Annotated in this window: 108 protein-coding genes, 3 tRNA genes, 1 other RNA gene and 1 pseudogene (1 of these 113 only partly in view); 60 read left to right on the forward strand and 53 right to left on the reverse strand. The window is 60.7% G+C overall.

Translation table 11 applies throughout. From position 1 onward, the window contains the following. Window positions 1-38 precede the first annotated feature (38 nt). The 10 genes from AC1Q5O_RS14170 to AC1Q5O_RS14215 all read right to left on the reverse strand — a co-directional run bounded on the left by AC1Q5O_RS14170 (window position 39) and on the right by AC1Q5O_RS14215 (window position 7,428). Window positions 39-422: a hypothetical protein gene (locus tag AC1Q5O_RS14170; protein WP_403180534.1), complete on the reverse strand. Its 384-nt coding sequence runs from the start codon at window positions 420-422 to the stop codon at window positions 39-41. Window positions 423-507: 85 nt separating this feature from the next. Continuing rightward, the gene (locus tag AC1Q5O_RS14175; RefSeq protein ID WP_463013578.1) at window positions 508-1,809 is read right to left on the reverse strand and encodes a CynX/NimT family MFS transporter; all 1,302 of its coding nucleotides are present in this window, start codon (window positions 1,807-1,809) and stop codon (window positions 508-510) included. Beyond that, on the reverse strand, window positions 1,806-2,483 hold the full coding sequence (locus AC1Q5O_RS14180) for a FadR/GntR family transcriptional regulator (RefSeq protein ID WP_492563745.1): 678 nt from the start codon (window positions 2,481-2,483) through the stop codon (window positions 1,806-1,808). The genes AC1Q5O_RS14175 and AC1Q5O_RS14180 overlap by 4 nt, the downstream gene beginning before the upstream one ends. Window positions 2,484-2,585: 102 nt before the next feature. Then, complete coding sequence (locus AC1Q5O_RS14185; protein ID WP_492563747.1) at window positions 2,586-2,915, reverse strand: hypothetical protein; 330 nt, start codon at window positions 2,913-2,915, stop codon at window positions 2,586-2,588. Between the two features lie 30 nt (window positions 2,916-2,945). Then, on the reverse strand, window positions 2,946-4,094 hold the full coding sequence (locus AC1Q5O_RS14190; RefSeq protein ID WP_492563749.1) for a DUF1501 domain-containing protein: 1,149 nt from the start codon (window positions 4,092-4,094) through the stop codon (window positions 2,946-2,948). A 2-nt stretch (window positions 4,095-4,096) separates the two neighbouring features. Continuing rightward, window positions 4,097-5,488, reverse strand: a complete 1,392-nt coding sequence (locus AC1Q5O_RS14195; RefSeq protein WP_492563750.1) for a DUF1800 domain-containing protein — start codon at window positions 5,486-5,488, stop codon at window positions 4,097-4,099. 75 nt (window positions 5,489-5,563) lie between these two features. Beyond that, window positions 5,564-6,034, reverse strand: a complete 471-nt coding sequence (locus tag AC1Q5O_RS14200) for a periplasmic heavy metal sensor (protein WP_492563751.1) — start codon at window positions 6,032-6,034, stop codon at window positions 5,564-5,566. Beyond that, on the reverse strand, window positions 6,035-6,445 hold the full coding sequence (locus tag AC1Q5O_RS14205) for a hypothetical protein (RefSeq protein WP_492563752.1): 411 nt from the start codon (window positions 6,443-6,445) through the stop codon (window positions 6,035-6,037). After that, window positions 6,442-7,002 carry an RNA polymerase sigma factor gene (locus tag AC1Q5O_RS14210; protein ID WP_492563754.1) on the reverse strand — a complete coding sequence of 187 codons (561 nt, stop codon included), beginning with the start codon at window positions 7,000-7,002 and terminating at the stop codon, window positions 6,442-6,444. The genes AC1Q5O_RS14205 and AC1Q5O_RS14210 overlap by 4 nt, the downstream gene beginning before the upstream one ends. Before the next feature lie 18 nt (window positions 7,003-7,020). Further along, on the reverse strand, window positions 7,021-7,428 hold the full coding sequence (locus AC1Q5O_RS14215; RefSeq protein WP_492563755.1) for an EF-hand domain-containing protein: 408 nt from the start codon (window positions 7,426-7,428) through the stop codon (window positions 7,021-7,023). 395 nt (window positions 7,429-7,823) lie between these two features. Here AC1Q5O_RS14215 and AC1Q5O_RS14220 point away from each other — a divergent pair, with 395 nt between their 5' ends. From AC1Q5O_RS14220 to phoB, 6 genes are all read left to right on the forward strand, one after another. Then, on the forward strand, window positions 7,824-8,870 hold the full coding sequence (locus tag AC1Q5O_RS14220; RefSeq protein ID WP_492563756.1) for a substrate-binding domain-containing protein: 1,047 nt from the start codon (window positions 7,824-7,826) through the stop codon (window positions 8,868-8,870). An 89-nt stretch (window positions 8,871-8,959) separates the two neighbouring features. Next, on the forward strand, window positions 8,960-10,426 hold the full coding sequence (gene pstC / locus AC1Q5O_RS14225; protein WP_223613680.1) for a phosphate ABC transporter permease subunit PstC: 1,467 nt from the start codon (window positions 8,960-8,962) through the stop codon (window positions 10,424-10,426). Continuing rightward, complete coding sequence (gene pstA / locus AC1Q5O_RS14230; protein WP_223613679.1) at window positions 10,423-11,742, forward strand: phosphate ABC transporter permease PstA; 1,320 nt, start codon at window positions 10,423-10,425, stop codon at window positions 11,740-11,742. Before pstC ends, pstA begins: the two co-directional genes overlap by 4 nt. 66 nt (window positions 11,743-11,808) lie before the next feature. Continuing rightward, complete coding sequence (gene pstB, locus AC1Q5O_RS14235) at window positions 11,809-12,582, forward strand: phosphate ABC transporter ATP-binding protein PstB (RefSeq protein ID WP_223614121.1); 774 nt, start codon at window positions 11,809-11,811, stop codon at window positions 12,580-12,582. Window positions 12,583-12,605: 23 nt separating this feature from the next. Beyond that, a complete protein-coding gene (gene phoU, locus AC1Q5O_RS14240; protein ID WP_105734424.1) occupies window positions 12,606-13,331 on the forward strand; it encodes a phosphate signaling complex protein PhoU in 726 nt (241 codons plus the stop codon). 14 nt (window positions 13,332-13,345) lie between these two features. Continuing rightward, window positions 13,346-14,032 (forward strand): phosphate regulon transcriptional regulator PhoB, encoded by a 687-nt coding sequence (phoB, locus tag AC1Q5O_RS14245; RefSeq protein ID WP_162700294.1) that lies wholly within the window; start codon window positions 13,346-13,348, stop codon window positions 14,030-14,032. On the opposite strand, the gene AC1Q5O_RS14250 is transcribed toward phoB, so the two are convergent. Together AC1Q5O_RS14250 and AC1Q5O_RS14255 are read right to left on the reverse strand one after the other, a co-directional pair. Further along, entirely contained in the window at window positions 14,033-15,223 is a 1,191-nt protein-coding gene (locus tag AC1Q5O_RS14250) for a vWA domain-containing protein (RefSeq protein ID WP_492563758.1), read from the reverse strand. It abuts the gene before it with no gap. A 69-nt stretch (window positions 15,224-15,292) separates the two neighbouring features. After that, complete coding sequence (locus AC1Q5O_RS14255; protein ID WP_426136401.1) at window positions 15,293-16,132, reverse strand: AAA family ATPase; 840 nt, start codon at window positions 16,130-16,132, stop codon at window positions 15,293-15,295. A gap of 548 nt (window positions 16,133-16,680) precedes the next feature. On the opposite strand from AC1Q5O_RS14255, the gene ssrS reads away from it, so the two are divergent. From ssrS to AC1Q5O_RS14280, 5 genes are all read left to right on the forward strand, one after another. Further along, window positions 16,681-16,837, forward strand: a non-coding RNA gene (gene ssrS / locus AC1Q5O_RS14260) — 6S RNA. Window positions 16,838-16,864: 27 nt separating this feature from the next. Beyond that, entirely contained in the window at window positions 16,865-17,479 is a 615-nt protein-coding gene (locus AC1Q5O_RS14265) for a 5-formyltetrahydrofolate cyclo-ligase (RefSeq protein ID WP_346305060.1), read from the forward strand. A gap of 60 nt (window positions 17,480-17,539) precedes the next feature. Beyond that, window positions 17,540-18,364 (forward strand): TIGR00282 family metallophosphoesterase, encoded by an 825-nt coding sequence (locus AC1Q5O_RS14270; RefSeq protein WP_223613676.1) that lies wholly within the window; start codon window positions 17,540-17,542, stop codon window positions 18,362-18,364. 66 nt (window positions 18,365-18,430) lie between these two features. After that, the gene (locus AC1Q5O_RS14275) at window positions 18,431-19,012 is read left to right on the forward strand and encodes a biotin transporter BioY (protein ID WP_288194853.1); all 582 of its coding nucleotides are present in this window, start codon (window positions 18,431-18,433) and stop codon (window positions 19,010-19,012) included. Window positions 19,013-19,309: 297 nt separating this feature from the next. After that, entirely contained in the window at window positions 19,310-20,059 is a 750-nt protein-coding gene (locus AC1Q5O_RS14280) for a YebC/PmpR family DNA-binding transcriptional regulator (RefSeq protein WP_223613674.1), read from the forward strand. 89 nt (window positions 20,060-20,148) lie between these two features. Here the strand turns inward: AC1Q5O_RS14280 and AC1Q5O_RS14285 are convergent, their stop codons facing one another. Next, a complete protein-coding gene (locus tag AC1Q5O_RS14285) occupies window positions 20,149-20,619 on the reverse strand; it encodes a GNAT family N-acetyltransferase (protein WP_463013587.1) in 471 nt (156 codons plus the stop codon). A gap of 104 nt (window positions 20,620-20,723) precedes the next feature. Between AC1Q5O_RS14285 and AC1Q5O_RS14290 the strand changes: the two genes are divergently transcribed. Then, window positions 20,724-21,461, forward strand: a complete 738-nt coding sequence (locus AC1Q5O_RS14290; protein ID WP_492563762.1) for a class I SAM-dependent methyltransferase — start codon at window positions 20,724-20,726, stop codon at window positions 21,459-21,461. A gap of 65 nt (window positions 21,462-21,526) precedes the next feature. Here the strand turns inward: AC1Q5O_RS14290 and rpmE are convergent, their stop codons facing one another. Further along, window positions 21,527-21,748: a 50S ribosomal protein L31 gene (gene rpmE / locus AC1Q5O_RS14295; protein WP_130271002.1), complete on the reverse strand. Its 222-nt coding sequence runs from the start codon at window positions 21,746-21,748 to the stop codon at window positions 21,527-21,529. 206 nt (window positions 21,749-21,954) lie between these two features. Here rpmE and AC1Q5O_RS14300 point away from each other — a divergent pair, with 206 nt between their 5' ends. Next, the gene (locus tag AC1Q5O_RS14300) at window positions 21,955-23,760 is read left to right on the forward strand and encodes an ABC transporter transmembrane domain-containing protein (RefSeq protein ID WP_492563765.1); all 1,806 of its coding nucleotides are present in this window, start codon (window positions 21,955-21,957) and stop codon (window positions 23,758-23,760) included. Window positions 23,761-23,763: 3 nt separating this feature from the next. Here AC1Q5O_RS14300 and AC1Q5O_RS14305 read toward each other — a convergent pair whose 3' ends face one another. Next, complete coding sequence (locus AC1Q5O_RS14305) at window positions 23,764-25,416, reverse strand: FAD-binding dehydrogenase (RefSeq protein ID WP_492563954.1); 1,653 nt, start codon at window positions 25,414-25,416, stop codon at window positions 23,764-23,766. Window positions 25,417-25,684: 268 nt separating this feature from the next. Between AC1Q5O_RS14305 and AC1Q5O_RS14310 the strand changes: the two genes are divergently transcribed. Beyond that, complete coding sequence (locus AC1Q5O_RS14310) at window positions 25,685-26,035, forward strand: DUF1304 domain-containing protein (RefSeq protein WP_346305052.1); 351 nt, start codon at window positions 25,685-25,687, stop codon at window positions 26,033-26,035. Here AC1Q5O_RS14310 and AC1Q5O_RS14315 read toward each other — a convergent pair. The 7 genes from AC1Q5O_RS14315 to AC1Q5O_RS14345 form a co-directional block, all read right to left on the reverse strand. After that, on the reverse strand, window positions 26,032-27,063 hold the full coding sequence (locus AC1Q5O_RS14315; protein ID WP_464661592.1) for a peptidoglycan -binding protein: 1,032 nt from the start codon (window positions 27,061-27,063) through the stop codon (window positions 26,032-26,034). The genes AC1Q5O_RS14310 and AC1Q5O_RS14315 overlap by 4 nt on opposite strands. Window positions 27,064-27,065: 2 nt before the next feature. Further along, complete coding sequence (locus AC1Q5O_RS14320; protein WP_346305051.1) at window positions 27,066-28,088, reverse strand: MotA/TolQ/ExbB proton channel family protein; 1,023 nt, start codon at window positions 28,086-28,088, stop codon at window positions 27,066-27,068. A 151-nt stretch (window positions 28,089-28,239) separates the two neighbouring features. Next, window positions 28,240-29,031, reverse strand: a complete 792-nt coding sequence (locus AC1Q5O_RS14325) for an inositol monophosphatase family protein (RefSeq protein ID WP_223613665.1) — start codon at window positions 29,029-29,031, stop codon at window positions 28,240-28,242. 69 nt (window positions 29,032-29,100) lie between these two features. Beyond that, the gene (gene efp / locus AC1Q5O_RS14330; protein WP_223613664.1) at window positions 29,101-29,664 is read right to left on the reverse strand and encodes an elongation factor P; all 564 of its coding nucleotides are present in this window, start codon (window positions 29,662-29,664) and stop codon (window positions 29,101-29,103) included. A gap of 149 nt (window positions 29,665-29,813) precedes the next feature. Beyond that, window positions 29,814-30,977: a M20 aminoacylase family protein gene (locus tag AC1Q5O_RS14335; RefSeq protein WP_492563768.1), complete on the reverse strand. Its 1,164-nt coding sequence runs from the start codon at window positions 30,975-30,977 to the stop codon at window positions 29,814-29,816. A gap of 50 nt (window positions 30,978-31,027) precedes the next feature. Continuing rightward, window positions 31,028-32,026, reverse strand: coding sequence for a tetratricopeptide repeat protein (locus AC1Q5O_RS14340; protein ID WP_472462545.1), 999 nt, complete (start codon window positions 32,024-32,026; stop codon window positions 31,028-31,030). Between the two features lie 82 nt (window positions 32,027-32,108). Next, window positions 32,109-32,765, reverse strand: coding sequence for a thiamine phosphate synthase (locus tag AC1Q5O_RS14345; protein ID WP_223613661.1), 657 nt, complete (start codon window positions 32,763-32,765; stop codon window positions 32,109-32,111). Window positions 32,766-33,001: 236 nt separating this feature from the next. On the opposite strand from AC1Q5O_RS14345, the gene AC1Q5O_RS14350 reads away from it, so the two are divergent. From AC1Q5O_RS14350 to AC1Q5O_RS14450, 21 genes are all read left to right on the forward strand, one after another. Then, entirely contained in the window at window positions 33,002-33,769 is a 768-nt protein-coding gene (locus tag AC1Q5O_RS14350) for a sulfite exporter TauE/SafE family protein (RefSeq protein WP_223613660.1), read from the forward strand. 140 nt (window positions 33,770-33,909) lie between these two features. Next, window positions 33,910-35,133: an OpgC family protein gene (locus AC1Q5O_RS14355; RefSeq protein ID WP_492563770.1), complete on the forward strand. Its 1,224-nt coding sequence runs from the start codon at window positions 33,910-33,912 to the stop codon at window positions 35,131-35,133. 99 nt (window positions 35,134-35,232) lie between these two features. Continuing rightward, on the forward strand, window positions 35,233-36,879 hold the full coding sequence (locus AC1Q5O_RS14360) for an acyl-CoA synthetase (protein ID WP_492563772.1): 1,647 nt from the start codon (window positions 35,233-35,235) through the stop codon (window positions 36,877-36,879). A 359-nt stretch (window positions 36,880-37,238) separates the two neighbouring features. Further along, window positions 37,239-37,769, forward strand: a complete 531-nt coding sequence (gene rcdA / locus AC1Q5O_RS14365; RefSeq protein WP_426136507.1) for a protease adaptor protein RcdA — start codon at window positions 37,239-37,241, stop codon at window positions 37,767-37,769. Window positions 37,770-37,864: 95 nt separating this feature from the next. Then, complete coding sequence (gene ruvC / locus AC1Q5O_RS14370; protein ID WP_105734445.1) at window positions 37,865-38,392, forward strand: crossover junction endodeoxyribonuclease RuvC; 528 nt, start codon at window positions 37,865-37,867, stop codon at window positions 38,390-38,392. After that, a complete protein-coding gene (gene ruvA, locus AC1Q5O_RS14375; RefSeq protein ID WP_223613656.1) occupies window positions 38,389-39,006 on the forward strand; it encodes a Holliday junction branch migration protein RuvA in 618 nt (205 codons plus the stop codon). The genes ruvC and ruvA overlap by 4 nt, the downstream gene beginning before the upstream one ends. A 40-nt stretch (window positions 39,007-39,046) precedes the next feature. After that, complete coding sequence (ruvB, locus tag AC1Q5O_RS14380; protein WP_223613655.1) at window positions 39,047-40,087, forward strand: Holliday junction branch migration DNA helicase RuvB; 1,041 nt, start codon at window positions 39,047-39,049, stop codon at window positions 40,085-40,087. 85 nt (window positions 40,088-40,172) lie between these two features. Beyond that, window positions 40,173-40,640, forward strand: coding sequence for a tol-pal system-associated acyl-CoA thioesterase (ybgC, locus tag AC1Q5O_RS14385; protein ID WP_223613654.1), 468 nt, complete (start codon window positions 40,173-40,175; stop codon window positions 40,638-40,640). Window positions 40,641-40,994: 354 nt separating this feature from the next. Then, on the forward strand, window positions 40,995-41,705 hold the full coding sequence (tolQ, locus tag AC1Q5O_RS14390) for a protein TolQ (protein ID WP_105734448.1): 711 nt from the start codon (window positions 40,995-40,997) through the stop codon (window positions 41,703-41,705). A 33-nt stretch (window positions 41,706-41,738) separates the two neighbouring features. Beyond that, complete coding sequence (gene tolR / locus AC1Q5O_RS14395; protein WP_105734449.1) at window positions 41,739-42,185, forward strand: protein TolR; 447 nt, start codon at window positions 41,739-41,741, stop codon at window positions 42,183-42,185. A gap of 6 nt (window positions 42,186-42,191) precedes the next feature. Further along, the gene (locus tag AC1Q5O_RS14400) at window positions 42,192-43,295 is read left to right on the forward strand and encodes a cell envelope integrity TolA family protein (protein ID WP_223613653.1); all 1,104 of its coding nucleotides are present in this window, start codon (window positions 42,192-42,194) and stop codon (window positions 43,293-43,295) included. 29 nt (window positions 43,296-43,324) lie between these two features. Continuing rightward, entirely contained in the window at window positions 43,325-44,641 is a 1,317-nt protein-coding gene (gene tolB / locus AC1Q5O_RS14405; RefSeq protein WP_223613652.1) for a Tol-Pal system beta propeller repeat protein TolB, read from the forward strand. A 233-nt stretch (window positions 44,642-44,874) separates the two neighbouring features. Beyond that, complete coding sequence (gene pal / locus AC1Q5O_RS14410; protein ID WP_223613651.1) at window positions 44,875-45,378, forward strand: peptidoglycan-associated lipoprotein Pal; 504 nt, start codon at window positions 44,875-44,877, stop codon at window positions 45,376-45,378. A gap of 164 nt (window positions 45,379-45,542) precedes the next feature. Continuing rightward, window positions 45,543-46,541, forward strand: coding sequence for a tol-pal system protein YbgF (gene ybgF / locus AC1Q5O_RS14415; RefSeq protein ID WP_492563777.1), 999 nt, complete (start codon window positions 45,543-45,545; stop codon window positions 46,539-46,541). Further along, window positions 46,522-47,895: a tRNA lysidine(34) synthetase TilS gene (tilS, locus tag AC1Q5O_RS14420; protein WP_492563779.1), complete on the forward strand. Its 1,374-nt coding sequence runs from the start codon at window positions 46,522-46,524 to the stop codon at window positions 47,893-47,895. Before ybgF ends, tilS begins: the two co-directional genes overlap by 20 nt. A 96-nt stretch (window positions 47,896-47,991) precedes the next feature. After that, complete coding sequence (gene ftsH, locus AC1Q5O_RS14425) at window positions 47,992-49,926, forward strand: ATP-dependent zinc metalloprotease FtsH (protein WP_346307147.1); 1,935 nt, start codon at window positions 47,992-47,994, stop codon at window positions 49,924-49,926. A gap of 211 nt (window positions 49,927-50,137) precedes the next feature. Next, complete coding sequence (glmM, locus tag AC1Q5O_RS14430; protein WP_403180631.1) at window positions 50,138-51,490, forward strand: phosphoglucosamine mutase; 1,353 nt, start codon at window positions 50,138-50,140, stop codon at window positions 51,488-51,490. 203 nt (window positions 51,491-51,693) lie between these two features. Then, on the forward strand, window positions 51,694-52,467 hold the full coding sequence (locus tag AC1Q5O_RS14435; RefSeq protein ID WP_464661583.1) for an outer membrane protein: 774 nt from the start codon (window positions 51,694-51,696) through the stop codon (window positions 52,465-52,467). A gap of 196 nt (window positions 52,468-52,663) precedes the next feature. Further along, complete coding sequence (locus AC1Q5O_RS14440; RefSeq protein WP_492563784.1) at window positions 52,664-53,839, forward strand: phosphoserine transaminase; 1,176 nt, start codon at window positions 52,664-52,666, stop codon at window positions 53,837-53,839. A 76-nt stretch (window positions 53,840-53,915) separates the two neighbouring features. Beyond that, a complete protein-coding gene (gene serA, locus AC1Q5O_RS14445; protein WP_464661581.1) occupies window positions 53,916-55,511 on the forward strand; it encodes a phosphoglycerate dehydrogenase in 1,596 nt (531 codons plus the stop codon). 15 nt (window positions 55,512-55,526) lie between these two features. Next, on the forward strand, window positions 55,527-56,045 hold the full coding sequence (locus AC1Q5O_RS14450; protein WP_492563786.1) for a GNAT family N-acetyltransferase: 519 nt from the start codon (window positions 55,527-55,529) through the stop codon (window positions 56,043-56,045). On the opposite strand, the gene AC1Q5O_RS14455 is transcribed toward AC1Q5O_RS14450, so the two are convergent. Beyond that, entirely contained in the window at window positions 56,046-56,939 is an 894-nt protein-coding gene (locus AC1Q5O_RS14455) for a DMT family transporter (protein WP_492563788.1), read from the reverse strand. 189 nt (window positions 56,940-57,128) lie between these two features. On the opposite strand from AC1Q5O_RS14455, the gene AC1Q5O_RS14460 reads away from it, so the two are divergent. Then, window positions 57,129-58,421, forward strand: coding sequence for an adenylosuccinate synthase (locus tag AC1Q5O_RS14460; RefSeq protein ID WP_223613641.1), 1,293 nt, complete (start codon window positions 57,129-57,131; stop codon window positions 58,419-58,421). Window positions 58,422-58,475: 54 nt separating this feature from the next. Then, complete coding sequence (locus AC1Q5O_RS14465) at window positions 58,476-60,158, forward strand: hypothetical protein (RefSeq protein ID WP_492563791.1); 1,683 nt, start codon at window positions 58,476-58,478, stop codon at window positions 60,156-60,158. A gap of 56 nt (window positions 60,159-60,214) precedes the next feature. Here AC1Q5O_RS14465 and AC1Q5O_RS14470 read toward each other — a convergent pair whose 3' ends face one another. Further along, window positions 60,215-60,709, reverse strand: coding sequence for a GNAT family N-acetyltransferase (locus AC1Q5O_RS14470; protein WP_492563792.1), 495 nt, complete (start codon window positions 60,707-60,709; stop codon window positions 60,215-60,217). Between the two features lie 101 nt (window positions 60,710-60,810). On the opposite strand from AC1Q5O_RS14470, the gene AC1Q5O_RS14475 reads away from it, so the two are divergent. Continuing rightward, window positions 60,811-61,200 carry a VOC family protein gene (locus AC1Q5O_RS14475; RefSeq protein ID WP_492563793.1) on the forward strand — a complete coding sequence of 130 codons (390 nt, stop codon included), beginning with the start codon at window positions 60,811-60,813 and terminating at the stop codon, window positions 61,198-61,200. 76 nt (window positions 61,201-61,276) lie between these two features. Here the strand turns inward: AC1Q5O_RS14475 and rpoH are convergent, their stop codons facing one another. Further along, on the reverse strand, window positions 61,277-62,188 hold the full coding sequence (gene rpoH / locus AC1Q5O_RS14480) for an RNA polymerase sigma factor RpoH (protein ID WP_223613638.1): 912 nt from the start codon (window positions 62,186-62,188) through the stop codon (window positions 61,277-61,279). Window positions 62,189-62,445: 257 nt separating this feature from the next. Then, window positions 62,446-63,504, reverse strand: coding sequence for an RluA family pseudouridine synthase (locus AC1Q5O_RS14485; protein WP_492563795.1), 1,059 nt, complete (start codon window positions 63,502-63,504; stop codon window positions 62,446-62,448). Between the two features lie 2 nt (window positions 63,505-63,506). Here AC1Q5O_RS14485 and AC1Q5O_RS14490 point away from each other — a divergent pair, with 2 nt between their 5' ends. After that, window positions 63,507-63,908, forward strand: a complete 402-nt coding sequence (locus tag AC1Q5O_RS14490; protein WP_319025543.1) for a fimbrial protein — start codon at window positions 63,507-63,509, stop codon at window positions 63,906-63,908. Between the two features lie 87 nt (window positions 63,909-63,995). Beyond that, window positions 63,996-64,070 (forward strand) — tRNA-Glu (locus AC1Q5O_RS14495). A 56-nt stretch (window positions 64,071-64,126) separates the two neighbouring features. Here the strand turns inward: AC1Q5O_RS14495 and AC1Q5O_RS14500 are convergent. Then, window positions 64,127-65,314, reverse strand: a complete 1,188-nt coding sequence (locus AC1Q5O_RS14500) for an alpha-hydroxy acid oxidase (RefSeq protein WP_472462352.1) — start codon at window positions 65,312-65,314, stop codon at window positions 64,127-64,129. 202 nt (window positions 65,315-65,516) lie between these two features. Here AC1Q5O_RS14500 and AC1Q5O_RS14505 point away from each other — a divergent pair, with 202 nt between their 5' ends. After that, window positions 65,517-66,443: a 2-hydroxyacid dehydrogenase gene (locus AC1Q5O_RS14505; RefSeq protein ID WP_223613635.1), complete on the forward strand. Its 927-nt coding sequence runs from the start codon at window positions 65,517-65,519 to the stop codon at window positions 66,441-66,443. Here AC1Q5O_RS14505 and purU read toward each other — a convergent pair. The 5 genes from purU to cobG all read right to left on the reverse strand — a co-directional run bounded on the left by purU (window position 66,440) and on the right by cobG (window position 71,916). Continuing rightward, window positions 66,440-67,294 carry a formyltetrahydrofolate deformylase gene (gene purU / locus AC1Q5O_RS14510; RefSeq protein ID WP_464661574.1) on the reverse strand — a complete coding sequence of 285 codons (855 nt, stop codon included), beginning with the start codon at window positions 67,292-67,294 and terminating at the stop codon, window positions 66,440-66,442. The two genes, AC1Q5O_RS14505 and purU, sit on opposite strands and share 4 nt — an antisense overlap. Window positions 67,295-67,444: 150 nt before the next feature. After that, window positions 67,445-69,142, reverse strand: a complete 1,698-nt coding sequence (gene cobJ / locus AC1Q5O_RS14515) for a precorrin-3B C(17)-methyltransferase (RefSeq protein WP_492563797.1) — start codon at window positions 69,140-69,142, stop codon at window positions 67,445-67,447. Then, window positions 69,139-69,879 carry a precorrin-2 C(20)-methyltransferase gene (locus AC1Q5O_RS14520; protein WP_492563798.1) on the reverse strand — a complete coding sequence of 247 codons (741 nt, stop codon included), beginning with the start codon at window positions 69,877-69,879 and terminating at the stop codon, window positions 69,139-69,141. The genes cobJ and AC1Q5O_RS14520 overlap by 4 nt, the downstream gene beginning before the upstream one ends. Beyond that, window positions 69,879-70,505, reverse strand: coding sequence for a precorrin-8X methylmutase (locus tag AC1Q5O_RS14525; protein WP_472462354.1), 627 nt, complete (start codon window positions 70,503-70,505; stop codon window positions 69,879-69,881). Before AC1Q5O_RS14525 ends, AC1Q5O_RS14520 begins: the two co-directional genes overlap by 1 nt. Continuing rightward, on the reverse strand, window positions 70,498-71,916 hold the full coding sequence (gene cobG / locus AC1Q5O_RS14530; RefSeq protein ID WP_492563799.1) for a precorrin-3B synthase: 1,419 nt from the start codon (window positions 71,914-71,916) through the stop codon (window positions 70,498-70,500). Before cobG ends, AC1Q5O_RS14525 begins: the two co-directional genes overlap by 8 nt. Before the next feature lie 138 nt (window positions 71,917-72,054). Here cobG and cbiE point away from each other — a divergent pair, with 138 nt between their 5' ends. Both cbiE and AC1Q5O_RS14540 read left to right on the forward strand, forming a co-directional pair. Then, the gene (gene cbiE, locus AC1Q5O_RS14535) at window positions 72,055-73,272 is read left to right on the forward strand and encodes a precorrin-6y C5,15-methyltransferase (decarboxylating) subunit CbiE (RefSeq protein WP_492563800.1); all 1,218 of its coding nucleotides are present in this window, start codon (window positions 72,055-72,057) and stop codon (window positions 73,270-73,272) included. 180 nt (window positions 73,273-73,452) lie between these two features. Then, a complete protein-coding gene (locus AC1Q5O_RS14540) occupies window positions 73,453-74,502 on the forward strand; it encodes a DUF475 domain-containing protein (RefSeq protein ID WP_492563802.1) in 1,050 nt (349 codons plus the stop codon). Between the two features lie 69 nt (window positions 74,503-74,571). Here AC1Q5O_RS14540 and AC1Q5O_RS14545 read toward each other — a convergent pair whose 3' ends face one another. The 3 genes from AC1Q5O_RS14545 to AC1Q5O_RS14555 form a co-directional block, all read right to left on the reverse strand. Then, entirely contained in the window at window positions 74,572-75,048 is a 477-nt protein-coding gene (locus tag AC1Q5O_RS14545; protein WP_492563804.1) for an SRPBCC family protein, read from the reverse strand. A 92-nt stretch (window positions 75,049-75,140) separates the two neighbouring features. Further along, entirely contained in the window at window positions 75,141-76,382 is a 1,242-nt protein-coding gene (locus AC1Q5O_RS14550) for an RNA polymerase sigma factor (RefSeq protein WP_472462358.1), read from the reverse strand. Continuing rightward, window positions 76,379-76,753 carry a YciI family protein gene (locus AC1Q5O_RS14555; RefSeq protein WP_223613625.1) on the reverse strand — a complete coding sequence of 125 codons (375 nt, stop codon included), beginning with the start codon at window positions 76,751-76,753 and terminating at the stop codon, window positions 76,379-76,381. Before AC1Q5O_RS14555 ends, AC1Q5O_RS14550 begins: the two co-directional genes overlap by 4 nt. Window positions 76,754-76,962: 209 nt before the next feature. On the opposite strand from AC1Q5O_RS14555, the gene AC1Q5O_RS14560 reads away from it, so the two are divergent. Next, window positions 76,963-77,847 carry a methyltransferase domain-containing protein gene (locus tag AC1Q5O_RS14560; protein WP_492563807.1) on the forward strand — a complete coding sequence of 295 codons (885 nt, stop codon included), beginning with the start codon at window positions 76,963-76,965 and terminating at the stop codon, window positions 77,845-77,847. A 24-nt stretch (window positions 77,848-77,871) separates the two neighbouring features. On the opposite strand, the gene AC1Q5O_RS14565 is transcribed toward AC1Q5O_RS14560, so the two are convergent. Beyond that, window positions 77,872-79,068: an FAD-dependent oxidoreductase gene (locus AC1Q5O_RS14565; protein ID WP_492563809.1), complete on the reverse strand. Its 1,197-nt coding sequence runs from the start codon at window positions 79,066-79,068 to the stop codon at window positions 77,872-77,874. 140 nt (window positions 79,069-79,208) lie between these two features. On the opposite strand from AC1Q5O_RS14565, the gene AC1Q5O_RS14570 reads away from it, so the two are divergent. The 3 genes from AC1Q5O_RS14570 to AC1Q5O_RS14580 all read left to right on the forward strand — a co-directional run bounded on the left by AC1Q5O_RS14570 (window position 79,209) and on the right by AC1Q5O_RS14580 (window position 83,629). Further along, entirely contained in the window at window positions 79,209-80,339 is a 1,131-nt protein-coding gene (locus AC1Q5O_RS14570; protein ID WP_472462361.1) for a GNAT family N-acetyltransferase, read from the forward strand. 86 nt (window positions 80,340-80,425) lie between these two features. Beyond that, complete coding sequence (locus AC1Q5O_RS14575; RefSeq protein ID WP_492563810.1) at window positions 80,426-81,424, forward strand: glycosyltransferase family 2 protein; 999 nt, start codon at window positions 80,426-80,428, stop codon at window positions 81,422-81,424. Between the two features lie 33 nt (window positions 81,425-81,457). Next, entirely contained in the window at window positions 81,458-83,629 is a 2,172-nt protein-coding gene (locus tag AC1Q5O_RS14580) for a glycoside hydrolase (RefSeq protein WP_492563812.1), read from the forward strand. A 2-nt stretch (window positions 83,630-83,631) separates the two neighbouring features. Here AC1Q5O_RS14580 and AC1Q5O_RS14585 read toward each other — a convergent pair whose 3' ends face one another. Together AC1Q5O_RS14585 and AC1Q5O_RS14590 are read right to left on the reverse strand one after the other, a co-directional pair. Then, window positions 83,632-84,705 (reverse strand): GNAT family N-acetyltransferase, encoded by a 1,074-nt coding sequence (locus AC1Q5O_RS14585; protein WP_492563813.1) that lies wholly within the window; start codon window positions 84,703-84,705, stop codon window positions 83,632-83,634. A 140-nt stretch (window positions 84,706-84,845) separates the two neighbouring features. Beyond that, window positions 84,846-86,153: a lipopolysaccharide biosynthesis protein gene (locus AC1Q5O_RS14590; RefSeq protein ID WP_492563814.1), complete on the reverse strand. Its 1,308-nt coding sequence runs from the start codon at window positions 86,151-86,153 to the stop codon at window positions 84,846-84,848. A gap of 158 nt (window positions 86,154-86,311) precedes the next feature. Between AC1Q5O_RS14590 and AC1Q5O_RS14595 the strand changes: the two genes are divergently transcribed. From AC1Q5O_RS14595 to AC1Q5O_RS14620, 6 genes are all read left to right on the forward strand, one after another. Further along, entirely contained in the window at window positions 86,312-87,790 is a 1,479-nt protein-coding gene (locus tag AC1Q5O_RS14595) for a GumC family protein (protein WP_492563816.1), read from the forward strand. 17 nt (window positions 87,791-87,807) lie between these two features. Then, the gene (locus AC1Q5O_RS14600) at window positions 87,808-89,136 is read left to right on the forward strand and encodes an O-antigen ligase family protein (protein ID WP_492563818.1); all 1,329 of its coding nucleotides are present in this window, start codon (window positions 87,808-87,810) and stop codon (window positions 89,134-89,136) included. After that, entirely contained in the window at window positions 89,129-89,905 is a 777-nt protein-coding gene (locus AC1Q5O_RS14605) for a polysaccharide deacetylase family protein (RefSeq protein ID WP_492563820.1), read from the forward strand. The genes AC1Q5O_RS14600 and AC1Q5O_RS14605 overlap by 8 nt, the downstream gene beginning before the upstream one ends. After that, the gene (locus AC1Q5O_RS14610) at window positions 89,902-91,143 is read left to right on the forward strand and encodes a glycosyltransferase family 4 protein (RefSeq protein ID WP_492563822.1); all 1,242 of its coding nucleotides are present in this window, start codon (window positions 89,902-89,904) and stop codon (window positions 91,141-91,143) included. Before AC1Q5O_RS14605 ends, AC1Q5O_RS14610 begins: the two co-directional genes overlap by 4 nt. Then, the gene (locus AC1Q5O_RS14615) at window positions 91,143-92,297 is read left to right on the forward strand and encodes a glycosyltransferase family 4 protein (protein ID WP_492563824.1); all 1,155 of its coding nucleotides are present in this window, start codon (window positions 91,143-91,145) and stop codon (window positions 92,295-92,297) included. Before AC1Q5O_RS14610 ends, AC1Q5O_RS14615 begins: the two co-directional genes overlap by 1 nt. A gap of 115 nt (window positions 92,298-92,412) precedes the next feature. After that, entirely contained in the window at window positions 92,413-93,636 is a 1,224-nt protein-coding gene (locus tag AC1Q5O_RS14620) for a hypothetical protein (RefSeq protein ID WP_472462370.1), read from the forward strand. Window positions 93,637-93,815: 179 nt separating this feature from the next. Here AC1Q5O_RS14620 and AC1Q5O_RS14625 read toward each other — a convergent pair. Beyond that, window positions 93,816-94,040, reverse strand: a pseudogene (locus tag AC1Q5O_RS14625) (amidohydrolase); the annotation flags it as partial. 1 nt (window position 94,041) lies between these two features. Here AC1Q5O_RS14625 and AC1Q5O_RS14630 point away from each other — a divergent pair. Next, complete coding sequence (locus AC1Q5O_RS14630) at window positions 94,042-94,203, forward strand: hypothetical protein (protein WP_492563827.1); 162 nt, start codon at window positions 94,042-94,044, stop codon at window positions 94,201-94,203. A gap of 101 nt (window positions 94,204-94,304) precedes the next feature. Here AC1Q5O_RS14630 and AC1Q5O_RS14635 read toward each other — a convergent pair whose 3' ends face one another. From AC1Q5O_RS14635 to AC1Q5O_RS14645, 3 genes are all read right to left on the reverse strand, one after another. Next, window positions 94,305-95,840, reverse strand: a complete 1,536-nt coding sequence (locus AC1Q5O_RS14635; RefSeq protein ID WP_492563829.1) for a hypothetical protein — start codon at window positions 95,838-95,840, stop codon at window positions 94,305-94,307. A gap of 285 nt (window positions 95,841-96,125) precedes the next feature. Further along, a tRNA-Arg gene (locus AC1Q5O_RS14640) sits at window positions 96,126-96,202 on the reverse strand. Between the two features lie 89 nt (window positions 96,203-96,291). Continuing rightward, window positions 96,292-97,461, reverse strand: a complete 1,170-nt coding sequence (locus tag AC1Q5O_RS14645) for a M20 aminoacylase family protein (protein ID WP_492563831.1) — start codon at window positions 97,459-97,461, stop codon at window positions 96,292-96,294. A 179-nt stretch (window positions 97,462-97,640) separates the two neighbouring features. Between AC1Q5O_RS14645 and AC1Q5O_RS14650 the strand changes: the two genes are divergently transcribed. Together AC1Q5O_RS14650 and AC1Q5O_RS14655 are read left to right on the forward strand one after the other, a co-directional pair. After that, the gene (locus AC1Q5O_RS14650; RefSeq protein ID WP_492563833.1) at window positions 97,641-98,756 is read left to right on the forward strand and encodes a D-alanyl-D-alanine carboxypeptidase family protein; all 1,116 of its coding nucleotides are present in this window, start codon (window positions 97,641-97,643) and stop codon (window positions 98,754-98,756) included. A gap of 22 nt (window positions 98,757-98,778) precedes the next feature. Next, window positions 98,779-99,957, forward strand: a complete 1,179-nt coding sequence (locus AC1Q5O_RS14655) for a CobW family GTP-binding protein (RefSeq protein WP_492563834.1) — start codon at window positions 98,779-98,781, stop codon at window positions 99,955-99,957. 180 nt (window positions 99,958-100,137) lie between these two features. Here AC1Q5O_RS14655 and AC1Q5O_RS14660 read toward each other — a convergent pair whose 3' ends face one another. Together AC1Q5O_RS14660 and AC1Q5O_RS14665 are read right to left on the reverse strand one after the other, a co-directional pair. Beyond that, window positions 100,138-100,362 (reverse strand): sulfurtransferase TusA family protein, encoded by a 225-nt coding sequence (locus tag AC1Q5O_RS14660; RefSeq protein WP_223613583.1) that lies wholly within the window; start codon window positions 100,360-100,362, stop codon window positions 100,138-100,140. Window positions 100,363-100,395: 33 nt separating this feature from the next. After that, window positions 100,396-101,670 carry a hypothetical protein gene (locus tag AC1Q5O_RS14665; RefSeq protein WP_492563836.1) on the reverse strand — a complete coding sequence of 425 codons (1,275 nt, stop codon included), beginning with the start codon at window positions 101,668-101,670 and terminating at the stop codon, window positions 100,396-100,398. A gap of 319 nt (window positions 101,671-101,989) precedes the next feature. Here AC1Q5O_RS14665 and AC1Q5O_RS14670 point away from each other — a divergent pair, with 319 nt between their 5' ends. Both AC1Q5O_RS14670 and AC1Q5O_RS14675 read left to right on the forward strand, forming a co-directional pair. Then, window positions 101,990-102,442, forward strand: a complete 453-nt coding sequence (locus tag AC1Q5O_RS14670) for an SRPBCC family protein (RefSeq protein ID WP_492563838.1) — start codon at window positions 101,990-101,992, stop codon at window positions 102,440-102,442. Further along, complete coding sequence (locus tag AC1Q5O_RS14675; protein WP_346305807.1) at window positions 102,435-102,977, forward strand: GNAT family N-acetyltransferase; 543 nt, start codon at window positions 102,435-102,437, stop codon at window positions 102,975-102,977. The genes AC1Q5O_RS14670 and AC1Q5O_RS14675 overlap by 8 nt, the downstream gene beginning before the upstream one ends. 34 nt (window positions 102,978-103,011) lie before the next feature. Here AC1Q5O_RS14675 and AC1Q5O_RS14680 read toward each other — a convergent pair whose 3' ends face one another. Then, entirely contained in the window at window positions 103,012-103,287 is a 276-nt protein-coding gene (locus tag AC1Q5O_RS14680; RefSeq protein ID WP_091880272.1) for an HU family DNA-binding protein, read from the reverse strand. A 171-nt stretch (window positions 103,288-103,458) separates the two neighbouring features. Then, complete coding sequence (locus tag AC1Q5O_RS14685; RefSeq protein WP_492563841.1) at window positions 103,459-104,433, reverse strand: LysR family transcriptional regulator; 975 nt, start codon at window positions 104,431-104,433, stop codon at window positions 103,459-103,461. Between the two features lie 168 nt (window positions 104,434-104,601). On the opposite strand from AC1Q5O_RS14685, the gene AC1Q5O_RS14690 reads away from it, so the two are divergent. Further along, window positions 104,602-105,555: a ring-cleaving dioxygenase gene (locus tag AC1Q5O_RS14690; RefSeq protein ID WP_492563843.1), complete on the forward strand. Its 954-nt coding sequence runs from the start codon at window positions 104,602-104,604 to the stop codon at window positions 105,553-105,555. A gap of 156 nt (window positions 105,556-105,711) precedes the next feature. Here AC1Q5O_RS14690 and AC1Q5O_RS14695 read toward each other — a convergent pair whose 3' ends face one another. From AC1Q5O_RS14695 to AC1Q5O_RS14705, 3 genes are all read right to left on the reverse strand, one after another. Continuing rightward, the gene (locus AC1Q5O_RS14695; protein WP_492563845.1) at window positions 105,712-107,271 is read right to left on the reverse strand and encodes a VOC family protein; all 1,560 of its coding nucleotides are present in this window, start codon (window positions 107,269-107,271) and stop codon (window positions 105,712-105,714) included. Between the two features lie 217 nt (window positions 107,272-107,488). Further along, window positions 107,489-107,638 (reverse strand): DUF1127 domain-containing protein, encoded by a 150-nt coding sequence (locus AC1Q5O_RS14700; protein WP_091879951.1) that lies wholly within the window; start codon window positions 107,636-107,638, stop codon window positions 107,489-107,491. A gap of 244 nt (window positions 107,639-107,882) precedes the next feature. Next, window positions 107,883-108,821 (reverse strand): hypothetical protein, encoded by a 939-nt coding sequence (locus tag AC1Q5O_RS14705; RefSeq protein ID WP_492563848.1) that lies wholly within the window; start codon window positions 108,819-108,821, stop codon window positions 107,883-107,885. A 256-nt stretch (window positions 108,822-109,077) separates the two neighbouring features. On the opposite strand from AC1Q5O_RS14705, the gene AC1Q5O_RS14710 reads away from it, so the two are divergent. After that, a complete protein-coding gene (locus AC1Q5O_RS14710) occupies window positions 109,078-109,206 on the forward strand; it encodes a hypothetical protein (RefSeq protein ID WP_346305802.1) in 129 nt (42 codons plus the stop codon). Window positions 109,207-109,320: 114 nt separating this feature from the next. On the opposite strand, the gene AC1Q5O_RS14715 is transcribed toward AC1Q5O_RS14710, so the two are convergent. The 4 genes from AC1Q5O_RS14715 to xerD all read right to left on the reverse strand — a co-directional run. Then, window positions 109,321-109,397: transfer RNA gene (locus AC1Q5O_RS14715), tRNA-Arg, on the reverse strand. Window positions 109,398-109,610: 213 nt separating this feature from the next. After that, window positions 109,611-110,564, reverse strand: coding sequence for an acetyl-CoA carboxylase carboxyltransferase subunit alpha (locus AC1Q5O_RS14720; RefSeq protein WP_223614118.1), 954 nt, complete (start codon window positions 110,562-110,564; stop codon window positions 109,611-109,613). Window positions 110,565-110,779: 215 nt separating this feature from the next. Continuing rightward, entirely contained in the window at window positions 110,780-111,325 is a 546-nt protein-coding gene (locus AC1Q5O_RS14725; RefSeq protein WP_492563849.1) for a hypothetical protein, read from the reverse strand. Between the two features lie 35 nt (window positions 111,326-111,360). After that, window positions 111,361-111,750 carry the final stretch of a site-specific tyrosine recombinase XerD gene (gene xerD / locus AC1Q5O_RS14730; protein ID WP_492563851.1) on the reverse strand. 537 nt of this gene lie beyond the right edge of the window, so only the last 390 of its 927 coding nucleotides appear in the window; its start codon lies off the right edge, out of view; the stop codon is at window positions 111,361-111,363.

The raw sequence follows: 111,750 nt of genomic DNA on the forward strand, positions 1-111,750 counted from the left end.
GGAAAAGCGGCCCGCGCCTTGTTTTTATGATGACTCATTTAGTAGTTCGGATCGTAGACCAGGCGGTCGCGGCTTGCCGGGCGGTCATAGACCGGCGCGCGGTTCTGATTCTGCTTGGCAAGCGATCCGATGATCACGGCACCGAGCGCCAGTCCGGCAACACCGGCAATGATGGCCGTGTCGCGGTTCTTGTGACGGTCGGAACGCTCGGACCGGTAGTCCCGGTTGCGGTAGTAATCCCGTTCGCGATAGTAGTCATCGCCGCGGTCGCGGTAGTAGCTGTCGCGATAGGAGCGCTCGCCGGACCAGCCGCCATCATCGTAGGAAGAATAGTAGTCGCCAGCCTGCGCCGGAGCCGATTGGAGGCTGATTGCGCTGATCGAAACGGCAGCAACCAGAAGAGCAGCGAGTATCTTTTTCATCATGCGGTCCTCAACGTTAATTCGTTGAGCACAGATATAGAGCCCGCCGGCTGAACCGGCGATGAATGCTGCCGTTAGCTGTCGTTCACAGGGTGATGGTCCGGGCCTGCACCTGCAGGGCGCGGCCGGCGCCCCAGCCAAAAATGGCAACGCCAATGCCGAGCAGCACAAACAGGATGGCCGTTGCCGCATAGCTTTCCGTGACGCTGTGGATCAGGCCGACAAGCAGCGGACCGATGGCGGCAAGCATGTAGCCGACGCATTGGGCCATGCCGGAGAGATGCGAGGCGACATGCGAGTCGGGCGAGCGCAGCACGATCATGGTCATGGCGATGGCGATGAGCCCGCCCTGGCCGATGCCCTGGACGACAGCCCACAGCCAGACCGTGGAGAGCGGCGCAAACAGCAGGCCGAGCAGGCCGGCAACGGCAATCGTGACCAGCGCCACATTGATGAGGCTTTGATTGCGGCAACGCACGGCAATCGACGGCACGAGCAGGCAGGTGAAGACCTGTGCCATGACCGACACGGAAACCACGACACCGGCGGTCGTCCCGTCAAGGCCGCGATCGCGCAGGATGGGCGCCAGCCAGCCGAAGACGCAGTAGGCGAGTGCCGACTGCAGGCCCATGAACAGGGTGACCTGCCATGCCAGACGGTCGTTCCAGAGGCCGATCACCTTGAAGCCCGCATGTTTGGTGCGGACCTTGCGGGCGAGGGCCTGCGGCAGCCAGATCGCGGTGACAACCAGCGCCGGCAAGGCCCAGGCGCTGAGCGCCAGCGACCATGAACCGCCCAGCATCTTCTGCACCGGCAGGGTCAGGCCGGCGGCACTGGCCGCACCCGCGCATAGCGCCATGGTGTAGAGGCCGGTCATCATGCCGGTACGGCTGGCGAAATCGCGCTTCACCAGACCGGGCAGCAGGACATTGCCGATGGCGATGCAGCCGCCCGCCAGCGCCGTGCCGATGAACAGCAGCGGCAAGGATTCGAGCCCGCGCAGGGCGGTGCCGAGCGCCAGCAAAAGGAGAACGCCGAGGAGCGTGCGCTCCGCGCCGATGCGCTGGGCGAGACGCGGCGCCAGCGGGGCAAACAGGCCAAGGCAGAGCACCGGCAGCGTGGTGAGCACGCCCGCGCCGAAGGACGACAGTCCGGTCTGGGCGATGATTTCCGGCAAAAGCACCGACGCACTGGAGAAGACCGGGCGCAGATTGTAGGCGATGAGAACGAGGCTGAGGCCGAACAGGATCTGCGCGCCAGGGGTTTTGAAATCCGGCACGCGCGGCTGGGGAACGCTGTCCACCTCGGCATCGACAAGCTGTTCGGCGGCAATGTTCAGATCCGCTGCCAGGCGGCTGGGGTGTTCAGGCGGAAGATGCTGGTTCATGATGCGAGCAACCGATCGAGTTCGATGAGAAGGGGGGCCATGAAGGCGCGGGCGGTGGATGCCGCCCTGTCCGGATCGCCGGATTCAATCGCGTCGATGATGGCCGCATGGGCCGCCATGTCCGGTTCGGGCAGTTCGCCCGTGACCGTGGCCCGGATGACTTCCTGGGTGGAAACCGAGAAGAATTCATACACTTCGATGAGTGCCAGATTGTTTGATGCGGCCACCACCGCCTTGTGGAACGCGAGATCGTGCTCGACGTAGTAATCGTGCCGGGCCGTAGCGTATTCGCCGCGATCGGCCAGCAGCTGGCGCAGGTCGGCGACGACCTCCGGAGTGTGGCGCAGGGCCGCCAGCCGCGCTGCCTCGACTTCCAGCGCGCAGCGCGCCTCGACCTGGTCGCGCAGGCCGGTGCGCCTGATCCGCAACAGGCTTTCATCCGGGTTGATGATCGAGCGGACATAGGTGCCGGAGCCCTGCTTGGTCTCCAGAAATCCCTGCGCAACGAGAACCCGCACCGCTTCGCGCACGGTCCCGCGGCTGACGCCGAGCATGTCGGCGAGGGCAGCCTCGTTGGGGATGCGGTCGCCGACCGGCCAGCGATTGCTGACGATTTCGGCGCGTATATTGTCAATCGCCGTATCGGCAAGATTGGTGCGGGCGGCAGGCTGCATCGTGTGGAAGTTCCAAAGTCATCTGATGACTTGATAACTAAGGGACTGCAGGGCGCCTGTCAAGGCGCCCCAGATGGACAGAGACTGGCGACGTCTGGCGTCTTAGCGGTAGATCACGATCGGCCGGCGATGAACAATGATGGGAGCCGGGCGTTCGATGATCACGGTTCTTGGCCCGAATGCTTCGAGCGGGAACCAATAGCCGCGATAGAAGCGGTAGCCCGGCCGGTAATAGCCGTAGCCGCGGTGGCCATTGTAGTAATAGCCGTCGTGCCAGCCGTAATAGCCGTGCCGCCAGTAGACGGGCTCGGCCTGGGATTGCAGGTGTTCGCCCTGTAGCGGCAGGAGCGGCAGGGCGCTGGCGTTTTGTGCTCCGGCAAGCGTGGCAATGGCGACAAGACCGCCGGTAATCATGCTCAGGATGGTTCTCATGATAGCCTCTTCAAAGGGTTGGTTGGTGGTTCACGTTCTGATCAGCCCTTGCAGGGACCGGTCAAAGGGGCGGTTCGGAAAGAGCGTTTGCATGGTGCGCTCGGGTTCGAGACCAAAGGTTTCCGCGGCAAGTGCCGCGATCAGCGCGTCGAGATCCATGGTGGGTTTCAGGTCGCGGTTTTCATAAAGTGCATGCGGGGCAAGGCCCGGCCAGTCGGCCAGGATGCGGCCGCCGTTGACGGCGCCGCCGAGGATGAGTGCGGTTGTCGCCGTGCCATGGTCGGTCCCGCCGGTGCCGTTGGCGGCGGCGGTGCGGCCGAATTCGGTAGCCACCAGCACGGTCGTCTGCTGCCAGACGTCACCAAGCCCGTCGCGCATCGCGTCGATCATGGCATCGAGCGCCTTCAACTGGTTGGCAAGCCGGTTCTCCTGGCCGCTATGGGTATCCCAGCCGCTGGTTTCGATCATGGCGATGCGCGGACCGTCAGGCCGCACAAGCGCCTCGGCGGCGGTTCTGCCGGCGGTGGCGGGATTCTGGCGGGTTTCCATGTCGTGGAACAAGCCGCGCGCCTCCATCGCCGCGCTCCAGACCGGATGAAACTGCTGGTCCCTGTCGTAGAGCTGCGCCACCCGCAGCAGGAGATCGTCGGATGCTTCCGGCAGGTTCGAGGGCGCGTAGGAGGTAACATCCGCCGGGCCGCGCAGGGCTGCCGGTATGGTCGGGGCGAAGGCAATGGCCTTGTCGGCCGATTTCGGCAGCAGCGTCACCAGCCGGTTCAGCCAGCCATCCCGGATCTGGTAGGGGCTGGTGCCGCCGGTCTCCAGGACATTCTGGCCGTCGAAGTGTGAACGCTCCCGGTAGGGCGAGGCCACGGCGTGCACGAACAGCGCCTGCCGGTTGCCGTAGAGCGTGCCCATGCCGGCGAGCGCGGGATGCAGCGCGAACATGCCGTCGAGCTTGATGGCGTCGGCCGTCTGGATCGCGAGGCCGCCGCGCAGCTGCGCATAGGCAGGGTCGGCATAGGGCACGACGATGTTGAGGCCATCGGCGGCGCCGCGCTGAATGATGAAGACGAAGCGGCGGTCGCTCGCCACATTGGCAAAGACGATACGCGGCGCCACGAGCATCGATCCCGCCCCGATGGCGGCCAGACGCAGAAAATCCCGGCGGTTGGTCATGCTCATCTCCGTTGAAAATCAGGTGAAACAAGCAGAAGGGCGATGCCCGTCTGGACGGATTCGGCGCGGTTGATTTGCGTTGCCGTGCTGTCGGTCAGCGCGTTTCCGAGCAGGTTGTTCGCCAGCTCTTCCGGTTTCAGCAACCGGTCCGCCCTTGCCGCCAGCCTTTGCGAAACCTCCACCCGCCGCACCAGCGCATCGGGAGCCAGCCAGCTTGCCGCGATATCGTCGTAACCCGCGGGTGAACGCGGCAGCCAGACGGGCTGGCCCAGCTGGTTCAACAGGTTGGCGGCGTTGGCTTTGCCAAGGTCGGGATAATCCAGCCCGCGCATGGCTGAAACCAGCCATTCCCAGGGAGTCTTGATCTTGGCAGACGGCACTGCCCATGCCTCTGGTGCTTCGACGAGGGCTTTATAAGCCGCGGGCAAATCGCCGCCGGAGGCAAGGAACGCCTTGCTGACCCGGTTCACGGCGTCCTGGGGCGGGGTATCGGCGATGAAATGGCGGCAGAGCTTTGTGGCGATGTGGTTTGCCGTTGCCGGATCGCTGGCCAGATCTTTCAGGACTGCGCCTGCCTGATCCTCACCGGTTGCGCCGTAGACGCGGCGGCGGATCAGCCGCTTGCCCGGCTGATGCAGGCCGGGGCGATACTGAAATACACCGGCCTGACTGGCATCGGCCTTGCCGCCCATGCGTCCGGCGGACCAGCCGGTGAGGGCCAGGGCGAACTCCGTGACATCCTTCTGCGTATAGCCGGACCCGACGCCGACCGTGTGCAGTTCCATGATCTCGCGGGCCAGATTCTCGTTGATCCCCGGCAGTTTGTCGGCATTGCGCCGCTTGGCGCGCGTGGCGAGGGGGCTGTCGGGACCCGCCGAACGGATCTGGTCGAGATAGATCAACATGGCCGGATGCTGCTCGGCGGCAAACAGCAGGTCGGTGAAGCGCCCGGTGACATGGGGGCGGATCGCGTCCCGCTCGAAAGCGCCGGCAAGGCTCAGCATTGCGGGATTGTCGGCCGACACGGCAAAATGGTTCGACCAGAAATGCACGAGCGCTTCCAGGAAGGGCGTGGGCGTTGCAAGGGCATTGCGGCTGCGCGCGTCGATCTCGCCGCGGTAAAGCAGGCGGGCCGCCTTGTTCAGCTCCTTGCGCAGGGCGATTTTCTCGTCGCCGTCGAGTGCCTGCAGTTTTTGCCGGTCACTGGCATACTGCGTCGCGATTTCGGGTGTGGTCTGGAGCTGGGCAAAGGTTGCCGGGCGCGGTTCGTAGCGGCCGATCTGATCGAGCAGCCAGTGCCTGGGGTCGGCTGGAAGCGGTTCGCTAGCCCGCTTTCCCAAGCCGAAGCGATTGACCGCAATGGCGGCCGTCGCATCTGTTGCCGTTGTAACCATGGTCTTCTCCGTTCGCAGCCTGTCTGGCATTGACAGTCATTGAACGGGGGCGCCGGAAAATTCCGTCGCGGGCATTCATTGTTTTTTTGCCGGCGTCTGCCGCAAAATGACATTGCGCTTTTTCAAACCCTCGACAAGCGTCTTGCGGTCCTCCGGCGACAGGCTTTCGGCAAAGGCGACGATGGTCTGTTCGATGCGCGTCCGCAAGGCGAAATCGGCTTCGCGGGCTTTGGTCAGTTCCGCGTTGACCGCAGCGGGATCGATGGCGTCCTGTGCCAGCAGCCGGGCAATCTCGGCACGGCTTGCCCGCCCGGCATCGGCCAGCGGTCCATTGTCCTTGCGGGCCGCTGCCAGATTTTGCCGCAGGGTCTTTTGCTGCTCCGGCGTCAGATATTCGGCGGCAAAGCGAACGCCGCGCCGGTTCTCCGTCGTCCAGGGATGACCGAATGTGTGCCAGATGTAGCCGCCGCCGATCACACCGCCGGCAATGAAGACATTGAGGGCAAGCGAAGCGACGAGAAGGATGTTGCGTGACCGTTCACTCATTTACTCGTCCAGTTCATCAGAGATGTTGAAGGCGGTGACCGCATAGGCCTGGTCCTCATATCCGCGCGATTCGGCGGAATGGATGACGCCGATGAGAAGGGCGCCGGTGATCGCGCCCGCCAATCCGATGCCGGCGAGCCCGGTGCCCTGCCACCAGAGACGGGCGCGCTTCCAGCCGGACCAGGACTTGCCGGAGGAGGCGATGATGCGTTCGCGCAGCGCGGCCTGCGCCGGGGCGGTCCGGTACTGCGCCAGCATCCCGTCGAGTTCCGCCGCCAACCTGAGGGCCGGCTGGGCGATATCGGGATGCTCCCGGATGAAGGCGACTGCACCGGCCTGTTCGGGCGGCGGCCAGCGCCGCACCTCGGCACCATAGATCTCGGTCAGTTCCTGAAAGCGTTGCGGGGTCATTTTGCCTTCTCCTGTTGGGCAGTCTCTTCCAGGGCTGTCCGCAAATTGCGCCGGGCACGGGCCAGAAGGCTCTCCAGGGCTTCAATGCTGATATCCATGATCTGCGCTGCCTCGATATTGCTGAACTCCTGATAATATTGAAGCACGATGGCCTCCCTCTGCCGGTCGGGCAGGGAGGCGAGGGCCCGTTTGATCCGGTCGCTTTCGTCCCGGGTTGCAAGCGACTGTTCCGGGTCGGGGGCTGGATCTGCCCTTTCGGGCGTCTCGGCCACCGGCTGTTCCCGGTGCCGGCGCAGGCGGTCGTAGCAGAGATTGAGCGTGACCCGGTGCAGCCATGTATCGAAGGTCGCCCGGCCGCCCTGCCAGCTGCCCGCCTGCCGCCACAGCCGGATAAAGGCTTCCTGGGCGACATCCTCGGCTTCATTCCGGTCGCCAAGCATCCGCGCCGCCAGGGCGAGCAGGCGCGGCAGCTTGCGTGTCACCATGGTTCGGACGGCCGCATCGTCATGCTGGCCGATCTTCACCAGCAGTTCTTCATCCGTGTTGCGATTGTCCAAGGTTTTGCACGCTTGCCGTTACTCCTGTGAACTGTCGGTGGCGCCCTTCCTGTGTCCGCGGCGTTCCTCTTTGGTCAATTGGCCATCGGAATTCGTGTCGAGACGCTCAAACCGCTTCTTTGCTACAGTATCCATTTCCGCCGTATCGATGAAGCCGTCATGATTTGTGTCGATCCGGTTGAACACCGTGGTGGGATCGCGCTTGGCATTCTTTGCAGCGGGGCGCTTCAGCCACTCCTCGAGCGAGAGTTTGCCGTCGCCGTCGGTATCGAATTTGAGCAGCCGCGCCCGGGCGGCGGCCTGATACTCGGCCAGTGAAATTGTGCCGTCGCCATTGGTGTCGGCCTTGGGTGCCGCCATCGCCAGGGTTGCGGGCAGGGACAGTGGCACCATGGCAAGAAGAACCGCAGCTACTCTCGATTTCATCAAACTTTTCCTTTCAGCAGACTGTCATTTGTCGTGACTTAAACGGCGGGAGCGGGACAATCCGTCGCTTGCGCGGATTTTTTTTGAAACCGCGGTGGGGGGACGGTATTGTCCCCCTGCGGCCTATGGCAGGGATGCCTGCGCGAGTGTCGCAATTGAGCGTCATGAACCCACTGGAATCGTTGAGCTTATCTTCACTGTGCCAAGCTGTGCAAAATCCATAGACGGTTAACTTGATGGTTTTAGAAGGAATTTTGATTCCGCCGCGGGCGCGGCTCATGCACAGGCCGCGCTACAGAACTGTAACAATAGTGTCATATGACTGTTATATTGGTTCTATAGACGGCAGACGACGTCGGAGGCGTCACACAGTTAATCCAACAGGAGCTGCTCCTATGAACAAGCTTATTTCCACCACTGCTCTGATTGCGATCTCGGTGATTGCCACGACAGTTGGCGCATCCGCTCGCGACCAGATTCAGGTCAGCGGTTCATCCACAGTGCTGCCATATGCCAAGATCGTCGCGGAAGCTTTTGGCGAAACATTCCCCAAGTTCAAGACCCCGGTCGTTGAATCCGGCGGTTCGGGTGCCGGCATCAAGGAATTCTGCAAGGGCGTTGGTGAAAACACCATCGATATCGCCAATTCCTCGCGTCCGATCAAGGACACCGAGTTGAAGTCCTGCGTTGACGCCGGCGTCAAGGACGTTGAAGAAATCCGCATCGGTTATGACGGCATCGTGTTCGCGACCGACATCAAGGGCCCAGACTGGGCGCTGGAGCCAAAGGACGTCTATACCGCTCTTGCTGCGCAGGTCGTTGTCGACGGCAAGCTGGTTGCCAATCCGAACACCAAGTGGAACCAGGTTAACCCGAAGCTGCCCGATTGGGACATCGCCGCCTACATTCCTGGCGAAAAGCACGGCACACGTGAAGTTTTCGAAGAGAAGCTGATGACTGGCGGTTGCAAGGCCACCGGTGCAGCCGATGCGATCAAGGCTGCCGGTCTTGACGAAAAGGCCGCTGCCGCCGCCTGTATCGCTGTCCGCAAGGATGGCAAGGCCATCGACATCGATGGCGATTATCCGGAAACACTGGCTCGCATCGATGCCAACAAGACCGGCGTTGGCGTCTTCGGTCTGGCCTTCTACGAAAACAATGCGGACAAGCTGAAGGTTGCAACCGTCAACGGCATCAAGCCAAGCACGGAAACCATTGCCACCGGCAAGTATCCGGTATCGCGCCCGCTGTTCTTCTACGTCAAGAAGGCGCATCTCGGCGTCATCCCCGGCCTGAAGGAATATGTGGACTTCTTCCTTGCTGACCAGATGGTCGGTCCGGAAAGCCCGCTGGTAGAATACGGTCTGGTTGCTGCACCGGACGCAGAGCGTGAAGCTCAGCGCACGGCATTCACCGCCGGCAAGACCATGGCTGGCAAGTAAGCCGATAACCGGCGCGGACAGAACCCTGTCCGCGCCGGATATTTCTCGGGGCCTAAGCTCTCGTTGCAGGACAGATCGGGGAAGCGTTGATGTCCACCTTGTTGGTTTTAGTGATTGTCGTTGCGATTGGTCTTGTCGGGTTCTTTCTTGGACGCCAGCGTGCCATCAGCAAAGATGACAGAAGTGTCAAAGCCCATTCCCTGCCGCATTATCACGGCTGGTGGGTTTTTCTGGTTTCCGTATTGCCAGCAATTATCTTCATCCTGGTCTGGGCCATCGGGTCGAGCTTCTATATCGAGCGCCAGGCCATCAACAGCCTGCCGGTGCACAACAGCGAAAGCGTCATTGCCAGCCAGAGCCTCGAGCTTGGCATGGTCGGCGGCATCGCGCGGGGTCTCGACAAGCTGACGGACCAGGAACGGGCGAACCTTCCAACCACTTTCTCCGAATTGCGGCCGCTGCTGTCGAGCAAGGGCGTGGCCCTGGCGACGGAAGGTCAGGACTTCATGATCCCCGTTGCCGTGCAATGGAACAAGAGCACGGCGCGCGCGCATAATATCGGTGCCGTGGTCGCCATTGTCCTTGCCGTTGCCGGTGCGATCTTCGGTCTGTCCGGCGTCAACGTCCGCACGCGGGCCCGCAACAATGTCGAGCGGATCATCCTCTGGGGACTGCTCGCAGCCTCGACCATCGCCATCCTGACGACGGTCGGCATTGTTCTGTCGATGCTGTTCCAGACCATCACCTTCTTCCAGTCCGTAACCCCGTCGAGCTTCTTCTTCGGCACCGTGTGGGATCCGCGCTTCTCCGCAGCCGGCGGCAATGGGGCGCAGGGTCAGTTCGGTCTCATTCCGCTGCTTGCCGGCACGCTCTATATCGCGCTTGTCGCCATGCTGTTTGCCGTGCCGGTCGGCTTGTTCGCCGCCATCTACATGGCCGAATATGCCAGCCGGAGCGTGCGCTCGGTGGTCAAGCCGCTGCTTGAAGTGCTGGCGGGCATCCCGACGATCGTCTACGGCTTCTTTGCCCTTGTCACCGTCGGACCGTTCCTGCGCGATATCAGTGCGGCCATATCGGGCGGCTATCCCTTCATCATGGCGCAGAGCGTGCTGACCGCCGGTATCGTGATGGGCGTGATGCTGATCCCTTTCGTTTCCTCCCTGTCGGACGACATCATTACCGCCGTTCCGGGGTCGCTGCGTGACGGCTCGCTCGGGCTTGGATCGACGCGTTCGGAGACGATCCGCCGCGTCGTGCTGCCTGCCGCGCTGCCCGGCATCGTCGGCGCACTGCTGCTCACCGCATCGCGTGCCATCGGCGAAACCATGATCGTGGTTCTGGCGGCCGGTGTTGCGGCGAATCTGAACATCAATCCGTTCGACGCCATGACGACCATCACCGTCAAGATCGTCAACCAGCTGACAGGCGATCTCGAATTCAATTCACCGCAGACGCTGGTGGCATTCGCCCTTGGCCTCACCCTTTTCTTCATCACGCTGGCGATGAACATTTTCGCGCTTTACATCGTGCGTAAGTACCGGGAGCAGTACGAATGACCGACACAACACTCAATCCTGCTGCAGTTGCTCCGGCAAAGGTCGTCCGGCGCGACATCGGTCTGAAGCGCCGCTATGCCGCCGAGCGCCGGTTCAAGATTTACGGCATCACGGCGATTGCCATCGGCCTGTTCTTCCTGGTTGCACTGCTCTACTCGGTGATCTCCAACGGCTACACGGCGTTCTGGCAGACGGAGGTCAGCCTCTCGGTCAAGCTCGACGAGAAGGTGATCGACCCCACGAACAAGCGTGCGACCGACCCGACCGTTCTGCTGACCGCGAACTATCCGATCCTGGTGCGCAATGCCCTTGCCGAAAAGCTGGGCGTCAGCCTTGACGACAAGCCGGCGATCCGCGAACTGAGCAAGCTCGTCTCCGACGGCTCGCGCAGCCAGCTGCGGGAACTGGTTTCAGGAAATCCGGCACTGATCGGCACGACGCAGAACCTCTGGGTGCTGACCGGCGGCGACATCGACTCGGCTTTCAAGGGCCAGATCGACCTGAGTGTCGATCAGGCGAACCGCAAGGTATCGGACCGCCAGGTTGCCTGGATGAACACGCTGGCCAAGGAAGGCGCCATGGCGCAGCGCTTCAACAGCGGCCTGTTCACCTTCGGCGCATCGAGCCGTCCGGAAACGTCGGGTCTCGGTGTCGCGCTCATCGGCTCGCTCTACATGATGCTGATTGTCCTCTGCCTTTCCCTGCCCATCGGCGTGGCCGCATCGATCTATCTGGAAGAATATGCCAAGAAGAGCCGCCTGACCGATATCATCGAGGTCAACATCAACAATCTGGCTGCGGTGCCGTCGATCGTCTTCGGTCTGCTCGGGCTGGCCGTGTTCATCAATTTCTTCGGCCTGCCGCGCTCCGCATCGCTGGTCGGCGGCCTGGTGCTGACGCTGATGACGCTGCCGACGATCATCATCGCCACCCGTGCGGCCCTGCGCGCCGTGCCGCCGTCCATCCGCTCGGCGGCGCTGGGCATCGGTGCCTCGAAGACACAGATGGTGTTTCACCATGTGCTGCCGCTGGCCGCCCCCGGCATCCTGACCGGCACGATCATCGGCCTTGCCCATGCGCTGGGCGAGACCGCACCGCTGCTGCTGATCGGCATGGTGGCCTTCGTCGCCAATTATCCGGTCACGCCGCTTGATCCGTCCACGGCGCTGCCGGTGCAGATCTACATGTGGGCGAATGAAGCGGAGCGGGCCTTTGTCGAGCGCACATCGGGCGCTATCATCGTGCTGCTTCTGTTTCTTGCAGTCATGAACATCGGAGCCATCATTCTGCGCCGCCGCTTCGAACGGCGCTGGTAGGTAAAACGGGAGCGAACAATGAATCTCATGACAGAACGATCTCTCGAAAAAGCGGTAAACGACAAAATGAGTGCACAGGTCAATACGATCAAAATGCAGGGCAAGGATGTCACCGTTCACTACGGTGAAAAGCAGGCCCTGTTCGGTGTCAGCCTCGATGTGCCGGAAAAGATGGTGACGGCGCTGATCGGCCCGTCCGGTTGCGGCAAGTCGACCTTCCTGCGCTCGCTCAACCGCATGAACGACACGATCGAAGGCTGCAAGATCGGCGGCAAGATCACGCTCGATGACGAGGATATCTACAATCCGAAGATCGACGTGGTCGAGCTGCGCGCCCGCGTCGGCATGGTTTTCCAGAAACCCAATCCGTTCCCGAAGTCCATTTTCGAGAATGTGGCCTATGGCCCGCGCATCCATGGTCTTGCCAAGAACCGGCACGAGCTGGAGGAAATCGTCGAGAAGAGCCTGCGCCGCGCCAGCCTGTTCGACGAAGTGAAGGACCGCCTGCATGAAGCCGGTACCGGCCTTTCCGGCGGCCAGCAGCAGCGCCTGTGCATCGCCCGCGCCATTGCCGTCAGCCCGGAAGTCATCCTGATGGACGAACCCTGCTCGGCGCTCGATCCGATTGCCACGGCAAAGGTCGAGGAACTGATCGACGAACTGCGCCAGAACTACACCATCGTCATCGTCACCCATTCGATGCAGCAGGCGGCCCGCGTTTCGCAGCGCACCGCCATGTTCCATCTCGGAAACCTCGTCGAGGTGGGCGATACGGAAATGATGTTCACCAATCCGACGGAAAAGCGCACGCAGGACTACATCACCGGACGCTTCGGCTAATCACGGGAAACAGGGATAAGAATATGACCGAGTCGCAGCATACCGTCCGTTCCTATGACGACGAACTGAAGTTCCTGACGCACAAGATCGCCGAAATGGGCGGCCATGCCGAACGCATGGTCGAACAGGCCGTCACCGCCATGGTGAACTCCGACAACGCGCTGGCCCAGCGCGTCATTTCGGACGATCTCATCCTCGATGCCGGACAGCGCGAGATCGACGAGAAGGCCATCACCATCATCGGCAAGCGCCAGCCCATGGCGATCGATCTGCGTGAAATCATCGGCGCCATCCGCATTTCCTCCGACCTTGAACGGGTCGGCGATCTCGGCAAGAACATCGCCAAGCGCGTTGTCGCCGTCACCGATACGCGTCAGACGCTGTCCGTCTATCGCGGCCTGCAGACCATCGCGGAACTCGCCCTGACGCAGCTCAAGGACGTGCTCGACGCCTATGCGACACGCTCGGTGCAGCAGGTCAACATCGTGCGCGAGCGCGATGACGAAATCGATGCGCTGTACACATCGCTGTTCCGCGAACTTCTGACCTACATGATGGAAGACCCGCGCAACATCTCCGCCTGCACGCACCTTCTCTTCTGCGCCAAGAATATCGAGCGCATCGGAGACCATGCGACGAACATTGCTGAAACGGTCTACTACATCGTGACGGGTGCCCAGCTTCCGGCCGAACGGCCCAAGGAAGACCAGACCCACAGCATCATCGTCGATGAAGCCAGACAGCCTTAATTAGGATTCCAGCAATGGCGATCGCTCCCAAAATCACTGTTGTCGAAGACGAGGAAGCGCTCAGCGTCCTTCTCCGGTACAATCTTGAAGCCGAAGGCTATGTCGTCGAGACAATCGCACGCGGTGACGAGGCGGAAATTGCGCTGCGTGAAAAAGTGCCGGATCTGCTCATTCTCGACTGGATGCTGCCGGGCCTTTCCGGCATCGAACTCTGCCGCCGCCTGCGGGCGCGGCGCGAGACGGAAATTCTGCCGATCATCATGCTGACGGCGCGCGGCGAAGAGAGCGAGCGGGTGCGCGGCCTTGCCACCGGCGCCGATGACTACATGGTCAAGCCGTTCTCCACCCCGGAACTGCTCGCCCGCATCAAGGCCATGCTGCGCCGGGTCAATCCGAGCCTGCTGTCGCATGTGCTCAGCTTCGGCGATCTGAAGCTCGACCGCGAACAGCACCGCGTGTTCCGCAAGGAGCGCGAGTTGAAGCTCGGGCCGACCGAATTCCGCCTGCTGGAATTCCTGATGCAGTCCCCCGGCCGGGTGTTCTCGCGCGGCCAGCTGCTGGACAATGTCTGGGGCGCCGACATCTATGTGGACGACCGTACCGTCGACGTGCATGTCGGGCGGCTGCGCAAGGCCATCAATATCGGCCGCTCGATCGATCCGATCCGCACCGTGCGCGGTGCGGGGTACTCGTTCGGGTAGTCAGTGCCTGCGCGAGAGTTCGCGCGTCGCCCCCTCGATGCCCGCCAGGGTCATGGGATACATGCGATGCGCGAAAATCTTGCGGATCATCGCCGTCGAGGCGGTGTAGTCCCAGTATTGTTCCTTTGACGGATTGAGCCAGGCGGCGTTCTTCCAGTGGTCGAGCACCCGGCCGAGCCAGACCGCGCCCGCCTCCTGGTTCCAGTGTTCGACCGAGCCGCCCGCATGGGAAACCTCGTAGGGCGCCATGGCGGCATCCCCGACGAAGATGACCTTGTAGTCCGGTCCGTATTTGTGGATGAGATCGAGTGTCGGTATGCGTTCCGCATGGCGGCGGCGGTTGTCCTTCCACACACCCTCGTAAAGGCAATTGTGGAAGTAGAAATATTCCATGTGCTTGAATTCCGAGCGGACGGCGGAGAACAGTTCCTCGGCGATCCGGATATGCTCGTCCATGGAGCCGCCCACATCGAAGAACATCAGCAGCTTGACATGATTGCGCCGTTCGGGCCGCGTCTGCACGTCGAGATAGCCGTGTTCGGCGGTTGACCTGATGGTGCCCGACAGGTCGAGCTCGTCATCGGCGCCTTCGCGCACCCAGCGCCGCAGCCGTTTGAGGGCAACCTTGATGTTGCGGGTGCCCAGCTCGACGCTGTCGTCAAAATTCCTGAATTCACGCTTGTCCCAGACCTTGACCGCCCGGCGGTTGCGGCTCTCGTCCTGGCCGATGCGCACGCCTTCGGGATTGTAGCCATAGGCACCGAAGGGTGAGGTTCCGGCCGTGCCGATCCACTTCGAGCCGCCCTGATGCCGGCCCTTCTGCTCCTCAAGCCGCTGGCGCAGGGTTTCCATCAGCTTGTCGAAACCGCCCAGCGCCTCGATCAGCTTCTTCTCTTCTTCGGTGAGGTGCTTTTCGGCGAGCCGGCGCAACCATTCCTCGGGCAGATTGGCAATGTCGACACCGCTCTCGCCGCCGAGCAGCTCCAGCCCCTTGAACACGTGGCCGAAGACCTGATCGAAGCGGTCGAGATGGCGCTCGTCCTTCACCAGGGCGGAACGGGCGAGATAGTAGAACCCTTCGACATCATAGGTCACCAGCCCCGCATCCAGCCCCTCAAGCAGCGTCAGATATTCCCGCAGCGATACGGGAATCTTGGCCGCCTTGAGCTCAAGGAAGAAGGGGAGGAACATTGTGGGATCCCTTTATTGAATGCGATGAACGATGCCGGTTCTCTCGATGGGGTGAAACATGAGCGCCATTTATCCCTGCCTCCTCGCCATGAAGGCCAGCCGCTCGAACAGATGCACGTCCTGCTCGTTCTTCAGCAGGGCGCCGTGCAGTTTCGGCAAGGCGTTCTTCGGGTCGGCGCGCAAATCTTCCGGGGCGATGTCGTCGGCAACCAGCAGCCGGATCCAGTCCAGCGCTTCGGAGGTCGACGGCTTCTTCTTCAGGCCGGGCACATCGCGGATCTCGTAGAACTGGGTGAGGGCGGCGCGCACGAGGTTCTGCTTGATGCCGGGATAATGCACCTCGACGATCCGGGTCAGCGTCTCGACATCCGGGAAGCGGATATAGTGGAAGAAGCAGCGGCGCAGAAAGGCGTCGGGCAGTTCCTTCTCGTTGTTGGAGGTGATGATGACGATCGGCCGGTGTATGGCGCGGATCGTTTCGCCGGTTTCGTAGACGTGAAATTCGTTGCGGTCGAGCTCCTGCAGGAGATCGTTCGGGAACTCGATATCCGCCTTGTCGATCTCGTCGATCAGCAGCACGACTTTCCTGTCGGTCGTAAAGGCATGCCACAGCTTGCCGGGCTTGATGTAATTGGCGATGTCGTTGAACTTGGCATCGCCGAGCTGCGAATCGCGCAGGCGGCTGACGGCATCATATTCGTAAAGGCCCTGCTGCGCCTTGGTGGTGGATTTGACGTTCCATTCGACCAGTTCCAGATCGAGCGCCGCCGCGATCTGCCGGGCAAGCTCGGTCTTGCCGGTGCCGGGCTCGCCCTTGACCAGCAGTGGCCGTTCAAGCGCAATCGCCGCATTGACCGCCACCATCAGATCCTTGTCGGCCACATAGGCCGCTGTACCTTCAAACCGCATCGCATTCCCTTTCGTGATCGACAAAGATTAAGGGGCGTGCCGGAGGAGGGCAAGAGCCGTCCGGGAATGCGGCGATATGGTTTTCCCGTTGCCACGCCCGCAATTGCGTCTGGCTGTTGAAAGGTGGGAAAGACGGGCGGTCCCTGGAACGCGGGTCTTGGGTATGTGGTATGCAATGCTTGCGATCCTGGGGACCACCCGCCCCGGCGTTTTTGAGGTTTTTGCCCAATGGTCCACCACCGGGCCAAACCTCCCCGGCCGCACAGGTTTCCTCCCTGTGAAGCCGAAGCGCCGATCCTTTCCCGACTTTCGAAAGTTTCCGGAAGCATTCCCGCCGGAAAGGACACGAGAAGAATAAGCGAGGATGGGAGAACGTGGATAAGTTGATGTGATTTTTTGTGATGGGGGTCTTTCACCCCCCTCTGTCCGGCAGCCCAGAGGGGGGTGCCCCACGCCTCCACAATGATTATGCGACAAAGATTGTGCGGGGAGGGAAAATCGTTTGCCGCGCACTGGTGCAATGCCTGCATCCGTCCTATATTCGGATCGGCGCTCTGCGCTTCTCGACAGGAGAGACATATTCCCCGGGGCCTTAATGATCCCTTAGGGAGCTGTCCCTGAGGAGGCCCGTGGGCTTCTTCACACGGCACCCACCTACTTTGTAGGTTCCCGGGATCGACTTCTCCATCGGTTGTGTGGACGCCACTTTTGTTTCATCCCGAGCCGGTTCGCATGCCGGCGCCCCATGAAATCAAGCCCGTGCAGCACCACTCCCCCATCAAAGAGCTGAAGAAGAAACTGCGCCTGGAGGCCCTTGGCCGCCGCGATGCGCTGACGACGGAATTCCGCATCGAAGCCTCGATGCGCATTGCCGATTTCGGCCTGGCGGCGCTTGCCGTCGATGCGGGCACCATTGTTTCGGGCTTCTGGCCGATCCGCTCGGAGGTGGATCTGCGCCCGCTGCTTTTCGGCCTGCGCGAGCGTGGTGCACGGCTTTGCCTGCCTGCCATCATCGACAAGCAGACGATCCTTTTCCGTGAACTGGTGCGCGGTGCGCCGATGATCGATACGGGCTTCGGCACGGCGGGGCCGCCGCACGACGCTGCCGTGCTCGATCCATCCTTCATGCTGGTGCCGCTGGCGGCCTTCGATGTCAGGGGGCACCGCATCGGCTATGGTGCGGGCTACTATGACCGGGCCATCGCGCATCTGCAGATCAAGGGCGTGAACCCGCGCCTGATCGGCGTGGCGTTTGACTGCCAGCAGGTTGAAACCGTACCCGATGAGCCGCATGATGTGCCGCTTGAGGCGATCCTGACGGAAAGCGGGTTGCGCCGCTTCGGCTAGACAGATAAATCGATCATTTCAGGCCCCGGCAAGGACCGGGCTCTCTTTCAGGATGTGCGCGTGAGATTACTGTTTCTTGGGGATATGGTGGGGCGTTCGGGCCGGACGGCGGTCTATGAGCAATTGCCGGGACTGATATCCGACCTGAAGCTCGATTTCGTCATCGTCAACGGCGAGAACGCGGCGGGCGGCTTCGGCATCACCGAGGAAATCTTTCACGACACGATCAATGCCGGAGCCGATGTGGTCACGACAGGCAATCACGTCTGGGACCAGCGGGAAGCACTGGTTTTCGCCTCGCGCGAACAGCGGTTCCTGCGCCCGGCGAATTTCCCGCTTGGCACGGCCGGCAAGGGCTCCGGCGTGTTTCTCGCCAAGAACGGCGCGCGCGTGCTTGTGTCCAACATCATGGGCCGCGTCTTCATGCATCCGGATCTGCATGACCCCTTCACCATCGGCGAGGAGATTCTCGCCGCCTGTCCGCTCGGCGAACAGGCCGATGCCGTGGTGTTCGACTTCCATGCGGAAGCCACCAGCGAAAAGCAGTGTTTTGGCCATTTCGTCGATGGCCGCGCCAGCCTCGTCGTCGGCACGCACACCCACGTGCCGACCGCCGATGCGCAGATTCTCAACGGCGGCACCGCCTATATGTCCGACGCCGGCATGTGCGGCGATTACGATTCATCGCTCGGCATGGACAAGGAAGAACCGCTGAACCGCTTTCTGTCGAAGGTGCCGAAAGGCCGGTTTGAAGCCGCCAGCGGCAAGGCGACGATCTGCGGTGTCGGCGTCGATATTTCCGACCGCACCGGGCTTGCCGAAAGGATTTCTCCCCTGCGCATTGGCCCGCGGCTGGAAGAAACCATTCCCGCCTTCTGGAAATAACTCGATACAACCCGGCGCAACCAATCACGCCCGATTCTGTAACACCCGTTTGAGGATAGACCTTCCATGACCCAGACTGCATTTCCCACCGCTTTCGTCCCGCTGAGGCTGGCGGACCGCTCCATTGCCTTCAAGGCTCTGGCCGTTCTGATCGGCACGGCCTTCCTTGCCGTCAGCTCGTGGATCGAAGTGCCGATGTTTCCCGTGCCCGTCACCATGCAGACATTTGCCGTGACGATGGTCGGCGCGCTTTACGGCTGGCGTCTGGGCGGCCTGACCGTGCTTGCCTGGCTGGGTGAAGCGATGATCGGCATGCCGGTTCTGGCCGGCGGCGCCGGCGGGTTCCTCTATTTCGCCGGACCGACCGCCGGTTACCTCGCGGCCTTCCCGGTCGTTGCCGCCGCCGTCGGCTTCCTGGCGGAACGCGGCCTGACGCGCAACCCGTTCGTATCGGCTGCGGTCATGCTGTTCGGCAACCTGCTTTGCCTCGCCCTCGGCGCCTCGTGGCTGGCGCATCTCTTCGGTTTCGAAGCGGCCTGGGCTTCCGGCGTTGCGCCGTTCCTGATCGGTGCCGTGCTGAAGTCGGCCCTGGCTGCGGCTGCGATCGAAATGCTCCGCCGTTCGGGCATCGCAGCGCGCCTGTTTTGACCATCCGCCAGCGTGCACATCATCTTCTGTGCACGCTGATTGCTATCGGCAAAGGCCATACACCGGCCTTTGCCGGCAATGACGATAAAATCGTCGCGCCGCTGTTTCCAAAGCCGGCTATGGCGATACACGGCTGCAACTTCCCCCATTGTGATCGCGCGGGTGCTGGACGAGACGCCGGTTTTTACCTATAAGGGCGCCATTCCAGACGCCTGTTTCCACCTGAACAGCCTGCAGACTTGGTTCGCAGGCTTCCGAGGGAAACGGCAGAACCATATCTAAGCACGCAGGGGTGCCATGGCAGGCCATTCACAGTTTAAAAACATCATGCACCGCAAAGGGCGTCAGGACGCCGTTCGGTCGAAGATTTTCTCCAAGCTCGGACGCGAAATCACCGTGGCCGCCAAGCAGGGTCTGCCGGACCCGGCGATGAACCCGCGTCTGCGTCTTGCGGTGCAGAACGCGCGCGCCCAGTCGATGCCGAAAGACAACATCGAACGCGCCATCAAGAAGGCCGCGGGCGGCGACGCCGACAATTACGAAGAAGTGCGCTATGAAGGCTACGGCCCGGGCGGCGTTGCCGTCATCGTCGAAGCGCTGACGGACAACCGCAACCGCACCGCATCGAATGTGCGTGCCGCATTCACCAAATCAGGCGGTGCGCTGGGCGAAACCGGTTCGGTCGGCTTCATGTTCAGCCGCGTTGGTGAAATCACCTACAAGCCGGAAGCCGGCAGTGCCGACAAGATCATGGATGCGGCGATCGAGGCCGGTGCGGATGACGCGCAGACCGATGAGGACGGCCACACCATTCTTTGCGCATTCGAAGACATTGGCGATGTGTCCAAGGCGCTGGAAAGCGCTCTCGGCGAAGCCGAGTCCATCAAGGCCATCTGGAAGCCGCAGACCACGGCACCGGTCGATGAGGAAAAGGCCCAGTCCGTGCTGCGCCTGATCGCAACACTCGACGACGACGATGACGTGCAGAACGTCTACGCCAATTTTGAAGTCAGCGACGAAGTTCTGGCCAAGCTCAGCGCCGCCTGATTATCTGACGAGGTTCCCAGAGAAGCCCGCTGGTTGCAGACCGGCGGGCTTTTTACTTGCGCTCAAGGCGAGTGACGCGGAAGAAGAACTCAGGCGTAGCGGGGAATGGGCTTGCTCATATGCACGGCGATGCCGCCCAGGAAGGGTTCCTCACGGTCGATGGTGTAGCCAAGCTTCAGGTAGAGCGCGACGTTCTCGGCAAACATCTTGTTGGTGTAAAGCCGCAGTTTGCGCAAACCGAGCGAGCCGGCAAGCGCTTCCGCGTGGGTGAGGAGCAGCCTGCCATAACCGCGGCCCTGAAAGGCCGGCGCGACGGCGACGTTCTCGATCAGGAGACAACCGGATTCCCGGATCATTTCGATGAGGCCCGCCAGTTCGCCGTCGGCGTAGAGAAGGTCGACAAGATGGTGCTGGACGGCATGTTCGTAGTTGGCACCCATCGGCTTGGGTTCACGGCCGATCACCGGTATCCACTTGGCATAGGATGCGCGAACGAGGTTGCGGACGGCGTCTGCATCGTCAATGGTTGCCCGTACGAGTTTTTCGTGTCCGTTCCGCATGATGTTCTCCGCGCCAGATGGTGGGGGCAGCAAACATGGTTTCCGGCGCGGGGACAAGGACATGGATGCACTCTTTGTGCAAAGACAGGACGGACCGCAACTGCATGCTGGATGATATCTATACCAATGGGGAACTTGCCGCGCTTTATGACAGCCTGAACCCGGCAGGGGAGGACAGCGCATTCTATCTGCGCAGCGCCGGAACGCCGAAGCGCGTGCTCGATCTTGGCTGCGGCACCGGCCTCCTCGCCTGCATGCTGGCGGCGCGCGGCCACACGGTCACGGGCGTCGAACCGGCGCCGGCAATGCTGGATATCGCGCGGGGCCGGGAAGGCGGCGGAGCCGTCACCTGGATCGAGGCGGATGCGCGATCGCTTGATCTGGGCGAGCGCTTCGACCTGATCATCATGACCGGCCACGTCTTCCAGGTATTCCTCAGCGATGACGACGTGCATGCCGTCCTCCGGGCTGCCCATGCGCATCTGGCAAAGGAGGGGCGGCTGATATTCGAAAGCCGCAATCCGGCGGTGAAGGCATGGGAAAGCTGGACGCCGGAGCAGACGGCCCGGACAGTGTCAGTTGCCGGCTTGGGAGAGGTCGGTGTCCAACACCGCCTGATCGCGGAGAATGGCGATCGGGTTGCTTTCGAGACGGATCATGTTTTTCACTCGACGGGCAAAACGCTGGCCAATGCCAACACCCTGCGCTTTCTGTCCCAGGCGGAAATCGGCACGCATCTGCGGGACGCGGGATTTACCCGAACCGCGTGGTATGGCGACTGGGTCGAAGGCCCGGTTCTGCCGGAAAGCCGCGAGCTCATCATTGTCGCGGAGCGGGACTGATTGCGCACAAAGCAAAACGGCCCCGCATGAGCGAGGCCGTTTTGAAATCCGGTATGCCGAAGGGATTAAATACCCAGATTGGCGAAACGGCTCTTGAACTTGGAAACGCGGCCGCCACGGTCGGTGAGCTGCTGCGAACCGCCGGTCCATGCGGGATGCGTGGTCGGATCGATATCGAGGTTCATCGTATCGCCTTCCTTGCCCCATGTGGAACGGGTCAAGTATTCGGTGCCGTCTGTCATCACAACCTTGATGGTGTGGTAGTCTGGATGAATATTGGCTCTCATCTGTCTTATCCTGAACTTAAGGGGCACAAAACCAGAGCCACACAGGGTGCGGAGGGCCGGTTCGGAGCCGATTGGTAGAGATGAAGCCAAACGTCACAGAAACGTGGGCTTCCAAAACTGTTGGCGAGCCTATACATCAGCCTTAAAACAATAACAAGGCCATCCGGCAGCAAAGTCACGATGCGATACAGGAAGACTTGAAAAATATGGCCGACACGGCTTACGCAGAAGCAGAAAAGAAACGGCGCTCGCTCAAGCCGCTGCAGCGCATCTTCCCCTATATGTCCCGTTACAGGGGTATGGTGGTCGGCGCTCTCATCTCGCTCAGCATTGCAGCGGTGACGACGCTCATCCTTCCGCTGGCGGTGCGCCGGATGATCGATCACGGCTTTTCCGGTTCGAACGGTGCCTTTATCGACAATTATTTCGGCATGCTGATCGTTCTGGCGGCCGCACTCGCCGTTGCGTCCGCCGGCCGCTATTACTTCGTCATCACGCTGGGTGAGCGCATTGTCTCGGATCTGCGCCGCGATGTTTTCGCGCACCTCACCAAATTGTCACCGGCCTTTTTCGACAGCACGCAGTCGGGTGAAATCGTCTCGCGGCTGACGGCCGACACCACGCAGATCAAATCGGCCGTAGGCGCCACCGCCTCCATTGCCCTGCGCAACCTCATTCTGGCCTTCGGCGCGATCGTCATGATGGTCATCACCAGCGCCAAACTGTCCGGGCTGGTGATCGCCGCCATTCCCGTGATCATCATCCCGCTGGTCGCCTTCGGCCGGTCGGTGCGCCGCCGTTCGCGCAATGCCCAGGACACGCTGGCCAATGCCACGGCCTATGCCAGCGAATCCATCATCTCCGTGCGCACCCTGCAGGCCTTCACCAACGAGGCGCTGGCGACGGGGCGGTTCGGTTCCGCCGTCGAGGATGCCTTTGCCGCGGCCCGTTCCTCGGTCAAGGCGCGCGCCGTGCTGACCGCCTTTGCGATCTTCATGATCTTTTCCAGCGTCGTGGCCGTGCTCTGGTTCGGCTCGCGCGACGTTTTGGCCGGAACCATCACGCCGGGCACGCTCGGTCAGTTCCTGCTCTATGCGGTGTTTGCCGCCGGGGCGCTCGGGGCGCTGTCCGAGGTCTGGGGCGAGCTGTCGCAGGCATCCGGCGCGGCGGAACGGCTGATGGAGATCATGGCGGAAAAGCCCGCCATTGCCACGCCGCTCAACCCCGTGGCGCTGCCGGAACCGCCGGTCGGTTCCGTTGTTTTCCGGGATGTCCGCTTCAATTATCCGACGCGGCCCGATGCCCCGGCATTGCGCGGTCTCGATTTCGAGGTCAAGCCGGGCGAGACTGTCGCCATTGTCGGGCCCTCCGGCGCCGGCAAGAGCACGGTGTTTTCGCTGCTGCTGCGCTATTACGACCCGGTGTCAGGCAGCATCCGGGTGGATGGCGTCGACCTGCGCGAAGCCGATCCTGCGGTGGTGCGGTCGCGCATTGCCATCGTGCCGCAGGATACGACCATCTTTGCCGCGACGGCGCGGGAGAATATCGGCTTCGGCCGGCCCGGCGCCAGCACCGCCGATATCGAGGCGGCGGCCAGGGCGGCGCTCGCCCATGACTTCATCGAAGCGCTCGACCACGGCTATGCGACGCAGGTCGGCGAACGTGGCGTGACACTGTCCGGCGGTCAGCGCCAGCGAATCGCCATTGCGCGGGCGATCCTGCGCGATGCGCCGATCCTGCTGCTGGATGAAGCCACGTCGGCTCTCGATGCGGAAAGTGAAATTCTGGTGCAGAAGGGTCTCGAACACCTGATGCAGGGGCGCACGACGCTGGTCATCGCGCACCGGCTGGCGACGGTCCTCAAGGCGGACCGCATCCTTGTCATGGATGACGGCCGCATCGTCGAAGAAGGCACGCACCAGAGCCTCGTCAAGAAGAACGGGATCTACGCAAACCTTGCCAAGCTGCAGTTCGAAGCGGGTGCGGACGCATTCAAAGGCGCGGCCGAGTAAATTTCAGCCTCTGCCTGCCGCCGCCCGACCGGCGGACCGCCCGGAAAAGATGCAGCCGCCGAGAAACGTGCCTTCCAGCGCGTTGTAGCCCTGATAGCCGCCGCCGCCGAAGCCGGCGGCTTCACCTGCGGCATAAAGGCCGGGAACAGGCACACCAGCCGCATCCAGCACCTGTGACTTCAGATTGGTGTGCAGGCCGCCGAGTGTCTTGCGGGTCAGGATATTGAGCCGCACGGCAATCAGCGGACCAGCCTTCGGATCGAGTATCCGGTGCGGCTTGGCGATGCGGGTCAGCCGGTCGCCGATATAGTTCTGCGCGCCGCGCATGGCGGTGATCTGCGCATCCTTGGAATATTTGTTGCTGATCTCGCGGTCGCGTGTCTCGATCTGGTATCGGAGATGGTCGTGGTCGATCAGGTTGTCGCCGGTCAGCGCGTTCATGCCCTTGACCAGTTCCTGCAGGTTGTCGCGCACGACAAAGTCCTCGCCGTGCCGTTTGAAGGCCTCCACCGGTGGCGGTGCGCCTTTGCCGAGGCGGTTCTTCAGGAGCAGCTTCCAGTCCTTGCCCGTCATGTCAGGGTTCTGTTCGGAACCGGACAGGGCAAATTCCTTCTCGATGATTTTTTGCGTCAGCACGAACCAGGAATAGTCGTATCCGGTCGACAGGATGTGCTTGAGCGTTCCCAGCGTATCGAAACCCGGAAAGTAAGGCGCCGGGAAGCGATTGCCCCTGGCGTCGAACCACAGCGACGAGGGGCCGGGCAGAATACGGATGCCGTGGTTCGGCCAGATCGGGTTCCAGTTCCTGAGGCCCTCGGTGTAGTGCCACATGCGGTCCGCGTTGATGACGCTGCCGCCAGCTTTCACGGCGATGTCGATCATCCGGCCATCCACGTGGTGCGGCACGCCGACAACCATATTCTCGGGCGGATTGCCAAGCCGGTCGCGCGGCCAGTTGCGCTTGACCAGCTCGGGATTGCCGCCGATGCCCCCCGACGTGACGATCACGGCCGGCGCGGACAGCACGAAACTGCCGGCCACCTCGCGTCCCGACTGCTGGCCGCGCTCCACTGTCGACGGCTCCAGCACATCGCCGCTGACGCCCGTCACGGCACCGTTGGTCGTCACCAGTGCATTGACGCGGTGGCGGCATTTGAGCGTGATCAGGCCCTTGGCAATGGCCTCGCGCAACAGGCGTTCGAACGGCGCAACGACACCGGGGCCCGTGCCCCAGGTCAAGTGAAAGCGCGGGACCGAATTGCCATGACCGTTCGCCAGCGCGCCGCCGCGCTCGGCCCAGCCGACAACCGGGAACCAGCGCATGCCGAGCGAATGCAGCCAGCTGCGCTTTTCACCGGCGGCGAATTGCAGATAGGCATCGGCCCATTGTTTCGGCCAATGATCTTCGGCGCGGTCAAACTGTGCCGAACCCAGCCAGTCCTGCCGCGCGAGTTCGAAGGAATCGCGGATGCCGAGCCTGCGCTGTTCCGGGCTATCGATGAAGAACAGGCCGCCGAGCGACCAGAAGGCCTGCCCACCGACGGAGTTCTCGCCTTCCTGTTCGAGGAGGATGACTTTCTTGCCTGCCTGCACCAGCTCGTTTGCGGCCACAAGCCCCGACAATCCGGCCCCAACGATGATCGCATCGGCATCCATTGCCATTCGCCCCTCCCAGTGGTCCGATTCTGACATTTGCAGCCCTTTGATACAGCCATTCAGGCAAATGTCAGAATCAAAGGACCACTGATAAATATGAGATTCTAGTGGAACTTTGAATTTGACATTCGCATGTTGCGCGTGATGTCAAATGGGAGGCGAATGTCAAATTCGTTCCACTAGTGCTTTGCTCGTGGCATGATTGCGCGGCTCAGGTTGGCGCGCAAGGGTGGAAAGCGGGACAGCAAGGAGTGAAAAGGGGACAGGGATGATTGCGAACATTCTCATCGGGCTGGTTGCCCTGCTGCACGTCTATTTCATGTATCTGGAAATGGTGGTGTGGGATAAGCCGCTGGGGCTGAAAACCTTCCGGCTGACGCCGGAATTCGCCGCCGCATCCAGGGCGCTGGCGCTCAATCAGGGCCTCTACAACGGGTTTCTCGTTGCCGGACTGATCTGGGGGCTTTGGCTGGGCCAGGCGGGCTTTGCCATCAAAGTCTTCTTCCTCGGCTGCGTTGTTGTCGCCGGGATCGTCGGTGCGCTCACCGTCAACCGCCGCATCTTCTTCGTGCAGGGCGTGCCGGCGATCGTCGCGCTGGCAGCCTTGCTCCTGCTCTAGCGCTCTGTCAGCTTGAGCTCGATACGGCGGTTGCGCGAACGCACTTCCGGCGTATCGCCCGGCTCCAGCGGCTGGAACTCGCCGAAACCCGCCGCCACAAGGCGGTTGGCGGAAACGCCGTTGGCGATGAGGAACTTCACCACGGAAATGGCGCGCGCGGCGGAAAGGTCCCAATTGTCCTTGAACTGGCCGGTGCCCGAGAGCGCCACATTGTCCGTGTGGCCGTCGACGCGCAGAACCCAGTTGATGTCGTCGGGGATTTCCTTCTGCAGGTCGATCAAGGCCAAAGCCAGCTTCTTCATTTCCTCGCTGCCAGCGTCGTTCAACACCGCCTGACCCGAGGGGAACAGCACTTCGGACTGGAAGACAAAGCGGTCGCCGACGATGCGGATATTCTCGCGGTCGGAGAGGATTTCACGCAGGCGGCCGAAGAAATCGGAGCGGTAGCGGTTGAGCTCCTGCACGCGCTGGGCGAGCGCGACGTTCAGCCGTTTGCCGAGATCGGCAATCTTGGCATTGGATTCCTTGTCGCGGGATTCCGAGGCGTTGAGGGCTTCCTCCAGCGCGCCGATCTGCTTGCGCAGTGCCAGTATCTGCTGGTTGAGAATTTCCACCTGCGACAGGGCGCGCGCGCTCAGCTGCTTTTCGTTTTCAAGGCCGGCGGTGAGGTCGCTGATCTTGCCTTCCGCGGCTGCACCGGCGCCTGCGCCCTGCGACAGCATCGACTGCAGCCGCGACTGCTCGCTCTGCGCCTTGGTCAGCGATGCCTGCAGGTTGGCGATGGTGTCTTCCAGATCCTGCTTGTTGCCCTGTTCGAGCGACAGCATCTGGGTCAATTCATTGATCTGCGAATTCAGGCGGTTGAGCACGGCATCCTTGCCGGTGATTTCCTGGCTGAGCAGGAACTGCGCCAGCACGAAAACCGACAGCAGAAACATGATCGCCAGCAGCAATGTCGACAGGGCATCGACGAAGCCGGGCCAATAATCCACATGACGGATAGCGCGGCGGGTGCGACCGAGCGCCATTCTCAGTTGTCCCTGCGGCGGGCGACGGAGTCGCTGAGCTTGGCGAGGGTTTCGCGCATGGATTTCTGTTCTTCAGCCTGTTTTTCCACCCAGTCGCGCATCATCTGCTGTTCGGAGCGCATGTTCTTGACCAGGCCCTGGATGCCTTCGGCGAGGCTGGCCAGCGCGGCGGTCGTGCGCTGGCTGGAGCCGCCGGTCTCCTGGATGTTCTGCAGGCGCTCGGAGAGCGAGCGCAGTTCGTCCGACGTGCCGCTGTTGACGCCATCGAGCGCATGCAGGTCCGATCCGAGATCGGTGACACTGGACAGCCAGTTTTCCAGTTCGGTGTAGAAGCGGTTCTGGGCGCGGCCCGCCTGCAGATCGAGAAAACCGAGGACAAGCGAGCCGGAAAGGCCGAACAGCGAGGACGAGAACGCGGTGCCCATGCCCTTGAGCGGCGATTGCAGGCCGGCCTTGAGCGCATCGAGGACGCCGTTCGCATCGCCGGCGCGCGGATCGAGCGACTGGATGGTCTGGCCGATGGAGCCGATGGTTTCCAGAAGGCCCCAGAACGTGCCGAGCAGGCCGAGGAACACCAGGAGGCCGATGAGATAACGCGAGACATCGCGCGTTTCATCGAGGCGGGTGGCGATGGAATCGAGCATGGAGCGCATGGCATTGGTCGACAACGCCATGGACTGGCGCCGTCCGATCAGCGCGCGCATGGGAGCCAGCATCACCGGCTTGGAATTGGGATCCGAATTGCCCTGCCGGAAGGAATTGACCCAGCGCACCTCGGGAAACAGCCGGATCACCTGACCGAACCCCAAGAGAATGCCGACGATCAGCACGCCGATGATCAGGCCGTTGAGGCCGGGATTGGTGGTGAAGAACACGGAAATCTGGCGAAAGAGAATGGCGGCGAGAAAGGCGACAATGGCCAGGAAGATCGCCATCGACAGAAGCACAAGCCGCGGGCTGGACAGCCGGTACGGGTCATAATCGTCACCGTCCATGACCCGGCGGGTTGAACTGAAATCAGCCATTGCATCGTCTCCGCATTCGCCACGCACCAAGCAACCTCGTTCGCGTCACTGGACGAACGGAAATCGCACAAACCCAAATCGGTTTGTGCGACCCTAACCGAAATCAAGGTAAAAATGGAAGGTGCAATGCGGCCGGCGGGCCGGATATTGTTCAGATCGGCTTCTTGAGTGTCTTCAGGAGCGCCCGCTGAATGGCTTCATTACCGGCGACGATCGATTTGCTTTCGACCACATCCTGGCTGCCGTTGAAATCGGTGACAAAGCCGCCCGCCTCGCGCACCATGATGATGCCTGCGCCCGTATCCCAGGGAGAGAGACCGTCTTCCCAGAAACCGTCGAAGCGGCCTGCTGCGACGGCGGCCAGATCGAGCGCTGCGGCGCCCATGCGGCGGATGCCGGAAACCTCGCCCATGACATTGCGCAACTGCACGAGATAATCGCCGTGATGACCGCGGCCGAGATGCGGCACGCCCGTGCCGATGACGGAATCGACCAGCTTGATGCGGCCGGAGACGCGCAGGCGGCGATCGTTTAGGAAGGCGCCGCCGCCGCGTTCGGCGGTGTAAAGCTCATCCATGGCAGGATTGAAGATCACGCCGGCGACGATCTGGCCCTGACGTTCCAGGGCGATGGAAACCGCAAACAGCGGAATGCCGTGCAGGAAGTTGGTGGTTCCGTCGAGCGGATCGACCAGCCAGCGATGCTGGCTGTCGGTGCCTTCGACCGTACCGGTTTCTTCCATCAGGAAACTGTAGTCGGGACGGGCCCGGCGCAGTTCGGCATAGATGATTTCTTCGGCCTTGCGGTCGGCCTGGCTGACATAGTCGCCGGGACCTTTCAGCGAAACCTGCAGATTCTGCACTTCGCCGAAATCGCGCGCCAGGGAGCGGCCAGCCTTCATAGCTGCCTGCACCATTACATTGAGGATCGCTGAACGCGCCATTTCAGGTCATTCTCCGTCTGAATTCGTTGATGCGGGCGCCATTCTTAAGCGGCGCCCGATAATGCCTGCTTAGTCAGCGCGGCGGACGTAGGTCAGTTCGTTGGTGTCAACGATGATGCGCTCGCCCGACGAGATGAATGGCGGAACCAGAACGCGAATGCCGTTTTCAAGCACGGCCGGCTTGTAGGATGAAGCCGCCGTCTGACCCTTGACGACCGGGTCTGCCTCGGTGATGGCAAGCGTGACGTAATCCGGCAGCGAAATGCCGATCGGACGTTCGTCGTAAAGTTCGACAGTGACCATCATGCCGTCCTGCAGGAACGCCGCGCGGTCGCCGACGAAATCCTTCTGCAGCTCGAGCTGCTCGTAGCTGGCGGTGTCCATGAATATAAGCGCGTCGCCCTGTTCGTAGAGGAAGGAGAAGTCCTTCTGTTCGAGGCGGACCTTTTCGACGGTTTCAGCGGCGCGGAAGCGCTCGTTGAGCTTGGTGCCGTTGAGGAGGTTCTTCAGTTCGACCTGGTTGTAGGCGCCGCCCTTGCCGGGCTTGACTGCGTTCGTCCTGACGGCGACCCAGAGGCTGCCGTCATGCTCGATCACATTGCCAGGACGGATTTCATTGCCGTTGATTTTCATTTGTTTATCCGGATTGGTGTTGGAAATCGGGCGCCGACGTCTCGGCGGCAGCCGATATTGGCGCCTCCAAGACCACAAAATCGCGCGATAGGCAAGAGAAAGCGCAAAAAGAGCCGGGTAAGGCCCTTTTCGCGGCTAAGCCTCCGGAACTAGGCGGCGAGTGCCGTTTCCGCCACGGAAACCCAATAGCTGATGCCATAGGGAATGGCATCGTCGTTGAAATCATAGGCTGAATTGTGCAGGGCCGCCGTGTCGCCATTGCCAAGGAAAATGAAGGCGCCGGGCCGCTTTTCCAGCATGTAGGAAAAATCTTCGGCACCCATGACTGGCGGCATGTTGGTGTTCACCGCGCTGTCGCCGGCAATGAGCTGTGCGACGCCCGTGGCAAAATCCGTCTCGCGGTCGTGGTTGAACGTGACCGGATAGCCTTGATCATACTTGACTTCCGCCCGGGCGCCGAAAATGGCAGCTGTGGCTTCGGCCACTTCGGTCACGCGCTTGCGGGCGAAGTCGCGCACATCGGGCATCAGCGTGCGTACCGTACCTGAAAGCGTCACGGCGTTCGGAATGACATTGGTCGCATCGCCGCCGTGAATCATCGCCACCGAGATGACCAGCGACTTGAGCGGGTCGGTTTCACGCGACACCAGTGACTGCAGGGCGAGAACCGTATGGGCGGAGACGACCACGGGATCGACCGTCGTATGCGGCTTGGCGGCATGGCCGCCGCGGCCGATGACCTTGATCTCGAATTCGTCGGTGGCCGCCATGATCGAGCCCTTGCGCAGGGCGAACTGGCCGACGGGCAGACCCGGCGCATTGTGCATGCCATAGACTTCCTTGATCGAGAACCGGTCCATCAGGCCGTCATTGATCATGGCCAGCGCGCCCGCACCACCTTCTTCGGCGGGCTGGAAGATGACCGCGACCGAGCCCTTGAAATTGCGGGTTTCGGCAAGATACTGCGCCGCGCCGAGCAGCATGGCGGTGTGGCCGTCATGGCCGCAGGCATGCATCTTGCCCTTGGTTTTCGAGGCCCACGGCTTGCCGCTGGCTTCAAGAATCGGCAGGGCATCCATATCGGCGCGCAGGCCGATCACCGGTCCGTCGCCATGGCGGCCGCGGATGATCCCGACCACGCCGGTCTGGCCGATGCCGGTATCGACACTGTCGCAGCCGAAGGAGCACAGCTTGTCCGCGACAAAACGGGAGGTTTCATGCACGTCGTAAAGGATTTCCGGATTCTCATGCAGATGCCGGCGCCATTCGGCGACATTCGGTTGCATTTCATGAACTCGGTTGATCAACGGCATGGTGAAGTTCCCTTTCTGATCGTGTCGCGCACTGCAAGTCCGGCTGCCGGTCAGCGCATCCTGTTGGCTTCCGTCAGGGCGGCCTTTATCTGGTCGTCGTCGAGGCCGTCCATGAAAGAGTCAAGTTCGGGGTCGGTCAATCCGGCCCGTCTGGCGACCATGTACCAGGCCGCTGCCTTGACCGAGTCACCTTCCACGCCAAGGCCCTGATAGTAAAGCTTTGCCAGCTGGGCCTGTGCTGCGACATTACCGCCTACGGCGGCGCGCAGCGTCCAGCCGAAACCCGACACATAATCGCGCGGGCCGCCGCGCCCCTCGACCAGCCATCGGCCAAGATCGAGCTGCGCCGTATCGTAACCGCGATTTGCCGCCTTGGCGAGATATTCCCGGGCCTTGGCGTCGTCGCGCGGAACGGCGAGCGTGCCATTGGAAAGGATCTGGCTGACCGCATAGCTGCCATCGGGCAAGCCCTGTGCCGCTGCCTTCAGGAACCAGGGATAGGCATTGTCGATACCGATGTCGCCGGGATGCTCCTGCAGCAGGATCTGGCCGTAATTGAACTGGGCCATGGCGTTGCCGCCGTCGGCGGCAGCCTTCATGAGCGTTTTGGCCTTGGCCGGGTCCTTGGGGGCATACTTGCCCTGGAGCAGGATCGCGCCATAGCGGAACTGGGCTTCGGGAACACCCTGGTCGGCGGCCTTGCCATACCATTTGGCCGATTCGGGCAGGTTGACCGGTATGCCGAGGCCGCGGGCCAGCATATCGGCCACCAGCACCTGGGCGGCGCCATCGCCATTTTCCGCGCGCGGCAGGGCGAGGTTGTAGGCCGTCTTGTACAGGCCGCGCTGGTAGGCGCCGAATGCCTCGTCCACCGCGCCCTTGCCGAAGCGCGTCGGGTTGACGATGTCGACCGCCGGATCGCTGGCGAGTTTCGGCCTGTCATGCTTGGGGGTTGTCTGCGGCGTTTCCAGGTGCTGGGGCGCGTCGGTCGGCGCGGATGTCACCGAAGGTGCCTGGCTTGTTGCGGGCGCCGGAGCCGTCTGGGCCATGGCGCCATGCGTCAGGACCGGGAAGGCTGCAAGCACGGCCGCGACGGCGCAAACGAGGTTTGCGGATTTTGCTCCCATGGGCCTATTCCTCAAATCGCGGCGCGTGCTCGTCGAGCAGCCGGTTCGCTTCCTTGATGGCGTCCGCCGGTTTGTCGTTGCCGAAAACCGCCGCACCAAGGGCAATGAACTCCGCACCGGTTGCGGCCGCGTCGGTGATGCTTTCCAGCGTGTTGCCCGCCTGGACGATGCAGGGAATCTCGATCATCGATGCCCACCAGTCCGCCAGTTCGACATTGCGCGGATGGGCTTCGGGTGTCGTATCCGCGCCAATCTTGCCGAACAGGACATAATCCGGCTGGGCTTCGCCGATTTCCAGCGCCGTGTGCCGGTTCTTGATATTGCCGGTCCCGACGATCAGTTTGGGGGAAAAGCGCTCGACATTGGCGGCAAGATCGCTGGCCGGGCCTTCGAGATGCAGGCCGTCGGCCTTGACCCGTCCGGCAACCTGCGTGTTGCCGACGATGATGGCGGCAGCGCCTGCATTCTGAATGATCGGAACGGCGGCTTCGGCCATGGTCTGGAACAGGGTTTCGTCCGTCTCGTAGGCGGGCAAAAGCACGGAGGCGACATCGCCGCCGGACAAGGCTTCGCTGAGTTTCCTGGCCAGTTCGTCAGCAGTCGCGGCGGGAGGCGCGATCAGAACGATACGGCAGCGTTGGGGTGTTTGTTCGTTGTTCATGGGCTGCAACCTTACAATCGTTCTCTATAGAATGGGCAATCGTGATGGAATTCGGGCATAGAGGATGGCCGTTCATTTGAACAGCCTTTTCGATGATCCAAGCCATCACACCCTGTTGCATATTAGTCTTACGACGTAATTACTTAGTAGCAAACAGGCACATGTTGCCAAAAAGCATTTTTCAAATGCCGCGGCGATCGGCTAGAGATGGAAGGCCCTCCTTGTGGATTTCCATCATGCACGATCTCCTGTTGAACCCATGGTTCTATGCTGCCGCCGTTCCGGCCACGATCCTGATCGGGCTGTCGAAGGGCGGCCTTGGCGGGGCCATGGGGCAGGTGGGGGTGCCATTGATGGCGCTGGTGATGCCGCCGGTGCAGGCGGCCGCCATCATGCTGCCGATCCTCATCATCATGGATGTCGCCAGCCTGTGGAGCTGGCGCGGCTATCGCGATGCAAAAACCCTCAAGCTGATGCTGCCGGGTGCATTGCTGGGTGTCGGAATAGGCTGGCTGACCGCATCGGTGGTGACCGATGACATGGTCAAGCTCATTGTCGGTGCCGTCGCGATCATCTTTTTTGCCCGCTATGTCTTTGCCAGCGCCGCCAAACGCGCCACCGCACAACCGCACAATGCCGGCGCTGCAACCTTCTGGTCGACCATCGCCGGGTTCACAAGTTTCGTGGCCCATGCGGGCGGCCCGCCCTATCAGGTCTACGCCCTGCCGCTGCGGCAGGATCCGAAGGTTTACAACGGCACGAGCGTGATTTTCTTCGCGATCGTCAATGCCGTGAAGGTCATCCCGTATTTTGCCTTGGGGCAGTTCGATGCCGAGAACCTCAAGGCAGCGGCGGTTCTGGTGCCCATCGCACCGCTGGCCACCTTTGCCGGCGCGTGGATCGTCAAACGCATGCGGCCGGAGGTGTTCTATCCCTTCATGTACATCATGATCCTATTGATGGGATTGAAGCTTTCCTACGATGGATTAGCCGCCTTGTTATAATTATGAACGAAAGTTGATCAGCCGAATCGCAACTTTCGGACTATGTAAACATTATCAACTGCAACCGTCGGACCAACCGCTCCCTCACGAGGCCGGGAGTGCTGTGATTGAATATTGCATGACAGGAATGGGTGAACGCTATGACACAGACGCAGCTCAAACAGCGGGATACCCGCATTGATGTCTTCCGGGCTTTGGCACTGCTGACCATCTTCATCAATCACGTGCCGGGAACCGTTTTCGAACATCTCACCCACAGGAATTTCGGATTTTCCGATTCGGCAGAGGCCTTTGTGCTGATCTCCGGCATTTCCGTCGGTCTTGCCTATGGGGCCAAATTTGAACCGGGCAGCCGCTTCCTGATCACGCTGAAGGCATGGCGCCGGGCGGCGACACTGTACAGCGCCCATATCCTGACGACGGTCGCCACGCTGGCGATCTTCTGCGCCGCCGGGCTTTATCTCAACCGCCCGGAATTCATGTCCTTCATCAATATCGGGCCGTTGATGGACAGCCCGGCCGAGGCGCTCATCGGCCTTGCGACGATGGGGCATCAGCTTGGCTACAACAATATCCTGTCGATGTACGGCGTGCTGCTGCTCATGCTGCCGTTGTTCCTGTTCCTCGCCAATATCAGCCTGTCGCTGATGGTCGGGGCGTCCGGGCTCCTGTGGCTGGTATCGGGTGTCTACCGGATCGCACCGCCGAATTACCCGACCGAAGGCGTCTGGTTCCTCAACCCGTTGTCATGGCAGTTCCTGTTCGTCATCGGCATTGCCGGCGTGATGCATGTGCGCCGGGGCGGGCGAATCCCGTTCAACAAATACCTGTTCGGTGTCGCGGTCGGCTATATCCTGCTGGCGTTGATCTGGGTGCGGGTACCGCTGTGGGGCGTCAATACATCGATGGGATTGCCGATGGTGATCACCGGTTTCGACAAGACCTTCCTGTCGCTGACCCGCCTGGCGCATATCCTGGCGATCGCCTATGTCATCGTCTCGGTGCCGGCCATTTCCAACCTGGCGCGGACGCCGGAAGACCATCCGCTCGCCATCCTCGGCAAGCATTCGCTGCCGGTGTTTGTCGCCGGCACGATCCTTGCCATGGTCGCCCAGATCGTCAAGGTGATGAACCCCGGCGACGAGCTGGATGACACGCTGCTGATCGCCAGCGGAATCATGGCGCAGTTTGCCCTCGCCCATTACCTGGAATGGCTGCCGAGCATCGGATGGGGCAACACGCGTCCTGCCCTGCCGCAGGCGCAGCCGGCGAAATCGAAGCTGGTGATTGCCGGCCGGCCGGTCAATGCCGCGGCGATGAATTCGGGCATGAAATCCGGAGCCGCCAAGTCGGCGGTCTCCTGACCGCACGCACCGGCTTTTGCCGGGTGGCCCGGAAAAACCGATAGCCATCGTTTGCTGGCTTGGTCTAAGCTTTCCCCACGGAAGCGTTGGGAGGCGTGCATGGGTGGAATCTTTGATCGTGATCTTGAGCGTAATGCGGCCAATTACCAGCCGCTGACGCCGCTGACCTATCTGGAACGGGCAGCGCGGGTCTATCCGTCGAGAACGGCGATCATACATGGTGCGCAGCGCTTCGATTACGGCACGTTCTACCGCCGCACCCGGCAGCTGGCGTCGGCACTGTCGCGCCGCGGTATCGGCAAGGGCGATACGGTCACGGTGATGCTGTCCAACACGCCGCCCATGCTGGAGGCGCATTTCGGCGTGCCGATGACGAAGGCGGTGCTGCATTCGATCAACACGCGCCTCGACGCGGCGGTCATCGCCTTCCAGCTCGATCACGCGGAAACCAGGATTGCCATTGTCGATACGGAATTTTCGGCGGTTTTCCGCGAGGCGCTGGCACTCGCCAGGGTCAAGCCGCTGGTCATTGATTTCGTCGACACGCAATATCCCGCCGACGCACCCTATCCGCAGGGCGAACCGTTCGGCGCGGTGGACTATGAGGCCTTTGTCGCAAGCGGGGACCCGGATTACGCCTGGGCGATGCCCGATGACGAATGGGATTCGATCACCCTCAACTATACATCCGGCACGACAGGCGATCCGAAGGGGGTTGTCTATCACCATCGCGGCGCGGCTCTGATGGGCTATGGCAATGTGGTCGCCTCCGGCATGGGGCGCTATCCCGTCTATCTGTGGACCCTGCCGATGTTCCACTGCAACGGCTGGTGTTTTCCATGGACGCTGGCCCTGCAGTTCGGCACCCATGTCTGCCTGCGCTGGGTACGGGCAAAGCAGATCTACGATGCCATTGCCGATCTGGGCGTCACGCATCTGTGCGGGGCGCCGATTGTCATGTCGGTGCTGATCAATGCGGCTGACAAGGATAAACGCGATTTCCCGCAAACGGTGACGTTCAATACGGCTGCCGCACCGCCGCCGGAATCCATTCTGGCCGGCATGGCTGAGGCGGGATTTGCGGTCACGCATCTCTATGGCCTGACAGAGACCTACGGCCCTGCTGTCGTCAATGAATGGCAGGATGAATGGGATGCGCTGGAGGCATCCTCGCGCACCGCCAAGAAGGCGCGGCAGGGCGTGCGCTATACGGCGCTCGAAGATCTGACGGTGCTCGATCCCGAAACCATGCAGCCCGTGCCGGCCGACGGCGAGACGATCGGCGAGGTGATGTTCCGCGGCAATATCGTCATGAAGGGGTACCTGAAAAACCGGCCGGCCAGCGATGCGGCCTTTTCAGGCGGCTGGTTCCACTCCGGCGATCTCGGCGTGATGTATCCGGACGGTTATATCCAGTTGAAGGACCGTTCGAAGGACATCATCATTTCCGGCGGCGAAAACATTTCGTCCATCGAAGTGGAGGACGCGCTCTACAAGTTCCCGGCCGTGGCCGCCTGTGCGGTCGTGGCGCGGCCGGATGACAAGTGGGGCGAGACGCCGCTTGCCTTCGTCGAGCTGAAGCCGGGCCAGACGACGACGGAAGAGGAGCTGATCGCCCATTGCGGCACCCTGCTCGCGCGCTTCAAGGTGCCGCGGCACGTGCTGTTCGAAGACATACCGAAGACATCGACCGGGAAAATCCAGAAGTTCGAGCTGCGCAAACGCGCCAGGCTGATGCAGGATTGAGGCGTTGCGGGGCGGATTGATTGCAACTGTGCTGTCGGCATTAACCACTTGTTAAGCATTACAAGCTATAAATTGATCATCCAGTTTTCTGGATTCTTACCAAGTGGTTTGGCCACTTTGTTTGACGCCTCCCTGTTAGACTCCTGAGAGCCGCCACGTTTTGCGGCTCTTTTTTTATGTTCATATCTCTGCGGCGACCCTGACGTTAACCCTTTATTAAGGATAAACTTGCGCTCATGTGTGCATACGGGCAGGTTGATGGGGAATACTACCCGTTGGCCGTTGTGGTGATCCGCTTGCTGTCCCAGTAAGAGAGCGCTGCTTTGAGAATCAGCGGATTTTTAATGACAGGGCATGACATGGTTGAACAGGAATACCACGCTGACAATACAATCCGGCTGGCCGACCGCATGGTCCGCTCGGAAACGTTCAATCATATCTATGACGAAGGCATGGGTCTGGTCGAGGAGGCGGCTGCCTATCTCGACGGCGAAGGCCGGGCGGAAGCCAAGCGGCTGAGCCGCGTTGCCGCCACGCTCTATGCGGCCGAATCCATGCGGCTGACGACGCGTCTCATGCAGGTTGCCTCGTGGCTGCTGTTGCAGCGGGCATCGCGCAGCGGAGAAATGACTCAGGAACAAGTGCTGTCCGAAAAGGCGAAAGTGCGGCTCGATACGGATTCCGCCCCGGAAACCGTCGAAGGCTGGGACGAGATACCCTTTGATTATTGCGATCTGGTGCACCGTTCGCTGCGCCTGCAGGCCCGCGTCCGCCAGATGGATGACGAGATCTATAATGAGGGCGCCAGCACGGCCCACAGGCGGATGCTGACGACCAACCCGGTCTCGGATCAGATCAGCCTGCTGGCCACCGCCTTCGCCCATCGCTGATGACAGCACGATAATCGTGCATAACAGGGCGGTTTGTTTCTCTTTTGTTCACCTTTCTGCTGTCAAGTTCCCTGACAGCTCGATAAGGTCCCGACATGAAAGAAGCGATTCGCATCATTGGCATTGATCCCGGCCTGCGCCGCACCGGCTGGGGCATCATCGAGACGCTCGGCAATTCGCTGCGCTTTGTCGCCTCGGGTACGATCCTTTCCGACGCCAAGCTTGATCTCGCCTCGCGTCTTTGCCAGCTGCATGACGGGCTTGCCGGAATCATTCACGGCCAGATGCCGCACGAGGCGGCGGTCGAACACACCTTCGTCAACAAGGATGCCACGGCGACGCTGAAACTTGGTCAGGCGCGCGGTATCGCCCTGCTCGTTCCCGCGCTGGCGGGATTGCCCGTTGCCGAATATGCCCCCAATGCGGTCAAGAAAGCGGTGATCGGCGTCGGGCATGGGGAAAAGAAACAGATTCACATGATGGTCAAGGTGCTGATGCCCAAGGCAACGTTCGATACGGACGATGCGGCGGATGCGCTGGCGGTTGCCATCTGTCACGCGCATCACCGGCAAAGCGCCATCGGCCGCATTGCCATCGAACGGAAACTGGCGGCACAGCTATGATCGGAAAACTCAAGGGCACTGTCGATGAAATCGCCGAGGATCACGTGATCCTCGATGTGCACGGCGTCGGCTACGTCGCCTATTGCTCGGCGCGGACGCTGTCGAACATGCCGGGGCCGGGTGAAGCGGCCGTGCTGCTCATCGAGACCTATGTGCGGGAGGACCTGATCCGGCTGTTCGGCTTCGGCACGGCGCTGGAACGGGAATGGTTCCGCCTGCTGCAGAGCGTGCAGGGCATCGGTGCCAAAGTCGCGCTGAGCGTTCTGGGAACCCTGTCGCCCTCTGATCTCGCCAATGCGATTGCGCTGCGCGACATCGCCATGGTCAGCCGCGCACCGGGTGTCGGCAAGAAGGTGGCGGAACGCATCGTCATCGAACTGAAGAACAAGGCGCCAGCCTTTGCCGGCGAGGCCATGGGCACGATCGGCCTCAAGCAGGAACTGGGCGAGGGCGTTGCCCCGGCGCCGGTTGCCGATGCCGTATCGGCGCTGACCAATCTCGGCTATTCGCGCGACCAGGCCGCCAATGCCATCAGCGCCGCCCTGCGCGATGCGGGCGAGGAGGCTGATTCCGCCAAGCTGATCCGGCTTGGCCTGAAGGAACTTTCCCGGTGACATGGTTGCCTGATACCGCACACTGTGCGAGGACATCCGCATGAGTGATGTCAGCCGATTGATAACCCCCGACAAGCGCGGCGAAGACGCCGACACGTCGCTGCGCCCGCAGACGCTTAACGATTTTGTCGGGCAGGCAGCGGCGCGCGCCAATCTCAAGGTCTTCATCGAAGCCGCCAAATCACGCGGCGAGGCGCTGGATCACGTGCTCTTCGTCGGGCCGCCCGGTCTGGGCAAGACGACGCTGGCGCAGATCATGGCCAAGGAACTCGGCGTCAATTTCCGCTCGACGTCCGGGCCGGTGATTGCCAAGGCGGGCGATCTGGCTGCGCTGTTGACCAATCTGGAAGAAAACGACGTTCTCTTCATCGATGAAATCCATCGTCTCAATCCGGCGGTGGAGGAAATTCTCTATCCGGCCATGGAAGACTACCAGCTTGACCTGATCATCGGCGAGGGGCCTGCGGCGCGTTCGGTCAAGATCGATCTGGCCAAGTTCACGCTGGTGGCGGCGACGACGCGTCTCGGGCTTCTGACAACGCCGCTGCGGGATCGTTTCGGCATTCCCGTCCGCCTGAATTTCTATACGGTCGAGGAGCTTGAGCATATCGTCCGGCGCGGCGCGCGCATCATGGGCATCGGCATGACCGATGACGGGGCGCTTGAGGTGGCGCGGCGCGCCCGCGGCACACCGCGCATTGCCGGGCGGCTTCTGCGCCGGGTGCGCGACTTTGCCATTGTCGACGGCAAGGATTCCATCGACCGTCAGACGGCCGATTCCGCGCTGCTGCGTCTCGAGGTCGATGCGCTGGGGCTCGATCAGCTCGACCGGCGCTACCTCTCGATGATTGCGCACAATTTCGGCGGCGGACCCGTCGGCATCGAAACCATCGCCGCGGGGCTTTCCGAACCGCGCGATGCGATCGAGGATATCATCGAACCCTACCTGATCCAGCAGGGCTTTATCCAGCGCACGCCGCGCGGACGCATGCTGACCGCCAATGCCTGGAAACATCTGGGCCTGAACGCACCGTCCGACACCATCCAGCAGATCAGCCTGTTTCAGGAAGACGAGGATTGATGGGGCCTTACCCTGGAACGCGCGTGCCGCACCGCGCATAATCGCACTGGACAAAACGCCGGCTGTACCGGCAAAAGGAGGGATTATGAGCGAAAACAATCCTTCCCTGCCGCCCCTCGGCGGCCTTGCCGGTGAACTCACTTCCTTCGGCCACCGTCTCCTGGCGCGGGTCTATTATGCCGACACGGATTTCTCCGGCATTGTCTATCACGGGCGCTATCTGGAATTTCTCGAGCGCGGCCGCACCGATTATCTGCGCCTGCTTGGCGTTCACCACTCGGAACTTGCCGACGGCAAGCATGGCGAAAGCATTGTCTGGGTGGTGCGGCGCATGGAAATCGACTTCCGGGGCGCCGCCCGCATCGATGACGTGCTGACGATCGAAACGCGCACGGCGGAAATCTCCGGCGCGCGGGTCAAAATGGCCCAGACCATCAAACGGGGCGATGATCTGCTGATTTCAGCTGCTGTCGAAGCGGCACTGATCAACAATGCCGGACGACCGCGCCGGTTTCCCGCGGAATGGATCAAACTTTTTCAGCCGGAATCCTGATGTCATGGCGTTTAAATGACGCACAGGCGCTGAATCATAACTGATCCTTAACCATAACAAACCATGAATAAGGCCATGAAACGGGGTGTTTTGCGTTAACGCCTTCGTTTTACCAAAATTAACCGTGAGAAGCCGCGGTATGAATACTGGAAAAAGTCCGGTCTCAGAACGTGGCTTTCGAAATTTAGTGAGCGACGATGGATGCCGGTCAGGCGTTCGGCCGGGTTCCAAAGAAATAAAGTGGCGCGTGGTCGTATTGCCGGACCATTTATACTTCGGTGGACCAAGCACGGGTATGAGAGACGATTGCAGCCCGGTTGAAATACCGGGTTTTCGGATTCGAGGGTAGTGGATATGGAAAATTTAGCGGTTGCTGTTCAGACATCGGACGTCTCCCTCTGGGGATTGTTCTGGCAGGCCGGATTCATCGTCAAGCTGGTCATGATCGGCCTTCTGGGTGCTTCCATCTGGACCTGGGCGATCATCATCGACAAGGTACTCGGCTATGGTCGCGCCAAGCGCGCCTTTGACCGTTTCGAGCAGGTTTTCTGGTCCGGCCAGTCGCTGGAAGAGCTTTACCGCAACCTGGGCGAAAAGCGCACGACCGGCATGGGCTCCATTTTCATCGCCGCGATGCGCGAGTGGAAAAAGTCCTTCGAAAAGGGCGCCCGTTCCCCCATCGCCCTGCAGATGCGTATCGACAAGGCGATGGATGTCGCCCTTTCACGCGAAAGTGATATTCTTGCCGCCCGCCTCGGCTTCCTGGCGACCATCGGTTCGGCCGGCCCCTTCATCGGCCTGTTCGGCACGGTCATCGGCATCATGACATCGTTCATGGGCATTGCCGGTTCGAAGTCCACCAGCCTCGCGGTTGTCGCGCCCGGTATCGCCGAAGCGCTGCTGGCGACGGCCATTGGCCTGGTTGCCGCCATCCCGGCGGTTATCGCCTACAACAAACTGTCAAGCGATGCGGGCAAACTGACGGCACGCATGGAAGGCTTTGCGGACGAGTTCTCCGCCATACTCTCGCGGCAAATCGATGAGAAGCTGGCGCCGCGTTCTTAAGCAACTGATTTTACAAGTGCGGGATTGAATGCCATGGGCATGTCTGTTGGTAACAAGGGTTCAGGGGGACGCGGCCGGCGCGGCCGTGCCAGCAAGGCGTTGATGAGTGAAATCAACGTGACGCCGCTGGTCGACGTCATGCTCGTGCTCCTGATCATTTTCATGGTGACGGCACCGATGATGACGGTGGGCGTGCCCATCGATATGCCGGAAACCCAGGCCAAGGCGCTGAACAGCGAAACCAACCCGATCTATGTGACGATCAACCAGAAGGGCCAGGTCTTCCTGCAGGAAACTGAAATCCCGATCGAGGAAATCGTCCCGAAACTCCAGGCGATCGCCAAGACCGGCTATGAAGAACGCATCTTTGTCAAAGGTGACAAGGCTGCCGACTATGGCACGATCATGAAGGTCATGGCACGCATTTCCGGTTCCGGATTCAAGAATATCGGTCTCGTCAGCCTTCCGGAAGGCAGCTGATAAGTCATGAAGACGAGTGTTGCATCCTCCGCCATTATCCACGCCGTTATCCTCGGCTGGGGGCTGTTGACCTTTTCTGCGCCAAAACCGATGGATTTGGCCAATTCCGAATCGCTGCCGATCGAAATCATCTCCGATACAAGCCAGTTGCAGAAGGGTGACGTAAAGGCGCCGAAGGCCGAAAAGGCAACGCCGAAGCCGACGGAAAAGCCGCAGACCAAACCGGATGCGCAAATCATCGGTGACGCTGAAACAGATGTCGAGACCAAGCCGATCCCTTCGACCAAGCCAAAGGTCGTGGAGTCGGCCGAGGCCCCGAAGCAATCGGACGTACCTGTTGCCAAGCCGGATCCGAAGCCTGAAGTGAAGCCGGAAACCAAACCGGTTCCGGTCCCGGCGACGGAAATAGCGCCGGAGGCAAAGCCGAAGCAGGACGTCACGCCGGACCCGATCACGGCGGCGATCAATGATTCCAAGCCGGCACCGACACCGGATGCGCCGAAGGTCGAGCCAACGCCGCAGGCGGAAAAGCCGGCCGAGGAAGCCTTCAAGCTGCCGCAGAACGTGGCGAAGCCAGAGGACAAGCCCAAGCCTGCCCAGGCGCAGACCGCGACGACGCCGGAGCGCAAGGAAACCAAGGAAACGCCGAAACCCACCAAGACCGCGCCGACACCGTCCAAAGACAAGAGCGGGATTGCCGATCAGGTTGCCGAATTGCTCAATCACGAGAAGCCTTCCGGCGGCGGTGCCAAGCGTTCGACGGAGCAGGCATCGCTCGGCGCCACCAAATCGACCGGCGGCGCCAAGCTCAGCCAGAACGAGATGGACGCGCTGCGCGGACTTATCTCGAAGAACTGGATCAAGCCGGTCGGTGCGCCTGACTTCCCGGACATGGTCGTGGTGGTCAAGTTCCGCCTCACCAAGACCGGCGAAATTGACGGCACGCCGACCGTCACCGGCAGCGGCGGCGATGCTGCGGTGCTGAGTGCGGCAAAGAGCAGTGCGCTGCGGGCGGTAATGCGCACCGCTCCGTACAATCTGCCACAGGACAAATATGCAGGTGGCTGGGACGTTGTCGAACTGACGTTCCATCCCGCTGTAGATGACTAATAGGCCAGCCAAAAGAGGGCCCTGAACTTATGCTGAAAATTACCCGGACTATTTTCCCAATCTTCGTGACGCTTGTTGCGACATTGGCAATCGCGATACTGCCAGCACGGGCTGAGCTTAAACTCGATATCACCAAGGGTGTTGTCGAGCCGATGCCCATCGCCATCACGGATTTCCTTTCCGGCGATCAGCTTGGTGCCAATATTACGGGCGTCATTGCAGCCGATCTGGAACGGTCCGGCCTTTTTGCCCCGATCGACAAGGGCGCGTTCATCGAGAAGATTTCCAATCCCGATGCCGCACCGCGTTTCGAGGACTGGAAAGTCATCAATGCGCAGGCGCTTGTCACCGGCCGTGTCACCAAGCAGCCGGATGGCAGGCTCAAGGCGGAGTTCCGCCTCTGGGATACGTTCGCCGGCCAGCAGCTTGACGGGCAGCAGTTCTTCACCTCGCCCGACAGCTGGCGCCGCGTCGCCCACATCATTGCCGATGCCATCTACCAGAAGCTGACGGGCGAAAAAGGCTACTTCGACACGCGCGTCGTGTTTGTCGATGAATCCGGCACCCGGGAAAAGCGCGTCAAGCGTCTGGCCATCATGGATCAGGACGGTGCCAATGTGCGCTATCTGACCAATGGCAAGGACCTGGTGCTGACACCGCGCTTTTCGCCGAGCCGCCAGGAAATCACCTATATGTCGTTCGAAGGCGCCAAGCCGCAGGTTTATCTCCTGCAGCTGGAAACCGGACAGCGTGAACTCGTCGGCAACTTCCCCGGCATGACGATTGCGCCGCGCTTCTCCTCCGACGGGCAGAAAGTGGCCATGAGCCTTCTGCAGGATGACGGCAGCGCCAATATCTATGCGATGGATGTGCGCAGCCGCACGACGACCCGCCTGACCAGCACCAGCGCCATCGATACCGGTGCATCCTATTCACCCGACAGTTCGCAGGTTGTGTTCGGATCCGACCGTGGCGGCCGGCCGCAAATCTACAAGATGGGCGCGGATGGTTCGAACCCGCAGCGCATCTCGTTCGGCGACGGTTCCTACTCCACGCCGGTCTGGTCGCCGCGCGGCGATCTGATCGCCTTCACCAAGCAGTCGGGCGGACAGTTCTCCATCGGCGTCATGAAGACGGACGGTTCGGGTGAGCGCATCCTGACCAGCGGTTATCACGATGAAGGCCCGACTTGGGCTCCCAACGGCCGCGTCCTGATGTTCTACCGCTTCCCTCCCGGATCGAACAGCCCGCATCTGTTCACGATCGACCTGACGGGCCGCAACCTGCGCCAGATCCAGACACCCAATCTGGCATCGGATCCGGCATGGTCACCGCTTCTCGAGTGATCGCATCCTGATCAATGGATGATTTAAGACCATTCGCGGCGATGTTATCTCAACATTGCCGCGAATGTCGTTTTTCCGCCGCATTGTTTGCATTAAGGATGCAGGACATTCACTGATTTCGCTGTTAATCCTGGTGTTAAGAGTGGATTAACCCTGTTTCTTGAACTGGCCTTAACCTCGATATGGTTACTGCTTGTTCACCGAAACAATTCAATTCTTAAGGAGTCCAGGCTATGCGCCGCTTCGAAATGATCGCCCGCAGTCCAGTTGTCGTCGCCCTTTTCATGGCTCTCGCTATTGCGGGCTGTGCGAAGAAACCTATCAACAGCGCCGGTGATCTTGGCCTGAACGGTGCCGGTAGTGCCCGCCCGGGTTCGACCCAGGACTTCACGGTCAATGTTGGCGATCGCATTTTCTTCGATGTCGACTCCTCCGTCATCCGTGCGGATGCCCAGCAGACCCTCTCCAAGCAGGCTCAGTGGCTGCAGCGCTACCCCAACTATACCATCACCGTTGAAGGTCATGCGGACGAACGCGGCACACGCGAATACAATCTGGCTCTCGGCCAGCGCCGTGCGGCTGCGGCCCGCAACTTCCTCGCGTCGCGCGGCCTGCCGGCTGCCCGCATCAAGACCATCTCCTATGGTAATGAACGTCCGGTTGCCGTGTGCGATGCCGACTCCTGCTGGTCGCAGAATCGCCGTGCCGTTACCGTTCTCGGCGGTGCTGGCAGCTAAGCCATACATCTCTGATGTGACTGCAGAAAAGCGGCCTTCGGGCCGCTTTTTTTGTCTCACCCGCGATCAAAACAAAATTTGGCCGAAGTCGCGTTGCTCGTGTTAGATAGGTTCGCCGTAAATCGTTGCGGTGGTTAAATTCCCATATCAGGGGCGGTAAAGGAATGAACAAACGACTGAAAAGATTGGTTATGGCTGTGGCGGTTCTGCCTTTTCTGGCAACCGGCGCCAGCCATGCCTCGAACCTTGATGGCAGCTTTTTTCCCGCTGCGCCGAAGGCAAATGTCGGGAAGAGTGATGCGCCGATCCTTATGGCTCAGGCAGGCGATCCGCGTGTCAGCCAGCTGGAAGAGCAGATCAGGCAGCTGACAGGCAAGATCGAAGACCTTAATTTCCAGTTGCTGCAAATGCAGGAGCAGATGCGCAAGGTTCAGGAAGACAATGAGTTCCGTTTCCAGGAACTGGAAAAGAAGGGCGGCGGTAAGAAAACCGATGCCGGCGGCAAGGGCGACCGTACGGTTGCCGGTGCCGCGCCTTCTCGGACAACAGGGGAGGCATCGCCAGATGCCTCCGCTTATCCCGCAGCTCCGTCGCGGACATCCCCATCCGACAGCACCGATTCCGCTGCTATTGACCCTCAGCCCAATGCTCCGCAGGTCGGCGAACCGCCGCGCGCGCTTGGACAGATTGAGTTCGATGCCAATGGCAACGTAATCGGTGAAACAAGGAACGACACCGCTCCGGCAGCCAATCCCAGCCTTGCGTCGCTGCCGCAGACGGATGATCCCAATGCGCTGTACCGGCAGGCCTATCAATTGTTCCTGTCCGGCGATTATCGCAATGCCGAAGCTGCCTTCCGCAGCCATATCGAGCGGTTCCCGAAAGATCCCTCCGATCCCGACGCGCGCTACTGGCTCGGCGAATCGCTGTATGGCCAGGAACGCTACCAGGAAGCGGCATCGGTCTTCATCGACAACCACAAGCAGTTTCCCGATTCCAAGAAGAGCCCGGAAAACCTGCTCAAGCTCGGCATGACGCTGGCGAAGATGAAGGACCACGATGTCGCCTGCGCCACCTTTGCAACGGTGAGCTCACGCTATCCCAGCCTCTCGGTCGCGCTCAAAGAGCGCGTGAAGAATGAACGTGCCGCCAACAAATGCTGACCATCGCCTCGATCCGGAAGAGATTTTCACTGGAATCGATTTCGACCGTCTGACGGCGGTCGTCGCTGCCGTTTCCGGCGGCAGCGATTCTCTCGCTCTGCTTTTCCTGCTTGATGATCTGCGCAGAAGCCGGGCCGCCTTTCCCCGTATCGTTGCCGTCACCGTCGATCATGGGCTGCGGGCGGAATCAGCGGAGGAGGCCCTGTATGTCGCCGACCTGTGCAAGGCAGCGGGTCTCGACCACCGTATTGTCAACTGGGCCGGAGCCAAGCCCGCCACCGGACTGTCCGCCAAGGCGCGGGAGGCCCGCTACCGGCTGCTTTGCGCCGCCGCCGGCGAAGCGGCAACCGATGTGATCCTGACCGGCCATACGCTGGACGATCAGAACGAGACCTTCATGATGCGCGCGGCGCGCGGCGGCGAACGCGGCCTTGCCGGCATGGCGCGGTTCACCCTGCTCGAGCGGGAGACATGGCTGGTCAGGCCGCTGCTCGGGATCAGGCGCGAAGACTTGCGCGGCTATCTGCGCACGCGGGGGATCGTCTGGCGCGACGATCCGTCCAATGCAAACCCGCAGTCCGAACGGGTGCAGGTCAGGACGGCGCTGCAGGAACGGGGCAGCGGTGACATTCCAGCGCGCGTTGCCCGCAACGGCGCGCAGCGGCTTGCCGTCAACAGCGAGGCGGCGAAGCTCTTGCTGGGTCATGTCACGGTGGCGGACGGCGTCAGGGCCGAGGTGAACACTGCGGGCTTCGATCAATACGGCGATGCTGCCCAACGTCTCGCCATGGGGGTTCTGCTGGCGGCCATGGGCGGCCTGTCGTTTCTGCCGTCCGTGCAGGAATGCGGCAAGGCCGTCCGCCATCTCACCGGCGCGGATGACCCCCGCCGCATGAGCCTTGGCCGCTGCATAATCCAGCGGGTTAAGACGGGCGTAACCATATACCGTGAAATGCGTTCGATTCCCGATGCCGTCATCGCACCCGGTTGCACCATCGTCTGGGATGGGCGTTACCGCGTGTCGAACGGCGTGCCGATCGCGCTGCGGATCAGGGCGGCGGGCGATGACGGGATGGTGTTTTTGCAGGAGAGCGGCTGCGGGAATGTGCACCGCGCTTCGATCGCATCCAGCCCGGCTCTTGTGGTCGAGGGCCGGATTGTTGCTGTTCCGGCATTGCCGTATCCGGGGCCGCATCACGGGAATGTGCCCGCGGGGGTCGAGGTGACACGACACGTCGCCCTGTTCGATCATATCCTTTCAGGCTATGATGAAAACCTTGCCGCCAGCGTGGCAAAATTGTTTGGTTTGCAGGATTACAAGCGATTTTCTGTAAACCAGATTGATAAGAATTGATCTCAGTTTGATTGCCAGCCTTGGCAAGGCCACGCTTCGAACCTATGTTACGTGTAAATTCCGCGTCCTTGCGGTTGTGATTGATGGGACCCGATAATGAATCCTAACTACCGGAACTTCGCACTGTGGGCGATTATCGCTTTGCTTCTGATCGCGTTGTTCAACCTTTTTCAAAGCCCTTCCCAGCGTTCGGCATCCAGTGATGTGCCCTATTCGACGTTCATAACGGACGTGAATAATGGCCGCGTGAAAACGGTGACGATCGCCGGCAACCGCATCACGGGCACCTATGCCGACAATAACGCAACGTTCCAGACCTATTCGCCTGGAGATGCCGGCCTCGTCGGCCGCCTCGAGAGCAAGAATGTCCAGATCGCCGCCCGGCCCGAGACCGATGGATCGACATCGTTTGTCGGCATGCTGATCAACTGGCTGCCGATGATCCTGATCGTCGGCGTGTGGATTTTCTTCATGCGCCAGATGCAGGGCGGCTCGCGTGGTGCCATGGGTTTTGGCAAGTCGAAGGCCAAGCTGCTGACCGAGGCGCATGGGCGCGTGACGTTCCAGGACGTGGCGGGCGTTGACGAAGCCAAGGAAGATCTGGAAGAAATCGTCGAATTCCTGCGCGACGCGCAGAAATTCCAGCGGCTTGGCGGACGCATTCCGCGCGGCGTGCTGCTCGTCGGCCCTCCCGGTACCGGTAAGACGCTTCTGGCGCGCGCCATCGCCGGTGAAGCCAATGTGCCGTTCTTCACCATTTCCGGTTCCGACTTCGTTGAAATGTTCGTCGGTGTCGGTGCATCGCGTGTGCGTGACATGTTCGAACAGGCGAAGAAGAATGCGCCCTGCATCATCTTCATCGACGAAATCGATGCGGTCGGCCGTCATCGTGGCGCCGGTCTGGGCGGCGGTAATGACGAACGCGAACAGACGCTGAACCAGCTGCTGGTCGAGATGGATGGCTTCGAGGCCAATGAAGGCGTCATCCTGATTGCCGCGACCAACCGTCCCGATGTTCTCGATCCGGCCTTGCTGCGTCCGGGCCGTTTCGACCGTCAGGTCGTCGTGCCCAATCCGGACGTTACCGGCCGCGAAAAGATCCTGAAGGTTCATGCCCGCAATGTTCCGCTGGCACCCAATGTCGATCTGAAGATTCTGGCCCGCGGTACCCCCGGTTTCTCCGGTGCCGATCTGATGAACCTCGTCAACGAAGCCGCCCTGATGGCAGCGCGCCGCAACAAGCGCCTCGTCACCATGCTCGAGTTCGAAGACGCCAAGGACAAGATCATGATGGGTGCCGAGCGCCGCTCGACAGCCATGACCCAGGCGGAAAAGGAACTAACGGCCTATCATGAAGCCGGTCACGCCATCGTGGCGCTGAACGTGGCGATGGCCGATCCCCTGCACAAGGCGACGATCATTCCGCGCGGCCGTGCGCTTGGCATGGTCATGCAGCTGCCGGAAGCCGACCGCTATTCCATGAGCTACAAGTGGATGATCTCGCGTCTGGCGATCATGATGGGCGGCCGTATTGCCGAAGAACTGAAATTCGGCAAGGAGAACATCACCTCCGGCGCATCGTCGGATATCGAGCAGGCCACCAAGCTTGCCCGGGCGATGGTGACCCGCTGGGGCTTCTCCGACAAGCTCGGCCAGGTTGCCTATGGCGAAAACCAGGAGGAAGTGTTCCTCGGCCACTCCGTTGCCCGGACGCAGAATGTATCCGAGGAGACGGCGCAGCTGATCGATGCGGAAGTGCGCAAGCTGATTGACGATGCCTATACGCAGGCGCGCGTCATTCTGACGAAGAAGAAGAAGGAATGGATCGCCATTGCCGAAGGTCTGCTCGAATACGAGACGCTGACCGGCGAAGAGATCAAGGCCCTCATGGCAGGCAACAAGCCAGCCCGCGATCTTGGCGATGATACGCCGCCGTCACGCGGTTCGGCTGTTCCGAAAGCCGGTTCAGCCAAGAAGCCGCGCAAGGGCGATGAGCCTGACAAGGGGTTGGAACCCCAGCCGCAATCCTGATTGCGGCACACGCCAACAAGCAACGGCCGGTATTCACCGGCCGTTTTTGCACGGATTGTTCACGGATTGAATGATAGTATAATCGCCACATAATTTGTGAAATGCGCAGGAAAAGGTCTTCTGCAATAAGCGTGAAGATCAGGCACAAGCACAACAGGCTGAACACCGGCGCCGCCGGATAAGAGTTGGCCGCACAGTTTGGATAGACATTATGGCTCGAAAATATTTCGGCACCGACGGTATTCGCGGACAGGCAAATGCCTACCCCATGACACCGGATATCGCGATGAAGGTCGGCATGGCTGTCGGCCTCGCCTTCAAGCGCGGCAATCACCGCAACCGGGTGGTGATCGGCAAGGACACCCGTCTTTCCGGCTACATGATCGAGAACGCGCTGGTCGCCGGCTTTACCTCCACCGGCATGGATGTCTTTCTGCTCGGGCCGATACCGACGCCCGCCGTGGCGATGCTGTGCCGCTCGCTGCGTGCCGATATCGGCGTGATGATTTCCGCCTCGCATAATCCCTACCATGACAACGGCATCAAGCTTTTCGGCCCGGATGGTTTCAAGCTCTCCGACGAGATCGAGCTTGAGATCGAACGGCTGATGGACGAGGACCTGTCGGGGCGGTTGTCGAGCTTTGAAGCCCTGGGACGGGCCAAGCGCGTTGATGGCGATATCTATCGCTATATCGAGTTCGCCAAGCGGACGATGCCGAAGAACATCTCGCTCGCCGGCTTGAGGGTCGTCGTGGATTGCGCCAACGGTGCGGCCTACAAGGTTGCGCCCGCTGCCCTGTGGGAGCTTGGCGCCGATGTCGTGACGATCAATGACAAGCCGAATGGCACCAACATCAACGAGGATTGCGGCTCGACGCATCCGCTGAGCCTGATCAAGAAGGTGCACGAGGTGCGGGCGGATATCGGCATTGCGCTGGATGGCGATGCGGACCGTGTGCTGATCGTCGATGAGAAGGGCTCGATCATCGATGGTGATCAGCTGATGGCGGTGATCGCGCAGTCCTGGCAGGAATCGGACCGGCTTGTCGGCGGCGGTGTTGTCGCAACGGTCATGTCCAACCTTGGCTTTGAACGCTTTCTCGGCGATCGCGGCCTGACCTTGGCCCGCACCAATGTCGGCGACCGCTACGTGGTCGAGCATATGCGCAATCATGGCTTCAACATCGGCGGCGAACAGTCCGGCCATATCGTCATTTCTGATTTCTCCACCACCGGCGACGGACTTGTTTCTGCCCTGCAGATTCTGGCCGTGGTTCAGGAGGAGGGGAAACCCGTCAGCGAGGTCTGCCGCAAGTTCGAACCGGTGCCCCAGGTGCTCAAGAACATCCGCACGGCGGGCGGCAAGCCGCTTGAGGACAAGAAGGTCAAGACGGCGATCGATGATGCCCGCGACCGCCTTGGGACATCCGGCCGTCTGGTCATCCGCCCGTCGGGAACGGAGCCCTTGATCCGCGTCATGGCGGAAGGCGACGACAGCCAGCTGGTCGATACCGTCGTCAATGATATCATTTCGGTGATCTCGTCGGTCAAATCGGCAGCCTGATTGCCGCCAGCCGGAACGCGCTGAATGGGCCCCTTTGCGGGCCCATTTTCACATCTGCCCGGCGGTATTGGGTTTGTTAACGTTAATGATCATGGTGAACAAACACGGTTAAGCGGGATTTAACTTTTTCCCTCCATATTCCCTTCTAGAACCTTAGTAGCATTCGCTGCGTTTCGATTTTTGGGCCTGACGAGGGATATGAAATGGGCATTATCAATAAATATGCTGCAGCAAGTGCAGCTCTGCTATGCCTGGGGGCAATCCCGGCTTACGCTGCGGATCCGGTGGAAGTGCCGGTGGTCGAAGTGCAGCAGTTCGGCGGATGGTATCTGCGCGGCGATATCGGCATGAGCAACCAGCGCCTCGGCAATCTGGACTATGTCGGCTTCGGCGACGCAGCGCAGCACGGCTTTCTGGAGGACGGTACGTTCGATGCCGGAATCACCGGCCAGATCGGTGTCGGTTATCAGTTCAACGATTGGCTTCGTGCTGACGTAACAGGCCAGTATCGCGGCAAGACCGAATTCAGTGCCCTTGATTTCTATTCCAATCCCGCGCTGGGACAGTATGGAACCAACCAATACCATGCGAAGAAATCCGAATGGCTGTTCCTGGCCAACGCCTATGCGGATCTTGGCACATTCAGCGGCATAACCCCCTATGTCGGTGGTGGTATCGGTGCGTCGCGCAATACGATCTCCAACTTCACCGATGACAACATACTCAATGGTGGCGGCGGTTATGCCGACAGTGCCTCGCAGTGGAACTTCGCATGGGCATTGCATGCCGGTGTCGGCATCAAGGCAACGGACCGCATGACCATCGATGTCGGGTACAGCTACGTCAATCTTGGCGATGGCCAGACTGCCAATGCGCATAATTATGATGATCGTTTCACACGCGCCAATCCTGAGCCGTTCAAATTCAAGGACATCACGTCGCATGATTTCAAGGTCGGCGTACGCTACGCTTTCTGATTGAAACGACTTGGTTTTTCGGGCGGCAGGAGCATTGCTCCTGCCGTTTTCGTTTGTGTCGTAGTCTGCCGGTCCTTGCAGATTTAATGTCGCACGCAAACATATTTCTTGACTGTGAACGACATTTCTCCTAGTTCCCGGAATGGGCCACCTCTCCCCAACGAGAGGCGTGCTATCTGTGAGGATAGGAGAAAACATGACGACGCTTGTAAAGCCGGCGCAGCGCCCGGCTAACCCGAATTTTTCATCAGGTCCCTGTGCAAAACGTCCCGGATGGTCGCTTCAAGCGCTTTCCGATGCACCGCTTGGCCGCTCGCATCGCGCCAAGGTCGGCAAGACGAAGCTGAAACAGGCGATCGATCTTACCCGCGATATCCTGCAAGTCCCCGCCGATTACCGCATCGGCATTGTTCCGGCGTCCGATACCGGCGCTGTCGAGATGGCCCTGTGGTCGCTGCTCGGCGAGCGCGGCGTCGACATGGTTGCCTGGGAAAGCTTTGGCGCGGGCTGGATCACCGATGTGGTCAAGCAGCTGAAGCTTGGCGACGCCCGGACCATCGAGGCCGGCTACGGCGAACTGCCCGACCTTTCAACAGTCGATTTTGACCGCGACGTCGTCTTCACCTGGAACGGCACGACCTCGGGCGTGCGGGTGCCCAATGGCGATTTCATTCCGGCGGACCGCAAGGGCCTGACCATCTGCGACGCCACCTCAGCGGCATTTGCGCAGCGTCTTGATTTCGGCAAGCTCGATGTCGTCACCTTCTCCTGGCAGAAAGTGCTCGGCGGCGAGGGTGCGCACGGTATGCTGATCCTCAGCCCGCGGGCCGTCGAACGGCTGGAAAGCTACAAGCCCGCCTGGCCGCTGCCGAAGATTTTCCGCCTGACCTCCGGCGGCAAGCTGATCGAAGGTATTTTTTCCGGTGAAACCATCAACACGCCGTCGATGCTGTGCGTCGAGGATTACATCGATGCGCTGAACTGGGCAAAATCGCTCGGCGGTCTGGATGGACTTGTCGGCCGCGCCGACCGCAACTTTGCCGCACTCGATGCCTTTGTCGAACGCACGCCATGGATTGCCAACCTGGCAAAGGTCCCGGCAACCCGGTCCAACACGTCCGTGTGCCTGACCATTGTCGATCCCGAGATCACGGCGCTCGACAAGGATGCCCAGGCCAATTTCGCCAAGAACCTGGTTGCGGTTCTGGAGAAGGAAGGCGTTGCCTATGATATCGGCGCCTACCGCGACGCTCCATCGGGGCTGCGCATCTGGGCGGGTGCGACGGTCGAAACGGCCGATCTCGAAGCGCTGACGCTGTGGCTCGACTGGGCATTCCAGTCGCAAAAGGCCGCGCTGAAACAGGCTGCCTGATTTTCCGGCTTGATGTGACCGCACCCGGTGCGGTCACCCCGTTCCCATTCTCACCGATTCAACGATGGAGGCCATGATGGCACCGCGCGTACTCGTATCCGATAAACTCTCCCCGACCGCCGTTCAGATCTTCAAGGATCGTGGCGTAGAGGTCGATTACCTGCCTGATCTCGGCAAGGACAAGGAAAAGCTGGCCGAAGTGATCGGCCAGTATGACGGTCTTGCCATCCGTTCGGCCACCAAGGTCACGGAAAAGCTTATTGCCGCCGCCACCAACCTGAAGGTCATCGGCCGCGCCGGTATCGGCGTCGACAATGTCGATATTCCCGCCGCGTCCCGCCGGGGTATCATCGTGATGAACACGCCTTTCGGCAATTCCATCACCACGGCCGAACATGCCATCGCGCTGATGTTCGCGGTTGCGCGCGAGCTGCCGGAAGCCGACGCGTCCACCCGTGCCGGCAAGTGGGAAAAGAACCGCTTCATGGGCGTCGAGATCACCGGCAAGACGCTGGGTATCATCGGTTGCGGCAATATCGGTTCGATTGTCGCCACGCGCGGCGTTGGCCTGAAGATGCACGTCATCGCCTTCGATCCGTTCCTGTCGGAAGGCCGGGCTGAAGAGCTGGGCGTCGAGAAGGTCGAGCTTGACGAACTGCTGGCACGTGCCGATTTCATCAGCCTGCACACGCCGATGACCGACAAGACCCGCGGCATCATCAATGCGGGTACCATCGCCAAGATGAAGGACGGCGTGCGCATCGTCAATTGCGCCCGCGGCGGCCTGATCGTCGAGAAGGATCTCGTCGCGGCCCTGAAGGCGGGTAAGGTTGCCGGTGCCGGCATCGACGTGTTCGAGGTGGAACCTGCGACGGAGAACGAGCTGTTCAACCTGCCGAACGTCGTCTGCACGCCGCATCTTGGCGCGTCGACAAGCGAAGCGCAGGAGAATGTCGCGCTGCAGGTTGCCGAGCAGATGGCGGACTACCTGATCAAGGGTGCGGTTTCCAACGCGATCAACATGCCGTCGATCACGGCGGAGGAAGCGCCGCGCCTGAAGCCGTTCGTCAAGCTGGCGGAAGTGCTGGGTGCCTTTGTCGGCCAGGTCACCGACGAGCCGATCCAGGAAGTGGAAGTGCTGTTCGACGGTTCCACCGCCGCGATGAACACCCGGGCGCTGGTCAGCGCGGCCCTGGCCGGGCTGATCCGCCCGCAGGTGGCGGATGTGAACATGGTGTCGGCACCGGTCATGGTGAAGGAGCGGGGCATCATTCTCTCCGAAGTGCGCCGTGACAAGTCGGGTGTGTTCGACGGCTATATCAAGCTGACGGTCAAATCCGCTTCATTGACCCGTTCGATTGCCGGCACCTGCTTTTCCGACGGCAAGCCGCGTTTCATCCAGATCAAGGGCATCAATCTCGACGCCGAAGTTGGCCAGCACATGCTGTACACGACCAACAACGACACACCAGGCATGATCGGCATGCTCGGCACGATCTGCGGCAAGAACGGCGTCAACATTGCCAACTTCTCGCTGGGCCGCGACAATCCCGGCGGCAACGCCATCGCCATGCTCTATCTCGACGAGCGGATTCCGGATCATGTTCTGGAAGAACTGCGCGTGAACAAGGCAATTGTTTCGGCCAAACCGCTGGAATTTGACATCGGCTGATTGTAGGGATGGCGTATGTCGACATCCCAAACGCACACACTGAACTGGCGCCGGATGGAAGCGGGGGACCTCGCTTCCGTCATCGCCATGGCCGCTGTCATCCATACGGATTTTTTCGAAGATGATGCGATCTATCTGGAACGCATGCGCCTTTACGGCAAAGGCTGCTTTGTCCTCGAGGGGCAGGGCGGTGAACTTTTTGGCTATGCGATCACGCATCCGTGGCAGCTCTTTGCCACGCCGGCCCTGAACAGTCTGCTCGAGCGCCTGCCGGATCATCCGACGACCTATTATCTGCACGATATCGCGCTTCTGCCCGCCTCGCGCGGCAGCGGCGCGGCGGCGCGCATCGTGTCGATCCTTGCCGATCAGGCGCGTGCCGAGGGGCTGGAAACCATGTCGCTGGTCTCGGTCAACAATTCCGCCGGCTTCTGGCAGAAGCAGGGTTTCGCGGTGGTGCGCCGGCCGGAACTCGATGCCAAGCTCAAATCCTATTCGGATGATGCCTGTTTCATGCTGCGCAGGCTTGCCTGATCAGGCGGCGGCGTACTTGCGCCCGCTGATTTCGGCAATGCCGATGCCGCCGAGAACCAGCACCAGGGCGACGGCGTGATAGAGGTGAAACGCCTCGCCCAGCAAGATCACGGCCAGCAACGTGCCGAAGATGGGCACCGCATTGATGAACAGGCCGGCGCGATTGGCGCCGATATATTCGACCCCCTTGATGAACAGCACCTGCGCGGCAAGCGACGGCAAAAGCGCGGTGTAAAGCACCACCATGGTGCCGGTGAAATCCGGTGCGACCAGCGCGCTATCCAGCCATTCCCAGATCGTGAACGGGATGGCGGTGGCAAAGGCAAAGAACGTCATGACCGTCATCAGGCTCTGCCAGTGAATGGCCGGGCGAAGCCGCAATGCCACGGTATAGCCGCTGTAGAACAGCACGGCGAGCAGCATCAGCGCATCGCCCTGGTTGACCTCGAGTTCCGCCAGCTTGAGGAAGCTGCCATGCCCGGCGGTCAGGGCCACGCCAACGAGCGACAGGCTGAAGCCGAAGATCTGGCCGGGGCGCACGGCCATGCCGAACAGCAGCAGGTTGGCAACGAAGATCACCATCGGCATGCCGGCCTGTTCGATGGTGACGTTGATGGCCGAGGTATAGTTCAAGGCGGTGTAGAGGGCCATGTTGAAGAAGGTGAAGCCGAACCCGCCCAGGGCGGCGAGCAGCGGCAGATGGGCGCGCACCACTTTCCAGTCCCGCCTGACCTGACTGCCGCTGATTGCGGCGACGACCGCGAAGGCGATAAGCCAGCGCAGCATGGTCAAAAGCATCGGTGATATATGGCCGACCGCGAGCTTGCCCGCCACGGCATTGCCGCCCCACAGGAGGGCGGTCACGAGCAGAAAGATGTATGCGGTGCGATTCATGGCGGGCTGCTTATACTTTGGCGGGAGAAGTGTTGCGGTGTCGCCAGAACAATAGGTTTATTCGTTTAATAATGGCAAATTGGCCACGCTTCAGCCGAAAGAATTGTCGCGCTTTTATGAACCAGCCTGTATAGAAGCACCGCATTTAGCAAAAAATGCATGACGAGGTTATGACTCGAGGAGTTTTGAATGGCAAATGTTGTGGTGATCGGCTCCCAGTGGGGTGACGAGGGCAAGGGCAAGATTGTCGATTGGCTTTCCGAACGGGCCGATATCATTGTCCGCTTTCAGGGCGGGCACAATGCCGGCCATACGCTGGTTGTCGATGGTGTCACCTACAAGCTGTCGCTGTTGCCATCGGGTGTGGTGCGCAAGGGCAAGCTCTCGATCATCGGCAACGGTGTTGTCTTCGATCCGCATGCATTCATTGCTGAAAAGAAAAAGCTCGAGGCGCAGGGCGTTGTCATTACCCCCGAAACGCTGAAGATCGCCGAGAACACGACGCTGATCCTGTCGATCCATGGTGAGCTTGACCGCCGCCGCGAAGCCTCCAATTCCGGCACCAAAATCGGCACGACCGGCCGCGGCATCGGCCCGGCCTATGAAGACAAGGTCGGCCGCCGCGCCATTCACGTGCTTGATCTGGCTGACCCCGACACGCTTCCGGCGAAGATCGAACGGTTGCTTGCCCATCACAATCCGCTGCGCCGCGGTCTCGGCATCGAGGAAGTCGATGGCTCCAAGCTGCTGGCCGAACTGCTCGAGGCCGCGCCGCACATCATCCCGTTCATGGACCGCGTCTGGTATGTTCTCGACCAGAAGAAGCGGGCCGGCGAGCGCATCCTGTTCGAAGGCGCGCAGGGTACCCTGCTCGATATCGACCATGGCACCTATCCGTTCGTGACATCGTCGAACACCGTGGCCGGCCAGGCATCCGCCGGTTCCGGCATCGGACCCGGCTCGCTGCACTATGTTCTCGGCATCACCAAGGCCTATACGACCCGCGTCGGCGAAGGCCCGTTCCCGACCGAACAGCAGAATGAAGTTGGCGAATTCCTCGGCCAGCGCGGCCATGAATTCGGCGTCGTCACCGGGCGCAAGCGCCGTTGCGGCTGGTTCGATGCGGTGCTGGTGCGCCAGGCCGTTGCCAACAACGGCATCAGCGGTATCGCGCTGACCAAGCTCGACGTGCTTGACGGTCTCGACGAGATCAAGGTCTGCACCAGCTATGAACTCGATGGCGAGGTCATCGATTACCTCCCGGCCAGCCAGGGCGCGCAGGCGCGCGTCAAGCCGATCTATGTGACGCTGGAAGGCTGGAAAGAGACAACGGCTGGGGCACGCAGCTGGAGCGAACTGCCGGCGCAGGCGGTGAAATATGCCCGCTATCTGGAAGAGCTGATCGGTGCGCCGATCGCGTTGCTTTCGACCAGCCCGGAACGGGACGACACAATACTTGTTACCGACCCGTTTCATGATTAGACTCACAAACGAGTTTCGATGTTAATCTCACAACAAAACCATAGGTTTGGGTGAATGGCTGATTTCGTTGCAGTATTGAGAAAGACAATTGACGGGCTCGCGGACCCAAAGCCCGAGCTCCGTCAACGTGTGTATGCAAAGGCTCGCGCAACGATTGAGCAAAAGCTTGCGACGCTGAATGCGCCGGAAGCTGTCGCCGTTCGCCAGAAACAGGCGCTGGAAGATGCGATCACCGAAGTCGAGTCGGATTTCGCGCCTGCTCTCGACGATCTGGTGCATGTTCCGGACCCGGTTCCCGTTGCGGCCCCCGTTCCGCCGCCACCACTGCCGGTCGCCCCGGCACCGGTCGTGGCAAAGCCGGAGCCCGCTGCGGCGATGCCGCCAAAGCCGGCACCCGTCGCAACGCCTCCGGTCGTGCCTGCGCCTTCCTTTACCAAGCCCATCGCCCAGTCCGATGCGCTCGAGGATTTCCTGACCACCCACACGCCGAGCGGCGCCAAGCCGATCGAGCACAGGGAGGACGGGTTCCACAACGAACGATCGGATGAGCGCCCCCTTGCCGGATCTTTTTCCGGTATGGCCGGCAAGCTGAAATCCGGACGCGGACCGGAAGAGGAGCCTGACGACGAGCCGGAACTGAAACCGGAGGATCGCGGGCCCACGGACTATGGCGTTTACTCGCGCGGACCGCTGAAGCAGCCGAAACAGAAGCGTTCGCTGGTTCCCCTGGTCAGCCTTCTCGGCCTGCTCGTCCTCATTGGCGGCGGTGCCTATGCCGGCTGGACCTACAAGGACCAGATCGCTGCACGGGCCGCATCGGTCAAGACCTATCTTGCCAGCCTGACAGGCGGCGGCGACAAAGCCCCGGCGAAACCGGCCGAGACTGCCAGCAACCAGCCGGCAACACCGCCCGCAAAGACAGAACAGCCCGCGCAACCTGCGGCACAGCCTGCAGCGCCAACGGCACCGGCGGGCGAAGCAAAGCCCGAAGCGAAATTGACGCAGCGGCTGTTGCCGGACGGACAGGAAATCAATCCGGGCCCGGCCAACGACACGCCATCGCTGGGCGAGGGCACATCGGTTGCCGCGTCGACGCCGGATCAGCAGCCTGCAACACAGCCGCCAGCGCAGGGACAGCCGACGGCTCCAGCCGGACAGACAACGCCCCCGCCAGCGGCGCTGCCGATCGGCCAGAAGGCGTTTTTCTATGAGGAGCGTTCCGGACAGGATGCCGGCACGGCGGATGCGGGCGGTGTCGTCTGGTCCGTGGTGCAGGAATCGCCGGGCAACGACCTGCCGCCCGAACCGGCAATCCGTGCCGAGGTGACTATCCCGGACCGTGGCATCAAGCTGCGTATGGTCATCCGCCGCAACGGTGACAAGACGCTGCCGGCCAGCCATCTCGTCGAAATGATCTTCACGGTTCCCGAAGGGTTCCCCGGCGGGTCCATCGATGCGGTGTCGCGCATGACGCTGAAGGATACCGAACAGGCTCCCGGCAGCCCGCTCGTCGGCATCCCGGCCAAGATTGCCGACAACTTCTTCATCATTGCGATGAATGACGCGAAAACCGCGGTTGATACCAACATGGCTCTGCTGCGCCGTCAGTCGTGGATCGATATCCCGATTGCCTACAAGACCGGACGCAGAGCGCTGCTGACGCTGGAAAAAGGCTTGCCGGGCGAGAAGGCCTTTGACGACGTGCTGAAGGCATGGGCTGCCAAGGCGGGCGGCTAAGTCCGTCGCGCCCCTAAGACCGATGAAAAAGGCTCCGTGGAAACGGAGCCTTTTGTTTATCGCAAATGTTTTTCCATGGGTTGCCCGCCAACCCCGCGGGCTGGTTCCCCGCTTGTTCGCGGCAGGCGCCGGTAATAGACATCCCATTCGTCCTCGCCCGTCTGCGTAAAGCCGTGGCGGGCATAAAAGCGTCCGGCGTCGCTTTGCTGGAGCACGCTCAGGCGGATCGGCAGGGCGGCGGCGTCGGCTTCGCCGAGCAGCCGCTGCAGAACCGCGCTGCCAAGACCTTTTCCCTGCTGCTCAGGCGCGATGTAGAAATGCTCAAGCAGCAGATCTCCGTCTGCCGGCCCCATCGCCACGCATCCGGCCAGTTCCCCCTGGGGCCGCATGATGAGCCTTGTATAATGCGGGCGGTATGAATTGCGAAAGCGGTCATAGGCGCGCCACTCATCGAACCGCCCGATCCGTTCCAGGCTTTCACGCATGCAACGAAGGCGTAATTGCAGAAGCCGGTCGAAATCTTCTACGGTGGCGGGTTCTAGGGTAAACATGGAAAGCTGCCTGTGGTGGATCGTTTGCCTACAGGCTGGTTTTAGCGCAAGTCTTTGTCAATATTGTCATGGGTCCGCAGGGGGATTTGGAGGAGACGGGGATGATCGGCTACACGATGATCGGAACGAATGACCTGGAAAAATCCCGGCGTTTCTATGATCCGCTCATGGCGGCGATGGATCTTGATCAATGCTGGCGCGATGAGCAGTCGGTTTCATGGGGCAAGCGCGCGGATGAGTCCGTTCCGCGATTCTTCGTCGGCTATCCTTTTGACGGCGGGGCTGCAACGGTAGGCAATGGCAGTATGACCGCCTTCCTGTTCGACAATGCCGGCATCGTCGACCGGCTCCATGCGCTGGCGATGCAGAACGGCGGAAGCGACGAGGGCGCGCCGGGGCGAAGGCCGCATTACGGCGCGGGTTTTTACGGCGCTTATGCGCGCGATCCCGACGGCAACAAGCTGGCTTTCGTCTGCTACAACGCCGGATGAGAGGGACGGCGCAGGGGCTGAAAACGCAAAAGGCCCCGGATATCCGGGGCCTCTTGTCTCATTCGCGATGCGCTTGTCAGCGCGCGTCGGAACCGGTTGAAACCAGCGCCTTCAATTGTTTGCTGGCTGCTGCTTTCACCGCATCCTGCACCTTCTCGAAAGCACGCACTTCGATCTGGCGCACGCGCTCGCGGCTGATGCCGAACTCGGTCGACAGGTCCTCGAGCGTTACCGGATCGTCGGCCAGGCGGCGGGCCTGGAAAATGCGCCGTTCGCGGTCATTGAGCGATGACATCGCGCCGGAGAGCATTTCGCGCCGGTTCTCCAGTTCGTCCTGTTCGATCAGCATGTCTTCGGCGCTGTCGTGGTCGTCGACCAGCCAGTCCTGCCAGTCACCGCCGGCTTCGCCATCGGAAGAGCGGATCGGGGCGTTCAGCGATGCATCGCCGGACAACCGGCGGTTCATCGATACGACCTCGTCCTCGGACACGCTGAGACGGGTGGCGATTTCCTTGACCTGTTCAGGGTTGAGGTCGCCGTCGTCCAGCGCCTGAATCTTGCTCTTCACCTTGCGCAGGTTGAAGAACAGGCGCTTCTGGTTGGCTGTCGTGCCCATCTTGACCAGGCTCCACGAGCGCAGGACATATTCCTGGATCGAGGCCTTGATCCACCACATGGCATAGGTCGCCAAACGGAAGCCGCGTTCCGGCTCAAACCGCTTGACCGCCTGCATCAGGCCGACATTGCCTTCGGAAATGACCTCGCCGATCGGCAGGCCGTAGCCGCGATAACCCATGGCAATCTTGGCGACGAGCCGCAGATGGCTGGTCACGAGTCTATGGGCCGCTTTCGGATCGGCATGCTCCAGATACCGCTTGGCGAGCATGTACTCTTCCTGCGGTTCGAGCATGGGAAAACGGCGAATCTCTTCGAGATAACGGGTCAGTCCCCCGTCACCGGCAACAATACTTGGAAGATTTTGGGCCACTGAGCACCCCTCCTCATTGTGAGATGAACCCCCATTATCGGCGGGTTCGCAGCAACCGGCCGCCCGCATTGCGCGGCACGACCGGACCAGTGCTATCCATATATAGGTAGCATTTTGTCAAAAACACGATGCATTAAGAACCGAAACAATTTGTCACATAAACGTGAACAACAGAGTCAAGATTTCCGTCTGCGTTCTATAACGTACGGTATGAAATAAAGTTCCGCAAGTGTTTTCGATTTTTTCTGCGGGGATCCCTAAAGCGGAGTTGTCCGGAATGCGGTCAGCAGTTCGGCCATATCCTCCGGCACATCCGCTTCAAAGCGCATGATCTCGCCGGTGGACGGGTGTTCGAATGCCAGCACCTGCGCATGCAGCGCCTGCCGCGAAAAGCCCTTGACCACGCTCTGCAGGGGTTCGGCCAGCTTGTTGGCCTTGGTCTTGTAGGCGCTGCCATACTCCACGTCGCCCACCAGGGGGTGGCCGATATGGGCCATGTGCACGCGGATCTGATGGGTCCGTCCGGTTTCGAGGCGGCATTCGATCAGCGAGGCGACCGCGGTCGAATCCTCTTTGGCACCGAAGCGTTCCTGCACGTCGAAATGCGTGACGGCATGACGGGCATCATCGCGTTCCTCATGCACGACCGCCTGCTTGGTGCGGTCGCGGTGCGAGCGGCCGAGCGGCGCGTCGATGGTGCCGGTCTTGCGGTCGGGCGTGCCCCAGACAAGCGCGAGATAGGCGCGTTCCAGATCGCCGGTGCGGCCGTGATCGGCAAACTGGGCGCTGAGGTGGCGGTGGGCGAGGTCGTTCTTGGCCACGACCATGACGCCGCTGGTTTCCTTATCGAGACGGTGCACGATGCCCGGACGTTTGACGCCGCCGACGCCGGACAGCGTATCGCCGCAATGGTGGATCAGCGCATTGACCAGCGTGCCGGTCCAGTTGCCGTTGCCGGGATGTACCACGAGACCGGCGGGCTTGTTGATGACGATCAGGTCGGCATCCTCGTAGAGAATGTCGAGCGCGATGTCTTCGCCGGCGGGCGTCGCATCTTCCGGTTCGGGAATTTCCACCGTGATGCTGATGCCTTCGCGCAGCTTGTGTTTCGTCTCGCGCACGACCTTGCCATCGACGCTGACCTGCCCGTCGCCGATGAGCGCCTGGATGCGGTTGCGGGACAGATCCGGTGCCAGCTGCGCCGAGAGCCACGCGTCAAGTCGCTTGCCCGTTGCCTCGTTATCGGTAATTAGCTCTTTCAAAGACCGCGTCCCTTCGTTACAGAGGCTTGGTTTCGAAACCTCGGAGAATGCCATACATGGCCAATATCAATGCTGATACGGAAACGGAAGAGCAGCCGCTCGATCCAGCAATGGAACGGGTGCGCCGCAAGATGATCCGGCTTCTGGCTGTTTCCATCGGCATCATGGTGATTGGTCTTATGGCGGTGCTTGCGGCCATTGTCTACAAGATTAACCAGCCGGTGGGCGGCGCGGCCAAACCGGCAGCGGTACGTTCCGAGGCGCCGGGGCAGCCGATCGGCGATGCGCTGGTGGGTGAAGCCATCACGCTTGATCCCGGCACGCGCGTGCTGTCCCACAATCTTTCCGGATCGATGCTGTCGCTGGAAACGCGGCTGGCAAACGGTACGCGGCAGATTCTCGTCTATGACGTGGCGACGAAGCGCGTCGTGGCGCGCATTTCGGAAGCGGCCAATTAGATATTGCAGACCGCTGCAATGACCATTCTCTTGCAAATGGTCATTGCACTTTTCGATTTGCTTGATTATACCCGCGCAATCGACTGCGCGCCCATCGTCTAGCGGTCAGGACGGCGCCCTCTCACGGCGCAAACAGGGGTTCGATTCCCCTTGGGCGTACCACTCACCTGAAATGCGAAGAAGAATGTCTGGCCGGTTTGCACCGGCCATTGGTCGTATCAGGCACGCTTTTTCCTGGGCGCGGCCGCGCGCGGCCTGGTTTCAAGGCCGCTCTTGTAAAGATTGTTGCGGTCAAGGTTCTTGACATCGCGTTCGCCGCACAGCGCCATGGTGACGTCGAGCTCGTTGCGGATGATCTCCAGAGCTTGCGTGACGCCCTGCTTGCCGCCGGCACCCAGCCCATAGAGGAAGGCGCGGCCGATGAAGGTGCCCTTGGCGCCGATGGCGAGCGCCTTCAGCACATCCTGACCGGAGCGGATGCCGCCATCGAACAGAACTTCGATCTTGTCGCCGACCGCGTCGACGATATCGGCGAGCGCTGAGATCGAGGAGGGAGCGCCATCCAGCTGGCGGCCGCCGTGATTCGATACGATAATGGCATCGGCGCCGGTCGAGACGGCCATGCGTGCATCCTCGACATCGAGAATGCCCTTGAGGATCAGCTTGCCGCCCCAGCGTTCCTTGATCCAGGCGACATCGTTCCAGGACAGGCGTGGGTCGAATTGTTCATCCGTCCATGTGCCGAGCGAAGAGAGATCGCCGACACCCTTGGCATGGCCGACGATGTTGCGGAACGTGCGGCGCTCGGTCTTCAGCATGCCGAGGCACCATTGCGGGCGGGTGGCCATCTGCCAGATGTGCTTGGCGGTGAATTTCGGCGGGGCGGACAGTCCGTTGCGCACATCCTTGTGGCGCTGGCCGAGAATCTGCAGATCGAGCGTCAGCACCAGTGCGGAGCATTTGGCCGCCTTGGCGCGGTCGATCAGGTCTTTGACGAAGTCGCGGTCGCGCATGACATAGAGCTGGAACCAGAATGGCTTCTTCGTCACCGAGGCGACGTCCTCGATGGAACAGATGCTCATGGTCGACAGGGTGAACGGCACGCCGAATTCCTCGGCCGCCTGCGCCGCCAGCATTTCGCCGTCCGCATGCTGCATGCCGGTCAGGCCGGTCGGGGCGAGGGCAACCGGCATGGAGACCGTCTGGCCCGCCATGGTGCTTTCCAGTGTCCGGTCGCTCATATCGACGGCCACGCGCTGGCGCAGCTGGATCTTGCGGAAATCCTCCTCGTTGGCGCGGTAGGTGCTTTCCGTCCAGGCACCGGAATCCGCATAGTCGAAAAACATTTTCGGCACGCGGCGCTGGGCAATTCTCTTCAAATCGGCAATTTCAACGGTCTTGGGCATGGGTTCCGTCCGGAGGTTTCTGTTTTTGATTTTCGACAATAGCAAGGTTGGGAAGACAAGCACGAGAATTGTCAGAACGTGCCAAAAAGTCATATACGATTAATTGCTTTACAGGTAAATTCTTATTGAGGGTTTGGCATAAGCCCGGCGATTTGGCTATGATCGCGCTCCTGCCTCGTTATTTTCCGAAGGATATCCATTCATGACAAAACAACCGGTTCTCGTGCTCGGCCCCCTCATGCCCTATCTGCTGGCGGAGCTGGAGAAAAGATACGCGGTGGAGAAACTCTACGCGGAAAAGGATGCGCTGAAATTCTTGCAGGAGAATGCCGGGCGTTTTCGCGCTGCGGTGACCAGCACGTTCACCGGCATTACCGCCGATATGATCGACCTGTTGCCTCAGGTGGAGATTATTTCGTCCTTCGGCGTCGGAACGGATTCGCTGGATGTTGCCTATGCCAATACCAGGGGAATCCGGGTCGCCAATACGCCCGATGTGCTGAATGAAGACACGGCCAACATGGCGCTGCTGCTGCTGCTCGCCGCGACGCGCGATCTGGTCAAGAACGATCGGTTTGTGCGCGAGGGGCGCTGGGCCAGGGGCGAAAGCGCACCGCTGGCGCTGGGTATCGAAGGCAAGCGTGTCGGCCTTGTCGGGCTCGGGCGCATCGGCAGCGTCATCGCCAAGAAGCTTCTGGCATTCGGATGCGACGTTGCCTACCACACCCGCAGCAGGAAGGCTGACGCGCCCTATGCCTATTACGACAATCTCGTCGAGCTTGCCCGCGACAGCGCCGCGCTCATCGCCATCCTGCCGGGCGGCGAGGCAACACGGGGCGTGATTTCCCGCGAGGTCCTGCAGGCGCTCGGTCCAGACGGAACATTCGTCAATGTGGCACGCGGCACGGTGGTCGACGAGGCGGCGCTGGTGGAACTGCTGCAATCGGGCGAACTTGGCCGCGCCGGACTTGATGTGTTCGCTGATGAGCCGTCCGTGCCGGAAGCCCTGTTCAAGCTCGACAATGTCGTGCTGCAGCCGCATATGGGCAGCGCCACGCTGGAGACGCGCCGCGCCATGGCGGATCGCGTCGTCACCAATCTGGAACACTATTTTGCGGAAAAGCCCTAGCCGAACACCACGGTCTTGTGGCCGTTGAGCATGACGCGGGATTCGAGGTGCTTCTTGACGGCACGGGCGAGCACCCGGCTCTCGATATCGCGGCCGGTGGCGACAAAGTCCTCGGCGCTCATGGCATGGCTGACCCGCTCGGTCTCCTGCTCGATGATCGGACCCTCGTCGAGGTCGGGCGTGACATAATGCGCCGTCGCGCCGATCAGCTTCACGCCGCGCTCGAACGCCTGGTGATAGGGCTTTGCCCCCTTGAAGCTCGGCAGGAACGAATGGTGGATGTTGATCACCTTGCCGAACAGCCGCTTGGACAGAGTGTCCGACAGCACCTGCATGTAGCGGGCGAGGATGACGAGATCGGCGCCGGTGTCCTTGACGATCTTCAGCAGCGCCTCCTCCTGCGCCGTCTTGTTGTCCTTGGAGACGGGCAGCACGTGGTAGGGGATGCCCTCATGCTCGGCAAAGCGGCGGCTGTCCTCGTGGTTGGAGACGATGGCGGCGACTTCCGCATCGAGCCAGCCGACCTTGATCTGGTAGAACAGGTGCAGGAGCGCATGGTCGAACTTCGACACCATGATGACGATCTTCGGCTTCTTGGCCTGGTCGATCAGCGTGGTCTTCATGCCGAAGCGCTCGATGGCGGGCTTCAGCGCCCGCTCGACATCGTCCTTGGAGGTTTCTTCCGAGGCGGCAAAGGCGATGCGCATGAAGAACCGGTTGGTCTGGCGGTCCCAGAACTGGTTGCTCTCGGCGATATTGGCATCCAGCGCCGCCAGCTCCGTCGTCACCGATGCCACGATCCCCGGCTTGTCTTCGCACGACAGGGTGAGGACATAGTTCTTGTTTGGCATGGGAAACTCCAGGGATACGGGCGACAATGGACGGCGATCATAGTGAGGGCGGAAGAAACGCGTCGACACAAATGCGAAGCGCTCAGTCCTTTTTCCGGCATTCGGGTGCCCCGTCAAATGATCTTTCGTCACCGGGCGATGAGATTCCCTTCAACCGGCGGGCTTGGTTCCGTACCAGCGCGGGGTATAGACCCACTGGCCGCCATCCACCCGGTCAAAGCTCCGGGTGAGGGATGATCCCACGAGAATGACCGTGCGCATGTCGACCTGCTCGGGTGCAAGCTCCGCCAGGGTGATGACGCGCAGGGTTTCCGCCGGACGGCCGATGTCGCGGCCAAGCACGATGGGCGTTTGCGGCGCCCGGTGCTGGCGCAGGATTTCGATGGCGCGCGGCAATTGCCAGGGGCGCGGTTTGGAGATCGGATTGTAGAAGGCCATGGCGAAATCCGCTTCGGCCGCCAGCGCGATGCGCTTTTCAATGATGTCCCACGGTTTCAGATTGTCGGACAGCGACAGGATGCAGAAATCATGGCCGAGCGGTGCGCCGCTGCGGCTGGCGGCCGCCATCGCGGCGGAAACGCCGGGAACGATCTGCAGGTCGACCCCGTGCCAGGCCGGATTGTCGGATTCGTGCAAGGCTTCGACCACGGCGGCAGCCATGGCGAAAACGCCGGGGTCGCCGGATGAAATCATCACCACCGAACGGCCCGAAGCGGCCAATTCGAAGGCGTGGCGGGCACGCTGCATTTCCTCGCGATTGTCCGTCATGTGAATGATTTGATCGGGGCGGAAAGACCCGGCCATGCGCACATAGGTCTCGTAGCCGAGAACGTCCTCGGCACGCTGCAGTTCCTGTTTCACTGCAGGAATCATGAAGTCCGGATCGCCCGGTCCAAGCCCGATGACCGCAAGGCGGCCGCGCCGATGCCCGGCGCGTGTCACGTCATCGGGCGTGGCCGCAACGGCGATGGCAAGCCTATCGCCGCCGCTTTGGCGCACCGGCTCTTTGATGAAGGCCGATAGGATATCTCCGGCACTGTTTCCGTTTGCCGGAAGCAGCCGCAGCGGCAGGCCAAGCTCAGCCGCAAGATGGTGGAGCGGGGCGCTTGCACTGCGTTCTTCGCTGGCAGCAAGGCAGACGACGGAAGCAAGCGCGATATTCTCCGCCGCAAGCGCGGCCCGCATCTCTTCAGCACTGAAATCACCGGCAATGCCGACAACCGCCACCTTGGGATGAAAGACCAGCTCGTTCTTCTGCGGGGTACTATCCGACGGCGTGATGCGGATATGCATCGTGCCGTTATCGTCGACCGGCAGGCGCGCCTCTTCCAGCCATGGCGCCGGACCATCGATCCGCACGGTCTGGCCGGCGAGAAGATCCGCGATGAAGCGCTTGCCGTCCTCGGGGTTCTGCAGATGGAATTCCGCCGGCGGATTGAGCAGGCAGGTGCCGAAGCGCAATTCGCCCGATGTGGTGATTGCAGGCGATACGCGAAGAATTGCGGAAAGCTGCCGCGCCAGCACATTGACGCCGGTGGTTCCGCCAAGCAGCGGCACCACGGCGCTGCCGTCATCGGCAATGGCAAGTACCGGCGGTTCGCCGCCCTTGTTCTCCAACAGAGATGCCAGAGCACGGATTGTAATGCCGGCGGAGCACAGAGCGGCAATGGCGTTGCCGTTGCGGTAATGGGTGCGCAGCGTTTCGCCGAAATTGGTGTAGGTGTGATCGGCACCCTGCGCGCGGCCTTCCAGCCCGTGAATGACCGCTTCGGGATAGTCAGCCTTGATCCGCAGCGCTGTTTCCATGCCCTGCGCGCTCAAAACCATCAGGACCAGCGGGGCTGTCATTCGCCGCCACCCTGCCATTTCTCGCCCGGCACGAGAATGAGCGAGAAATAGGGTGAAGACTCCGGATCGACATCGCGCAACGGCACAATGCGCTGGGCGTCCATGGTGGCGCGCTCGACGTACAGCGCGCGGTCCATCAGCCCGAGGTCGGCGATGACATCGCGTACCTTCGCCAGGTTCTTGCCGAGCTTCATGATGGCGGCCGCTTCCGTCGCGGCGAGGCGGCTTTTCAGCTCGTGGGCCGGAAGCACGCCGGAGAGCACCGTCAATGTCTGGTTGCGGTAGACCAGCGGCGCACCGAGCACGGCCGCGCCACCCAGAATGGAGCAGACGCCGGGCACGACTTCCGTCTCATACTGTTCGGCCAGCCGGTCGTGGATATACATGAAGGAGCCATAGAAGAACGGGTCGCCCTCGGCAATGACGGCGACGTCCTTGCCCGCATCCAGATGCGTTTTGAGACGTTCGGTGATCTCGCCGTAGAAATCGCTGACGATGGCTTCATAATTCATGTGCGCTGGCAGCTTTTCTGTGGTGACCGGATAGATCAGCGGCACAAGCAACTGGTTGTCGTTGAGATAGGTCTCGACGATGGTCAGCGCATTGCCCTTCTTGCCCTTGGCAGCGTGGTAGGCGACAACGGGCGCCGCCTGCAGCAGCCGCAGGGCCTTGAGGGTAATGAGTTCGGGATCGCCGGGACCAACGCCCAGTCCGAAAAGCCGTCCAGGCTGCGGCATTATTCTTTCTCCGAAGCGAGTGCATTGAGTGCGGCTGCGGCCATGGCGCTGCCGCCCCGCCGTCCGTGTACGACGACGAAGGGAACGCCGCGGCTGTTTTCGGCCAGCGCCGCCTTCGATTCCATCGCGCCGACGAAGCCGACGGGAAAGCCGAGGATGAGCGCGGGTTTCGGCGCGCCTTCATCGAGCATTTCGAGGAGGCGGAACAGGGCGGTCGGTGCATTGCCGAAGGCCACCACGGCACCGGCGAGATGCGGGCGCCACAGTTCGAGCGCCGCCGCCGAACGGGTATTGCCCATGTCGCGGGCGAGGGCCGCGACAGAGGGATCGGAGAGCGTGCAGATGACGTCATTGTTGGCGGGCAGGCGCGCGCGCGTCACCCCTTCGAGCACCATACGGGCATCGCACAGGATGGGTGCGCCGTTGGCGAGTGCGGCAACACCCGCTGCGCCCGCGCCTTCGGAAAAGGCGAGGTCCCCGATCACATCGACCATGCCGCAGGCATGGGCGACACGCACGGCCAGCTTTTCCAGATCGGCGGGAATGCGGCTGAGATCGGCCTCGGAGCGGATGATGGCGAAGGAGCGATCATAGATCGCCTGACCGTCGCGGATATAGTCAAGCATGCGGTGGCCCCCCAGAGCCGGAAGTGAGCGGCCTTTGGGTCGATGGCCGGGAATTCAACGGAAGGTTGCCGATCCAGTCGGCAGCTTCCTCGATAGTAACATGTGCAGCCAATAGCTTGCCAAAACGCGACGGTCCATTGGTCGCACGCAGAAATATGTTGTAGTACCCCGGTTCGGTTGCAACCAGCGTGACCGGTTTTGCCGAAGGCGAGGCGCAGGATTTGCTGCAGCCGGTCAGGTGAACCGCCATATCAGGAGCTGTGTTGCGCAGCAATGCGCCGAGCTTGAGGCCATCGGCCTGCGTTGCGCCAAGCGCCGATCCGCAACCGGCGGAGCCGGAACAACTGATCATGGTTGCAAGCGGATTATCCGGCCGGGCGGCGAACCCAAGGGCCTCGAACTCCCGCACTGTTTGCGATGCCATGGCTTCGGGCACTTCAGGCAACATTATGCTCTGCCACGGCGTCATCAGCAGCTTTCCATTGCTGTTTTTTGCAGCCAGCGCTGCCACGGCGTCCAGCCCGTCGGGATCAAGGCGCCCGAGCGGCGGCATGGCGCCGGCAAGGCGGTGGTCGCTGCCGCGTTCCGGCAGCAGGCCGAGATGTCCATGCGGGCGGGGCAAGGATCGGCGCCATTGATCGGCCTGTTCATTGCGTATTGAAAAATTCAGACGCTTTTCCAGCTGGGCGGCGAATGCGTCGCGCCCGATGGCTGCGATCATGTGGCGAAGCCGCGAGGCGGCCGGATTGGCGGCATTCCAGTCGATGAACGCATCGAGAATCGCCGTGACCAGTTGCGTGGCCCGGGATGCGCCGACACTGCCGAGGGCGGGCATATCATCCGCTCCCGTCGGCGGTATGCCGGCAACGCCCAGGGCAAACCGGGGGCTCTCTGCGTCGATGGCGCTCAGCCAGATGTCATGAGGATGCTCTACCATGGCAACGCTTTCGCCGCCGTCGACGAGAATGGAAAATTTCGGCGACAGGCGCTGGTAGGAGGCATTGGTCTGCAGGATTTCGAGCAGCTGCAAGGCCAGCGGCCGCACGTCGAAACTGCCCGGCACGACACCGGCGATCGGGCTGACCATGACATTGCGGACATCGTCGCCCCGGTCGGTCAATGGCCCGAGCCCGGCGGCCAGCAGCGCTGCGATCAGCGGATTTTCCGTATCGGGCCGCACGCCGCGAATCTGCAGGTTGGCCCGGTTGGTGATCTCGATGACGCCATTGCCGAACTGCCGGGCTGCATCGGCAACGCGGTGCGCCTGTTCGGCGCTCAGCGTGCCGAACGTCAGTTTCACCCGGCATATCGCGCCATCAAGCGCCTTGGCCATGCGGAACAATCCGGGGCAGGCGGACCGCCGGTCTTCAATTCTGTTCGGGACTGCGTCCATGGTGCTTAACTGGCTCATCGGATCAGGGTTTTACAGGATGGCCGGTGCGGAGGAAAGAAATATGATCCGCAATTGCAACGGGCATGCTGTTCGAGCTTCGTTGACCCTTCCGGCGCTTTCGGGCATGCATAGCCTCTGCAATCAACGGGACATGACATGACGCCTTGGCTGACGATTATCGGGATTGGTGAAGACGGCTATGGCGGACTGGGTGCCAATGCCCGCGCCGCGCTGGACCATGCCACCACGGTTTTCGGCGGCAGGCGGCACCTCGAATTCCTGCCGGAAACACTTGGCGCAAAGCGGATCGCGTGGCCGACGCCCTTTTCCGATGTCTATCCCACCCTGACGGCGCTGCGCGGCACCCAAGTGGTGGTGCTTGCCAGCGGCGATCCCATGCATTTCGGCATGGGGGCAACGCTGACGCGGTTCGTTGACCGGAGTGAAATGCGCATTCTGCCCGCGCCGTCCTCCTTTTCTCTTGCGGCGGCGGCCATGGGCTGGCCGGTGCAGCAAGTCCAATTGCTCAGCGTGCACGGGCGGCCCGTGGAAACCCTGTTCAGATCATTCACGCCGGGAGCAAAGCTGCTGATCCTCAGCAATGATGGCGGCACGCCGGCGCAGGTGGCGCAGATGCTGGCGGCCAATGGCTTTGGTTCTGCCCGGCTTACGGTGCTCGAACATATGGGCGGGGCGGCGGAACATCGCGTCGAGGGATCGGCCGGGGAATGGCATCACCCCCGGGGCGCCGATCTCAATGTTCTCGCGGTGGATTGCGGACGGGCCGAACCGGAGGCGCGGTCCTATTCCATCCTTTCGGGCCTGCCTGACGAGGCCTATGAGAATGACGGCCAGTTGACCAAGCGGGATGTCCGCGCCGTCACGCTGGCGCGGCTCGGGCCGCGTCCGGGAGAGTTGTTGTGGGACGTCGGGGCCGGATGCGGCTCCATCGGCATCGAATGGATGCGGAGCGATCCCTCCTGCCGGACAATCGCCGTGGAGGCCAATGACGGGCGGCAAGGCGTCATCGAGCGCAATGCCCGCGCGCTGGGTGTTCCGGATCTGCAGCTGGTCCGGGGGGAAGCCCCGGCAGCACTCTTTGGTCTGGCCAGCCCGGACGCCATATTCGTCGGCGGCGGCGCTACCGACAGCGGCGTGATGGATGCCTGCTGGAACGCGCTGAAGCCGGGCGGGCGGCTTGTGGCCAATGCCGTGACCCTGCAGAGCGAGGCGGCACTGATCGGCTGGCGCGGCAGGTTCGGCGGCGAGCTGACAAAACTTGCCGTTGCGCAGGCGCAGCCGCTCGGTTCCTTTGATGCGTGGCGCTCCGCCTTGCCCGTGGTGATCTATTCGGTCCGCAAACCCGCGGATTGACAGCCAGACCGGCGCCGCGACAGGATTGCGACAGGATTATGCAGTCTAAGGGGGGCGGGTGATTGCTATTGCGCGCGAATTCATATTCAACCGGTACACAAGTTCCGATCTTTCGGTCGTGACCGCCGTTTTGATTTCCGGCCCCGATAGCAATCTGGGAGACTCTAGCAGGAATTAAATATGGCAACTTACAAGTACTTCACCTGGCCGTTTCTGTTCACGGCGGTTGGACTGGCGCTCGGCGCGTGGATAGGGTTCGTCTATTCGGGAACGGTCGAAGGCACATTATCGGTCCTCTTCATCTGTGCGGTGCTGGGCATTCTTGAAATTTCGCTGTCCTTCGACAATGCGATTGTGAACGCCAGGATTCTTCGGGACATGACGCCGGTCTGGCAGCGACGGTTTCTGACCTGGGGCATCATCATCGCCGTGTTCGGCATGCGGATCATCTTTCCGCTGGCGATTGTCGCGATCGCCGCGTGGATCGATCCGATTTCGGCGCTGAAGCTGGCCATTTCAAATCCGGAGCAATATGCGCGGATCATGCAGGACGCCCATGTCGGCATTTCCGCCTTTGGCGGTACGTTTCTCCTGATGGTCGGCCTCAAGTTCTTCTTCGATCATGAGAAAGACGTGCACTGGATTCGCGTCGTTGAAAGCCGCGCGTCCCGCTTTGCCTCGGTGCAGGGCATCGAGGTCGGCGTGGTCCTGGCATTGATCATCTTCTTTTCCAGGCAGCTCGACGGTGCGGAGTCGGTGACGTTCCTGACGTCGGCCATTTACGGCCTGCTGACCTTCCTCGTGGTGGAGGGGCTTGGCGCGATTCTCGATGCTTCGCAGGAACAGATGGACACGGTCCACAAGGGCGGGCTTGGCGCTTTCCTGTATCTGGAAGTGCTCGATGCGAGTTTTTCGTTCGACGGTGTCATCGGTGCGTTCGCGCTGTCGACCAATCTGTTTGTCATTGCGATCGGTCTGGGCATCGGTGCGTTCTACGTGCGCGCGCTGACCATCATGATGGTGGAGAAGGAGACGCTCGGCCAGTACCGCTATCTCGAGCACGGGGCATTCTACGCGATCCTTGTGCTTGCGGTGATCATGTATTGCCAGACCTTGTTTCATATTCCCGAAGTGATCACCGGTTTCATCGGCGCGGCACTCATCATCTTCTCGCTGTGGTCGTCGATCCGCTACCGGCGCCGGCATCCGGATCAGGCGGAACACGCCTGATCCGCTTCAATGTCCCGACAAAAAGCCATCCGGGTTCCGGATGGCTTTTTTGCAGGTGAAATGAAGGGTTTAGAGCCTGGCAGCGAGGGCCGCGAGCTGGTCGGTGCACAGACCCCAACCTGCATGAAAGCCCATTTTTTCGTGGGCTTCCCGGTCGGCCACCGTCCAGTGCCGGACAAGCGCGGTGTATTTCGTCTTGCCGCCGCCGGCATCTTCCAGCGTGATGATGCCGGTCATGAACGGTTTCTCCGACGGCTTCCAGTCGCTGGTATAGGCATCGGTGAAGACGAGCCGTTCGTTTTCGACGACTTCGAGATAGACACCTTGATTGGGAAACTCGGTGCCATCGGGACCGCGCATGACGATGATGCTGGTGCCGCCGGCGCGCACGTCAAGCTCGGCGTGCGGTGTGGTGTAGGGCAGTGGTGCGAACCACTGCTTGAGAAGGTCGACCTCGGTCCAGGCCCGGAATATGTTTGCACGGGGCGCATCAATGATGCGGGTGATAACGAGGTCGCGGTCGGTAATTTCGCTGGTGGATGTCATGATGGTCTCCTGCGTGAATGGTTTCGATGCAAGGACGAATGGCAATCGGCCAGGCCGACACGATATCGGAATTTTTTCGTATTTTTCCGCGATCAGTTCTGGCTGAGGCGGTCGAGATGCATGCGGATGTGGGCGGCTTCCGCCGGTGTATTGGCAAGGGCTATCGCGCGGTCGAAGGCAATGCGCGCCTCCCGGCTGCGGCCAAGCTGCATCAGCAGCCCGCCCTTGACGCCGAAGAAGTGAAAATAGCCGGAAAGCCTGTCTTCCAGCGGCTCGATCAGCAGCAGCGCCGCCTCGGCACCATGCACCTTGGCCACCGCTATGGAGCGATTCAGCGTGACAACGGGTGAGGGGCTTATCCGTTCGAGCGCGGCATAGAGCTGATCGATTTCCAGCCAGTCCGTATCCTGCGGCTGCCGGGCCCGCGCATGCAGGGCGGCAATGGCCGCCTGCACCTGATAGGCGCCCGGCTGCCGGTGGCGCATGGCCTTGTCGATCAGGGCAAGACCTTCGGCGATCATCGTCTGGTTCCACAGGCCGCGGTCCTGATCGTCCAGCAGAACGACTGCGCCTTCCGCGTCGAATCGGGCCTTGGCACGGGCGTGCTGGAGCAGCAGAAGGGCGGTCAGCCCCATGATTTCCGGTTCCGCGGGGAAAATGCGCAGGAGCAGGCGCGCCAGCCGGATCGCCTCGTCGCAGAGCGGAAACCGCGCCGCCACTTCCGTGCTGCCTGCTGAATAGCCCTCGTTGAAGATCAGGTAGATCATTGCACTCACGGCCGAAAGCCGTTCTGCCCGCTCGAAGGCATCGGGTGTGTCGAACGGGATTTCGCCGGAGGAAATCCGCCCCTTGGCTCGGGTGATGCGCTGCTCCATGGCGCTTTCGCCGACAAGAAACGCCCGGGCGATCTGGCGGACCGAAAGTCCCGACACGATGCGCAGTGCCAGCGCAATCTGCTGCGTGGCCGGAAGATCCGGATGACAGCAGATGAACAGCAGCCGGAGGATATCGTCGCGGTAGTCGGCGCTGTCGATCTTCTCGGCGATGGCCGATTCGGCGTCTCCGAGGTCGGACAGCAGGTCTTCGGGCGGCAGTGGCTGCTGCTTGGCCTGACGCCGGACGGTATCGATGGCGCTGTTGCGGCCGACGAAGATCAGCCACGCCGTGGGATCGCGCGGCGGGCCGTTCTTCGGCCAGTTTTTCAGCGCGCGCAGACAGGCCTCCTGGAAGGCTTCTTCCGCCGTGTCGAGATTGCGGAAATAGCGCAACAGGGCACCCACCGCCTGCGGGCGCGCGGCTGTCAGCGCGGCATCGATCCAGGCCGGGTCGGTCATTGGGAACCCGATCCGGGTCTGAACAAGGCGATCGGGCGTATTTCGTAGGACCCCTGTCCGGGATTGGCCTGCGCCAGATCGCGGGCGATATCGAGTGCCTCGTCGAGCGATTCGCAGTCAACCACATAGAATCCGAGAAACTGTTCCTTGGTTTCGGCGAAGGGGCCGTCGATGACGAGGGGCTCGCCGCGGGATTTGCGCAGCGTTGTCGCGGCAGTCGTTGGCAGCAGCCGGGCGACCGGCCCGAGCTTGCCTGATTTGGCGAGCTTGTCCTGCACGACACCAAGCCGTTCCATGACAAGGTCGTCTTCCTCCTTGGACCACGAACCGACCACGTCCTCCATGTTGTAGCAAAGTATGGCGTAAAGCATCCCGTTACTCCTTCTTCCTCAAGACGAACCACTATCGCTGATCCCGACATGAGGTCGAGAAAAATTGCAAGCCTGCCTCGGCTCACCTTGCGGAGTGAAATTCGTTGGCAACCAGCGGTTGACGCTGGAAACGAAACTGCTCTCTAATGTCTGGCAGGCGAACATGCACAGCCAGCCGGCGGTTAAAGAATCAAGTGACGGGGTAATGAATGGGACACAGTATGCGCAATGCGGCCATGTACGGGATCGGCATTGTTTTCCTCGCTCTGGCCTGGGCAAAAAACAAGCTGCAGGGCTATACGACGCCCAACAAGGTCGATCGCTCCGACACCGATGGCCGCATCGACTACGTCTACGACACCGTCGCCTCGTGGAAGCGGTATCTGCCCGCCGGCTTCGATCTGGAGGGCAAGGACGTTCTTGAGCTGTGTCCGGGGTCGTCGCTCGGCACCGGCGCCATCCTGCTCGGCTATGGCGCCAAGTCCTATCGTGCCGTTGACGTGTTCGAACTCGCGGGTACGGAGCCAGCCGCCTATTTTGCCAGACTTTTCGACCGGTTTCCGGAGCGCGAAGCCTATGCTCCCAGTATCGACCGGGCGAAACAACTGACCGAAGGCCCCGATTCCGACCTGTTCAGCTATCGCGTCGGCCGGGATTTCGACATTCCACGGCTGGCGGACAACAGAAAGTTCGACCTGATCCTGAGCTGTGCCGCATTCGAACACTATGACGACATCGAAGCGACGATTGCCAATATCTCCAAGGTTGCCCGCAGCGGCTGCATCGCCGAGCACATTGTCGATTATCAGACACACTCCCGCTGGATTCGCGAGCAGGATCCGAACAATATCTATCGATACTCGGAAGGTCTTTACCGGCTGTTTTCCTTTCCCGGACAGCCCAACAGGCGCCGCCCGCTGGACTATGTCAGGGCATTCGAAGCCAATGGCTGGAAAAATGTCCGCGTCATCAATGCCCGTGCAATCCCGCGGGAGCATCTGGCCCGTTCCGTTTCGGGAATGGCGCCGCCCTTCGACCGGCCTGATATGCAGATGGACATGTTGTCCGGTGTGGTCATTGCGGAATGGCCGTGAACGGAAATCCCGACGCACCGGGACTTATTTGGGTGCCGGTGACCGCAGCTGCTTGACGGTGGCGCGCACCACGTAGCGCGCACGGCCCAGCGTGTTGCTGCGCAACCGCCGCAATTTCCAGCGCATGCCAAGGTCGGTTTTGATCTTCTTCGCGTCGAAACTCATCTTCATTGCCGAAGCGTCCCGGGCTGTCTTGATGGGGTCGGCGTAAAATTCATGAATTTTTGCCTTGGACATGCCCGCACTTTTGAACCAGCGCGGAATATATGTGTTGCACAGCCGGTCCACGTCGGTGAGGGCTTTTTCAATCCCCGTGCCGGTGATCGGGCAGACGACGCAGAAGGCGTCCCCGATGAGAACAACCCCATCCTGTTCGTGATTGTGCACCTGTACCAGGTCAATGGGGCGGGCAATGACCGGACCGGCAATGGTGATTTCGCCAAACACCCTTTCCAGACCCGGCATCACTGCGCGCAGACCCTGCGCGGGCTGATCCCGGAATGTGCGGGTCCATTCCTCCGACGATGTCCGATAAACGAAAAAGTTGGCGCGAATTTTATCGCCTATGGGAAAGAGCGTCAGGTAGGACACGCGGTCATTGAATTTTGCCCCGTTCCACACAAGGGATGGAAAGGGAAAATGCGATCGCGGCTGTACCAGATCGAAACCGCAGCACAGCGAATGCTGCGGGCTTATGATGTCCCGTTCGATCCCGAGCTTCTTGCGGATCGTATCGCCGAGCCCCGTGGCAACGATCAGGAGCCGTGCGGTGAATTTCCGGCCATCGGATAATGTCACGTGCTGCAGGTTTTCGCTGGTCGTAATGTCATCGACCCGGCCGACAATGGAACGCACGCCCGCAGGGATGGCACGGCGCACTGTATTGACCAGATCGGAATAATCGCCGCCATATTCGGGCGTCGTGGTTCGCTCGAACCGGCCGAATCGGTGGAGCCATACGCCGTCAAACGCGGTCACCTCGGCACGCACGACGTCGCCAAGGCCGATGCGCTCGAACAGCTCCATCTGGGTTTGCGCGACTTTCTCGGCGCGAAAGTCCGGCGGATGACGCTCGTGACTGCTGATCAGGGTCACACCGTAGCCCTGACGGAACAGCGCGATGGCGGCACTGGCTCCTGCCAGCCCGCCTCCGATGATCGCCACATCGGTCTGGATGGGCTGTGCCTCCGTCCCTTGAATTGCCAATTCCGGTTCAACCATGCATGCTCCGCAGACCTGTAGACAGCTCGATCAGTCAATGTGAAGCCGGATAATACAGCGTAAATAAGATGTATGTTAAACAATCGATTATGCTGGTTGTGGATAGAGTGTTCACGTATGTGTCTGTCGTGAAGGGGTGAGTGTTTGTGATTCCAGAATATGATATCCGGGTTTACAGCCATCCCGATCAGCTCTCGCCCCAATGGCCGGCGGCCGGTACGGCCACGGATGCAAGGCAGTATATTTTCCAGACGACCACATTCCTGCAGACGTGGCTGGCATCCTATGGCACCCGGCCGGGCAATCGGCTTTGTCTGGTCGAGGTCTGGGATCTCTCCGGAAATCCGCTGTGCTTTCTGCCGTTCAGCCTCTCGTCCCGGCATGGCGGGCGCGTCCTTACCTTCGTCGACGATGGCGTGGCGGATTACAACGCGCCGATCCTGTTTCCCAACGGCGATGAATGGACCCGGACATCCGCCGAACAGCTGTGGAACAGGATTGCGAAAGCCTTGCCGCCGTTCGACATGGCGATCTTCGACAAAATGCCGGAGCAAATCCGCGACCGCACGAATCCGCTGTTCCTGCTGGCTGAAGACTTGAACGGCGAGTCGTGTCACCTGACCAACCTCAAGCGCAGCTGGCCGGAGGTCGATCAGTCGCAGCCGGGGTCGAAGAACCTGCGGAACCGGCATCGGGCGCTGGAGCGGCTGGGCGAATGCCGGCTGCTGATTGCCGGGACACCGGAAGAACGCGCCTTTGTTCTGGAGACGCTGCTTGCCCAGAAACAGCGCCGGTTTGAAGAAACGCAGGTGCCGGGTTTCGACAAGGAGCCGGAGAAGCAGAGCTTTTTCACACTGGGAACCGACAATTTTGCCGCGGCAAATGCGCTGCACCTGTCCGCGCTCGTCGTGAACGGCCAGGTTATCGCGGCGATGTGGGGGCTGGTCGAAGGCAGGCACTATTACGGGCTGGTGTTCACGTTTGAATCCGGCGAATGGTCCAAATATTCTCCGGGGCGGGTGCTGCACTATCTGCTGCTGCGCCATTTGCTCGATAGCGGCTATGATTGCCTGGACCTCGGCATCGGCGACGAACCATGGAAGCTGAACTGCTGCGACGTCACCATCGACCTGAAGAAGATGACGCTTGTCCGCACGGCGCGGGGACGGATCATTGCAACGCGGTTGCGGGTGATGGAGAGGCTGCGTGCGACGCCCTTGTGGCAGAAACTCAGGCCGCTCAAGTGGAAAGTCTTACGCGCGTTGCGCTAATGCCATAAGAGATATGATAGTGAATACGCCATTGCGGGATGGCGGTGCATGTGTAGCGGTTTCCAGACTGGGGCAGGACTTGATTGATGACCGTTTCGATTATCATGAAAACGCTGAACGAAGAAAAGCGCATCGCAGCGGCGATTGAAAGCGCATTGCAAGCCTTGCCGGGCGGCACGGTCGAAGTCATCGTGGCCGATAGCGGTTCCACCGACCGGACGGTCGAAATCGCCATGCGCTATCCGGTGACCGTGGCGCAGATCGTCAATCCGGCCAAGCCCAGCTGTGGCATCGGCCCGCAATTGGGCTTCCAGTACAGTCATCACGATCTCGTCTGCCTCATGGATGGCGACATGCTGCTCGACAAGGATTTCCTTGCTGCGGCCATTGCATTTCTCGAAGCCAATCCCCGGGTTGCGGGGGTGACGGGACATGTGGTGGAAATGAACGTCGACAATCTCGAATTCACCCGCCGGGTGCGCCGCGTGTCGCCGGAAAACCGGACGGGATCAATCGACCGCATGAATGGCAGCGGGCTTTACCGCCGCGCCGCCATTGCCGAGGCCGGCTATTTCTCTGACCGCAATCTGCATGGCTATGAGGAATTCGACCTGGGCGTGCGCCTGCGGTCGCTCGGATGGGAACTGCACCGGCTTGACCGCCGTTTCGTCGCGCATTTCGGCCACTCCATCAATGCCTACACGCTGCTGGTGCGGCGCTGGCGGTCGAAATATCTGCGGGGCGTCGGCGAATTGCTGCGTGCCGCGCTTGGCCGCCCCCATTGGAACAAACTGGTGCACGAACTGCCGGAACTTCGCCTGTGGGCCGGGGTCTATCTGTGGTGGCTGGCGATGATCGGGCTTCTGGTTTTCCTGTCCGACAAGAAGACGGCGCTATTGATCGATGCCGCTTTGATCGTTCTCGTCGCCGCCGCGATGAGCCTGAAGCAGCGCAGCCTGTCGCTGGGCGTTTATGCCGTTGTCGCCTGGTGTTTCCATGCCGCCGCCCTGCCGCTCGGCTTTTTCCATCCCCGCCGCCAGCCGGATGACTGGATCGAGAGTAAGGTCGTCTCCAAGGACCACTAGGCTGCCCTCAAAGACACAGGATTGCACCGCATCATGTCCACGCTGAGATTGGCCGCCTTCGCTCTTGGTTTCCTGCTCGTCGCGGGCGCGGCGAGGGCGGGCGATGTCTGGTCGCCGGTCCGGGAGGTGTCGCTCGAGCTGCAAAGCGGCAGTCCTCTCGATTTTTCCACGCTGCTGCCCAATCCGCCGATCAGCGAGCAGAGCCGGATCGTCATCAATGGAGACGGCCGGTTGGCCCGTGCGGATGCGGAGACGAGCCCTGTGCGGTTCCTGTGTGCATCGCTGGGCTGGAGCCCGGCCTCCGGCGGCTTTCCCGACCATGACGGGGCTGACCGCTATGCCCGCCAACTGAAAATGCATGGCTACAACATCGCGCGCTTTCATTTTGTCGATGCGGCGCTGATGTTCGGCCGTGCCGCCGATTTCGATTTCGATCCGGAAACCATGGACCGTTTCCGCTATCTGATGGCGGCGTTGAAGCGCAACGGCATTTACTGGATGATGGACGGTCTGAGTTCCACCCGCGGCGCCTATGGCGGATATGACGATCGCTGGAATCTCACCGGCGACATGAAGCTCGAGGTGCAGATCGATGAAAAGACCTTTCAGCACTGGCTGAAATTCCAGCAGCTGGTGCTGGCAACGGTCAACCCCTATACGGGAATCGCGCCGATTCGCGATCCGGCTCTGGTGGCGATCATCCCGTTCAACGAAAACAGCATCGAGTTTGACAGCATCCTGCATCAGCGCGATGGCCAGCCGCAATATTCACGGCTTCTGCAACCTCCATTCAATGCCTGGTTGCAAAAACGCTATGCCTCGACGGCAGCGCTTTCCCGTGCATGGGGCGCGGTCGAAGCTGGCGAGCGGCTGGAGGACGCAACGGTCGGCCTGCCGGCCAATCGTTATGAAAAGACGCCGCGCATGCGCGACCTGCAGGCCTTCTTCGTCGATGTGGAAACGCGTTCCGCCGAACGGATGACGGCAGCGCTGCGCGATCTCGGCTACCGGGGTGTGGTGGCGCCCTACAACAACTGGCCGAGTGTCCAGACAAGCCTGACACGGGCGGGGCAGCAGGCAGTGTCGATGAACACCTATCAGGATTGGGTCGGGGGTTACGAACCGGGCAGTTCGCTCGGTCAGAAGAGCTCGATCGCCGACGGGGCGGCTTACATGCGGATGATGGCGGCGGCGCGCTGGCTGAACCGCCCCTTTATCGTCACGGAATATGATCACCTCTTCTGGAGCCATTATCGTTACGAGGCCGGCATTGTCATGCCCGCCTACGCGGCATTGCAGAATTGGGATGTGCTGTGCCGCCATGGGCATGGGCCCATCGTGCTGGCCTATGGCGAGGATTTTGCCCATAAACGCCAGATGCTGCCCTATGCCATTGCGCTTGATCCGGTTGCGCGTGCGGGCGAAACGCTGGCAGCCCTGCTGTTCAGGCGCGGTGATGTGCAGGGCTCGCCGGTTTCCATCCCCTTCCGCATCCGGGGAATGGAGGATTTGACGCAGAACATGTATGAGCGGGAACCCGATGCATTGACGACGCTCGCCCTGCTTGCGGCAATCGGGTTGCAGAAGGATGCGCCATCGGCACCAGCCCACGGTCTGGTAGCGGCATCGCCCCGCGATCCCGCGTCCGGCGGCAAACTCATCGCCGCGATGCGCGACAGCAGGCTGCTTGTGCCCGAAAACAGCACGGACGCCGGCAAGGGGATTTTTGAGAGCGACACGAATGAGATCCGCCTGGACCAGAACAAGCTGCGCATGACGGTGAAAACCGGGCGAACCGAAGCCATTGCCTTCGCCGACCTTGCCGATACGGTCACGCTTGCCAACCTGACCGTCGGCAATGCCGCGGGCAAGGGCCTGTTTGCCGTTTCAGCGCTGGATGACCGGCCGGTCGGCAGCAGCCGCCGCCTGCTGGTCATCTACGCGACCGATGCCCAGAACACCGCCATGCGATTTTCGGATGGGGAAGAACGGGTCATCGCCGATTTCGGCCGCCTGCCCGCCCGCATCAAGGTGGGAAGCGTCGATTTCTCCCTGCCCGGGAAAGGACGCTGGACCGTCTCGCCGGTGGGGCTGGATGGCAGGGTCCGGCCTGCGATTGCCCGGGGAAGCGGCGCGGTTGCAACGCGGCTTTCCAACGACGGACCCGAGGGACCCACCACCTATTTCCTTATTGAACGGCAATAATTCTAGAAGAAGTCCGATACGAGCCGGCTCCACGATTCACCGGCCAGTCCGCCGATATACATGTCGTTGCGGTCGATGGCGTTGAGGACGCTGGCATGACGGGTGCTGACGCAGGTATGGGCGCGATGTTTGTAATACATTGCCCTTTGCCGGGATAATGCGTCGAGTTGCCGGGGCTGCACATGGCCGCGGGCCGCCACAAGCCCGGCCTGTTCCAGATGATACATCATCCGGTTGATCACGAGCGCATCCTTGCCCTTCTGGGAAAATATGTTCATCACCTGGGCAATCATTCCGGGGCGTCCGAAATAGACAAAGCAGCCGATCAGCTCGGCATTCTGATCCCAGACCGAGCGGATGTTGAGATCTCCGAGGCTTGCATTCAGTCTGGCGACATCCAGAATCCAGTTCAGCTCCGGCCCCGACCAGACAGGACGGACCGGATAGTCGGAGAGGAAGTCCTGGACGGTTGCTACGAACAGCTCCGGCGCCATGTCCTCGTCATGCATTCCCGCGCCCGGCTCGACATGCAGCCCCGGTATCATCCGTCTGATGATATGGTCGACCGGTCGTGCAATCGGCAGCCGGGCGGCATGGCGGCCAAGGGTTGACCGGCTGGCCGCCGACCGGGCAAAAAAACCGGCCGGCTGGAAAACCCGGCACCAGTCCAGCCCGTGGACCGGCAACAGGGCGGCGCGTGCCGCCTTGAATGCCCCGGCGCTGGCGGGGGAGGCGCTGTCGGTGAAACAAAGATCCTGATTGCGCGGCCGCATGGTCAGCGCGAGTTCGGCCGCGCCATGGCAGGGCATGTCGGGGTCCGTCATGAAAGCGCAGAGAAGACGCGCCGTTATGATCCCGCCGTCGACCATGTATTGCATTGGTACGGCCGAAACGACGCTGCTGATGTGCCCTGCCGATGTCTCGTGAACGATGCTGCCATATTGCTGCTGGTAGATCGGGCTGCCGAAAAACAGCTGTTGGAAATAATCGTTGAAGGCGTTGCTTGAATTGCTGGCCCGGTTGCGGAACGTTTTATAGAATAGGCGTCCGACCTGAGGAATATCGTCCACAGTCATCGGACGTATCTGTCTTCCCCGCTTCATCTCCATCCCCATGCAGACGTATATCCCGACTAAGAGTCTGCACTATCTCGATGTTCGAAGCATATAGTCAATGCAACCAGAGCGCGATTCTTCAATTCTGACGGCAAGATGTTCTACGTGGTAAACGATCTTTCCTGCGCAGCGACCCGGCTGTTGCGCGCCAGACGAAGCAGAACCAGCCATGCGGCGATCATGATGGCGATCTCGATGACATATATCGAGACGAATGTTCCGAGCGGCGGCGCGACCCAGGTGGCCCAGGCAATCAGTCCCGCGCCAACCGCATTGGCGGTGTTGAGAATTGCCGCCCGGGGACCGTGATATCCCGCCGCCCCAAGCGCATCGATTGCCACCGACCAGATGGCAAGAAAGACCACCGTTCCGCTCAAAATCCGGCAGAACGAGACCAATGATACATATTCGCGGCCGAAGAGAATGGGCAGGAACGGGGCAATGATGAAGATGGCAAGGGCCGAACCGATGCCGATCCCCAGGGCGGCCAGCAATATCTTCTTGGTCCGTCCGATCGCGTTGTGAATGCCATCGATGCTCAGGCGGGCAAGGCCCGGATAAACCAGCCGGTTCATGGCATCGATGGAGAGATAGCTGCTGTCAACGATACGGCGCACGACACCGTAGCTGCCGACGACCTCGGGATTGGCCATGATGCCGAGCATGAGAAGATCGACGTTCTGGCGGATGGCGCGGAAGATGAAGGGGGTTGCGAAGAGAATGCCGAGGCGGATTTCCTCGCGCACGATCCGGTATTGCGGCCGGCCGAGTTTGCGCAATGACCACATATAGACGATCAGAACCAGCACATGGGCTGTGAATTGCCATATGGCCCAGTCAACCAGGCTGGTCACGCCGAACACCAGACAGGCAAGCGCGGCGGCGGCCGTCCGGGCAAAGGCAAAGCCGACCACGGAGCGGTTGGCCGCGGGAAACTGCGAATGACCGATAAAGATCTGTTCGGTCAGCAGAATGATGCGGACCAGGATGATGTTGGTGATGAGGATCAGCAGGATCGCGATGACATTCTCGACGGGATCGGGCGAAAGCTTCATCCAGAAGGGCAGAATGGCGATGCCGAGCAGCACCAGCACGACGCCGCTTGTCAGGGTCAGGATGAGGTTGTGCCCCATCATGACGGGGTACATGGCATGGTCGCGGGCGACGCGCCGCACCAGGCATTCCGAGGCGCCGAGGCCGCACAGATGCACGGCGATGCTGGTCACCGCCGTTACGGAAACGAAGACGCCGAATTCGACGGCGCCAAAGGAGCGGGCAAGAATGGCGAATGTCACCAGCTGTGCCGCATTGGCGATCAGCAGGCTGCCGCTCGACGCCGCATAGGACATGATCATCGGCAGGAGTCGCGGCAGTCCGGCGATGATTTCCGCAGCGCTCAACTTCTTCATGTTCTACGACCTGGGCGGAGGGCTGGCATTTTCATCTTTATTGTTCAGCAGGCCAAAGGGAGATAGCCATTTATTAACCAAAATTTGCAATCTATCGTTTAGATATACATTACCGTTAAACCGTTACGGTTTGATTGATGCTTACAGAGTATTGTTGAATGTACAAACTGCGTGACGCGACGGGTAAACTGCAGCCGGCAGCTCCTATCAAGGGACCTGTCGTCGAGCCTCCTGTGCGTGACGAGCGGAAACCGGTCCCGGCCGCTGCCTTCTCCCTGCCGCACATCGATGTGAGTTCGCTGATTTCCTGGCTGCTTGCCCGCTGGTATTGGGTTTTGATGGGGGCCGTCGTTGGCGCTTTGATCGGCATCGGTTACGGGATGGGCGCGAAGCCGCGTTATACCGTCTATACGGACCTGCTCGTGCCGCCGGCCAATCTTCAGGTCCTGCCGAACGACATCTATGTGCAGAACCAGCAGGGCGACACGCAGCTGCTCGACGTTGAAAGCAAAATGCTGGTGCTGACCTCCGGCAATGTGTTGCGGCGCGTCGTCAGTGAGCTTGGCCTTGCCAGCGATCCGGAGTTTGTCGGCACGGATGGTCCGGGCTTCAGTCTCGGTTCATTGTTCGGCAGCAAGCCGGCGGTCGCCGACAAAACGCTGGCAGCCATGCGCAGCCTGTCCGAGAGAATAACCGCACGCCGCCAGGAACGCTCCTACATGGTGACCATCGCGGCCTGGGCCAACAATCCCGATACGGCGGTGCGCATTGCCAATGCATTGGCCAAGGCCTTCCAGGAGGAAGTCGCCCAGGCGGAGGCGGATGGGGCCGGACGCGCGGCCTCGGCCCTGACCGACCGGCTGGCCGAGTTGAAGCAGGGCGCTTCCGATGCGGAGGCCAAGGTGGCTGAATTCAAGCGCGATCATGGTCTCCAGACCAGCGCCGGGGAGCTGATCAGTTCGCAGTCCATGGCGCAGATCAACGTGAAGCTGGTGGATGCCAATGCCCGGCTGGTCGAAGCACAGTCGCGCTACAACGAGCTGACAGCCTCGACACCCAATCAGACGAGCCCGTCGGCGACATTGCAGTCGCCCACGCTCGCCAGCCTGCGCGCCCAATATGCGACGGTCAAGCAGACGGTGGATTCCATGTCGATCACCTACGGGCCGCGTTATCCCGGGCTGATCCGTGCCCGGTCGCAGCTCGGCGGCCTGGAACAGCAGATATCGCAGGAAACCGGGCGCATCCTGCGGGCGGCGCAGGTCGATCTGGACCAGGCGAAATCCGTGGTCGATGCGCTCAAGCAGCAGGCGGCGAGTGCGCGCTCCTCCGTTTCCATGGACAATGATGCACAGGTGCGGCTGAACGATCTGGAACGCGACATGGCGACGAAAATCGCCATCTACCAGACCTTCCTGACGCGCGCCGGTGAAACGACGGAGCGCCAGCAGCTCAACAGCACCAATATCCGGGTGATCTCGTCCGCCATACCGCCCCTGCGCCGCAGCTGGCCGCCGCGCACGGCGTTGCTTGCCGCCGGCGGAACATTTGCCGGATTGGGCCTGGGCGCCTGCCTTGCCATCGCCACCGGCCTGCTTGGGGTCATGCGCGCCGAGCGCAAGGCGAAGAACAGTTAAGCAGGATACGTTCTTTTATGGGAACAATCGAAACCAGAACTGCGCCCACGACCTCTGCAGCGGGTGGTGTCGGCGCATTGCTGTTCGTGGCGATTTTCCTGTTTTTCTGGATCACCACCACGCCCTATGTCGATCTGACGGGCGCGGCTTCGGTCGATCCGAGCGCTGGAAACTCCAACGTGGTCAATCAGCTTGTCACGCTGGTTCTCTCGGCAGGATTGATCGCCTTCGGGTTGAGCAGCCCCCTGCGCCGGACGATCATGCAGCCGCGCGGGCTGCTCGTCCTGCTGTTCGCCTGGTTCATTCTGGTCTCCGCACTGTCCGCGCATCCCGATATCGCCCTCAAACGCATCGTCCTTGCCATTCTGGTTTGCGTGAACGCCAGTGTCTTCCTGCTGCTGCCGCAGTCCGACCGGCATTTTGGCAAGCTGCTTGGCCTGGCGACGCTCATCATGCTGGGCTTTGCCTATTTTGGCGTCATCGCCCTTCCCACACGGGCCATTCACCAGGCATCGGAAATCCGCGAGCCGATGAATGCGGGTTTCTGGCGTGGTCAATTTCCCCACAAGAACGTCGCGGCCGCCGTCATGGTGATGGCGGTGTTCTTCGGACTGTTTGTCCATAGCGCAGGCCAGAGACTGGCAGGTATTGCCATCATTGTCCTCTCGGTGGTGTTTCTGCTGCACACCGGTGGCAAGACATCCACCGCCGCATTGCCGGGTGTTCTCATCCTTGCCTGGATATTCGAGCGCTGGAAGCGGACGCGGGCGCTGATCGGCATTGCCGGGATTGCACTGTTCAACATTCTTGCCGTGGGATCGGCGGTGTTCGAACCGATACGATCCCTCATCACCGCTGCCGGCATCGATGCCACCTTTACCAACCGGACGGACATCTGGCGTTTCGCCTTTTCCGCCATCGCCCAGAAGCCCTTTACCGGTTATGGATTCCAGTCATTCTGGCAAACCGAGGAGCTGGTCTACAGCGGCGGCAATGTCGAGACGTGGGCCGTTGCCGCCTATAACGGCCACAACGGCTATCTCGACACGCTTTTGACAACCGGGATACCAGGCCTGGTTCTCACGCTTATATGGTTGCTTTTTCTGCCGCTGCGCGACATAGGCAGGGCGGATAAAGCCGCCAACAATCCTGCCCTCACACGGCTTTTTGTTCGCGTCTGGCTGTACGGGATCTATACAGCCTGCGTGGAAAGCATGTTCTTCCAGAGCGGCAGCCCGTTATGGTTCGCATTCCTGTTCGCCGTGTTCGGCCTGCGCCTGCAAGCAAATGCCAGCATTGTCAGCCCAACACCTTCACAAGGTAGATTGACGGTCGCCCATGCCTGACATTCTGAAAAAACTGGACTATTGGTCGGACCGTATCACCGACAGGCTGATGCGCCGGATGCCCGGACCGCGCCTGCACATACCCGTATCGCGCCCGGTCGTGTCCTTCACCTTCGATGACGTGCCCGATACGGCGCTGACCAACGGTGCACGCATACTCGAGGACCATGGCGTCCGCGGCACGTTCTACATCGCCGGGTCGCTGGAAGGACAGATTGAACCCGGGCGCACGCTGATTTCCCGCGAGGGATGCCGGGCCCTGGCGCAGCAGGGTCATGAGATCGGCTGCCATACCTTCTCCCACACGAAGGTGTCTCATATGGGCAACCGGCGGCTTGCCGCGGATCTGCAGCGGAACAAGGCCTATCTCGACAGTGTTGCGCCGCAGGAGCGCCGCCGCAATTTCGCTTATCCCTACAATGCCGGTTCGTTCTGGGGGCGCGGCATTTTCGGCAGCCGTTTCGAAACCTGCCGCGCCGGCGGCGAGCGCATCAATCGCGGCGCCGTCAATCCGGCCTTTCTCTGGGGCGTGGAAATCCGGCAGCCGGAAAGCCATGCGCGCGGCCTGACCCATTGGATCGATCATTTGATCGCGGAGCCTGGCTGGCTCATCTTTTTCACCCACGATATCGCGCCGCAGCCGACGGATTTCGGGTGCACGGCGGAGACGTTCGAACGCCTCGTCGCCCATACGCTGGCGCTGGGATGCACGGTCCTGCCGGTGCGGGATGCGCTGGAACAATTCGGCGCGGGGAGGCATCCGTCGTGAACGTCTCCACCCCGTCGAAGCGCCTGCTCGCGATCAACAATTATTTCTATCGGCGCGGCGGCGCCGAAGCGATATTCCTCGAGCACATGCAGCTCTTTGCCGAGATCGGCTGGGAGGTCATTCCCTTTGCCATGCAGCATCCGGACAATGATGCCTCTGCCTGGTCGGAGCATTTTGTCTCCGAAATCGAATACGGGCGGGAAAGCAGCCTTTTGACCAAAGTTGCCCAGGCCGGCAAGATCATCTACTCCTTCGAAGCGCAGCGCAGCATCGAAGCGCTGATCGAACAGGCCCGGCCCGATATCGCCCACGCGCACAATGTCTATCATCATCTCTCGCCCTCGATCTTTGCCACGCTGAAAAAGGCAGGCATTCCGACCGTGATGACCGTGCATGACCTGAAGCTGGCCTGTCCCGCCTACAAGATGCTGGTTGACGGCCATGTCTGCGAGGAGTGCCGCGGCGGCCGGATCTACAATGTCGTGCGGCACCGCTGCATCAAGGGCTCGCTTGTCCTCAGCGGCCTGGTGTTCCTGGAGACCATCGTGCATCGCGGGCTGGGGCTTTACCGGAACAAGGTCGACAGGTTCGTGGTGCCGAGCCGGTTCTACCGCGAGAAGCTGATCGAATGGGGTTGGCCGGCGGAACAGCTGGTCTACATCCCGAATTTTGTCGATACGCAGGAATTCGCCACCGGCTGGAACGAAGGCGACTATTTCGTCTTTGCCGGACGTCTCGCGCCGGAGAAGGGGCTGGTTACCCTGATCCGCGCCGCGGCGCTGGCAAGGCAGCGGCTGGTGATTGCCGGAACCGGCCCGGACGAGGCCATGCTCAAGGCCCTCGTTGCGGAGCTGGGTGCGGATGTCACGTTCGCCGGATATGTCTCGGGCGGCAATCTGCGCCGCCTGATCGGCGAAGCCAGGGCATTGGTGTTGCCCTCCGAATGGTATGAAAACGCGCCCGTCAGCATATTGGAAGCCTATGCGCTCGGCCGGCCGGTCATTGGCGCGGCCATCGGCGGCATTCCGGAAATGATCCGCGAGGGCGAAACGGGCATGACCGCCATTGCCGGCGATGCGGATGACCTGGCACGTGCCATCGGCGCCATGGCGGACCTCACCGCCGCCGCCCGTTCGCGCATGGGCATGAATGGCCGCGAGTGGATCGCCCGCGACTTCTCGGCGGCCGCCTATCGCGACCGCATGGTCGATCTCTACGCCACGCTTGGAGTATCCTGATGGCTGACGGACGCGGTGTAGCAAAGCAACCCACGGTGATGATGCTCGGCCTGCGCGGCATCCCCGAGGTGCAGGGCGGCGTGGAAAAACATGTCGAGGAACTCAGCCGGCATTTTGTCGACAAGGGCTGGGATGTCACGGTTCTCGGCCGCAGGCGGTACCTGCTGACACCCGATCCCTATACGTGGAAGCGGGTGAAGGTGCATCCGCTTTGGTCGCCCGGTTCGGTGAAATTCGAGGCGATCGCCCATACGGCGCTCGGCGTGCTGTTTGCCGCCTATCATCGTCCGGATATCCTGCACATCCATGCCATCGGCCCGGCGCTGATGACGCCGCTGGCCCGCCTCCTCGGCCTGAAGGTTATCGTTACCCATCACGGCTATGATTACGACCGGCAGAAATGGGGCGGCCTTGCCAAGCTCATGCTGAAACTGGGCGAGAAGGCCGGCATGCGCTTTGCGCGCGCGCGCATTGCCGTGTCCAACGACATCGCGCGGACAATGGAAAGCCGTTACGGCGTGCCGGTGCACTATGTGCCGAACGGCATGACGGTCCGCCGGAGCCAGACGGATACGGGCATTCTCGGGAAACTCGGGCTCACGTCGCGGCGCTACATCATGCTGGTTGCACGCATCGTGCCGGAAAAACGCCAGCACGATCTGATCGCAGCCTTTGCCAAACTGGCCGATCCCACGGTCAAGCTGGTTCTGGTGGGATCGGCCGAATACATGGCGCATTATTCGCAGGACGTTGAAAAGCTTGCCGCCGATGTTCCTGGCGTGGTTCTCGCCGGCATGCAGACGGGCGACGATCTTTCCATCCTCTACGAGAATGCGGGCCTGTTCGTGCTGCCTTCGAGCCACGAAGGCATGCCGATTGCCTTGCTCGAGGCGATGGGCGCCGGGCTGCCGGTGCTTGCCAGCGACATCACGGCCAACCTTGCAATCGGCCTGCCAGCGCAGGACTATTTCCCGCTTGGCGACATTGAGCAATTGGCCGCGGCCATGCGGTCAAAGCTCGCCGTGCCGTTCGATTCCCGCAAAGCTGCGGAACAGGGCGCTCTTGTGGCAGAACAATATGGCTGGCTGAACATCGCGGACCAGACGCTTGATGTTTACAACACGGTTTTGAAGCGCAAGATGCCGAAAGCCTAAGGCTGGACTCGAAATGATCAGGTCATTTTTATGAAGTTTTCCGCATTATTGCGCTTCTATTTTTATCGCAAATCTATATTCAACAATGCTCAGTGGTTCCAATACGGGTGATATGGTGAATTATACTAAAGCCGTTTCCAATTATTTTATGCCTGCAGTTAAACATCGTTATTTCTTGGTACTTTTCATCGCTGCGATAACTATTGCGTTACGAAGGCCCGATCAAATCTCATTTCCTGAAGTATGGAACGAAGATGGTCTATTTATTATACCGCAGGTGATTGAGCGTGGATTCATGGCTATATTTGAGCCAGTTAATGGTTATTTAATTCTTCCCTCCAGACTTATCACATACATCGCACTGTTCATTTCATTCGAACATTACCCCGTAATTTCTACTATCATCGGTATCGCTGCCCAAGCTGCATGTGTTGCGGCAGTTGCGGCGTCCCCCACATATCTGCGAGGCCGGATACTCTGCGCTGTCATGATGGTAATTCTTCCAATGAACGCCGAGGTCTATGCACTGCCTCAATACACATTCTGGTGGACAACGTGCTTGCTGTTTCTAGCACTCATATGGCGCCCGGGCGAAGCTCTGATACTGCGCTACACATTTATCCTGATTGGCTCGCTGTCCTCACCGACATGCATAATACTCCTTCCTTTGTTCGCACTCAGAGCCGTCTTAACCAAACGGTGGCGCGAAGACGGACTATCCTTTTTGCTTGTTGCCGTGGGCGTTGTTATTCAATTGTATTACGTGATGATCGGGGACCCTGCCAAAACCGAGAACATCGAACTAGCCGACATTATACCAGCAATTTCAGTGTTCTTTGGTGGTATGAGTTTTGTTGCCTCGACTTGGATGGAATTGTCAGTAGCTCTAGGAACGGCGGCCTTGCTGCTTTTTGGTGTATTGGCAGTTCAATCTGATACGCGGTTCGCTTATGTCCTGCTTGGGCTAGCTCTTGGCGCGACGATAGGCAGTTCGTTGCTGCGGGTGCCGATAGAGATGATATCCCCTGTCGGTAATGGTCCGCGATATTTCTTTTTTCCACTTGTTCTCATGTCCTGGATGCTGGTCTGGCTGATATTCAGCGCGAGTTCAATTGTCCGGGGCGTGGCCGTCATAGTGGTATTGGGGTGGATACCAGTAACCATTCACAATTTTCAGCGTGGTCAGGATCGTCTTGAGGCTTGGAGTGAAGCAGTGAGCAGGTGTCTCGTTGAAGGGGCTATCATGCCTGTTCACCACGATGGAAACACGGCAAGTCACCATCAGATCCCCTATTCTTTGGAATTATGCCAGCAGGCAGAAGCGAACGACATTTGGTGATGTTGTCCGCTAACGGCATCAGGAATTACAGTATTACAGACAGACGCACTCTTTCGTCGTAAGTGCTTTGGTATGTTGCAGTTGATCGGCGGATTATTCATCTCGGCCAATGAACGTCTTGGAAACGCTCAAACACAAGTGTGGGGAACGTGTTACTGCCTAAATTGTAGATTTGTGGTGATGTTGAATTCGTCCGTTGCGGCCATGATGGGCCTCTTGCGGATGGCGAACTGGCCGATGGGCAGGCCGGGTGTATTGTGCATGCGCAGACTTTGGAGATGGCGAAGTGCTCCATCATGCCCTCCTTGACCGCCTTCCTTCGCCGGCTGGCAGATCACCGCGAAGGAACCCTTGAAGTTGCGTGTTTCGGCCAGATACTGCGCCGCCCCGAGCAGCATGGTCGTCATGGCCGCAGGCATATGGTCAAAGCTCGCCGTGCCGTTCGATTCCGGCAAAGCGACGGAACAGGGCGCTCTTGTGGCAGAACAATATGGCTGGCTGAACATCGCGGACCAGACGCTCGGCGTTTACGGCACGGTTTTGAAGCGCAAGATGCCGAAAGCCTAAGGCTGGAATGACTTTGGCTAAGCTTAGTTGGATGCAGTCGACCACTGCAAGGGGCTTGCCACCGGTTCTTTTCGGTGTCAGGTCAACCGCTTGTTCTCTGTTCACATTGAAAATTGAAAAGCAGTTAGAGCAACTTGAGCCCCGACGGCACTTACCGCAATCCTTGGCCAACGTCGTGCTAAGAACACCACAAAGCCGGCAACAATGGCGATCTCCGGGAAATAACTGCCCTGATGCACTATCGCTCCCAACGGATCATATAGTACGGCCCACCAAATTATGAAGTTAAGAGCGATTACTAGACAAAGGGGCCGTAAGCTATTGTCCAGCAACCCGAGCGGGATAAGCATGAAGGCAAGTCCTAGCAAACCACCAGCAATGACGACGCCATAAAACTGCTGAGAGCGAACCGTGGCAAGCTTGGCAGAGGCTTGTCCATCTTGCTCAATAAAAAGAGATTGGGCAGCGCTAAGTGTGCCTGCGTAGCTATCCTTCAACCCCATGAACGATCGCCAGAAGGCTTGTTCGCGCCCGTGCACCCATCCAGTCAAGGTTACGTCGGCATATGCATCCTTTAACGCTGTTGACAACGGCCGGTTGTCAACACCTTCAATGCCGACGCCGGCGAAGTGCCATTTTACCAGCCGATCCCCAGGGGGATCTACAAATTGCTGATAGGCCAACCATGGCGAATAAAGCACCACAACACACAGAACCGCCGAGGCAATATATTTAAGATTGCCAAGTCTTCGCATCAACAGAGCCGCGATGAACATTCCTAGGAGTGTGAAGATTGCTGACCCGTGCGAGAGCAATGCCATCGCGCATGACGTTCCGACTACTGTGCCGTCGATAACAGTCGTGCGTTTTCCATAAAAGTGCAGGGCAACCGCCACGGCGACAAATCCGGCTGCTAGAAGCTTTGGCCATACAAATACGCCATTGACAATTGCGATCGGGGTAAAGGTTACAGCGATCATTGCTAAAGCCGCCGCAGCTCTTGTCGAATTCATTGCTCGCGCCAGACACCACACGCCAATCAGCACAAACATTTGCACTGCAATAGCCAGTGCTTGATATCCGAGCCCCTTGTTTCCAACAATTGAAACCACCGGACTCAGTAAATACATCCCTGTTTGCAATGGCGGTCTGTCACTTGACAACCAGTCGCCGTAAAAAGGTGATGGCACATGGCCCTTCAGAATTGCATCTGCGAACACCATAGGTATTTCGTTATCGCCGGGTAATTCGTGGGTGAAAATTTTTGCCGCCACTCGCATAGGAGAGGCGCCTGAATGATCGGCCCCATGAACAATGAGGAAAAGGCCGGTTGAAACGATAGCTGCTATTGCGAATGGCAGTACCAGACTGATCCGTTCACTGCCGTGTAATAATGCGGTAGTCGCCCAGAATAGAAGGCAAAGCGAAACGCCTACTCGAAATATCGCTTGATATTGAGGTATGCTCCATGACAGCCAGAATATAAGAAGAGATGCCACGGCGAAGACACAGATAGCCCCAGCAATCGCCTCTATCTCTCCCACCCAACGTCGTAAATTGGATGCGATGCCCCATAACGTAAAATATACGAAACCGATCTGGAGGAATACTATTCCCGTGACTATCAATATCCGCATTGTTGCGACTGTTCCATTTCACATTATCTTTGCCGTAGGTACCATGCGTGTGCGGTTCCTTAAAGCATGCGGGTAAGTTTTTTCGGCTTTTGAACACCCGCAACATCATGTGAGCCACCCCAGCGTCACAACGGCCATGTAGTCCGACTGGAAAAATGTTGAAAAACCTCGTTTTTTAGCTGATTTGCGCGTTGCGCATCGCCAGCCAAAGAACGGCTCGGGAACCCCCGAATAGGAACGCGTGAGGAACACTGGAACGTGAGACTACTTAAGTCATTGATTTTATGGTGATCCCGACTGGATTCGAACCAGTGGCCTACAGATTAGGAATCTGTCGCTCTATCCTACTGAGCTACGGGACCATGCGGCCAGACATACTGTTTTTCCGCCGCGACGCCAAGTCTGAAGATGCGCGAAATGCACGCATCTTCAGCGGCCACGTCTCAAAATGTCAGGATGCGGCGGGAAGGGCGCTTTCGGCCAGCTGCACCCAGTAGCTGATGCCGTGCGGAATGACATCGTCATTGAAATCATAGGCCGGATTGTGCAGCGAGGCGCTCTCGCCATTGCCGATGAACATGAAGGCGCCGGGGCGCGCTTCCAGCATATAGGAGAAATCTTCCCCGGCCATCATCGGGGCGACCTCCAGATCGACCGCTTTGCTGCCGGCGACGCTCTGCGCCGTGCGCGCGGCAAATTCCGTCTCCTGGTCGTGATTGAAGGTGACGGGGTAGTTGCGGTCGTAGTCCACCCTGGCGACAGCGCCGAGAGCCGTCGCCACGCCCTCGGCCACTTCGCGCAGGCGCTTCTCGGCAAAGTCGCGCATTTCGGAGCGCAAGGTGCGCACCGTGCCGGCGAGCTCCGCCTTCTGCGGGATGATATTGTGTGCATCGCCCGCATGGAATTTTGTCACGGATAGAACGACCGAATCCAGCGGATCGGTGCCGCGTGAAACGATGGTCTGCAGCGCGTTGACGAGCTGGGCGCCGATCACCACCGGATCGATCGTGCGGTGCGGCTGGGCCGCATGGCCGCCGCGGCCCTCAATGGTGATGTTGAATTCGTCCGTTGCCGCCATGATCGGCCCCTTGCGGATGGCGAACTGGCCGACGGGCAGGCCGGGCGTATTGTGCATGCCGTAGACTTCGGAGATGGCGAAGCGCTCCATCATGCCCTCCTTGACCATCTCGCGGCCGCCGCCGCCGCCTTCCTCCGCCGGCTGGAAGATCACCGCGACCGAGCCCTTGAAGTTGCGGGTTTCGGCGAGATACTGCGCCGCTCCGAGCAGCATGGCCGTATGGCCGTCATGGCCGCAGGCATGCATCTTGCCGGGGTTTTTCGATGCGTAGGGCTTGCCGGTGATTTCATTGAGGGGGAGCGCATCCATGTCGGAGCGCAGGCCAACCGTCTGCCCTTCGCCGTGGCGTCCGTGAATGATGCCGACGACGCCGGTCCGGCCGATGCCGGTGGCAACCTCATCGACGCCGAAGCTCCGCAGCTTGTCCGCGACAAATTTCGCGGTCTCGTGGACATCGAACATCAGTTCCGGATTCTCATGCAGATGGCGGCGCCACCGGGAGACTTCTTCCTGCATTTCGATGGCGCGATTAAGCAAGGGCATGGTGTTGAAACTCCAAACGTGCGGACTACATCTGACAATTCAGTGAACAGTTCAAAGGTGTTTTGCCTTTTGCCTGCCACATAGGATAGATAAGGCCATTGCGACCCGGCGGGAAGCCCGGCAATGAAATCACAAGGCCATTTCCCTGGTTCTTTATACAGACAGGCTGGATATCTGGAATGCGGAAAACTGTAGCACTCTTTCTCTCGGGCTGCGTGGTGTCAACCACCGCGGGCCTGGCAACAGCGGCACTTGCGGGCCCGAACATCACCGTCGATGTCGGCACCGGCGAGGTTTTGTCGCAGGAAGATGCGTTCCAGCGCTGGTATCCGGCGTCCCTCACCAAGCTGGTGACCGCCTATGTGGCCTTCCGCATGATCGAATCGGGGCAGATCACCCTGGACACGCCGATCAAGATGACGGCACGTGCGGCAAAGGAGCCGCCGAGCAAAATGGGCTACAAGCCCGGCGCGCAGCTCACGCTGGATAACGCGCTGAAGATTCTCATGGTCAAATCGGCCAATGACGTGGCGATGGCTGTCGGCGAGACCCTCGGCGGCTCATCGGAAAAATTCGCCGTGCTGATGAATGCCGAAGCCAAGCGTCTGGGCATGTACGGCTCGCATTTCGTCAATCCCAACGGCCTGCATTCGGACGATCATTATACGACCGCGCGCGACCTGGCGATCCTGACGGTGCAGATGCGGCGCGAATTCCCGCAATACATGCACTATTTCGATATTGAGGCGATTGATTCCGGCAACAAGATCCAGGCCAATTTCAATGCGCTGATCGGCCGGTTCCAGGGCGCGAACGGCATGAAGACTGGTTTTGTCTGCCCGTCCGGTTTCAATCTGGTCGGCTCGGCCACCCGTGATGGCCGCAACATCATCACCGTGGTTCTGGGTGAGTTGAAACAGCAGGGGCGCGCGACGAAGGCGGCCGAGCTGCTGGCAAAGGGGTTTGAGACCCGCGGAACCGGCAAGACGCTGGAGGCCCTGCAGCCCTACGGCCCGGCCACGCGCGATGTCGCCGTCAACATGCGCCCGACCGTCTGTTCCAAGGAGGCCGCCGCCTCCGACAGCTGGGATGGCAAGGACGTCGAAGGGCATATCATCGAGGGTTCGCCCTACATGTACCGGATGGATCATGAACCGCAGGCGGAACTCGTTGCCTTGCTTCCCTCCAAGACCAATGCGAAGGGCAAGGACATGAGCCGCATCCCGATCCCGGTTCCGCGGCCCGACCGTGCATCGATCACCGATGCGGCCAACACGGCAAAAACAGTGAATTAACGCAGCAAGATAGGATGTCATCATGAGTGGCCTCAATGCCCCCATTCCGGTTTCTGTACTCACGGGATTCCTGGGGTCGGGCAAGACCACCTTGCTGAACCGCCTGCTGAAAGATCCGGCATTGGCCGACACGGCCGTCATCATCAACGAATTCGGCGATGTCGGCATCGACCATCTCCTGGTGGAGACGGCGAGCGAAGGCGTCATCGAGCTTTCCGACGGCTGCCTGTGCTGCACCGTGCGGGGCGAACTCGTCGATACGCTGGCCGACCTGATCGACCGTCTCCAGACGGGCCAGTTGAAGCGGCTCAAGCGGGTCATCATCGAAACGACCGGGCTGGCCGATCCTGCGCCCGTCCTGCATGCGATCATGGGGCATCCGGTGCTGCTGCAGGCATTCCGGGTGGACGGGGTGATCACAACCGTTGATGCCGTCAACGGCATGGCGACGCTCAATGCGCATGAGGAAGCGGTGAAACAGGCGGCGGTTGCCGACCGCATTGTCGTGACCAAGACCGATATGCCGCAAGCCGCGCAGGGGCTGCCGGCACTGCGTGCCCGGCTCGCCGCACTCAATCCCGGTGCCGATATCATCGATGTCGGCGATGCGCGCACCGGCTATGCCGCCCTGTTCGAATGCGGTGTCTACAATCCCGAGACGAAAACCATCGATGTGCAGCGCTGGCTGAAGGCGGAAGCCTATCGCGATCGTGAGCATGAGCGTGAAGCGGTTGAGCATCACGCGGATCATCACCACCACGATCATGGGGAGCATCATCGCCATGATCACGACCACCACCACCATCATCACGATGTGAACCGCCACGATGCGGCGATACGCTCCTTCTCGCTGACACACGATGCGCCGGTATCGCGCGCCGGTTTCGAGATGTTCCTCGATCTCCTGCGCTCGGCCCATGGCGAGAAACTCCTGCGCATGAAAGGCATCGTGCAGCTGGCCGATGATCCTGAACGCCCGCTGGTCATTCACGGCGTGCAGCAGATTTTCCATCCGCCGGCGCGGCTTGCCGCATGGCCGGAAGGGCGGCGCGAGACGCGGCTCGTTCTGATCGTCAAGGATTTGCCGGAAAGCTACGTGACGCAGCTGTTCAGCGCCTTCCTCAACGAGCCGAAGATTGATACGCCGGACCGTGCAGCGCTGTTCGACAATCCGCTGGCGATCCCGGGACTGAAAGTCTAGGCTTCAGCAAGCTGCAGTGGACGTTGTGCGTGGTTCGACGAGCTCACCATGAGGGAAGTGGTTTGGCTGCAATGCTAATCGCAAAAGTTGCAGAATATAGCTCCCTGCGATCCTCCACCTCCCTCATGGTGAGCTTGTCGAACCACGCACTGGTCTTGCTGCAAATCTGCGAATGGTGCGTTAGCCGCGCTCGATGTGAAAGCGGTGGCCGCCCTCGATGGTCACCGTCTCGATCAGCCGGTGGCCGTCGTTCAGGCAGAAATTCGGCATGTCGATGACGGCAAGAGGATCGCTGGTCTCAACCCAGAGACGGCTGCCTCCGGGCATGGTTTCCAGACGTTTGCGGGTTTTCAGCACCGGCAGCGGGCAGTTCAGACCACGCAGATCATAGATGTCAGCCGACATGGCAGGTCCTCCGGGCAGGCAAATAGACGTGGCTCAATTGCCGATGATTTTCCACCAGGCCTTTTTTGCCGGCTGTTCCGCCACTGTGGCTGTCACGTCCGGTGCCAGCGCGGGCGCTGCCGCCGGTGCCGGTACGCGTGCAATTGTCTGGCGTACCGGGGCAACGACATTGGCGGCGACCTGATTGGCGGTGGAAGCCGGTGCCGTGGTTGCGGCCGGGATGGCGGCAACCGTCATGCGGTGCCGTTTGCCGGCCTCGCGCTCGTCGCGGGCCTTGTCGGCGGCGACAGCGGACGCAAGGCGGACCATGACCTGCGGCTTCAGCGCGGCGTCCTTGTCCTGCGGCGACAGGGATGGCGGCTCCTGGGTGACGCGTTCGCCGCGGGCGCGGCGGGCGCTCCATTCGGCGATGATCTTGGCTTCGTTCAAGCCCTGGATGGAACGGCTCGGCGCCTGGATGCTGCTCTTGCCGGCCATGGAGGAGAATGCGGCCTCATAATTGGTCTGATAGCTCTGATAGGCCATCTTCAGCGTTTCAGGCTGCTGCATGGGCGGGCATGTGGCCGTTGCGGCAATCGGCGCATTCGGGTCGGTAGTGTTGTTGAAGACATATTTCTTCTCGCACACGTCGACCTTCGGCGGCACCTTGGTGATCTCGAAGTGATCGTAGCCTTCCTTCAGGTTTTTCCAGAAGGGATAGTTCGGATCATCCTTGTAGCGCGCCATGTTGGCTGCGGTCATGCGGAACGGAAAGGCCTGGAGCTGGATCGAATCCTGCCCGCCCTTGAACGCGTCGCGGGCAAAGGCGTAGATTTCCTGAACCTGCGCATCGGTCATCGAATAACAGCCTGACGACGAGCAGGCGCCGTGCACCATCAGATTGGCGCCGGTGCGGCCGAGCGCCTGGTCAAGCGCATTGGGAAAGCCCGTATTGAAGGACAGGTAATAGCTGGATTTCGGATTCATCTGCCCGGGGCGCACGGCATAGAAGCCTTCCGGTGCCTGACGGTCGCCCTCGATGAACTTCGGGCCGAGCTTGCCCGACCATTTGCAGATCTGGTAGCTCGTGACGATATCGTAGCGGCCGTTGTCCTTGCGTTTCCAGACTTCAAGAACGCTCTCTTCCTTGAAGATGCGGACCATGATCGGCGCGGTCATGGTCATGCCCTTGGTCTTCATCAGCTTGACCAGCTTTTCGGACAATTGCTTTTCGGATTTTGGTGCAAGGTCGGACACCGACGCGCCCTGGCAACCCGCCAGAAACAGGGTCAGCAATAACGGAGCAAGGATATGTGTCGGTATTTTCATCTTCGCAGCTGTTACCAGTTCGCTTCGCCGAAATTGTGTGGATTGAAATCCACAACCCCCTATTTGCATCCGGTATAGTTGATAAAGCCTTACTGCAATGAGTCAAATTGCTCAATCATGCAATTGTCACCTGCAATGAAGACAGGGCGGATTTATGGCGAAATACACTGTTTTTCCAAGATGATCCATCCGTTGCAACACGTACTTGCCCTGTAATACGCCATTGACAGGAAGCATTCGCCCTCATCAATTGTTGGTGTCCGGCCCGTGAGCGGCCGCGTTGCGTGCCCGTTTCATCAGCCGTGCAGGGAGGAACAGAATGGCAATTGCACCCTTTTTGACGCTCAAACGCCATCTGAAAGCGCCGCCACGGCTGGTGTGGGCCGCCTGGACCGATCCCACGATGATCGTGCGCTGGTGGGGCCCCACGGGAGCCAGAACCCTGAAGGCGGAAGCCGATCCGCGCCTTGGCGGCCGCTATCACATCGTCTTCGTCACCCTCGACGGCGAGCAGCACGATGTCAGCGGTGTCTATTGCGAGGTGCTGGTCGAGCAGCGCCTGGCCTTTACCTGGATGTGGATTACCCTGCCGGACCGGGAGTCGCTGGTAACGCTGGTGCTGGAACGGGTGGATGACGGCACATTGCTGACACTCATCCATGAGAAGTTCTACGACGAGGCGGCGCGGGATCGTCACAGGCAGGGCTGGAGCGGCGCGCTCGACAGTCTTGAGACTTTTATCAATCAACAGGCGGTGGATCATCGTGACTGAACATTCTGCAATCACATTTCGCCCGGCCTCACTGTCCTATCTGCCATTGATGGCGAAATGGCTGATGATGCCGCATATGCGTGACTCCTATCAGCCGGACCCGATAACCCCGCGCGAGGTTGCGGAGGAATATGGGCCATTGTTCACCGGCGAGACGCCGGATATCTGTCACATCGCCTATTATGGCGAGCAGCCTTTCGGTTATCTGCAATGTTACCGCAACGCGGACTATGAGGATGAGCTGCCCGCGCTTGACTACGGCATCAGCGTCGATCTGTTCATTGGCGAGCCGGACTATATCGGGCGCGGCATCGGTTCGCTGATGCTGCGGGAATATCTTGCGCAAATCGCCTTCCCGCATTTCACCGATGAGCGGTTTGCCTATATCACGCACGAGGCGGGCGATCTCGATGCGATCAGGGCATCGGAAGCGGCAGGCTTTCGGCCCGTTGACGAATTTGAAGAGGATGGCGACAGCGTTATTCTTTTCAGGTTCGAACGCAGCAGCAACGACAATAAAAAAGGCGGCGCCTGAGCACCGCCTTTCATGAAATCAGCACAAACGGTGATTAGCCGTTGAGGGCATCCTTCAGAGCCTTTGCAGGCTGGAAGGCAACCTTCTTGGAGGCTGCGATCTTGATCGTTGCGCCAGTTGCAGGGTTACGGCCTTCGCGAGCAGCGCGCGACTGTACCTTGAACTTGCCGAAGCCTGGCAGCGAAACTTCGTCGCCTGCGACGACGGCATCGGTGATGCCCTTAAGAACGCTATCAACAATCGCCTTGGACTGAACCTTTGTAAGACCCTGATCAGCGACGAGCTTCTCGATAAGATCGGACGTATTCATGTTGGCGGTTTCCTCAGTATATTCGTTGATCGAAGGCGTCTGTATGGCATGCGTTGCCGCCTCTGTCATCAGGAATAGGACGCATTTTCGGGGTTTATACCCAGTGTTTACAGGGTTTTTTGCAAAACCGGCTATGATTTTTCAGATCGGAGCCGGATGACGCCTGCAAATTCAGTCCGGTGATTCGGCCTGTGATTCCGCCGGTTCAGGGCTGCCGGTCTGTAGAGCGTCGGGCCTCTGCCAGATCGGAGGGTTGCCGATATGGCGTGCCACGTGGTCGATAAAGGCGCGCACCTTGGCCGAGACATGCCGGGTCGGCGGGTAGACCGCATAGATCCTGTAGGGCAGAGGCCTCGCCTCCGGCAAGACCGGGATGAGCGTGCCGCGCCGCAGCGCTTCGGCGGCGATGAACATGGGCAGGAGCACCAGGCCCAGTCCGGCGATGGCCATGTCGCGCATGGCTTCGCCATTGTTGGCCACGATGCGCCCGTGCATGGCAACCGAAATGGGTTCGCCGGGGGCCGCCGGGTTTTCGAACTGCCAGAGCTGGCTGGTATTGACGTTGGAGTAATCGATGCACGCGTAGGAGCCGAGTTCGCCGAGGTTTTGCGGCAGGCCGTTGGCTGCGGCAAAAGCCGGGCTGCAGCATATGACACGCGGGTCGGTGCACAGCTTGCGCGCGATCAGGCTGGAATCCCTCAGGATGCCGATGCGGATACCGGCATCGAAGCCGCCTTTGACGAGATCGACCATACGGTCGTCGAACTCAACGGCGATTTCGAGATCGGGATACTGCCGGGCGAAATCGGCAATCAGGCGGCTCAGGTAAAACGTGCCGAAGGTCATCGGCGCCGTGATGCGCAAGGTGCCGCGAATGGCGCTGTAGCGCTCCCCGACGGTGTCGGCCGCTTCGGTGAGCTCGCGCACCAGCGGCCGGACACGTTCGACAAAGGCGCGGGCATTGTCCGAGGCGAGCAGTTTGCGCGGCGAGCGTTGGAACAGTTCCGTACCGAGCGCCGCTTCCAGATCGGTGATCCGCTTGCTGACCACGGATTTCGACAGGTTGAGACGGGCGGCGGTCATGGTGATGCTGCCTGTCTCCATCACGTCGAGAAAAGTTAAGAGATCGTCGAAGCGCCATTTCATGGTTCTCTTATAGAGGACAACAGCGCAACAACAAAGACGGTTCTGGGAAAATCGTTCTGCTATGTCGAACATGAGTTGCATCGAAGCGGGCTTTATATCGGCGCCCGCAGCGCAGATATTCACCCCAACGGCGCATGAGCGCCAGGCAACATCATTCAGGAGGCTTTCATGTCCCTACAATTGACAGGTATCCATCATCTGACCGCCATCACGGCGAATGCCCCGGAAAACCTGCGTTTCTACACGCAGACCCTCGGTTTGCGGCTCGTCAAGAAGACAGTCAACCAGGACGATACCAGCGCCTATCACCTGTTCTATGCCGATGGCGAGGCAACGCCCGGCACAGACCTGACCTTCTTCGACTGGCCTGTCGGCCCGGAGCGGCGCGGCACGCACAGCATTGCGCGCACGGGTTTGCGCGTCGGCAGCAAGGCCAGCCTTGTCTGGTGGAAGGCGCGCTTCAACGAACTTGGCGTCAAGTCGGACGAAATCGTCACAATCGGCGGTCGTGACTCGCTCGATTTCGAGGACGGCGAAGGCCAGCGTTTCCGGTTGATCGATGATGGCGGCGCGGGCCCGTCGCATCCCTGGGACAAGAGCCCGGTTCCGGCCGAACACCAGATCAGAGGCCTTGGCCCGATCACGATCAGCGTGCCTGATATCACCAACACGGAAGCCATTCTTCTGCATGTGATGAACATGCGCCAGACCAGCACCTATCCGTCTCCCGACGGGGCCGGTCATGTCCACGTCTTTTCCATGGGCGAGGGCGGGCCTGCTGCCGAACTGCATGTTGCCGTCCAGCCGGATCTTCCCGTGGCCCGTCAGGGTGCGGGTGCGGTGCATCACGTGGCGTTCCGGGCGCCGGATGTGCAGCAGCTGCACGAATGGACGGAACGGCTGAAGAGTTTCCGCATGCCGTCCAGCGGCGAGGTCGAGCGCTACTACTTCCGCTCGCTGTATTTCCGCGAGCCCAATGGCATTCTGTTCGAGATCGCCACGGATGGTCCCGGCTTCACCGTTGACGAGCCGCTGGAAACGCTGGGCGAAGGATTGTCCCTGCCGCCGTTCCTCGAGGGCAAGCGGGCGTCCATCGAAGCAAACCTGAAGCCTCTGGTCTAACCGCAGGCATTTGGTGGTGCGTGGTTCGACAAGCTCACCATGAGGGACGTTGAGCGTTGCAGGAAGCTATATTCTGCAACGCTCGTAATTGGCTTTGAAGCCAACCCACTTCCCTCATGGTGAGCTTGTCGAACCACGCACCACGCTTTTGCCAGTTCAGGCCGGGCGATTCGCTGCAATCCACTGCCGCACGGCATCGATGTCATGCTGCCCGGTTTCATGCCCGGCATGGACACGCTGGATGGTAAGGTCCGCTCCGGCCTGCCGCAGCAGCGCTTCAAGATCGGGCGTCTTGGCGCCGAACAGGTCGTGGTCGCCATTGACCATCAGAATTTTCGCATGGCTCAAATCCGCCTGCGGTATCTCCTCAAGAACATTCATCGCGCGCAGAAGAATCGCATTCCTGACAAGGCCGGGATGCAGCAGCATGGTTGCCACCAGCATGTTGGCGCCGTTGGAATAACCCAGAAACACCGTGCGTTCGAGATCGAGACGATAGGCCTCGGCGGCCCCTTCGACGAAGGCCGCCAGTGCTTCGGCCTCCGAACGGATATCCTGCTGGTCGAAACTCAGGGGGCCGAAGCGGCGGAACCAGCGGCCGATGCCCTCTTCATTGCTGCGCCCGCGTAAACCAATGAGGGTGGCATGCGGCGCGGCGTTGGCGGCAAGCGGCAGCAGCGTGGTCTCATTGCCGTCGGAGCCATGCAAAAGCACAAGCGTCAGGCCATCGGTGTGCTCGGGCGTATAGACACGGTGCACGAAAGGCAGCTCGCGGTAAAGGAACCGCTCCTCGCCGGGCAGGCCGAACTGCGGCAGCATCACTTTGAGATTGCCGGCCTCTTCGGCAAAATGCGGCGGAATGAACAGTTGCGTGCCGAGCGTTTCCAGCAGCTCGTCCACAAGCATGCCGGGACCGTCGGTCGCCATCTCGAACAGCGTGCCGCCGGGCTCGCGCACATAGATCGAGTGAAAATACTTGCGGTCATGCATGGCGGTCGCGTCCGACCCATCCCTGATCAGGCTGTTATAGGTCTCCTGGACATGGGCGATATCGGGCGAGCGGAAGGCGATGTGATCGACCGTTCCGGTGCCGGGCGCCGAACTCCAGAAGCCGCTGGCATCGCGCACATCGACACAATCGCCGGTATCCGAAACCATCCGCACGATCGTGTCGGTGCGCTCGCCGGCATGAAAGCCGAAATAGGTTTCGAGAAAAGCGCAGGTGGCCTGCGGCTGTTCGGTAAGAACCGTGGCGCCGCGGATGCGCCGGATGGCGTCTGCCGCGGTAATACCCCGGACGGTCCACGGCGCGGTGCCCGTTACCCCTGATGTTCCGACGAGTTTCACGATCACGCCGTCGGGGTCTTTCAGCCGCAGGACCGTTTCGCCGAACTCCTGTGCGGGGCCGGTGACGGCAATGTTGTGCTGGAGCGCGCGGGTCAGCCAGAAGCCGATGGCATCCGGGGCGATGGCAAGCGCGATTTCGCTCGGCTGCCCGTAACCCACCCGGCCGAGCGATCCGTCTTCCCAGACGAGAAAGGTGATCAACGAACCGGGGGTTGCCGATGTGTCGCCATAGAGGAGGTGAAGCTGGGTCGCGTCTTCATAGCCGCCGGTGCGCTTGACGAGGCGAAGGCCGAGAAAACCGGCATAGAAGTCCACATTCGCCTGAACGCTGCGGGTGATCAGGGTGATGTGGTGGATGCCGCTTGTCATGAAGTTCCTCCGCCTGTGGATCATGCGACCAATATGCGGCGATCAATACGGGGAAAGCCAGCGGGCGGCAATCAGGCAGGGCCTGAAAAAACAACACCCACCGCGGGAGGAGGTGCGGTGGGTGCTATTTGTAAAGGCCGGCTGGGAGGAGGAGTGCCGGCCTTTGAACGTTCGGAACCTGGGAGGAGGTCATCCCGAACGTTAACTTTGAATTCGATTAGCGCGCAGCTGCGGCCTTCTTGGCAACGAAGGCGATATCGCCACGGGAGATGCCGAGGTCGTTCAGTTCACGTGCGGACAGGCGGTTCAGTTCCGTGACGGTGTCACGATAACGGCGCCAGTTGTTGTAAGAGCGGATCAGGTTCATTTCACTCACCTTGGTAACTTATTGTTTGTTGGATCATTTCTCGATCGTGACCTGCATATAGTCGATGCCCGGCGAAACTTGCAGTGACAAGAATGCATAGCTGCTTTGCAGGAAGTGCGGAGTGGATGGCCAAATTGGGGCGGGTCGAATCACGTCAATCATGACGGGCTGGGAGAGGTGCAAAAACCCGCCTTCTTCTTGCCGCGGCGCCGGCCCGCCCGGCATGGCCGCGCTGGCCGTCCGGTTATCGCTGCCCGTGACTGCGGACCTTTTGAACGACCCTTCGCAGCGGCTGCGTCATCCGCCACGAGGTGCTCGATCGGATGGCGGTCAGTTCCTCCTGCAGCCGCAGAATAATCTGCGCCTGTTCCCGTGACATTTGCTCAAGTGCGCTGTGGTCTGGATTGTGCCTGTCCATGGCTGCGGCATGAAGAAGCCGCATCTTCTTGATCTCGCGCCGCAGGGCAATGTTGTCGAGCTGCTCCAGCGACGGAAAGTCATCCGATACCGCCGCCGGGAGTTTGGTTAGGGTTTGCACGGCGATTTCCGATTCCACCCGCACTTTTTCAGGATCTATCAGGCTCTTGTGCAGCGGCAGAATGGATTCGAGGCTCGCCGACGGGGGCAGGCATCCCCGGAGCGTGGAAAACAGATATTCGGGATCCTGGGTGAAACGCGGAAAGGCGATGAGGTAAATCGGTATTCCCGCCCGCGTCAGGCGCTCGACAAGGTGATGGAATCCCACGGCCAGCAGCCGGGCCTGATCGACGGGATCGAGCGCATACACCGCGCCTCCGGGCGTTTCTCCCCAGTGGTCCCAGGTCCGTGCCTCGTCGGCCATCCATTCCTGGGTGTGATGGAGTCTCTGCAGTTCGAGAATGATCCGGCTGCTTGCCGCTTCCGCCAGATTGCGTATGGGAATGATAACGCCGTCAATCGTAATGTCGGTGCGCTTGAGCACCTCGTCGATGAACTGGTACAGCCAGGGGGATTTGACGACGTAGGGAAGGTTCGCGCCGCCATGGAGAACCAGATCCTCCAAACCGGCATTGGCGTCCTCTATCAGATGGGTCTGTCCGTTGGATCTGGTGATGTGTGTGGTCAGTCCCAGGGCATCGAGATATCGGACGAGAAGGCTCGTTCCGGCCCGGCCTGTACCCGCGATGAGGAGATGATTTGCCATGCGTGTCTCGTATTATCTGGCAAACAGATACACCCGGCCTTGGGCGGAAAACAGTTACAAGTTGTTAAGTTTGTTGATCGCGAAAAAGCCCGTTTTCTGGGCATGGGGACGCCGCCTGTGGGCAGACTTTTCGGCGCTGCGGCGGGGACGGCAAATCGAAATCCCCGATTGAACCGGTATTGAGCATGGCCTTGCTGTCGGTTCGCCGGGGCTTGGGCCAAGATCGGGCTCCTGATCCCCACGCGAGAACGAAGCCGTGTACGACGAGTATGACGACAAACAACACCTGCATTATACGACACCGGTCTGGGTGCATCTGCTGGCCTTTGGCGTCGTGGTGGGGATTGCCGTGCTGATCTGCGAACTCTGCCAATCCCTGGCCTAGAATCAGGGTTGCCGGTCTCGGACCCGCCGGCTGGCGGAAAAGCCTGCAGGATTGCCGCGTCATCGGCCAATACCGGTCGCGCCAACAGCGATATCGATTTTCGTCGGGAAGGAATGGCGCGCCCGAAAGGATTCGAACCTCTGACCCCCAGATTCGTAGTCTGGTGCTCTATCCAGCTGAGCTACGGGCGCGTGCCACAATTGCGCGTTCGTCTGCGCAGGCCGGTTCGTAATCGGTTGGGCTGTGAATTGCAAGCAGCTTTGGCAAAAAAACCGCAACAATTTTTTGCCGGAACGTCGCACCCCGGTTTATTCGGCGGCTTAGCGCCTTTCCGGCCGTGTGCACCCGCGTCTTTCCGGCAGAAAAGAAAAGGCCCGGAGAATGTCCGGGCCTTTGCGCAGGTCTTAAAGGTTGCGCCCGATGGCGAGGAACTTGTCGCGCCGGTCTTTCCTGAGCGCTTCGCCGTCCATCGATGCCATGGATTTCAGGGCAACGTTGATGATGTTGCCCGTCGCCTCGATCACCGCATCCTTGCCGCGATGGGCGCCGCCCGTGGGTTCGGGAATGATGCCGTCGATGATTTTCAGCTCGTACAGGTCCTGTGCGGTGATGCGCATGTTGGTTGCCGCATCCTTGGCGCGGGTGGAATCGTGCCAGAGGATCGATGCCGCGCCTTCCGGCGAGATCACCGAGTAAATCGCATGTTCGAGCATGTAGACGCGATTCGCCGTGGCAATGGCGATGGCCCCGCCGGAGCCGCCTTCGCCGATGATGACGGAAACCATCGGCACTTTCAGGTTCAGCGATGCCGCCGTGGACCGGGCAATGGCTTCCGCCTGTCCGCGCTCTTCCGCGGCGATGCCCGGAAAGGCGCCGGCCGTATCGACGAGCGTGATGACCGGAAGGTTGAAGCGGTCGGCCAGGTCCATGACGCGCACGGCCTTGCGGTAGCCTTCGGGCATGGCCATGCCGAAATTGTGCTTGAGGCGGGACTTCGTGTCGTTGCCCTTTTCCTGACCGATCACGGCGACGGCCTGGCCGTTGAAACGGGCAAGACCGGCCTGGATGGCCTCGTCTTCGGCAAAGTTGCGGTCACCGGCGAGCGGCGTGAAGTCCGTGAACAGCTTGCCGATATAGTCGACGCAGTGCGGACGGTCGGGATGGCGGGCGATCTGCGCCTTCTGCCAGGGGGTCAGTTTGCGGTAGAGATCGCGCAAAGCCTCGGCCGACCGCTTTTCCAGGCGGGCGATCTCGTCATTTGTGTCGAGTGCGCCGCCTTCTTCCGCAAGCTTCTTCAGTTCGAGAATCTTGCCATCGAGATCAGCGACCGGCTTTTCGAAATCGAGATAGTTGTACATGGACGACGTGTCTGCCTGCATAACGGTGGATTTTTCACGACCTAACTGGCTGTTGCGGACGCTCATGTCAAGGAAGCATGGCGGACAAGGCGCGTTCGCGGCGCCAGTTATAGGGATAATTCCGGCGAAGGTGTGGTGGAAACCCGTGGATAAGGACGAAGTTCAAGGCCTTGCCTGCGTGGCGTGCCTGGCGGAAGAGCCACTGCGGGCGCCGCTCATGCATCCGGCTTCCTGGTCGACGCTCGGGGTTTGCCCGGTGCCGTCTTGCGTTTCGGCGCCGGCTTCTGTGCCGGTCTCGCCCGCTTGGCGGGTTTTGGGCGCTGCCAGCCGATCCATTCGCCTTCGCCGTCGTAATAGTGAAAGCCCTGCGATGCATTGTGCAGACCCTTGCGCAGCTCGTCGATGTCGAGACCGGGCATGTTCTGCAGAAGGACGGGCGGAAGATGGTCGATGTTCAGCCAGTCCGCGTGGAAATAGATGTGTTCGGGAGCCTTTTCGTTGTCAACGATGATGAACCATTCGCTCTCCATGTAGTCGCCGAACCAGGGGTCGGGAAACATGGCCTGTTTGAAGGAGAAGCCGAAACCGTCGATCTCGTCCCAATCCCAGTGTTCCCGCCAGCCCATGGAGCGGATCAGCTGGCTGGACCGCGTGAACCCGGTTTCGTCGAAGCGCATCACTTCGCTATCGGCTTCGACAGGCGCCGGTTCCGGTCTCGAAAACAGCTTTTTCAACAGCCGCCACATAGAGAGTCCCGCCAAGTCTATGGTCCCGCCTGTTTCGCGGGGGAATGGGGTCAGTCTGCCAGAGGGTGGTGCTCCGTGACAAGGCGGTGCAACCGCTCCTCCATGACATGGGTATAAATCTGGGTCGTTGAAATATCCGAATGACCCAGCAATTGTTGGACCGCCCGCAGGTCCGCGCCATTCTGCAGGAGATGGCTGGCGAAGGCATGCCGTAACACGTGCGGCGAGATTGCTGAAGTCACAAGTCCGGCACGGGCGGCCAGCCCCTTCAATTCGCGGGCGAAAACCTGCCGCGCCAGAAAACCGCTTTCGGAGATTGCCGGGAAAAGCCAGGGATTGCCGGCAAGGTTGGGCAGGGCATCGCGCACGGCGAGATATGTGGTCATCGCCGTGCGGGCCTTGCCGGAGAGCGGAACCATACGGTCTTTCGAGCCCTTGCC

This window comes from Phyllobacterium sp. MT110 (assembly GCF_058792715.1).

What these genes read in the sequence shown, in the direction of transcription:
- AC1Q5O_RS14170 (WP_403180534.1), bottom strand. Translation starts at nt 422, where the DNA reads ATGAAAAAGATACTCGCTGCTCTTCTGGTTGCTGCCGTTTCGATCAGC.
- AC1Q5O_RS14175 (WP_463013578.1), bottom strand. Translation starts at nt 1,809, where the DNA reads ATGAACCAGCATCTTCCGCCTGAACACCCCAGCCGCCTGGCAGCGGAT.
- AC1Q5O_RS14180 (WP_492563745.1), bottom strand. Translation starts at nt 2,483, where the DNA reads ATGCAGCCTGCCGCCCGCACCAATCTTGCCGATACGGCGATTGACAAT.
- AC1Q5O_RS14185 (WP_492563747.1), bottom strand. Translation starts at nt 2,915, where the DNA reads ATGAGAACCATCCTGAGCATGATTACCGGCGGTCTTGTCGCCATTGCC.
- AC1Q5O_RS14190 (WP_492563749.1), bottom strand. Translation starts at nt 4,094, where the DNA reads ATGACCAACCGCCGGGATTTTCTGCGTCTGGCCGCCATCGGGGCGGGA.
- AC1Q5O_RS14195 (WP_492563750.1), bottom strand. Translation starts at nt 5,488, where the DNA reads ATGGTTACAACGGCAACAGATGCGACGGCCGCCATTGCGGTCAATCGC.
- AC1Q5O_RS14200 (WP_492563751.1), bottom strand. Translation starts at nt 6,034, where the DNA reads ATGAGTGAACGGTCACGCAACATCCTTCTCGTCGCTTCGCTTGCCCTC.
- AC1Q5O_RS14205 (WP_492563752.1), bottom strand. Translation starts at nt 6,445, where the DNA reads ATGACCCCGCAACGCTTTCAGGAACTGACCGAGATCTATGGTGCCGAG.
- AC1Q5O_RS14215 (WP_492563755.1), bottom strand. Translation starts at nt 7,428, where the DNA reads ATGAAATCGAGAGTAGCTGCGGTTCTTCTTGCCATGGTGCCACTGTCC.
- AC1Q5O_RS14220 (WP_492563756.1), top strand. Translation starts at nt 7,824, where the DNA reads ATGAACAAGCTTATTTCCACCACTGCTCTGATTGCGATCTCGGTGATT.
- pstC (WP_223613680.1), top strand. Translation starts at nt 8,960, where the DNA reads ATGTCCACCTTGTTGGTTTTAGTGATTGTCGTTGCGATTGGTCTTGTC.
- pstA (WP_223613679.1), top strand. Translation starts at nt 10,423, where the DNA reads ATGACCGACACAACACTCAATCCTGCTGCAGTTGCTCCGGCAAAGGTC.
- pstB (WP_223614121.1), top strand. Translation starts at nt 11,809, where the DNA reads ATGAGTGCACAGGTCAATACGATCAAAATGCAGGGCAAGGATGTCACC.
- phoU (WP_105734424.1), top strand. Translation starts at nt 12,606, where the DNA reads ATGACCGAGTCGCAGCATACCGTCCGTTCCTATGACGACGAACTGAAG.
- phoB (WP_162700294.1), top strand. Translation starts at nt 13,346, where the DNA reads ATGGCGATCGCTCCCAAAATCACTGTTGTCGAAGACGAGGAAGCGCTC.
- AC1Q5O_RS14250 (WP_492563758.1), bottom strand. Translation starts at nt 15,223, where the DNA reads ATGTTCCTCCCCTTCTTCCTTGAGCTCAAGGCGGCCAAGATTCCCGTA.
- AC1Q5O_RS14255 (WP_426136401.1), bottom strand. Translation starts at nt 16,132, where the DNA reads ATGCGGTTTGAAGGTACAGCGGCCTATGTGGCCGACAAGGATCTGATG.
- AC1Q5O_RS14265 (WP_346305060.1), top strand. Translation starts at nt 16,865, where the DNA reads ATGCCGGCGCCCCATGAAATCAAGCCCGTGCAGCACCACTCCCCCATC.
- AC1Q5O_RS14275 (WP_288194853.1), top strand. Translation starts at nt 18,431, where the DNA reads ATGACCCAGACTGCATTTCCCACCGCTTTCGTCCCGCTGAGGCTGGCG.
- AC1Q5O_RS14280 (WP_223613674.1), top strand. Translation starts at nt 19,310, where the DNA reads ATGGCAGGCCATTCACAGTTTAAAAACATCATGCACCGCAAAGGGCGT.
- AC1Q5O_RS14285 (WP_463013587.1), bottom strand. Translation starts at nt 20,619, where the DNA reads ATGCGGAACGGACACGAAAAACTCGTACGGGCAACCATTGACGATGCA.
- AC1Q5O_RS14290 (WP_492563762.1), top strand. Translation starts at nt 20,724, where the DNA reads ATGCTGGATGATATCTATACCAATGGGGAACTTGCCGCGCTTTATGAC.
- rpmE (WP_130271002.1), bottom strand. Translation starts at nt 21,748, where the DNA reads ATGAGAGCCAATATTCATCCAGACTACCACACCATCAAGGTTGTGATG.
- AC1Q5O_RS14300 (WP_492563765.1), top strand. Translation starts at nt 21,955, where the DNA reads ATGGCCGACACGGCTTACGCAGAAGCAGAAAAGAAACGGCGCTCGCTC.
- AC1Q5O_RS14305 (WP_492563954.1), bottom strand. Translation starts at nt 25,416, where the DNA reads ATGGATGCCGATGCGATCATCGTTGGGGCCGGATTGTCGGGGCTTGTG.
- AC1Q5O_RS14310 (WP_346305052.1), top strand. Translation starts at nt 25,685, where the DNA reads ATGATTGCGAACATTCTCATCGGGCTGGTTGCCCTGCTGCACGTCTAT.
- AC1Q5O_RS14315 (WP_464661592.1), bottom strand. Translation starts at nt 27,063, where the DNA reads ATGGCGCTCGGTCGCACCCGCCGCGCTATCCGTCATGTGGATTATTGG.
- AC1Q5O_RS14320 (WP_346305051.1), bottom strand. Translation starts at nt 28,088, where the DNA reads ATGGCTGATTTCAGTTCAACCCGCCGGGTCATGGACGGTGACGATTAT.
- AC1Q5O_RS14325 (WP_223613665.1), bottom strand. Translation starts at nt 29,031, where the DNA reads ATGGCGCGTTCAGCGATCCTCAATGTAATGGTGCAGGCAGCTATGAAG.
- efp (WP_223613664.1), bottom strand. Translation starts at nt 29,664, where the DNA reads ATGAAAATCAACGGCAATGAAATCCGTCCTGGCAATGTGATCGAGCAT.
- AC1Q5O_RS14335 (WP_492563768.1), bottom strand. Translation starts at nt 30,977, where the DNA reads ATGCCGTTGATCAACCGAGTTCATGAAATGCAACCGAATGTCGCCGAA.
- AC1Q5O_RS14340 (WP_472462545.1), bottom strand. Translation starts at nt 32,026, where the DNA reads ATGGCCCAGACGGCTCCGGCGCCCGCAACAAGCCAGGCACCTTCGGTG.
- AC1Q5O_RS14345 (WP_223613661.1), bottom strand. Translation starts at nt 32,765, where the DNA reads ATGAACAACGAACAAACACCCCAACGCTGCCGTATCGTTCTGATCGCG.
- AC1Q5O_RS14350 (WP_223613660.1), top strand. Translation starts at nt 33,002, where the DNA reads ATGCACGATCTCCTGTTGAACCCATGGTTCTATGCTGCCGCCGTTCCG.
- AC1Q5O_RS14355 (WP_492563770.1), top strand. Translation starts at nt 33,910, where the DNA reads ATGACACAGACGCAGCTCAAACAGCGGGATACCCGCATTGATGTCTTC.
- AC1Q5O_RS14360 (WP_492563772.1), top strand. Translation starts at nt 35,233, where the DNA reads ATGGGTGGAATCTTTGATCGTGATCTTGAGCGTAATGCGGCCAATTAC.
- rcdA (WP_426136507.1), top strand. Translation starts at nt 37,239, where the DNA reads ATGGTTGAACAGGAATACCACGCTGACAATACAATCCGGCTGGCCGAC.
- ruvC (WP_105734445.1), top strand. Translation starts at nt 37,865, where the DNA reads ATGAAAGAAGCGATTCGCATCATTGGCATTGATCCCGGCCTGCGCCGC.
- ruvA (WP_223613656.1), top strand. Translation starts at nt 38,389, where the DNA reads ATGATCGGAAAACTCAAGGGCACTGTCGATGAAATCGCCGAGGATCAC.
- ruvB (WP_223613655.1), top strand. Translation starts at nt 39,047, where the DNA reads ATGAGTGATGTCAGCCGATTGATAACCCCCGACAAGCGCGGCGAAGAC.
- ybgC (WP_223613654.1), top strand. Translation starts at nt 40,173, where the DNA reads ATGAGCGAAAACAATCCTTCCCTGCCGCCCCTCGGCGGCCTTGCCGGT.
- tolQ (WP_105734448.1), top strand. Translation starts at nt 40,995, where the DNA reads ATGGAAAATTTAGCGGTTGCTGTTCAGACATCGGACGTCTCCCTCTGG.
- tolR (WP_105734449.1), top strand. Translation starts at nt 41,739, where the DNA reads ATGGGCATGTCTGTTGGTAACAAGGGTTCAGGGGGACGCGGCCGGCGC.
- AC1Q5O_RS14400 (WP_223613653.1), top strand. Translation starts at nt 42,192, where the DNA reads ATGAAGACGAGTGTTGCATCCTCCGCCATTATCCACGCCGTTATCCTC.
- tolB (WP_223613652.1), top strand. Translation starts at nt 43,325, where the DNA reads ATGCTGAAAATTACCCGGACTATTTTCCCAATCTTCGTGACGCTTGTT.
- pal (WP_223613651.1), top strand. Translation starts at nt 44,875, where the DNA reads ATGCGCCGCTTCGAAATGATCGCCCGCAGTCCAGTTGTCGTCGCCCTT.
- ybgF (WP_492563777.1), top strand. Translation starts at nt 45,543, where the DNA reads ATGAACAAACGACTGAAAAGATTGGTTATGGCTGTGGCGGTTCTGCCT.
- ftsH (WP_346307147.1), top strand. Translation starts at nt 47,992, where the DNA reads ATGAATCCTAACTACCGGAACTTCGCACTGTGGGCGATTATCGCTTTG.
- glmM (WP_403180631.1), top strand. Translation starts at nt 50,138, where the DNA reads ATGGCTCGAAAATATTTCGGCACCGACGGTATTCGCGGACAGGCAAAT.
- AC1Q5O_RS14435 (WP_464661583.1), top strand. Translation starts at nt 51,694, where the DNA reads ATGGGCATTATCAATAAATATGCTGCAGCAAGTGCAGCTCTGCTATGC.
- AC1Q5O_RS14440 (WP_492563784.1), top strand. Translation starts at nt 52,664, where the DNA reads ATGACGACGCTTGTAAAGCCGGCGCAGCGCCCGGCTAACCCGAATTTT.
- serA (WP_464661581.1), top strand. Translation starts at nt 53,916, where the DNA reads ATGGCACCGCGCGTACTCGTATCCGATAAACTCTCCCCGACCGCCGTT.
- AC1Q5O_RS14450 (WP_492563786.1), top strand. Translation starts at nt 55,527, where the DNA reads ATGTCGACATCCCAAACGCACACACTGAACTGGCGCCGGATGGAAGCG.
- AC1Q5O_RS14455 (WP_492563788.1), bottom strand. Translation starts at nt 56,939, where the DNA reads ATGAATCGCACCGCATACATCTTTCTGCTCGTGACCGCCCTCCTGTGG.
- AC1Q5O_RS14460 (WP_223613641.1), top strand. Translation starts at nt 57,129, where the DNA reads ATGGCAAATGTTGTGGTGATCGGCTCCCAGTGGGGTGACGAGGGCAAG.
- AC1Q5O_RS14465 (WP_492563791.1), top strand. Translation starts at nt 58,476, where the DNA reads ATGGCTGATTTCGTTGCAGTATTGAGAAAGACAATTGACGGGCTCGCG.
- AC1Q5O_RS14470 (WP_492563792.1), bottom strand. Translation starts at nt 60,709, where the DNA reads ATGTTTACCCTAGAACCCGCCACCGTAGAAGATTTCGACCGGCTTCTG.
- AC1Q5O_RS14475 (WP_492563793.1), top strand. Translation starts at nt 60,811, where the DNA reads ATGATCGGCTACACGATGATCGGAACGAATGACCTGGAAAAATCCCGG.
- AC1Q5O_RS14485 (WP_492563795.1), bottom strand. Translation starts at nt 63,504, where the DNA reads ATGGCATTCTCCGAGGTTTCGAAACCAAGCCTCTGTAACGAAGGGACG.
- AC1Q5O_RS14490 (WP_319025543.1), top strand. Translation starts at nt 63,507, where the DNA reads ATGGCCAATATCAATGCTGATACGGAAACGGAAGAGCAGCCGCTCGAT.
- AC1Q5O_RS14500 (WP_472462352.1), bottom strand. Translation starts at nt 65,314, where the DNA reads ATGCCCAAGACCGTTGAAATTGCCGATTTGAAGAGAATTGCCCAGCGC.
- AC1Q5O_RS14505 (WP_223613635.1), top strand. Translation starts at nt 65,517, where the DNA reads ATGACAAAACAACCGGTTCTCGTGCTCGGCCCCCTCATGCCCTATCTG.
- purU (WP_464661574.1), bottom strand. Translation starts at nt 67,294, where the DNA reads ATGCCAAACAAGAACTATGTCCTCACCCTGTCGTGCGAAGACAAGCCG.
- cobJ (WP_492563797.1), bottom strand. Translation starts at nt 69,142, where the DNA reads ATGACAGCCCCGCTGGTCCTGATGGTTTTGAGCGCGCAGGGCATGGAA.
- AC1Q5O_RS14520 (WP_492563798.1), bottom strand. Translation starts at nt 69,879, where the DNA reads ATGCCGCAGCCTGGACGGCTTTTCGGACTGGGCGTTGGTCCCGGCGAT.
- AC1Q5O_RS14525 (WP_472462354.1), bottom strand. Translation starts at nt 70,505, where the DNA reads ATGCTTGACTATATCCGCGACGGTCAGGCGATCTATGATCGCTCCTTC.
- cobG (WP_492563799.1), bottom strand. Translation starts at nt 71,916, where the DNA reads ATGAGCCAGTTAAGCACCATGGACGCAGTCCCGAACAGAATTGAAGAC.
- cbiE (WP_492563800.1), top strand. Translation starts at nt 72,055, where the DNA reads ATGACGCCTTGGCTGACGATTATCGGGATTGGTGAAGACGGCTATGGC.
- AC1Q5O_RS14540 (WP_492563802.1), top strand. Translation starts at nt 73,453, where the DNA reads ATGGCAACTTACAAGTACTTCACCTGGCCGTTTCTGTTCACGGCGGTT.
- AC1Q5O_RS14545 (WP_492563804.1), bottom strand. Translation starts at nt 75,048, where the DNA reads ATGACATCCACCAGCGAAATTACCGACCGCGACCTCGTTATCACCCGC.
- AC1Q5O_RS14550 (WP_472462358.1), bottom strand. Translation starts at nt 76,382, where the DNA reads ATGACCGACCCGGCCTGGATCGATGCCGCGCTGACAGCCGCGCGCCCG.
- AC1Q5O_RS14555 (WP_223613625.1), bottom strand. Translation starts at nt 76,753, where the DNA reads ATGCTTTACGCCATACTTTGCTACAACATGGAGGACGTGGTCGGTTCG.
- AC1Q5O_RS14560 (WP_492563807.1), top strand. Translation starts at nt 76,963, where the DNA reads ATGGGACACAGTATGCGCAATGCGGCCATGTACGGGATCGGCATTGTT.
- AC1Q5O_RS14565 (WP_492563809.1), bottom strand. Translation starts at nt 79,068, where the DNA reads ATGGTTGAACCGGAATTGGCAATTCAAGGGACGGAGGCACAGCCCATC.
- AC1Q5O_RS14575 (WP_492563810.1), top strand. Translation starts at nt 80,426, where the DNA reads ATGACCGTTTCGATTATCATGAAAACGCTGAACGAAGAAAAGCGCATC.
- AC1Q5O_RS14580 (WP_492563812.1), top strand. Translation starts at nt 81,458, where the DNA reads ATGTCCACGCTGAGATTGGCCGCCTTCGCTCTTGGTTTCCTGCTCGTC.
- AC1Q5O_RS14585 (WP_492563813.1), bottom strand. Translation starts at nt 84,705, where the DNA reads ATGACTGTGGACGATATTCCTCAGGTCGGACGCCTATTCTATAAAACG.
- AC1Q5O_RS14590 (WP_492563814.1), bottom strand. Translation starts at nt 86,153, where the DNA reads ATGAAGAAGTTGAGCGCTGCGGAAATCATCGCCGGACTGCCGCGACTC.
- AC1Q5O_RS14595 (WP_492563816.1), top strand. Translation starts at nt 86,312, where the DNA reads ATGTACAAACTGCGTGACGCGACGGGTAAACTGCAGCCGGCAGCTCCT.
- AC1Q5O_RS14600 (WP_492563818.1), top strand. Translation starts at nt 87,808, where the DNA reads ATGGGAACAATCGAAACCAGAACTGCGCCCACGACCTCTGCAGCGGGT.
- AC1Q5O_RS14605 (WP_492563820.1), top strand. Translation starts at nt 89,129, where the DNA reads ATGCCTGACATTCTGAAAAAACTGGACTATTGGTCGGACCGTATCACC.
- AC1Q5O_RS14615 (WP_492563824.1), top strand. Translation starts at nt 91,143, where the DNA reads ATGGCTGACGGACGCGGTGTAGCAAAGCAACCCACGGTGATGATGCTC.
- AC1Q5O_RS14630 (WP_492563827.1), top strand. Translation starts at nt 94,042, where the DNA reads ATGGCCGCAGGCATATGGTCAAAGCTCGCCGTGCCGTTCGATTCCGGC.
- AC1Q5O_RS14635 (WP_492563829.1), bottom strand. Translation starts at nt 95,840, where the DNA reads ATGCGGATATTGATAGTCACGGGAATAGTATTCCTCCAGATCGGTTTC.
- AC1Q5O_RS14645 (WP_492563831.1), bottom strand. Translation starts at nt 97,461, where the DNA reads ATGCCCTTGCTTAATCGCGCCATCGAAATGCAGGAAGAAGTCTCCCGG.
- AC1Q5O_RS14650 (WP_492563833.1), top strand. Translation starts at nt 97,641, where the DNA reads ATGCGGAAAACTGTAGCACTCTTTCTCTCGGGCTGCGTGGTGTCAACC.
- AC1Q5O_RS14655 (WP_492563834.1), top strand. Translation starts at nt 98,779, where the DNA reads ATGAGTGGCCTCAATGCCCCCATTCCGGTTTCTGTACTCACGGGATTC.
- AC1Q5O_RS14660 (WP_223613583.1), bottom strand. Translation starts at nt 100,362, where the DNA reads ATGTCGGCTGACATCTATGATCTGCGTGGTCTGAACTGCCCGCTGCCG.
- AC1Q5O_RS14665 (WP_492563836.1), bottom strand. Translation starts at nt 101,670, where the DNA reads ATGAAAATACCGACACATATCCTTGCTCCGTTATTGCTGACCCTGTTT.
- AC1Q5O_RS14670 (WP_492563838.1), top strand. Translation starts at nt 101,990, where the DNA reads ATGGCAATTGCACCCTTTTTGACGCTCAAACGCCATCTGAAAGCGCCG.
- AC1Q5O_RS14680 (WP_091880272.1), bottom strand. Translation starts at nt 103,287, where the DNA reads ATGAATACGTCCGATCTTATCGAGAAGCTCGTCGCTGATCAGGGTCTT.
- AC1Q5O_RS14685 (WP_492563841.1), bottom strand. Translation starts at nt 104,433, where the DNA reads ATGAAATGGCGCTTCGACGATCTCTTAACTTTTCTCGACGTGATGGAG.
- AC1Q5O_RS14690 (WP_492563843.1), top strand. Translation starts at nt 104,602, where the DNA reads ATGTCCCTACAATTGACAGGTATCCATCATCTGACCGCCATCACGGCG.
- AC1Q5O_RS14695 (WP_492563845.1), bottom strand. Translation starts at nt 107,271, where the DNA reads ATGACAAGCGGCATCCACCACATCACCCTGATCACCCGCAGCGTTCAG.
- AC1Q5O_RS14700 (WP_091879951.1), bottom strand. Translation starts at nt 107,638, where the DNA reads ATGAACCTGATCCGCTCTTACAACAACTGGCGCCGTTATCGTGACACC.
- AC1Q5O_RS14705 (WP_492563848.1), bottom strand. Translation starts at nt 108,821, where the DNA reads ATGGCAAATCATCTCCTCATCGCGGGTACAGGCCGGGCCGGAACGAGC.
- AC1Q5O_RS14720 (WP_223614118.1), bottom strand. Translation starts at nt 110,564, where the DNA reads ATGTACAACTATCTCGATTTCGAAAAGCCGGTCGCTGATCTCGATGGC.